Source organism: Nocardia sp. NPDC087230 (genome assembly GCF_044744725.1).
Classification (GTDB): domain Bacteria; phylum Actinomycetota; class Actinomycetes; order Mycobacteriales; family Mycobacteriaceae; genus Nocardia; species Nocardia canadensis.
Window position 1 is genome coordinate 390,875 of record NZ_JBIUYV010000001.1, and the last position, 115,343, is coordinate 506,217.

General features: G+C 71.0%; 64 protein-coding genes (2 of these 64 running past the window's edge). 28 read left to right on the plus strand and 36 right to left on the minus strand.

Translation table 11 applies throughout. The features are described from left to right. The 8 genes from ACIO52_RS01965 to ACIO52_RS02000 all read right to left on the minus strand — a co-directional run. A protein-coding gene (locus ACIO52_RS01965) for a DUF1254 domain-containing protein (protein WP_402640790.1) crosses the window boundary here: on the minus strand, positions 1 to 1,409 show its 5' portion. It extends 19 nt beyond the left edge of the window; 1,409 of the gene's 1,428 nt are visible here — the first part of the coding sequence; its start codon is at positions 1,407 to 1,409; the stop codon falls past the left edge of the window. Between the two features lie 85 nt (positions 1,410 to 1,494). Beyond that, positions 1,495 to 2,721 carry a TetR/AcrR family transcriptional regulator gene (locus tag ACIO52_RS01970; RefSeq protein ID WP_218719671.1) on the minus strand — a complete coding sequence of 409 codons (1,227 nt, stop codon included), beginning with the start codon at positions 2,719 to 2,721 and terminating at the stop codon, positions 1,495 to 1,497. A gap of 12 nt (positions 2,722 to 2,733) precedes the next feature. After that, complete coding sequence (locus ACIO52_RS01975) at positions 2,734 to 4,677, minus strand: acetoacetate--CoA ligase (RefSeq protein WP_402640794.1); 1,944 nt, start codon at positions 4,675 to 4,677, stop codon at positions 2,734 to 2,736. A gap of 99 nt (positions 4,678 to 4,776) precedes the next feature. After that, positions 4,777 to 5,616 (minus strand): HpcH/HpaI aldolase/citrate lyase family protein, encoded by an 840-nt coding sequence (locus ACIO52_RS01980; protein WP_402640797.1) that lies wholly within the window; start codon positions 5,614 to 5,616, stop codon positions 4,777 to 4,779. Further along, positions 5,613 to 6,143 carry a MaoC family dehydratase gene (locus ACIO52_RS01985; RefSeq protein ID WP_316576138.1) on the minus strand — a complete coding sequence of 177 codons (531 nt, stop codon included), beginning with the start codon at positions 6,141 to 6,143 and terminating at the stop codon, positions 5,613 to 5,615. Before ACIO52_RS01985 ends, ACIO52_RS01980 begins: the two co-directional genes overlap by 4 nt. Next, positions 6,140 to 7,300 (minus strand): acyl-CoA dehydrogenase family protein, encoded by a 1,161-nt coding sequence (locus tag ACIO52_RS01990; RefSeq protein WP_218719673.1) that lies wholly within the window; start codon positions 7,298 to 7,300, stop codon positions 6,140 to 6,142. The genes ACIO52_RS01985 and ACIO52_RS01990 overlap by 4 nt, the downstream gene beginning before the upstream one ends. Then, entirely contained in the window at positions 7,297 to 9,336 is a 2,040-nt protein-coding gene (locus ACIO52_RS01995) for a biotin carboxylase N-terminal domain-containing protein (protein WP_402640801.1), read from the minus strand. The genes ACIO52_RS01990 and ACIO52_RS01995 overlap by 4 nt, the downstream gene beginning before the upstream one ends. A gap of 85 nt (positions 9,337 to 9,421) precedes the next feature. Then, positions 9,422 to 11,029: a carboxyl transferase domain-containing protein gene (locus ACIO52_RS02000; RefSeq protein ID WP_255588116.1), complete on the minus strand. Its 1,608-nt coding sequence runs from the start codon at positions 11,027 to 11,029 to the stop codon at positions 9,422 to 9,424. Between the two features lie 137 nt (positions 11,030 to 11,166). Here ACIO52_RS02000 and ACIO52_RS02005 point away from each other — a divergent pair, with 137 nt between their 5' ends. Then, positions 11,167 to 11,730 carry a TetR/AcrR family transcriptional regulator gene (locus tag ACIO52_RS02005; RefSeq protein WP_218719695.1) on the plus strand — a complete coding sequence of 188 codons (564 nt, stop codon included), beginning with the start codon at positions 11,167 to 11,169 and terminating at the stop codon, positions 11,728 to 11,730. 42 nt (positions 11,731 to 11,772) lie between these two features. Here the strand turns inward: ACIO52_RS02005 and ACIO52_RS02010 are convergent, their stop codons facing one another. From ACIO52_RS02010 to ACIO52_RS02020, 3 genes are read right to left on the minus strand one after another with little or no spacing between them, the layout of a single operon-like run. Beyond that, positions 11,773 to 12,165, minus strand: a complete 393-nt coding sequence (locus ACIO52_RS02010; RefSeq protein ID WP_402640804.1) for an NYN domain-containing protein — start codon at positions 12,163 to 12,165, stop codon at positions 11,773 to 11,775. A 50-nt stretch (positions 12,166 to 12,215) separates the two neighbouring features. Further along, complete coding sequence (locus ACIO52_RS02015) at positions 12,216 to 12,926, minus strand: ABC transporter ATP-binding protein (RefSeq protein ID WP_316576136.1); 711 nt, start codon at positions 12,924 to 12,926, stop codon at positions 12,216 to 12,218. 11 nt (positions 12,927 to 12,937) lie between these two features. Beyond that, positions 12,938 to 13,990: an ABC transporter permease gene (locus ACIO52_RS02020; protein ID WP_218719677.1), complete on the minus strand. Its 1,053-nt coding sequence runs from the start codon at positions 13,988 to 13,990 to the stop codon at positions 12,938 to 12,940. Between the two features lie 129 nt (positions 13,991 to 14,119). Here ACIO52_RS02020 and ACIO52_RS02025 point away from each other — a divergent pair, with 129 nt between their 5' ends. From ACIO52_RS02025 to ACIO52_RS02035, 3 genes are read left to right on the plus strand one after another with little or no spacing between them, the layout of a single operon-like run. Continuing rightward, entirely contained in the window at positions 14,120 to 15,346 is a 1,227-nt protein-coding gene (locus ACIO52_RS02025; RefSeq protein ID WP_218719678.1) for a sensor histidine kinase, read from the plus strand. After that, a complete protein-coding gene (locus ACIO52_RS02030) occupies positions 15,343 to 15,960 on the plus strand; it encodes a response regulator transcription factor (RefSeq protein ID WP_316576135.1) in 618 nt (205 codons plus the stop codon). Before ACIO52_RS02025 ends, ACIO52_RS02030 begins: the two co-directional genes overlap by 4 nt. A gap of 52 nt (positions 15,961 to 16,012) precedes the next feature. Further along, a complete protein-coding gene (locus ACIO52_RS02035) occupies positions 16,013 to 16,438 on the plus strand; it encodes a PPOX class F420-dependent oxidoreductase (protein WP_218719680.1) in 426 nt (141 codons plus the stop codon). Here ACIO52_RS02035 and ACIO52_RS02040 read toward each other — a convergent pair. Then, positions 16,410 to 17,147, minus strand: a complete 738-nt coding sequence (locus ACIO52_RS02040; RefSeq protein WP_218719681.1) for a DUF3105 domain-containing protein — start codon at positions 17,145 to 17,147, stop codon at positions 16,410 to 16,412. The genes ACIO52_RS02035 and ACIO52_RS02040 overlap by 29 nt on opposite strands. A gap of 208 nt (positions 17,148 to 17,355) precedes the next feature. Here ACIO52_RS02040 and ACIO52_RS02045 point away from each other — a divergent pair, with 208 nt between their 5' ends. The 4 genes from ACIO52_RS02045 to ACIO52_RS02060 all read left to right on the plus strand — a co-directional run bounded on the left by ACIO52_RS02045 (position 17,356) and on the right by ACIO52_RS02060 (position 67,687). Further along, positions 17,356 to 20,823, plus strand: a complete 3,468-nt coding sequence (locus ACIO52_RS02045) for an Ig-like domain-containing protein (protein ID WP_402640812.1) — start codon at positions 17,356 to 17,358, stop codon at positions 20,821 to 20,823. Between the two features lie 109 nt (positions 20,824 to 20,932). Continuing rightward, positions 20,933 to 21,703 carry a precorrin-4 C(11)-methyltransferase gene (gene cobM, locus ACIO52_RS02050; protein WP_402640815.1) on the plus strand — a complete coding sequence of 257 codons (771 nt, stop codon included), beginning with the start codon at positions 20,933 to 20,935 and terminating at the stop codon, positions 21,701 to 21,703. Positions 21,704 to 22,092: 389 nt separating this feature from the next. Next, positions 22,093 to 66,414, plus strand: coding sequence for a non-ribosomal peptide synthase/polyketide synthase (locus ACIO52_RS02055; protein ID WP_402640818.1), 44,322 nt, complete (start codon positions 22,093 to 22,095; stop codon positions 66,412 to 66,414). 250 nt (positions 66,415 to 66,664) lie between these two features. Then, complete coding sequence (locus ACIO52_RS02060; RefSeq protein ID WP_316576130.1) at positions 66,665 to 67,687, plus strand: ATP-grasp domain-containing protein; 1,023 nt, start codon at positions 66,665 to 66,667, stop codon at positions 67,685 to 67,687. Here the strand turns inward: ACIO52_RS02060 and ACIO52_RS02065 are convergent, their stop codons facing one another. Further along, a complete protein-coding gene (locus tag ACIO52_RS02065; protein WP_316576129.1) occupies positions 67,688 to 68,323 on the minus strand; it encodes a TetR/AcrR family transcriptional regulator C-terminal domain-containing protein in 636 nt (211 codons plus the stop codon). It lies immediately after the preceding gene. A gap of 91 nt (positions 68,324 to 68,414) precedes the next feature. Here ACIO52_RS02065 and ACIO52_RS02070 point away from each other — a divergent pair, with 91 nt between their 5' ends. Continuing rightward, a complete protein-coding gene (locus ACIO52_RS02070) occupies positions 68,415 to 69,413 on the plus strand; it encodes an NAD(P)-dependent alcohol dehydrogenase (RefSeq protein ID WP_402640822.1) in 999 nt (332 codons plus the stop codon). 73 nt (positions 69,414 to 69,486) lie between these two features. On the opposite strand, the gene ACIO52_RS02075 is transcribed toward ACIO52_RS02070, so the two are convergent. Beyond that, positions 69,487 to 70,620, minus strand: coding sequence for a GDSL-type esterase/lipase family protein (locus ACIO52_RS02075; protein WP_402640825.1), 1,134 nt, complete (start codon positions 70,618 to 70,620; stop codon positions 69,487 to 69,489). 106 nt (positions 70,621 to 70,726) lie between these two features. On the opposite strand from ACIO52_RS02075, the gene ACIO52_RS02080 reads away from it, so the two are divergent. After that, positions 70,727 to 71,209, plus strand: coding sequence for a MarR family winged helix-turn-helix transcriptional regulator (locus ACIO52_RS02080; RefSeq protein WP_218716771.1), 483 nt, complete (start codon positions 70,727 to 70,729; stop codon positions 71,207 to 71,209). A gap of 57 nt (positions 71,210 to 71,266) precedes the next feature. On the opposite strand, the gene ACIO52_RS02085 is transcribed toward ACIO52_RS02080, so the two are convergent. From ACIO52_RS02085 to ACIO52_RS02100, 4 genes are all read right to left on the minus strand, one after another. Then, positions 71,267 to 73,438, minus strand: coding sequence for a 5-oxoprolinase/urea amidolyase family protein (locus tag ACIO52_RS02085; RefSeq protein WP_402640828.1), 2,172 nt, complete (start codon positions 73,436 to 73,438; stop codon positions 71,267 to 71,269). Then, positions 73,435 to 74,055: an urea amidolyase associated protein UAAP2 gene (locus tag ACIO52_RS02090; RefSeq protein ID WP_218716770.1), complete on the minus strand. Its 621-nt coding sequence runs from the start codon at positions 74,053 to 74,055 to the stop codon at positions 73,435 to 73,437. The genes ACIO52_RS02085 and ACIO52_RS02090 overlap by 4 nt, the downstream gene beginning before the upstream one ends. Next, positions 74,052 to 74,798 (minus strand): DUF1989 domain-containing protein, encoded by a 747-nt coding sequence (locus tag ACIO52_RS02095; protein WP_316576125.1) that lies wholly within the window; start codon positions 74,796 to 74,798, stop codon positions 74,052 to 74,054. The genes ACIO52_RS02090 and ACIO52_RS02095 overlap by 4 nt, the downstream gene beginning before the upstream one ends. A 216-nt stretch (positions 74,799 to 75,014) precedes the next feature. Then, positions 75,015 to 76,550, minus strand: coding sequence for an amino acid permease (locus tag ACIO52_RS02100; RefSeq protein WP_218716768.1), 1,536 nt, complete (start codon positions 76,548 to 76,550; stop codon positions 75,015 to 75,017). 218 nt (positions 76,551 to 76,768) lie between these two features. Here ACIO52_RS02100 and ACIO52_RS02105 point away from each other — a divergent pair, with 218 nt between their 5' ends. Beyond that, positions 76,769 to 77,446 carry a TetR/AcrR family transcriptional regulator gene (locus tag ACIO52_RS02105; protein ID WP_402640833.1) on the plus strand — a complete coding sequence of 226 codons (678 nt, stop codon included), beginning with the start codon at positions 76,769 to 76,771 and terminating at the stop codon, positions 77,444 to 77,446. A gap of 19 nt (positions 77,447 to 77,465) precedes the next feature. On the opposite strand, the gene ACIO52_RS02110 is transcribed toward ACIO52_RS02105, so the two are convergent. Beyond that, the gene (locus ACIO52_RS02110) at positions 77,466 to 78,287 is read right to left on the minus strand and encodes an alpha/beta hydrolase (RefSeq protein ID WP_316576123.1); all 822 of its coding nucleotides are present in this window, start codon (positions 78,285 to 78,287) and stop codon (positions 77,466 to 77,468) included. 120 nt (positions 78,288 to 78,407) lie between these two features. Between ACIO52_RS02110 and ACIO52_RS02115 the strand changes: the two genes are divergently transcribed. Beyond that, positions 78,408 to 79,406: a DJ-1/PfpI family protein gene (locus ACIO52_RS02115; RefSeq protein WP_316576122.1), complete on the plus strand. Its 999-nt coding sequence runs from the start codon at positions 78,408 to 78,410 to the stop codon at positions 79,404 to 79,406. A gap of 4 nt (positions 79,407 to 79,410) precedes the next feature. On the opposite strand, the gene ACIO52_RS02120 is transcribed toward ACIO52_RS02115, so the two are convergent. From ACIO52_RS02120 to ACIO52_RS02145, 6 genes are all read right to left on the minus strand, one after another. Beyond that, positions 79,411 to 79,938 carry a hypothetical protein gene (locus ACIO52_RS02120; protein WP_316576121.1) on the minus strand — a complete coding sequence of 176 codons (528 nt, stop codon included), beginning with the start codon at positions 79,936 to 79,938 and terminating at the stop codon, positions 79,411 to 79,413. A gap of 57 nt (positions 79,939 to 79,995) precedes the next feature. Next, positions 79,996 to 80,793: a family 1 encapsulin nanocompartment shell protein gene (locus ACIO52_RS02125; protein ID WP_218716763.1), complete on the minus strand. Its 798-nt coding sequence runs from the start codon at positions 80,791 to 80,793 to the stop codon at positions 79,996 to 79,998. Next, positions 80,794 to 81,846, minus strand: a complete 1,053-nt coding sequence (locus tag ACIO52_RS02130) for a Dyp-type peroxidase (protein ID WP_218716762.1) — start codon at positions 81,844 to 81,846, stop codon at positions 80,794 to 80,796. A 73-nt stretch (positions 81,847 to 81,919) separates the two neighbouring features. Continuing rightward, entirely contained in the window at positions 81,920 to 82,246 is a 327-nt protein-coding gene (locus tag ACIO52_RS02135; RefSeq protein WP_218716761.1) for a cupin domain-containing protein, read from the minus strand. Between the two features lie 103 nt (positions 82,247 to 82,349). Continuing rightward, positions 82,350 to 82,838, minus strand: coding sequence for a dihydrofolate reductase (locus ACIO52_RS02140; RefSeq protein ID WP_218716760.1), 489 nt, complete (start codon positions 82,836 to 82,838; stop codon positions 82,350 to 82,352). Continuing rightward, positions 82,835 to 83,638 carry a thymidylate synthase gene (locus tag ACIO52_RS02145; protein WP_218716759.1) on the minus strand — a complete coding sequence of 268 codons (804 nt, stop codon included), beginning with the start codon at positions 83,636 to 83,638 and terminating at the stop codon, positions 82,835 to 82,837. Before ACIO52_RS02145 ends, ACIO52_RS02140 begins: the two co-directional genes overlap by 4 nt. 45 nt (positions 83,639 to 83,683) lie before the next feature. Here ACIO52_RS02145 and cobF point away from each other — a divergent pair, with 45 nt between their 5' ends. Further along, entirely contained in the window at positions 83,684 to 84,424 is a 741-nt protein-coding gene (gene cobF / locus ACIO52_RS02150) for a precorrin-6A synthase (deacetylating) (protein ID WP_316576120.1), read from the plus strand. 77 nt (positions 84,425 to 84,501) lie between these two features. After that, positions 84,502 to 85,371, plus strand: coding sequence for an Fpg/Nei family DNA glycosylase (locus tag ACIO52_RS02155; protein WP_402640841.1), 870 nt, complete (start codon positions 84,502 to 84,504; stop codon positions 85,369 to 85,371). Positions 85,372 to 85,374: 3 nt separating this feature from the next. Here ACIO52_RS02155 and ACIO52_RS02160 read toward each other — a convergent pair whose 3' ends face one another. From ACIO52_RS02160 to ACIO52_RS02170, 3 genes are all read right to left on the minus strand, one after another. Then, positions 85,375 to 86,814 carry an NAD(P)/FAD-dependent oxidoreductase gene (locus ACIO52_RS02160; RefSeq protein WP_218716756.1) on the minus strand — a complete coding sequence of 480 codons (1,440 nt, stop codon included), beginning with the start codon at positions 86,812 to 86,814 and terminating at the stop codon, positions 85,375 to 85,377. Next, positions 86,811 to 87,056 carry a DUF2630 family protein gene (locus ACIO52_RS02165; protein ID WP_218716755.1) on the minus strand — a complete coding sequence of 82 codons (246 nt, stop codon included), beginning with the start codon at positions 87,054 to 87,056 and terminating at the stop codon, positions 86,811 to 86,813. The genes ACIO52_RS02160 and ACIO52_RS02165 overlap by 4 nt, the downstream gene beginning before the upstream one ends. Before the next feature lie 107 nt (positions 87,057 to 87,163). After that, positions 87,164 to 88,549, minus strand: a complete 1,386-nt coding sequence (locus tag ACIO52_RS02170; protein ID WP_402640846.1) for a PLP-dependent aminotransferase family protein — start codon at positions 88,547 to 88,549, stop codon at positions 87,164 to 87,166. 79 nt (positions 88,550 to 88,628) lie between these two features. Between ACIO52_RS02170 and ACIO52_RS02175 the strand changes: the two genes are divergently transcribed. Continuing rightward, positions 88,629 to 89,321, plus strand: coding sequence for a pyridoxamine 5'-phosphate oxidase family protein (locus ACIO52_RS02175; RefSeq protein ID WP_218717117.1), 693 nt, complete (start codon positions 88,629 to 88,631; stop codon positions 89,319 to 89,321). Between the two features lie 6 nt (positions 89,322 to 89,327). Here ACIO52_RS02175 and ACIO52_RS02180 read toward each other — a convergent pair whose 3' ends face one another. Next, the gene (locus ACIO52_RS02180; protein ID WP_402640849.1) at positions 89,328 to 91,430 is read right to left on the minus strand and encodes a bifunctional lysylphosphatidylglycerol flippase/synthetase MprF; all 2,103 of its coding nucleotides are present in this window, start codon (positions 91,428 to 91,430) and stop codon (positions 89,328 to 89,330) included. A 123-nt stretch (positions 91,431 to 91,553) separates the two neighbouring features. Between ACIO52_RS02180 and ACIO52_RS02185 the strand changes: the two genes are divergently transcribed. Continuing rightward, entirely contained in the window at positions 91,554 to 92,852 is a 1,299-nt protein-coding gene (locus tag ACIO52_RS02185; RefSeq protein ID WP_316576115.1) for an alpha/beta hydrolase-fold protein, read from the plus strand. Here ACIO52_RS02185 and ACIO52_RS02190 read toward each other — a convergent pair. Beyond that, the gene (locus ACIO52_RS02190) at positions 92,810 to 93,499 is read right to left on the minus strand and encodes a DUF4386 family protein (RefSeq protein WP_316576114.1); all 690 of its coding nucleotides are present in this window, start codon (positions 93,497 to 93,499) and stop codon (positions 92,810 to 92,812) included. The two genes, ACIO52_RS02185 and ACIO52_RS02190, sit on opposite strands and share 43 nt — an antisense overlap. 58 nt (positions 93,500 to 93,557) lie before the next feature. On the opposite strand from ACIO52_RS02190, the gene ACIO52_RS02195 reads away from it, so the two are divergent. After that, positions 93,558 to 94,259: a TetR/AcrR family transcriptional regulator gene (locus ACIO52_RS02195; RefSeq protein WP_402640853.1), complete on the plus strand. Its 702-nt coding sequence runs from the start codon at positions 93,558 to 93,560 to the stop codon at positions 94,257 to 94,259. Between the two features lie 22 nt (positions 94,260 to 94,281). On the opposite strand, the gene ACIO52_RS02200 is transcribed toward ACIO52_RS02195, so the two are convergent. Then, positions 94,282 to 95,562 carry a hypothetical protein gene (locus ACIO52_RS02200; protein ID WP_402640855.1) on the minus strand — a complete coding sequence of 427 codons (1,281 nt, stop codon included), beginning with the start codon at positions 95,560 to 95,562 and terminating at the stop codon, positions 94,282 to 94,284. Then, positions 95,562 to 96,329 carry a crotonase/enoyl-CoA hydratase family protein gene (locus ACIO52_RS02205; protein WP_218717113.1) on the minus strand — a complete coding sequence of 256 codons (768 nt, stop codon included), beginning with the start codon at positions 96,327 to 96,329 and terminating at the stop codon, positions 95,562 to 95,564. The genes ACIO52_RS02200 and ACIO52_RS02205 overlap by 1 nt, the downstream gene beginning before the upstream one ends. A gap of 63 nt (positions 96,330 to 96,392) precedes the next feature. Between ACIO52_RS02205 and ACIO52_RS02210 the strand changes: the two genes are divergently transcribed. From ACIO52_RS02210 to ACIO52_RS02225, 4 genes are all read left to right on the plus strand, one after another. Further along, on the plus strand, positions 96,393 to 96,998 hold the full coding sequence (locus ACIO52_RS02210) for a TetR/AcrR family transcriptional regulator (protein ID WP_218717112.1): 606 nt from the start codon (positions 96,393 to 96,395) through the stop codon (positions 96,996 to 96,998). Positions 96,999 to 97,015: 17 nt separating this feature from the next. After that, positions 97,016 to 98,644: an acyl-CoA dehydrogenase family protein gene (locus ACIO52_RS02215; protein ID WP_342801795.1), complete on the plus strand. Its 1,629-nt coding sequence runs from the start codon at positions 97,016 to 97,018 to the stop codon at positions 98,642 to 98,644. A 117-nt stretch (positions 98,645 to 98,761) separates the two neighbouring features. Further along, positions 98,762 to 99,415: a nucleoside/nucleotide kinase family protein gene (locus ACIO52_RS02220; RefSeq protein ID WP_402640858.1), complete on the plus strand. Its 654-nt coding sequence runs from the start codon at positions 98,762 to 98,764 to the stop codon at positions 99,413 to 99,415. Positions 99,416 to 99,497: 82 nt separating this feature from the next. Then, positions 99,498 to 100,079 (plus strand): potassium channel family protein, encoded by a 582-nt coding sequence (locus ACIO52_RS02225; protein ID WP_316576108.1) that lies wholly within the window; start codon positions 99,498 to 99,500, stop codon positions 100,077 to 100,079. On the opposite strand, the gene pgi is transcribed toward ACIO52_RS02225, so the two are convergent. After that, complete coding sequence (gene pgi, locus ACIO52_RS02230; protein ID WP_316576107.1) at positions 100,048 to 101,688, minus strand: glucose-6-phosphate isomerase; 1,641 nt, start codon at positions 101,686 to 101,688, stop codon at positions 100,048 to 100,050. The two genes, ACIO52_RS02225 and pgi, sit on opposite strands and share 32 nt — an antisense overlap. An 82-nt stretch (positions 101,689 to 101,770) precedes the next feature. Here pgi and ACIO52_RS02235 point away from each other — a divergent pair, with 82 nt between their 5' ends. Further along, a complete protein-coding gene (locus ACIO52_RS02235) occupies positions 101,771 to 103,228 on the plus strand; it encodes an NAD-dependent succinate-semialdehyde dehydrogenase (RefSeq protein WP_402640861.1) in 1,458 nt (485 codons plus the stop codon). Positions 103,229 to 103,317: 89 nt separating this feature from the next. Here the strand turns inward: ACIO52_RS02235 and ACIO52_RS02240 are convergent, their stop codons facing one another. Beyond that, positions 103,318 to 103,611, minus strand: coding sequence for a chorismate mutase (locus ACIO52_RS02240; RefSeq protein ID WP_022566231.1), 294 nt, complete (start codon positions 103,609 to 103,611; stop codon positions 103,318 to 103,320). A gap of 299 nt (positions 103,612 to 103,910) precedes the next feature. Here ACIO52_RS02240 and pcrA point away from each other — a divergent pair, with 299 nt between their 5' ends. Continuing rightward, positions 103,911 to 106,499: a DNA helicase PcrA gene (gene pcrA / locus ACIO52_RS02245; RefSeq protein WP_402640864.1), complete on the plus strand. Its 2,589-nt coding sequence runs from the start codon at positions 103,911 to 103,913 to the stop codon at positions 106,497 to 106,499. Positions 106,500 to 106,753: 254 nt separating this feature from the next. Here the strand turns inward: pcrA and ACIO52_RS02250 are convergent, their stop codons facing one another. Next, positions 106,754 to 108,133 (minus strand): DUF1731 domain-containing protein, encoded by a 1,380-nt coding sequence (locus tag ACIO52_RS02250; RefSeq protein WP_402640867.1) that lies wholly within the window; start codon positions 108,131 to 108,133, stop codon positions 106,754 to 106,756. Between the two features lie 58 nt (positions 108,134 to 108,191). Continuing rightward, positions 108,192 to 109,235, minus strand: coding sequence for a M23 family metallopeptidase (locus ACIO52_RS02255; protein ID WP_402640870.1), 1,044 nt, complete (start codon positions 109,233 to 109,235; stop codon positions 108,192 to 108,194). Between the two features lie 520 nt (positions 109,236 to 109,755). Here ACIO52_RS02255 and sucC point away from each other — a divergent pair. The 5 genes from sucC to purN form a co-directional block, all read left to right on the plus strand. After that, positions 109,756 to 110,922 carry an ADP-forming succinate--CoA ligase subunit beta gene (gene sucC / locus ACIO52_RS02260; protein WP_218717104.1) on the plus strand — a complete coding sequence of 389 codons (1,167 nt, stop codon included), beginning with the start codon at positions 109,756 to 109,758 and terminating at the stop codon, positions 110,920 to 110,922. An 11-nt stretch (positions 110,923 to 110,933) separates the two neighbouring features. Then, positions 110,934 to 111,851 (plus strand): succinate--CoA ligase subunit alpha, encoded by a 918-nt coding sequence (gene sucD, locus ACIO52_RS02265; protein WP_364411645.1) that lies wholly within the window; start codon positions 110,934 to 110,936, stop codon positions 111,849 to 111,851. A gap of 197 nt (positions 111,852 to 112,048) precedes the next feature. After that, a complete protein-coding gene (locus ACIO52_RS02270) occupies positions 112,049 to 113,113 on the plus strand; it encodes a DUF5336 domain-containing protein (protein WP_402640873.1) in 1,065 nt (354 codons plus the stop codon). Between the two features lie 111 nt (positions 113,114 to 113,224). Next, entirely contained in the window at positions 113,225 to 114,751 is a 1,527-nt protein-coding gene (locus ACIO52_RS02275; protein WP_218717102.1) for a DUF6350 family protein, read from the plus strand. Between the two features lie 56 nt (positions 114,752 to 114,807). Continuing rightward, on the plus strand, positions 114,808 to 115,343 hold the 5' portion of the coding sequence (gene purN, locus ACIO52_RS02280; RefSeq protein WP_218717119.1) for a phosphoribosylglycinamide formyltransferase. Its footprint extends 121 nt past the window's final position; only the first 536 of its 657 coding nucleotides appear in the window; it begins with the start codon at positions 114,808 to 114,810; its stop codon lies off the right edge, out of view.

Consider the following 115,343-nt stretch of genomic DNA (forward strand, 5'->3'; position numbering starts at 1 on the left):
GGCGGCGGCTCCCAGTCGCCCTCGATCGCCGCCTCGCGAGGTGCGTACAGACGCAGCGTCAGGGAGAACTCGCCGGAGTCCGGGATCGGGAGCCAGTTGCCGGTGGGGACGCCCGGGCGCGGGTCGTCGTGCTGGACGGCGATCTCCACCGCGCCGTCGGGGCCCGCCACCACCGGTGGGGCGTGGCCGACCGCGTAGATCTCGGCGGGGTTGGGGACGAGGAAGCCCTGGGGGTCGTAGGCGGTGATCGAGGCGAAGGCGTCCACCGGCGGCCAGCGGCCGGGCTCGAAGCGGATACGGTAGCGGCGCGGCTGTCCCGCGTCGTCGGTCGTGGGGGCCCAGAGTTCGGCGTAGAGCACGTCGCGGATCGGGGCCTTGCCAGGTGAGCGCATGGTCGTCGCCGCGCGTCGCAGGTAATCGGTGCCGAACCTGCCGAGGTCGACCGGGATCTCCCACCCGTTGACGCGGCGCGCGTTCGGGTCGGTCCATCCGGCGATCCGGCGCTGGGCCTGGCGGACCGCCTCGTCGAGCAGTTCGACGGGCTCGTTGTCGACGGTGCCGCCGGGGACGACGCCGATGGTGGCCAGCTGTTCCATCAGCGGTGCGTCGGCGGCCGCGGGCGGATCGGCCACCATCAACCTGCACAGCCGGTTGAGGTAGGTGCGGCCGTCCAGCGCGGCGATCCGCTTGACCGGCGGCTCCGGTCCGCGGTCGATCGGGTGCACCCTGCTGACCGTGACGTCGTATTCGCGGCGCTGCCAGGCGCCGGCCGGGACCAGCCGGATCTTCTCCTGCCACCGGTTGACCTGCGCCGCGTCCGCGACACCGTTGATCTGGATCCGGCCGACGATCGTCGCCATCGCCGACGGCATGTGCAGCAGGGTGGTGTGCGGCGGCAGCGACCCGGTCCACTTCGGGCCCGCGATGACGTAGGTGAACGGCGGCCCGTCGGCGTCGACCGTCGTCCGCGGCTGCTTGCTGCTCAGGTCGTGCACGGTGTTGCCCCACCCGTCGAGCAGCTGGAACAGCCAGTACCGATCCGGTTCCATCCCGGGGATCTGCAACACCAGCGGCTCGTCGGCCAGGTTCAGCCACGCCTGGGAATAGACCATGTCGTGGCTGAGCCGGGCCACCCCGCGATCCAGCGGATCGGGCAGCACGCTGTGATCGAACGTGTTCGTCGGCCCACTCGCCGCCCGCATCATGTCCAGCAAGATCATCGGATAGCCGAACACATACGCCTCGGTCGCCAGCCCCAGCACATCCGGCGCCCCCGTCGAGGACACCACCGACGGCACCGGCTCCCCACCCCCGCACCCGGACAGCACCACCCCCACCCCCGCAGCCGCCCCCAACTCGAGCAGGCGCCGCCGACGCAGCCCACCCTCGCCACCTGCCCGACCGCCCATGCGCTCTCCGTCCGACACCGCGAACGCCCACCGTAAACGCCCCACCGTCCCCCCGCCCTCACACACAACGGGTGAAATCCGCAGGTCAGCCGAGGAGGGTTCGGTGCATGAGGTGGGCGACGCGGGCTCGGCAGGCGATGGGGTCGGGGCCGTAGATCTGGCTGAGGTCGATGACCAGGGCGAAGGCCGCGTGGACCAGGAAGCGGGCTTCGGCGGCCGAGAGTTCGGGGCGGACCTCGCGGACCAGGCGGGCCCATTCCTGGACGCTGAGGCGCTGGATGTTGCGCAGGACCGCGCGTTCCTCGGCGGGGACGTGGCCGAACTCGGCGTAGTAGACGACGGCCAGCGCGCGTTCGTCGAAGGTGTCGGCGACGAACTGGGCGATCAGCACGTCCAGGGCCGCGCCGCTGTCGGGGGTGCCCGCGACGGCGGGGCCGATCGCACCCGAGACCCGGTCGGCCGCGCGGCGGAACGCGGCGGCGAGGATGTCGCTCTTGCCGCGGTAGAACCGGTACACCGCCGAGGCCGCGGACAGCCCGGCCGCCGAGGCGATGTCCTCGACGCTGACGTTCGGATACCCGCGCTCGTGGAACAGCTCGACCGCTTTGCGCAGCAGCAGTTCGTGTTTGAACGACTCCGGGATCTCGACCTGGGTGGCCTTCTCCGAAATCGTTGCCGCGGGCGGCAATCCGCTCTCGACCAGCGCGAGACAGGCCGTGGTCAGCAGCCGGTTCAGGGTGCGGGCAGGCAGGGCGGCGTGATGGTCGGCGATGCTGGTGATCACCCCGAACATCGCGGTGGACAGCATTCGCAGGTCCGGCGCGGTCAGCTCCGGCCGCAGGACGGCCAGCTGCTCGTCGAGGGCGACCAGCACCGAGGCCCGCTGCTCGTCGAGCACCAGCCGGTCGGCGGGCTCGAGGTAGCGGCCCTCCCAGCGCACCAGCGTGACCGTTCCCCGGTTCTCCACCGTCGCGCCGAGGAGCCCGGTCAGCATGTGCCGCAACCGTTCCGCCGCGGTCGATGACCCGTCACCGGACGCCGCGATCGAGGCGGTGAAGGCCTGCCCGACCCGCAGCAGTTCCTCCCGGAACAGCGCGTACTTGCTCGGGTAGTGCCGGTACAGCGCCGCCGAACTGATGCCCAATCCGGCGGCGATGTCCTCCATGCTCACCCCGTGATACCCGGCCGCGCCGAATGCCACCGCCGAGGTCGCCGCGATCTGCGCGCGCCGATTCTTCGGACGCCGCCGCACACCGTCCTTCGCTCCGCCGACTACCGATCCACGCGCACCACGAGACTCGCCGACATTCATGCCAGAAGTGTATTAGGCCTTGTGGGGCGGGGTGATCCGGGCATACCAGTCGAGCAGGGCCGGGTCGTCCACGGCGCTGCGTTCGACCACACGGGTCGCGTCCGCGCCCTGGAAGAGCTTCTTGATCGGCACTTCCAGCTTCTTGCCGGTCCGGGTGTGCGGGATGCCGGGGGCCTCGCGGATCTCGTCGGGGACGTGCCGGGGCGAGACCTCGGAGCGAATCGCGCTGCCGATCCTGGCTTTCAGATCGTCGGTGAGGGCGGCGCCGGGCGCGAGGACGACGAACAGCGGCATCCAGTAGCCGCCGTCGGGCTGCTCGGCGCCGATCACCAGCGCCTCGGCGATCTCCGGGAACTGTTCGACGACCTGGTAGATGTCGGCGCTGCCCATCCGGATGCCGTGCCGGTTGAGAGTGGAGTCGGAGCGGCCGTGCACGACGACGCTGCCGTGCTCGGTCAGCGTGATCCAGTCACCGTGCCGCCACACGCCGGGGTAGGTGTCGAAATAGGCGTCGTGGTAGCGCTTTCCGTCCTCGTCGCGCCAGAAGCGCACCGGCATCGACGGCATCGGCTGGGTCACCACCAGCTCGCCGACCTCACCGCGCACCGGCGCGCCCTGCTCGTCGAAGGAGTCCAGCGCCACGCCGAGATACGGTGCCGACAGCTCGCCCGGCCACACCGGCACCGTGGGCACGCCGCCGATGAACGCCGACACCACGTCGGTGCCACCGCTGATCGAGTTCACCTGCACGTGCTCGCCCGCGTTCGCGTCGAGCCACAGCGCGCTCGACACCGGCAGCGCCGACCCGGTGATCCCGACGCTGCGCAGCGCCGACAGATCGTGCTCGGCCCGCGGCACCGCGCCCGCCTTGATGCATCCGAGCACGTAGCCGGGGCTGGTGCCGAGCACGGTGGCGCGGACCTGGGCGGCGAGGCGCCACAGGGCGTCCGGGCCGCCGGCTGTCGGGCTGCCGTCGTAGGTCACCACGGTGGCGCCGGTCAGCAGGCCGGCGATCTGGAAGTTCCACATCATCCAGCTGGGGCTGGTGTACCAGAAGAAGGTGTCCTCGGGCCCGATATCGGACTGGAGGGCAACGGCTTTCAGGTGCTCGAGCAGCACGCCGCCGTGGCCGTGCACGATGCCCTTCGGCAGACCGGTGGTGCCGGAGGAGAACACGATCCACAGCGGATGATCGAAGGCGACGGCGGCGGTCTCGATCACCCCGAGCCCCGGATCGGCGATCGCGTCCGACCACGCCACCGCGTCGGGCACCTCGAGGCCCAGCTGCGAGACCACGACGGTCGCGCGCAGCTCGGGCAGGCCCTCCTGCAGGGCGGCGATGTCGGCGCGCTTGTCGTGCTGCTTGCCGCCGAACCGGTAGCCGTCGGCCGTGACGAGCACGGTCGGCTCCAGCTGGCCGAGCCGGTCCAGCGCAGCCTTGGCCGAGTAGTCCTGCCCGCACGCGCTCCACACCGCGCCGATGCTCGCGGTGGCGAGGAAGGCGACGATGGCCTCCGGGATGTTCGGCAGGTAGCCGATCACCCGGTCGCCCGGTCCGACGTCGCGCGCCCGCAGGGCGCCCGCGAACGCGGTGACCTGCTCGATCAGCTCCGCCCACGAGATCTCGCGCGGCTCGGCGTCCTCGTGCAGGGCGAGCACGGCGGGCCGGTCGGGCCGCGCCTGCCGGATGATCTGGTCGACGTAGTTCAGCCGCGTCCCAGGGAACCACTGCGCGCCGGGCATCTCCCGCGTGCCGAGCACGCCGTCGGCGATCGGACCGAGCTCGAAGTAGTCCCACAGCGCCTGCCAGAAGCCGGCGATGTCGTCGACCGACCATTGCCACAGTGCCTGGTAGTCGGGGTACTGCTCGCCGGTCCGGCCGCTGACGAAGGCGGCGAAGTCGGTGATCCGTGCCGACGCGATGTCCTCGGCGGTCGGTTCCCATTGCGGTTGCACCGGATGTCCTCCTCGTACTGGGTTGCGCGGGCCGGAACTGCCCGGCCGATGATTACCCCGGCGCGCGGCCGGTAGTCGCCCCCGCGCGCCGGGTAGTGCTCAGCTGGGCAGTTCGGCCCGGCGGACGATCCGCTCCGCGTGTCGGAGCACCGGTGCGTCGACCATGCGTCCCTCGAACGCGAAGACGCCCCGATGGTTCGGCACCTCGGCGAGCACTCGGCGCGCCCAGTCGATCTCGTCGGGGTCGGGCGCGTAGCCCTCCCGGATCACCGCCACCTGGCGGGGATGGATAGCGACCTTGGCGTCGAAGCCGACGGCCACCGCGTCCAGCGTCTCCACCGCCAGCCCTTCCAGGTTCTCGATGTCGAGGAACACCGAATCCAGGGCGAACCGGCCGAAGGCCTTGGCCGCCAGCAGGCTCGTCGAGCGCACGTGCCGGGCGACATCGCGGTAGCTGCCGTCGGCGTGCCTGCTGGCATTGCCGCCCAGCCCGGCGACCAGGTCCTCGGCGCCCCACATCACGCCGACGGCGTTCTCGGCGGCGACCGACTCGGCCACCCGCACCGCGCCCAGCGGAGACTCGATCAGCACGATCACCTCGTAGCCCGCCAGGCTCCTGACCTGTTCGGCCGATTCACATTTGGGCAGCATGACGCGCCGGTAGGCGGTCTGCGCGAGGGCGGCCAGGTCGGCCGCGTACTCGTCGGTCTCGACCGCGTTGACGCGGACCACGGTGTGCCGCGGGTCGAGCGGGGTCTCGATCAGCGCCTTCCTGGCCGCGACCTTGTCACCCGCGGCGACGCCGTCCTCGAGGTCGAGGATCACCACATCGGCCACCGCCGCGGCCTTGGCGAAACGTTCGGGACGGTCGGCCGGGCAGAACAGCCAGGCCGGTCCGCTGGGCTCCCAGGCGCGCACGCTGTCTCCCGTCATCGTCATGCGGGGGCCTTCCGGACCAGCGTCTGCCGCACGGCTTTCGCCACGATCACACCGTCCTGGTTGCGCGCGGTGTGGGTGAGGCCGACGATGCCCTCACCCGGACGGCTCTTGGATTCCCGCTTGTCGGTCACCAGCGTCTCGGCGTACATCGTGTCGCCGTGGAACAGCGGCGCGGGCAGCGACATCTCGGAGAAGCCGAGGTTGGCCACCAGGGTGCCCTGGGTGAGCTGGGCGACCGAGAGGCCGACCAGCGTCGACAGGGTGAACATCGAGTTCACCAGCCGCTGGTTGAACGGCGGCTGCGCGTCGGCGAAGTTCGCGTCCAGGTGCAGCGCCTGGGTGTTCATGGTCAGTGTGGTGAACAAGACGTTGTCGGCCTCGGTGATAGTGCGACCGGGCCGGTGCTCGTAGATCGTCCCGATCTCGAACTCCTCGAACCACAGGCCGCGCTGGACGACGCGTCGTGTCTCGGTGCTCGACGGCGCCTGCGCTGCCGCCGCCGGGCCGCCGTGATCAGGCGCGCTCACAGACCCAGCTCCCGTGCGATCAGCATCAGCTGCACCTCCGTCGTGCCCTCACCGATTTCCAGGATCTTGCTGTCACGGTAGTGCCTGGACACGGGGTATTCGTTCATGAAGCCGTTGCCGCCGAAGATCTGGGTGGCGTCGCGCGCGTTGTCCATCGCGGCCTCGCTGGCGACCATCTTGGCGATCGAGGCGGCCTTCTTGAACGGCTTGCCCGCCAGCATCAGCGCGGCCGCGTCGTAGTAGGCGGTGCGCGCGACGTGGGCGCGCGCCTCCATCCGGGCGATCTTGAACGCGATGGCCTGATTGCGGCCGATGGCCTGCCCGAACGCCTGCCGCTCACCGGCGTAGCGCACGCTCTCGTCCACACAGCCCTGCGCGGCGCCCACCGCGAGCGCGGCGATGGCGATGCGGCCCTCGTCGAGGATGCGCAGGAAGTTGGCGTAGCCGCGGCCGCGCTCGCCGAGCAGGTTCTCCTGCGGCACCCGCACGTCGGTGAAGCTGAGCGGGTGGGTGTCGGAGGCGTTCCAGCCGACCTTGTTGTAGGCCGGTTCGGCGACGAAACCGGGGGTGGAGGTCGGCACCAGGATGGTGGAGATCTCCTTCTTGCCGCCGGTCTGCCCGGTCACCGCGGTGACGGTGACCAGCCGGGTGATGTCGGTACCGGAGTTGGTGATGAACTGCTTGGCGCCGTTGATCACCCAGCTCTCGCCGTCGGCGACCGCGGTGGTGCGGGTGCCGCCGGCGTCGCTGCCCGCGTCGGGCTCGGTGAGGCCGAAACCGGCCAGGGCGCGCCCGCTGGTGAGCTGGGGCAGCCACTCGTTCTTCTGCTTGTCGTCGCCGAAGCGGTAGATCGGCATCGCGCCCAGCGAGACACCGGCCTCGAGGGTGATGGCCACGCTCTGGTCGACCTTGCCGAGCTCCTCGAGCGCCAGGCACAGGGCGAAGTAGTCGCCGCCCATGCCGCCGAACTCCTCGGGGAACGGCAGGCCGAACAGGCCCATGTCGGCCATCCCGGCGACGACCTCGTACGGGAAGCTGTGCTCGGCATCGTGTTTCGCCGAGACGGGCGCCACGACCTGCTGGGCGAAGTCGCGCACGGTCAGGGCGAGCTGGCGGTATTCGTCCGGCAGCGAGCCGGTGGACAGGTAGTCGGTCATGCGTTGGTTCCTTCGCGCTCGGTCTCTACGACTGCGGTTTCGACGGGATGGGCGACGACGCGGACCAGCACCTGGTCCAGCTTCACCTGGGCGCCCGGCCGCACCAGCACCTCGACGGTGCCCGCGACGGGGGCGGTGAGGGTGTGCTCCATCTTCATGGCCTCGATGACGATCACCGGATCGCCGACCTCGACGGTCGCGCCGTCGGCGACCGGGGCGGCGATCACCGAACCCGGCATGGGACTGCGGATCTCGGCGTCGCCGACGTGGGCGGCGTCGCCGCGCACGCTCGCCTCGGCGACTTCGCGCAGCACGGCGACGCTCCCGGCGTGGCCGACCCACAGCTGGTCGGCGTCCTCGGCCACGCGGAACTCGCGGCGCAGCCCGTCCAACGTGAGGACGAGGCCGTCGCGGCTGGTGGCGGCCGAGAGCGATTGCGGCGCACCGTCGTCGATCCGGACGGTCGCCGATTCCGGTGTGCCGGTGAGGAAGACATGGCGCACCTGGTCACCGGCGGCGAGCCGGATCGCGGTCGGGGCCTGCGCGCCGAGCCGCCAGCCCGACGGGGTCGACCACGGGTCGCCGCCGGGGGCGGGCCAGCGGCGCAGCCAGTGATGGGCGGCGGCGGCGAGGAATTCGTCGTCGGTCACCTCGGCGGGCCGGAAGTCGCCGACCCGGCGGTCCAGCAACGCGGTGTCGAGGCGGCCCGCCTGGACATCCGCGTCGGCGAGCAGGAAGCGCAGGAACTCGATATTGCTCGTCACGCCGAGCAGCACGGTCTGTTCCAGCGCGCGGTCCAGCGCCGCGAGGGCGTCGGCGCGGGTGTCGCCGCGCGCGATCACCTTCGACAACATCGGGTCGTAGTCGCTGCCGACCACGGTGCCCTCGGACAGGCCCGAATCCACGCGCACGCCGGGGCCGCTCGGTTCGCTGAGCGCGAGCACGGTGCCACCGGTGGGCAGGAAGCCGCGACCCGGATCCTCGGCGTAGACCCGCGCCTCGATCGCGTGCCCGACCAGGCGGATCTCGTCCTGGCTCTTGCTCAGCTGCTGCCCCGCGGCCACGCGGACCTGGCATTCCACCAGGTCGACGCCGGTGACCAGCTCGGTCACCGGGTGCTCGACCTGCAGGCGCGTGTTCATCTCCATGAAGAAGAACTCGTCGGGCCGGTCGGCGGAGACGATGAACTCCACGGTGCCCGCGCCGACGTAGTCGACACTGCGCGCGGTATTGCAGGCCGCGGCGCCGATCCGGGCCCTGGTCGTGGCGTCCAGCAGCGGCGAGGGCGCTTCCTCGATCACCTTCTGGTGCCTGCGCTGCAAGCTGCACTCGCGTTCGCCCAGGTGCACCACATTGCCGAACTTGTCGGCCAGGACCTGCACCTCGATGTGGCGGGGCCGGGTGACGAACCGCTCCAGGAACAGGGTGTCGTCATCGAAGGCCGCGCCCGCCTCGCGTCGCGCGCTGACCAGCGCCGCGGGCAGATCCTCGGGCCGCTCGACCCTCCGCATGCCCTTGCCGCCGCCACCGGCGGACGGCTTCACCAGCACCGGGTAGCCGACCTCGGCGGCGGCGGTGATCAACTGCTCGTCGGTGAGGCCGGGCTCGGCGATGCCGGGTACCACCGGGACGCCGAACGCGGTGACGGTGTTCTTGGCGGTGATCTTGTCGCCCATCACCTCGATCGCCTTGGCGGGCGGACCGAGGAAGACGATGTCCGCGTCGGCCAGCGCCGCGGCGAACGCCGAATTCTCCGACAGGAAGCCGTATCCGGGGTGCACGGCCTGGGCGCCGGAGCGGATCGCGGCGTCGACGACCTTCTCGATCGACAGATAGCTCTCGCGAGCCGGGGCGGGCCCGAGGCGCACCGCGACATCGGCCTCGCGCACGTGGCGGGCGCCCGCGTCGGCGTCGCTGTACACCGCGACCGAGCGAATGCCCATGGCGCGCAAGGTCTTGATGACGCGTACCGCGATCTCGCCGCGATTGGCGACCAGGACGGTGTCGAACTCGACGGGGTGGGATTTGTTCAGCATGTCGCTCACTCCTTCGCCTCGCCGGCGCTCGGCTGCGTCGTACGCGACGGCGCGCTATGTTTCTGGTTCACTCGCTGACGCTCCTTCACATCCGGAAGACGCCGTAGGAAACGGGGTCGAGCGGCGCTTGTGCGCAGACCGAGAGGGCAAGTCCGAGCACGGTTCTGGTGTCGGTGGGCGCGATGACGCCGTCGTCCCAGATCCGTGCGGTCGCGTAGTAGGGGTTGCCCTGGGTCTCGTACTGCTCCCGGATCGGCGCCTTGAACGCCTCCTGATCCTCCGCCGACCACGGCTTGCCCGCGCTGTCGAGCTGGTCGCCGCGCACGGTCGCCAGCACCGAGGCGGCCTGCTCGCCGCCCATCACCGAGATCCGCGAGTTCGGCCACATCCACAGGAAGCGCGGCGAATACGCGCGTCCGCACATGGAGTAGTTGCCCGCGCCGTAGGAGCCGCCGATCACCACGGTCAGCTTCGGCACCCGCGCGCAGGCCACGGCGGTGACCATCTTCGCGCCGTGCTTGGCGATGCCGCCCGCCTCGTAGTCGCGTCCGACCATGAAGCCGGTGATGTTCTGCAGGAACACCAGCGGGATCTTGCGCTTGTCGCACAGTTCGATGAAATGCGCGCCCTTCATGGCGGATTCGGCGAACAGCACGCCGTTGTTGGCGACGATGCCGACCGGGTGACCGTGGATGCGGGCGAAGCCGGTGACCAGGGTCTTGCCGTATTCGGCCTTGAACTCGTGGAAGCCCGCCTCGCCGTCGACGATCCGGTCGATCACCTCGCGCACGTCGTAGGGGGTGCGCGGGTCGACCGGGACCACGTCGTAGAGCTCGTCCTCGTCCTTGGCGGGCGCAGTGGTCGCCAGCACCTCCCAGGGCGCCTCGGGCTTCGGGCCCAGGGTGCCGACGATCTTGCGGACGATGCGCAACGCGTCGCGGTCGTCCTCGGCGAGATGGTCGGTGACGCCGGAGGTGCGCGAGTGCAGCAGGCCGCCGCCGAGTTCCTCGGCCGTGACGACCTCACCGGTCGCCGCCTTCACCAGCGGCGGGCCGCCGAGGAAGATGGTGCCCTGGTCGCGCACGATGACGGCCTCGTCGGCCATCGCGGGCACGTAGGCGCCACCGGCGGTGCACGATCCCATCACCGCCGCGATCTGGGCGATGCCCTTGGCGCTCATGTTGGCCTGGTTGTAGAAGATGCGGCCGAAGTGCTCGCGGTCGGGGAACACCTCGTCCTGGTGCGGCAGGAAGGCGCCGCCGGAGTCCACCAGGTACACGCACGGGAGGTTGTTCTGCGCGGCGACCTCCTGCGCGCGCAGGTGCTTCTTCACCGAGATCGGGTAGTAGGTGCCGCCCTTGACCGTCGCGTCGTTGGCCAGGACCAGGCACTCGCGGCCCGCGATGCGGCCGATGCCGGCGATCACGCCCGCGCCGGGGCACTCGTCGCCGTACATGCCGTTGCCCGCCAGCGGGGACAGTTCCAGGAACGGGCTGCCGGGGTCGAGCAGCTGGTCGACCCGCTCGCGGGGCAGCAGCTTGCCTCGGGCCGCGTGCCGCTCGCGCGACTTCTGCGGGCCGCCCAGCGCCGTCGTCGCCAGCCGCTGGCGCAGCTCGTCGACCAGGGCGCGGTGCGCGTCCCGGTTGCTCGTCGCGGCTGTGGTGCCGTTGTCGAGGTCGTGCGTAACCGTCATCACGCCATCCTGCCATCCGGTTAATCGCCAATAACTGAAATTCAGGTTAATCTTGACTAACCAAGTTGTCCAGACCCGGCGGAAGGGAGTCGAGATTGGCCACGGTCGAACCCGCTCCGGCGACCCGGCGCGAGCTGATGAAAGCCCAGCGTCGCGAGCAGTTGCTCGACGCGGGCGCCAGGTTGATCGCCGATCGCGGGTTCTTCGGCGTGCGCCTCGACGACCTCGGCGCGGCTGTCGGGATCAGCGGACCCGCCGTCTACCGGCACTTCGCGAACAAGGAGGCGCTGCTGGTCGAGCTGCTGGTCGGGGTCAGTGAGCGATTGCTCGCCGGTGGGCGCGCGGTCGTCGCGGCGGCGCAATCGCCCGCGGAAGCCCTGGTCGGCCTGGTGGACTTCCACCTCGACTTCGCCTTCGACGACCCCGAGCTCATCCGCATCCAGGACCGCGATCTGGACAACGTGCCCGCCGCCGACCGTCGCACCCTGCGCCGCACGCAGCGCCAATACGTCGAGGTCTGGGTGCAGGTGCTGCGCGAGGTGCATCCCGGTCTGGCCGAGGACACCGCCCGCGTCCAGGCCCACGCGGCCTTCGGGCTGATCAACTCCACTCCGCACAGCGCCGCCCCGGCGCGGGCGAGCAAGGCGCGGCCGGTGTTGCGGCAGATGGCGCTGGCGGCGTTGTCGGCCGAGCAGGCCTGATCGGCCGCGTGGGAACGCTGCCGCGGCCCGGCTCCGGGAAGATCAATCCAGTTGGCGCAGGAGCCAACTGGGGCCGACCGCGTCGGCACCGAGAGCGTCGACCCGGCGGCGGAGCTCCCGGTCGGCGGTGACGACGGTGAGCTGGTCGTAGCCGGTGGCCTCGGCGACCACGTCGACGATCTTGTCGTCGCCGGAGCGGTCGGCCAGCACGACGGTCAGGCGCGGGGCGGTCGGTGCGGCGTCGTCGGCCGCGGCCTTGGCGGCGCCCTCGAGGACGACGGTCACCGCCGTCGACGCAGGCAGGCGGGTCGTCAGGTCCGCGATGTTCGCCAGCAGCCGCCGGGCGGCGCCCGCACGGTCGCGCCACCAGCCATCGGCCTCGGCGCCGATGACATTGGCCGCGTCGACCACGATCAGCTGGGTCGGATCGCTCATCGGTCCAGTCTCCCCCCGGCGCGCGCCCGGCGCTCGGCGGGCGCGCCGGATCAGGCGACGGCGGGCACCTCGACCGGGCTGAGGCGGCCGTCGGTCATCCGGTAGACCGCGTCCATCCGGTGCAGGTGGGTCGGGTCGTGGGTGACCAGGATCGTCGCCGCGCGGTGCTCGCGGGCGATGGTGGTGATCAGGTCGAGCACGGCGGCGCCGCGTTCGGTGTCCAGGGCGCTGGTCGGCTCGTCGACGACGAGCAGGGCCGGGTCGTTCATCAGGGCGCGGGCGATATTGACGCGCTGGCGCTGGCCGCCGGAGAGCTGCGCGGGCCGCTTGTCCGCGTGCTCGGCCAGGCCGACCGCGGCGAGCAGGTCCCGTGCGCGGGACCTGGTTTCACCCCGGCCGCTGCGCCGCTTGCCGCCGAGATGCGCGGTGACCTCCAGCTGTTCCAGGGCGGTCAGCGCGGGGATGAGATTGGGCTGCTGGAAGACGATGCCCATCGCGGTGCGGCGGACGGTGGACGCGGCCCGCCTGCTCAGCGTCGCGAGATCGGTACTGCCGGTGTCGGTCGCGAGGACGACGGTGCCCGTGTCGGGCCGGATCAGCGTCGCCGCCACCGCGAGCAGGCTGGACTTGCCCGAGCCGGACGGGCCGGTGACGGCGGCGATGGTGCCGCCGGGGACGTGCAGGTTCACCCGGTCGAGCGCGGTGAGCCTGCCCGTGCCGTCGGGGTAGGTGAGAGTGACGTCGGTGAGGGTCAGTGCCATGGTGGGGTCCTTCAGCGGGTCGCGCCGAGCGCGGTCAGGGGATCGGTGGTGAACAGGAAGCGCAGCGCGACCGCGGCGCCGACGAGGCCGAGCGCGATCAAGGCCAGCGCGGGCACCAGGGTCGTCGACAGCGACAGCACGAACGGCATGGCGTCACCGAGGAACAGGGAGGCCACCGCGGTGCTGCCGAGCCCGATCGCGACACCGGTGACCAGCACGATCGCCGCCTGCGCCAGCGCGTCGAGCGCCAGCGAACCGGTGGTCGCGCCGAGCGCCTTCAAGGTGGCGATGTCGGGTTGGCGCTGCACCGTCCACACGGTGAAGAAGGCCCCGATCACCAGCGCGGAGATGGCGAACAGCAGCACCGTCATCAGGGTCAGCGAGCTGTTCTCGGCCTGGTAGGAGCCGATCGCCTCGACGGCGTTCGCGGCGGGCAGCGTGCGCGTTCCGGCTTCGGCGTCGAGATCGTCGCGCGGGGCGTCGCCGAGCACGGCGAGCACGGTGGCCGCGCCCGCGCGAGGGCTGGCCGCCTGCCAGTCCGCCAGGCTCGTCCAGATCACCGGGGTGTGGCTGTACCACTCGTCGCCGGCGACGTCGGCGACGGTGAACTCGTGGCCTGCCAGCACCACGGTGTCGCCGGTGCCCGCGGCCAGTGCGCGGGCCGCGCCCGAGCTCAGCACCACCGCTCCCGGTGCGGTAGCAGGGTGATTGCTGAACGCCGCGGGGTCGCCGCCGAACAGCGCGACCTGCTCGGGGCTCGCGCCCACGTGTTCGGCGCGGGTCCGGGAGATGCCGACCGGGGTGACCTCGATTCCGCCCGTCGACCGCCACCGCGCGATCTGCTCCTCGGTGAGCACCGACGAGTCGAAGGACGGATCGGCGCCGGTCTCGGCGAACACCACCTGGTCGGCGCGCAGGCCCTGGACCGCGGAGATGTTCTGGTGCGCCAGCCCGGCGGTGAGCCCACTCAGAAAACTGACCAGCACCGCCACCAGCAGGACGACGGTGGTGATCAGCAGGAAGCGGCCGCGGGCGGCCCGGAGATCTCGGAGTGCGACGAACATGCCTCCACTCTCGTCGCGCACGACCGCCACGCCATCGCACCGGCGCACGAAACGCGCTCCATCCAAGGACTGCCCGTGTTTACACCTTTCGATGGATGCCGGGCCGGTTGCCGCACATAAGCTGGTCGGGTGCACTCGTCCCCCCTGACCCCGGTGGTCACCACGCTGCGGCTCGGTCTGCACGTGCTGGTGACGGTGCTGGGCGCGGTGGTCGCGGTGCGAGCGCTGTTGCCCGGCGGCGGTGGGCACGGTGTCGGGGTGGTCGTCCTGACGGGAATCTGGCTGGCCGTCTACTTCGCGGGCACCGAACTGCCGCGCCGGGTCGCCTCGGGCGCCCCGGCCGGGGCGGCGCGGTCGCGGGCGGTGCCGGGCGCCGCGTGGGACGCGCGCAGGGCCGGGCTGTGGCTGGCCACGCTGACCGTGCTGTGGCTGGCGCTGCTCGGGCTGACCCCGGACGCGGTGTATCTCGCCTTCGGATTGTTCTTCCTCTACCTGCACCTGCTGCCGCGGCCGTGGAACCTGGTCGCGGTGGTGCTGGCGACGGCCGTCGGCGTCATCGGCTTCGCGGCACACCGCGGCTGGTCGGTGGGCGCGGTGGTCGGGCCCGTGCTCGGCGCCCTGGTCGCCATCGGCATCGGGCTCGGCTATCAGGCGCTGTACCGCGAAGCGGTGGAACGGGAGCGGCTGATCGACGAATTGCTCGGCACCAGAGCGATTCTCGCCGAGCGGGAACGGACGGCGGGCAAGCTGGCCGAACGCGAACGCCTGGCCAAGGAGATCCACGACACCGTCGCGCAGGGACTCAGCAGTATCCAGTTGCTGCTGCACGCGGCCGAGCAGGCGGCGCCGGATCATCCCGCACTGGACCGGATTCGGCTCGCCCGCGAGACGGCGGCCGAGGATCTGGCCGAAACCCGCAGGCTCATCGACGAATTGTCGCCCGCCGCGCTGGACGGGCAGTCCCTCGCCGAAGCGCTGGCACGGATCTGTGATCGGGCGCGGTCGGCGGCGCTGTCGACCCAGCTGCTGGTCGAGGGCGAGCCGGAGCGGCTGCCGATGCCGGTGGAGGCCGCGCTGGTGCGGATCGCGCAGAGCGCGGTCGCCAATGTGGTCCAGCATGCCGGGGCGGCGCGCATGCGGGTCACCCTCACCTACGACGACACCGACGTGCACCTCGACATCGTCGACGACGGCATCGGCATCGACCCCGCCGTGCTGCGCGGGCCGCGCGCGGGCGCGTTCGGCCTGGCGGCCATGCGCAGCCGGGTCGAGCAGCAGGGTGGCCGGATGACGATCGAATCCGAACCCGGCCACACCGCCGTCACCGTGTCCTTCCCACTGGGAGCGGTCGAATGATCCGGCTGCTGCTCGCCGACGACCACGCGATCGTGCGGGCCGGGCTGCGCGCGCTGCTCGAGGCGTCCGCCGACATCACCGTCGTCGGTGACGTGGCCGACGCCGACGCGGCCGTGGCGTTCTGTGCCGCCAACCCCGTCGACCTGGTCCTGATGGACCTGCGCTTCGGTGACGGCCGCTCCGGGGCCGCCGCCACCGCCGACCTGCGCGCCCTGCCCACCCCGCCGAACGTCCTGGTGGTCACCAACTACGACACCGACGCCGACATCCTCGGCGCCATCGAAGCGGGCGCCGTCGGCTACCTGCTCAAGGACACCCCGCCCGCCGAACTCCTCGCCGCGGTCCGCGCCGCCGCCGCGGGCGAGAGCGTGCTGTCCCCGACGGTCGCCTCCCGTCTGATGACCCGCGTCCGGCGCGCCGACACCACGTTGAGCCCCCGCGAAGTCGAGGTCCTGCGCCTGGTCGCGGCCGGCCTGTCCAACCGCGACATCGCCAAGCGACTGTTCCTCAGCGAGACCACCGTCAAATCCCACCTGGTCCACATCTACGCCAAACTCGGCGTCAAATCCCGCACCTCGGCGGTCGCCACCGCCCGCGAGCAGGGCGCGATCTGACACGCGAGGCCGCTGCCGCCGGTTCCCACGGCCCGGCGCCTACCCTGATCGCATGGCCTCACTCGCTGATCCCCAGGTGCGCGAATTCCTTTCCCATGGAACACGAACCGGCAAGGTGGCGTTCACCGGTGCCGATGGGCGGCCCTTGGTGACGCCGGTGTGGTTCATCGTCGAGGGCGACGAGCTGGTCTTCAACACCGGGAAGAACACCGCCAAGGGGCGGGCGTTCGCGCGGGATCCCCGGGTCGCGCTGTGCGTGGATCTGGAGGAGCCGCCGTACGCGCTGGTGGAGGTGCAGGGCACGGTGACGCTGTCGGAGGATCTCGACGAGCTGGTGCGGACGGCCACCGAGATCGCGGCGCGCTACATGGGGGCGGACAAGGCCGAGGAGTTCGGCAAGCGGAACGGGGTGGCGGGGGAGCTGGTCGTGCGGGTGCGCCCGACCAAGGTCATCGCCCACTTCCAGGTGACGGCGTAGGCAGGCCGGGGGTAGCGCTGCCGTCGCTGTTCGGGTCGACGGCGTCGGGGCCGGGGGCCGTGGGGTCGAACGGGGGCGGGTTGGTGCGGTCGAACAGCGGCGAGGAGCAGGTCGCGCCCGGTTCCGGTGTGGTGTAAGGGTTCTCGCGCAGCGCGAGGATGAACTGATCGATCCGGGGGTCGGCGGCGCTGTCGGGTTTCAGCTGGTGGCCCCACGATTGCAGCGAGATCGGGTGGGCCATGCCGGGAATCGGCGACATCAGGGTGTACGGCTTGTTCGTCACCCGCGCGGCGAGCGCGGCCTGATCCGCCGCGCTCACCTTGTCCGGGTTGTAGGCGATCCACACCGCGCCGTGTTCCAGGGAGTGCACCACGTTCTCGGTGCGGACGCCGGTGGCGTAGACGACGCCGTCGCAGGCCGCCCACCTGCTGTCGTGCGGTCCGCCCAGCGGTGGGATCACCGGATAGGCGACCCGCTGCGTGCTGGTCACGTGCAGGCCCGGCGGGAACTCGGTGATCTCGACGCCGGGGATCTCGCGGGAGGGGTCCTGGTTGTCCGCGGTCGGCACGAACGCATCCGTCGACGCGATGGCGGTGCCGTCGACTTTGCCGTCGGTCGCGCAACCCGCGGTGAGGAGTGTGGCGACCGCGATTCCCACCGCGGCCGTGCGGGCGCGTCGCGCGCCGCTGGTCGTGTCCGAATTCCGCACCGCGGTCCCCTGTCGTCGTGGCGGCTACCGCCGTCGGGACTGAACTTACTTGCCCGCCGCCCGCGCCACCCGGTTCGCCTCGGATCTCCCGGTCGACAACCCCGATGACCTGCGCGAAAGCGCGCGTCGCTGCGGGGCCGAGGCGACAACCACGGCTACCGTTTCGTCAAGTTTCCTCGGCAACGGCGCTGGCGAACGGAGTTCTGGCATGGCCGGACGAACTGCGACGCGGGTGTGGCTCGCCGCGTCCCTGGGCGCGGTACTGGTCGTCGGCACCGCGGCACTCGCGCAGTCCCAGCCGCCGGGCCCGCCCGCCGAGCACGCGTCCGAGCATTTCGAGGACCCGGAGTCGGGGCTCGCGATCGACGTGTTCTATTGCAGCTCGGGGACGCAGACCTACACGGTGCCCGCCGGGACGACGAGCCTCTACATCGAGGCCGTGGGCGGCCAGGGGCAGACGCCGAATCCGAACTTCACCGGGATCGGTGGGCTCGGCGGGCAGGTCAGCGGCGGTTTGCGGGTGACGCCGGAGCAGCAGTTCCAGGTCCAGGTCGGGTGCGCGGGCGGCGCGAACGGCGGGTTCTCGCCGTATGCCCCGGGTGGGGCCAGGGGCGAAGCGGTCGATCAGGTCACGAATTTCGGGACGGTGTACTCGAGCGGTTGGGACGGCGGCGGTGGCGGCGGGGCCTCGGCCGTGCTCGGGCCCGACAACGCGCCGGTGCTGGTCGCGGGTGGCGGTGGTGGCGCGGGCGGCAACGCGCCGGACTGCTATTCGGTGTCGCCGGTGCAGGATTCGACGTTCTTCTACTGCGGCGGCGGCTCCCGGCGCGACGGCGGGAACGGGGGCGACGGTAGCGCGGCGGTCGGCTGGCAGGAAGGCCCGCCGTGGACCGGCGGTGCGGGCGAGAACAATCCGGCGGGCACCACGCCGAGCGGCCTCACGTGCGGTGGTCCGCGCGCGGGCGGGGCAGGCCACACCTTCGACACGACCGGCGGTGGCGGTGGGGGCGGCGGTGGCGGTGGCGGCTACCAGGGCGGCGAGGGCCAGGGCGGCGGCTGTGGTGGCGCCGCGGGGCCGCAGACGCCGATCTCGCACGGCCCGCACGCGGCGCCGGGCGCTGGTGGCGCGGGCGGCGGTGGCGGGACCTCCTACGCCTCACCGAGTCTGTCGAAGGCGAGCGTCACCACCGCCTCGGTCTCCGGCGACGGCTACGTCCTGTTCCTCACCTCCGCCGACGGCGTCCGGACGACGACCTTCGGCGTGCACGGCGACGCCGCGCAGTACTACTGCGTCGGCGACGGCGTCGACGAGATCTTCGCCGACGTGCTCGGCGCGGCGGGCGCGGGCGGCGGCCACGACTTCGGCGATGTCGGCACCGGCGGCGCGGGCGGCGGCGTGCAGGCCGTCATCGCCGTGCGGGAACGCACACAGCTGAAGATCGACGTCGGTCGCTACGGCGGACCGGGCGGCGGCTGGGGCTACGGCAAGGGCGGCGCGCGCGGCACCGCCGATTCCGGCGCCTCCTACAGCGGCGCCGGCGGCGGCGGCGCGTCGGCGGTGAGCCAGGACGCGGCCGATTGCGGCACCCGGCCGTCCCGCGACAGCGTGCCCCTCGTCGTCGCGGGCGGCGGCGGTGGTGGCGGCGGCAACGGATTCAGCGCCGACGGCGGTGACGGCGGCAGCGGCGGCCCGCGTCCCGGCGACGGCACCAGCGGCGGCTTCGGCGGCGGCTTCGGTGGGGAGGGCGGCAGCGAGCGCGGCGTCGACGGCGGCCACGCGACCGGTAGCTCCACCGGTGGCGGTGGCGGCGGCGGTGGTGGCGGCAGCCACGGCGGCGGCAAGGGCCACGGCGCGCAGGACGGGAACGACGGTGGCGGCGGTGGTGGCGGTGGCGGCCAGTCGATGGTCGTCCCCGTCGCCGGGCAGCGCCCGCATTTCTACAACGGCCCCGACGGCAGCTACGGCAACCGTGATCGCCTCAACGACGGCAAGGTAGAGCTGATCGTCCCGATCCCCTCGAAACGCAGCCGGGTGGAACTGATCTCGGGCAACAGTCAGAGCGCCTACTCGGGCCAGCCGTTCGCCCAGCCGCTGCGGGTGCGTTTCGTCGACGCGATCCACGGACCACAGGCGGGCAAATCGATCACCTTCTCGATGCCCGCCGGACAGCCGCGCGCCGCGGTCTTCGCCGACGGCGGTGACAGCACCCGGGTGACCACCGACGCCGACGGCTTCGCCCAGGTGAACCTGACCGCGCTGCCCGCCGCGCAGCAGGGCGAGCTGACCGGCGGATTCCTGGTCCGGGCCGCCGCCTCCGACGACCCGGCCCACCTGATCGGCGGCGCGGTGTTCCGGCTGCACGACGACCGGGTGCCGACCGAGATCGAGGTGACCACCAGCGCGCCGGACCAGATCTCGCAGGTCGGTCAGCCGGTGAGCTTCAGCGCGAAAGTCGCCCAGCAGCCGGGCACCACACCGGCATTCGGCACGCCGGCCGGGCATGTGCGCTTCGAGATCGACGGTGTCGCGACGCCGGGTCCGATCGAGCTGGTCGACGGGGTGGCGACCCTGCCCGCGATCAGCGGGTTGCGGCCGGGCACCCACCACGTGCTGGCGACGTATCTCGCCGACGACCCGGCCCGCGTCTTCGCCCCCGTCTTCGGCAGTGTCGGCCTGCTGGTGCAATCGGTGAAACTGCCCACCGAGGTGCATCTGACGCTGCCGCCGTCGCCCGTCCTCGCCGGCGCGGTCGTCGGCGCCACGGTCACCGTGCCGACGCCGCAGCCCGACGCGCCGAAACCCACCGGTGCGATCCAGTTCGGTCAGAACGGGTCCCCGCTCGGTGATCCGGTGACCATCGCCGCCGACGGCACGGCGAGTTCGCCGCCGCTGCGCGCAGGCTCGGGGACGATCGAGGCGCACTATCTCGGCGACGAGGTCTACGAGCAGTCGCGGGTCGAGGCCGAGCTCACCGTCTACACCGCGACCTCGACGACCACGGTCACCGCCAACCACAACCCGGTCACCTATTTCGAACAACTGGACCTCACCGCGACGATCACCCGTGCTCCCGCGGGCGAGATCGACACCGGCACCGTCCGGTTCGCCGCCGACGGAAAACCGCTCGGCGCGCCGGTTCCCGTCGACGACGGTCTCGCGATCGCCCGCGATGTCGACGTGTCCCACCTCGGCTTCGGCACGCACCTGATCACCGCCGACTACTCCGGCGACGCGGACACCGGCGTCGCGCCGAGTCGCGGCACCATGACGCTGTGGGTGCTGAAGGTCGGTCAGTCGCCCGGTGACCACCCCGCTGACGTGGGCGTGCACCTCGACCTGCCACGCACCGCCGACCCGGGCGATCGGGTGACGGCGACGGTCACCGTCACCAATGTCGGCGGTCGGCAGGCGACGGAGGTCGAGGCCAGGCTGTCGACCCAGGGCTGGAGCCGGGTGGTCGATCCCGGCGGCGGCGAGGTGCGGCCGACGCACGTGCGCTTCCGGCTCCCCACGCTGGCGGCGGGCGAGACCAGGACCTACACCGTCGTCCTCGAAGCGCCGCCGCGCCTGGCGCTGATCACCGCGTTCCTGCACGCGTCCAGCACCGGCACCGACGCGAACCCGGTGAACAACCTGCATCTCGCGTCGACCTTCGTGCGAGCAGGGGCGAGCTGAGACCGATCCCGCGGCGGCTGGGTCCGGCCCGGCCAGCGACTCGCACGCGGGCCGGACCAGCGCCGGTAGCGGTCGGGAACATGCGGCACGCGCGATCTAGGCTGCTGGCATGACGGTGCATTTCATCGGGGCCGGCCCCGGCGCGGCCGACCTGCTGACGGTGCGCGCGGTGACGCTGCTGCGCGAGAGCCCGGTCTGCCTGTACGCGGGCACCTACCTCGACCCCGAGGTGCTGGCCCACTGCGCGCCCGGCACCGAACTGATCGACACCCAGCATCTCGACCTGGACCAGATCACCGACCGCCTCGTCCGCGCGCATCGGGCGGGCCACGACGTCGCCCGGCTCTGTTCGGGCGACCCTTCGATCTACTCGGCGCTGACCGAGCAGACTCGCCGCCTGGACGCCAACGGCGTCCCGTGGGACATCACCCCCGGTGTCCCCGCCTATGCGGCCGCAGCGGCTGCCCTGGGCGCCGAATTGACCGTCCCCGAGGTCGTCCAGTCGGTCGTGCTCACCCGTACCCGGGCTCGCTCGACCGCGATGCCCGCGGGCGAGGCCCTGGCCGCCTTCGCCGCCACCGGCGCCACTCTGATCCTGCACCTCGCCATCACCCGGCTCCGGGTCCTCGCGGCGGAACTGATCGACGAGTACGGCCCCGACTGCCCGGTCGCCGTCGTCTACCGGGCCAGCCAGCCCGAACAGCTGATCCTGCGCGGCACCCTCACCGATATCGCCGACCAGGTCGAAGCCGCCGACCTGCGCCGAGCCGCCGTGATCCTGGTCGGCCGCGCCCTGACCCCCTCGATCGACTGCGCCGGGTCCCACCTCTACGACCCGGCCCGCGTGCGCGAGCCCGCTGGGACAGACCGGTCGGTGTGAGCCACGCCTCATTCCTCGCGGCGGGGCGGTCCTCTCGCGACGATGTGAGGACGCAGACAAGCGTCAGCTAACGGGGTGGCGACGGCCTACCTGGGCCTATGCCGCGCGGCTATGGACGTGGTTGGTTGCCGGGCGAGCGCACCGGTAGATTGGTGCGATGGTTTGCGACGAGCACACCGGCGCTGCCGGTCCGACGGACGTGGGCATGGTCTCGGCCATGTAACAAGACCGGACGGCCTGACAGATAGTGCCAATGGACATTTTTTGCCTGATTGATTTCGAGAACTGAACCCGAGACGCAGGCGCCACGCTAGTTCTACAGCTGAGGCGCCTGCGTTCCGGTGTCGTCGGGGAGCGCCTGCCCAGGTGTTCCGGAAGCGAGGTTTGGGTTGGACCGGCTGGATTTCGGCGGAAACGGCGAAACTGGTGACGGACGTGGAGACTCTGCGGAGTACTTCCCGCTCTCGCCCGCACAGCTGGGTATCTGGTACGCGCAGCATGTCGACCCACAGGTGCCGATCAATATCGCCCAGTTCGTCGACCTGCGTGGCCGGCTCGATGTCCCGGTGCTCGAGCGGGTCAGCTCCCAGGCCGCCGCGGAGCAGCAGTCGGGCTTCCTGCGCATCGTCGAGATCGACGGCGAACCGATGCAGACCGTCGACCTCACCCTCGACGACACGCTGATCTACGTCGACCTGCGTGGCGAAGCCGATCCCGAGGCGGCCGCCGCGGCGTGGATGCGCGCCGAGTACAGCCGCCCGCTCGACATCGTCGACGACCGTCTAGTGCAGGCCGCGGCGCTGCAGCTCGAGGACGAGCGCTGGTACTGGTATGCCCGCGTCCACCACATCGTGCTCGACGGTTTCGGCGCCAACAACTTCGTCACCCGCACGGCACAGCTCTACACCGCGGCCGTCACCGGCGCCGAGGCGCCGGAGAACAAGGCCACCGACCTGCGCGCGCTCTACGAGTCGGAGATCGCCTACCGCGACAGCTCGCGCTTCGAGTCCGACAAGGCGCACTGGGCCCAGCGCGTCGCCGGGCTGGAAGAGGGCAGCAGCCTCACCGGTCGGTCGGCGCCGCCGTCGCCGGTCAACGATGTCACCAGCGCCGCCCTGAGCCCCGCCCAGGACGAGCTGTTCAGCGAGGCCATCGCCCGCCACGACACCACCTCGGCGCCCCTGCTGATCGCCGGTTTCGCGGCGTATCTGGCGCAGATCACCGGTACCTCCGACGTCATCCTGAGTCTTCCGGTGACCGGCCGTACCACCGCGATCATGCGGCGTTCCGGCGGTGTGACCTCCAACATCGTGCCGCTGCGCCTGCGCGTGGGCCACGACACCACCGTCGCCGAGCTGCTGCGCTCGGTCACCACCGAGGTCTCGGGCGCGCTGCGGCATCAGCGCTACCGGCACGAGGACATCCGCCGTGATTCGGCGGGCGACGGCATGGTCGCCACGGAGTTCTTCGGCCCGTGGGTCAACATCATGCTGTTCGACAACGAGCTGCGCTTCGGCGACATGGACGGCACCCTCAACGTGCTCTCCACCGGTTCGATCGAGGACCTGGGCGTCAACTTCTATCAGTCGCACGGCGGCACCCGCTCCCACATCGACTTCGAGACCAACCCGAACCTGTACTCGGCGGCCGACGCGGCCACCCACCACGCCCGCTTCCTGGAGTTCTTCGATCGTTTCCTGGCCGCCGACGCCGCGCTGCCGGTGTGGTCGCTGCCGGTCACCGGCGCCGCCGAGCTGGAACGCTCGCTGACCGAGTGGAACGACTCGGCGCACGAGGTCCCCGCGACCACGCTGCCCGCGCTGCTGGACGCGCAGATCCCGCGCACCCCGGACAACATCGCCCTGGACTTCGAGGGCGCGACCCTGACCTACGCCGAGTTCGGCGCGCGGGTCAACCGCCTGGCCCGGTTCCTGATCGCCGACGGCGTCGGCCCGGAGTCGCTGGTGGCGCTGGGCATGCGCCGTTCGCTGGACCTGGTGATCGGTATGCACGCGGTGCTGCGCGCCGGTGGCGCGTACGTGCCGATCGACCCGGATCACCCGGCCGACCGCACCGCCTACATCCTCGAGTCCGCGGCACCGGTCTGCGTGCTGACCACCACCGGTGACGACCTGGACCTACCGGGCACGGTGGCCCGGGTGGAGATCGACACCCTCGATACCTCCGCGTTCGCCGATACCCCGATCACCGACGACGACCGGCTGGCGCCGCTGCGCCCGGACAACACGGCCTACGTCATCTACACCTCGGGTTCGACCGGTCGACCCAAGGGCGTCGCGGTCACCCATCACGCGATCGTCAACCAAGAGCTGTGGATGCTCGACGAGTACCGGTTGACCGCCGACGATGTCTACCTGCAGAAGACCGCGACCACCTTCGACGTGTCGCTGTGGGGCTACTTCCTGCCGCTGATGGTCGGCGCCAAGCTGGTCATCGCCTCGCCCGACGGCCACCGTGATCCGCTGTATGTCGCGGACATGATCGAACGCCACGGCGTCACCGTGACCGACTTCGTGCCGTCGATGCTGACGGTCTTCGTCTCCCACGCCACGCAGGCCCAATGTGAAACGCTGCGTGCGGTTTTCGTGATCGGCGAGGCGCTGCCGCCGGAGACGGCCGCCGGTCTGCGCGCGATCTCCACCGCGGGCCTGCACAACCTGTACGGCCCGACCGAGGCCGCGGTCTCGGTCACCTACTGGGAGGCCACCGAGGCCGACACCGTGACGGTGCCGATCGGTATCCCCGAGTGGAATGTCGAAGTGTACGTGCTGGATTCGCGGCTGCGCCCGGCCGCGATCGGCGCACCGGGTGAGCTGTATCTGGCGGGCCGTCAGCTGGCCCGCTGCTACCGCGGCCGCCCGGATCTGACCTCGGATCGCTTCGTCGCCAACCCGGTCGGCGCGCCGGGTGAGCGCATGTACCGCACCGGTGACCTGGTGCGCTGGAACGCCGACGGCGTCCTGGAGTACATCGGCCGCACCGACTTCCAGGTGAAGTTCCGTGGTCAGCGCATCGAGCTCGGCGAGATCGAGACCGATCTGCTCGCGCATCCCAGCGTCAGCCAGGCCGCGGTGCTGGTGGTCGACACCGCCACCGGCCAGCAGCTGGTGGCCTATGTGGTGCCCGCGCCGGGCCAGTCCGCCGATCCGGCGACGCTGACCCGTTTCGTCGCCGAGAAGCTGCCCAGCTACATGGTGCCCGCGTCGATCATGGTGCTCGACGCGTTCCCGCTCAACACCTCCGGCAAGCTGGACCGCAAGGCCCTGCCCGAGCCCGTGTTCACCGCCGCCGCGGGCGATTTCCGTGCTCCGCGCACGCCGTCCGAGCAGATCGTGGCCGGCATCTTCGCCGATGTGCTGTCCCAGGAGCGAGTCGGCGCCGACGACAACTTCTTCGAGCTCGGCGGTAACTCGCTGGTCGCGACCCAGGTCGTGGCCCGCATCGGCGCGGCCTTCGGCATCCAGCTGGGGGTGCGCGCGCTGTTCGAGACCCCGACCGTGGCCGGGTTGGCCGCGCGGGCCGAATCCGTCACTCCCGCCGATGTTTCCGCCGCTCGCCCGCCGCTGGTGGCGCTGCCGCATCCCGAGCAGGTGCCGCTGTCGCTGGCTCAGCAGCGGATGTGGTTCATCAACCAGTTCGACCCCGCCGCGCCGACCTACAACCTGCCCTTCGTGGTGCGGATGAAGGGTCGCGTCGATGTCGACGCGCTGATCGCCGCGCTCAACGACGTGGTGGTGCGCCAGGAATCGCTGCGCACCATCTTCCCCGACGCCGACGGCGGCTTCCAGCAGGTGCTGCCCGCCGACGAGTTCGATCTGGGCATCACGGTGACCCCGATCGATCAGTCGCTGCTGCACGACGAGCTGATCCTGTTCGCCTCCACCGGTTTCGACGTCACCCTGGAACTGCCGATCCGCGTGCGGATCTACCAGGTGACCGGCGGAACGACCAATGGCACACCGGAATTCGCGGTCGCCTTCGTCGTCCACCACATCGCCGCCGACGGTTTCTCCTTCGGCCCGCTGGCCCGCGACGTCGCCACCGCCTACCTGGCCCGCTCCGCGGGTGAGGCGCCCGGCTGGGCGCCGCTGCCGGTGCAGTACCGCGACTACACCCTGTGGCAGCGCGAACTGCTCGGCGCCGAAAGCGATCCGACGTCGATGGCCGCGCGCCAGCTCGACTACTGGCAGCGCGCGCTGGACGGCCTGCCCGATCAGCTCGACCTGCCCAGCGACCGCCCGCGCCCGCAGCAGCAGAGCTTCCGCGGCGCCCGCGTCGGTTTCGAGATCGACACCGAGACCCACGAGCAGCTGGCCGCGCTGGCCCGCGCCAACGGCGTCACCCTGTTCATGGTGATGCACGCCTCGCTGGCGGTGCTGCTCGCGCGCCTGTCCGGCACCACCGACATCGCCGTCGGCACCCCGATCGCGGGCCGCGGCGAGCAGGCGCTCGACGACCTGATCGGCATGTTCGTCAACACCCTGGTGCTGCGGTCCGACGTCGACCCCACCCAGCCGTTCAGTGAATTCCTCGCCCGCACACGGGAAACGGATCTGAGCGCGTTCGCCAACGCCGACGTGCCGTTCGAGCGGCTCGTCGACGTGCTCAACCCGTCGCGCTCGCAGGCGCGGCACCCGCTGTTCCAGGTGGTGCTGTCGTTCCAGGAGATGTCGCACGGCACTCTGGAACTGCCCGGCCTGTCGGTCGACGCCGACGAGGTCGAGGTCGATATGGCCAAGTTCGACCTGCAGTGGACGCTGACCGAGGAGCACACCAGCACCGGCTCGCTGTCGGGCATGACCGGCGTGCTCACCTACGCCGTCGACCTGTTCGACCAGTCGACCGTCGAGGAACTGCTGCTGCGCTGGCGGCGCGTGCTCGACGCGATCCTGGCCGACCCCGCCGTCACCGTCGGCGCGATCGACGTGCTCGACGACGCCGAGCGCACCGACCTGGTCACCCGCTACGGCGCGCCGGCCGCGGTCGCGCGCACCCTGCCGCAGCTGATGGCGCAGGCCGCCCGCGACACCGAGGCGACCGCCGTGGTGTTCGAGGGGACCACCGTGTCCTACGGCGAGCTGGATCGCCGCTCGAACCAGCTGGCGCGCTTGCTGATCCAGCAGGGTCTGGGCGCCGAGGACTTCGTCGCCGTCGCCGTGCCGCGCTCGCTGGAGTCGGTGCTCGCGGTGTGGTCGGTCGCCAAGACCGGTGCCGCGTTCGTGCCCGTCGACCCGAATTACCCGGCCGACCGCATCGCGCACATGATCACCGATGCCGGTGTCTCCGTGGGCATCACGGTCACCTCCGAGGCCGAGGAGCTGCCCACCTCGGTGCGCTGGCTCGAAGTCGACGACATCGATCTCGACGACATCTCCGACGCGCCGCTGGCGCCGCGTGAGCTGGTGCGCCCGACCGATCCGGCCCAGCCCGCCTACCTGATCTATACCTCCGGTTCCACCGGTGTGCCCAAGGGCGTGGTGGTCACCCATGCCAGCGTCGCCAACTTCTGCGCCGAGCAGATCGACCTGTACTCGCTCGACTCCGACACCCGCGCACTGCATTTCGCCTCGCCGTCGTTCGACGCGTCGGTGCTGGAACTGCTGCTGGCGCTGGGTCGCGGCGGCACGCTCGTGGTGGTCCCGCCGGGTGTCTACGGCGGTGAGGAACTGCGCGACATCCTCATCACCGAGGAAGTCACCCACGCCTTCGTCACCCCGGCCGCGCTGGCCACCTTCGATGCGCGCGGCCTCGACCACTTGCGGGTCCTGGCCGCCGGTGGCGAGGCGGTCCCGCCGGAGCTGGTCACCAAGTGGGCGGTGCGCCTGCCCGACGGCGCGCGCCGCATGCTGGGCAATGTCTACGGCCCGACCGAGACCACCATCGCCTCCAACCTGTCCGAGGGCCTGATCCCGGGGGAGCGGGTCGTCATCGGTGGACCCATCCGCGGTGTCCACACCCTGATCCTCGACGACCGGCTGCGCCCGGTGCCCGTCGGCGTGGCCGGTGAGCTCTACATCGGCGGCGTCGGCATGGCACGTGGCTACCACGCGCGCGCCGCGCTGACCGCCGACCGCTTCGTCGCCAACCCCTACGCGCCCGGCCTGCGGATGTACCGCACCGGTGACGTGGTGCGCTGGACCGCCGACCGCAATGTCGAATACGTCGGCCGCTCCGACTTCCAGGTGAAGGTCCGCGGTTTCCGTATCGAACTGGGCGAGATCGACTCCGCGCTGGCCTCGCACGAGACCGTCGACTTCGCGGTCAGCATCGGCCACAAGAACAAGGGTGGCAGCACCTCGCTGGTGTCCTATGTCGTCGCGGTGCCGGGCAGCTCCATCGATGTGCCCGCGCTGACCGAGCATGTCGCCCAGCGCCTGCCCGCCTACATGGTGCCGTCGTCGATCATGGTGCTCGCCGCGATCCCGCTGACGGTCAACGGCAAGCTCGACCGCCGCGCGCTGCCCGCGCCGGTGTTCGAGGTGCGCGAGTTCCGTGCCCCGACCACCCCGATCGAGCAGATCGTCGCGCAGGTCTTCGCCGACGTGCTCGAGCTCTCGCGTGTCGGTGTCGAGGACGACTTCTTCGAACTCGGCGGCAACTCGCTGATCGCCACCCAGGTCGCCTCCCGCATCGGCATCGCCCTGGACACCCGGGTCCCGGTGCGCATGCTGTTCGAGGCGCCCACCGTCGCGGCGCTGGCCGCGCGGGTGGAGTCGCAGGCCGGTGACGGTGCCCGCAAGGCACTGGTCGCGCGTGAGCGGCCCGAGCTGGTGCCGCTGTCGCTGGCCCAGCAGCGCATGTGGTTCCTGAACCGCTTCGACACCGCCTCGGCGGTCAACAACATCCCGGTCGCGATCCGGCTCTCCGGTGACCTGGACGTGGCCGCGCTGCAGGTCGCCGTCATCGACGTGATCGACCGGCACGAGTCGCTGCGCACCGTGTTCCCCGAGTCGGGCAACGGCCCGGTGCAGGTGGTGCTCGACGCCGCGCAGATCGTCCCCGACCTGACCCCGTACCGGGTCACCGAGGACAACCTCATCGATCATCTGATCGACCTGGCCTCGATGGCCTTCGACGTGACCAGCGAAGTGCCGCTGCACGCGCGGCTCTTCGAGATCAGCGAGACCGAGTACGTGCTCGGCATGGTGGTGCACCACATCTCCGCCGACGGCTGGTCGATGGCGCCGCTGTCGCGCGATGTCATCGTCGCCTACGCGGCGCGCACCTCCTGGGAGGCGCCGACCTGGGCCGAATTGCCGGTCCAGTACGCCGATTACGCGCTCTGGCAGCGCGAGGTGCTCGGCTCCGAGGACGACGCGCAGTCGCTGATCTCCTCCGAGATCGACTACTGGACCCGCGAACTCGCCGATCTGCCCGACGAGCTGGTGCTCCCGGCCGACCACCCGCGTCCGCCGGTGGCCACCTACCGTGGCGGCACCTACAGCTTCGTCATCTCCGGCGAGACCCAGCGCGCCCTGGTCGATCTGGGCCGCCGCTACAACGCCTCGCTGTTCATGGTCATGCACAGCGCGCTCGCCGTGCTGCTGGCCCGCGCCAGCGGCACCAGCGACATCGCCATCGGCACCCCGGTGGCCGGCCGTGGCGACCAGGCCCTCGACGACCTGGTCGGCATGTTCGTCAACACCCTGGTGCTGCGCAGCCAGGTCGAGGGCGCGACCCCGTTCGCGGCCCTGCTCGACCAGGCCCGCGAGACCGACCTGCAGGCGTTCGCGCACGCCGACGTGCCGTTCGAGCGGCTCGTCGAGGTGCTCAACCCGCCGCGGTCGCAGGCGCGCCATCCGCTGTTCCAGGTGATGCTGTCGTTCCAGAACAACAAGCAGGCCTCGCTGCAACTGCCCGGCCTGTCGGTCAGCGGCATCGACTACGACTCCCAGCTGGCCAAGTTCGACCTGCAGCTGACCCTGACCGAGGTGCAGGACACCGACGGTGAGGCCGGCGGCATGTCGGCCGAGTTCTCCTACGCCCTCGATCTTTTCGAGGAGTCGACGGTCGCCGCGTTCGCGCGCAGGCTCGACAACATCTTCGCCGCGATCGTGGCCGATCCCGAGGTCGCCGTCGGCGACATCGATCTGCTGGCGCCCGAGGAGCACGCGCAGGTCCTCGTCGACTGGAACGACACCGCGCGCCCGGTGCCCGCCGGCACGCTGGTCTCGCTGTTCGACGCGCAGGTCGAGCGGACCCCCGACGAGGTCGCGCTGGTCTTCGAGAACGAGCGGCTGACCTACCGCGAGCTGCAGGAGCGCGCCAACCGCATCGCCCGCAGGCTGATCGCGGACGGCATCGGCCCCGGTGCGCATGTGGCTCTGGCCATTCGGCGTTCCACCGAACTGGTCGTCGCCATGTACGCGGTGCTGCAGGCAGGCGCGGCCTACGTGCCGCTCGACCCGGACCAGCCCGCCGACCGCATCGGCCACATCCTCGAGACCGCGCGGCCGGAGCTGGTGCTCACCAGCCGCCGCGACGCGTTCGAGGCCGACGGCGTCACCGTGCGGGCGGTCGAGAACATCGCCTCGCCCGCCGATTTCGGCTCGGCGCCGATCACCGACGCCGAGCGCACGCAGCCGCTGCGCGCCACCAACACCGCCTACGTGATCTTCACGTCGGGTTCCACCGGTCGCCCCAAGGGCGTCGCGGTCGACCATGCCGCGATCGTCAACCGCCTGCTGTGGATGCAGCACGAGTACCCGATCGACGGCGCCGACGCGGTGCTGCAGAAGACCCCCGCCACCTTCGACGTGTCGGTGTGGGAGTTCTTCTGGCCCTTGCAGACCGGCGCTCGCCTGGTCGTCGCCAAGCCCGACGGCCACCGCGATCCGGTGTACCTGGCCCAGATCATCGCCGAACACGGCATCACCACCGCGCATTTCGTGCCGTCGATGCTGTCGGTGTTCGTCTCCACCCTGGGCAGCAACGGCAACGGCGACGCGGTGCGGCTGCGTCAGGTGTTCGCCTCCGGTGAGGCGCTGCCCGCGCCCACCGCGCAGCGCCTGCGCGAGCTGACCGGGGCCCGCCTGCACAACCTGTACGGCCCCACCGAGGCCGCGGTCGACGTCACCTATCACGAGGTGGTCGACACCGACGTGGAGTCGGTGCCGATCGGTCGTCCGGTGTGGAACACCAAGGTGTTCGTGCTGGATTCGCGTCTGCATCCGGTGGCCCCCGGTGTCGCGGGTGAGCTGTATCTGGCGGGCGATCAGCTCGCCGTCGGCTACCTCAACCGGGCCGACCTCACCGCCGACCGCTTCGTCGCCAACCCGTACGGCGCGGCCGGTTCGCGGATGTACCGCACCGGCGACCTCGTCACCTGGACCCGCGACGGGGAACTGAACTACCTGGGCCGCACCGACTTCCAGGTGAAGCTGCGCGGTCTGCGCATCGAGCTCGGCGAGATCGAGGCGACCCTGCTCGCCCAGCCGGGCGTCGCGCAGTCGGTCGTCGTCGTGCGCGCCGACGCGCACGCGGGCGATCAGCTCGTGGGTTATGTGGTGCCCGAAGCGGATTCGAGCATCGACGTGGCGGCGGTGAAGGCGGGCATCACCGCCGAGCTGCCCGCGTACATGGTCCCCGCCGCGCTCGTCGTGCTCGCGGAGTTCCCGCTCAACGCTTCCGGCAAGCTCGACCGCAAGGCGCTGCCCGCGCCGGTGTTCGAGGCCAAGGTGTTCCGCGCGCCCTCGACCCCGATCGAGGAGATCGTCGCGGAGATCTTCGCCGACCTGCTCGGCGCCGAGCGCGTCGGCGTCGACGACGACTTCTTCGCTCTCGGCGGCAACTCGCTGGTCGCGACCCAGGTCGCGGCCCGCCTGAGCAAGGCTCTCGACGCCGAGGTGGGCGTGCGCACCCTGTTCGAGGCGCCGACCGTCGGCGCGCTCGCGGCCCGGGTGGAATCGCACGCGGGCACCGGCGTGCGCGCCGAGCTCACCGCGCGTGCGCGGCCCGAGCACCCGCCGCTGTCGCTCGCACAGCAGCGCATGTGGTTCCTCAACCGCTTCGACCTGGGCGACTCCGGCGGTGCGGGCACCTACAACATCCCGGTCGCGGTCCGTCTGCAGGGCCTGCTGGACCTGCCCGCGCTGCGTGGCGCGGTCGCCGACGTCATCGCGCGGCACGAGTCGCTGCGCACCGTCTACCCCTCGCACGACGGCACCGCCTACCAGAAGGTGCTGGCCGCCGCCGTTTCCATCCCCGAGCTGGAACTGGTCGAGGCCGACGAGACCGACATGGCGATCTCGCTCTACGAGTTCGCCCGCCGCGGTTTCGATGTCACCACGCAGGCCCCGGTCCGCCTGCGGGTCTACGAGCTGGGCGAGCGCGAGCACGTGCTGGTGATGGTGGTCCATCACATCGCCTCCGACGGCTTCTCGCTGCGCCCGCTGGTGCGCGACCTGATGACCGCCTACGTGGCGCGCACCGCCAACGCGGAGCCGGGCTGGCCGCCGCTGGCGGTGCAGTACGTCGACTACGCGCTGTGGCAGCGCGAAACCCTCGGCGAGGAGACCGATCCCACCTCGCTGATCTCCGAGCAGCTCGACTACTGGCGCGGCGCGCTCGCCGATCTGCCCGACGAGCTGCGCCTCGGCCACAAGTCGCGGCCCGCGCAGGCCACCTACCAGGCGGGGACCCACCGCTTCGAGGTGCCGGGCGAGCTCGTCGACGCGCTGAACCGGGTCGCCCACGAGCACGGCACCACGCTGTTCATGGTGGTGCACAGCGCCTTCGCGGTGCTGCTGTCGCGCCTGTCGGGCACCGAGGACATCGCCGTCGGCATCCCCGTCGCCGGTCGTGGCGAGCAGGCTCTCGACGACCTGGTCGGCATGTTCGTCAACACCCTGGTGCTGCGCGCCCAGGTTGATCCGGCGGCCTCGTTCACCGAGCTGCTGGCGCGGGTCCGCGAGCACGACCTGGCTGCCTTCGCGCACGCCGACGTGCCGTTCGAGCGCCTGGTCGAGGTGCTCAACCCGGCCCGCTCGCAGGCGCGCCACCCGCTGTTCCAGGTGATGCTCTCGTTCCAGAACCTGGGCCGCACCACCCTGGAACTGCCCGGCCTCACCGTCTCCGAGCTGGGCATCGACCAGCACGTGGCCAAGTTCGATCTGCAGCTGGCGCTCAGCGAGGTGCCCGCCGACGACGACAGCCACATGGACGCCGAACTCGTCTACGCCACCGATCTGTTCGACGCGGGCTTCGCCACCACCTTCGGCGCGCGTCTGCTGCGTGTGCTCACCGGCATCGTGGCCGATCCGTCGGTCGCGGTCGGTGACATCGAACTGCTCGACGACGCCGAGCGCACCCTGGTGCTCGATCGCTGGAACGACACCGAGTTCGCCGTCGACGCCGCGCTGAGCACCCCCAGCGACGACGACCCGGCGACCCTCAACGCCCTGTTCGAGGCGCAGGTCGCGCGCACGCCCGACGCGACCGCGCTCACGTTCGAGGGGACGAGTCTGTCCTACGCCGAGTTCGCGATCCGCGTGCGCCGGCTCGCGCGCTGGCTCAAGGACGCCGGCGTCGGCCCGGAATCGTATGTGGCCCTGGGCATGCGGCGCTCGATCGACCTGCTGGTCGGCATGTACGCCGTGTCCGCGGCCGGTGGCGCCTATGTGCCGCTGGACCCCGACCACCCGGCCGAACGCATCGAGCACATCCTCGATACCGCGCAGCCGGTGTGTGTGCTGACCTCCGGCGAGAGCCTGCCCGGCGTGGCCGGGCGCGAGGTGCGCATCGATCAGCTCGACCTGTCCGGCCAGTCGGCCGAGCCGGTCACCGATGCCGACCGGCATCGTCCGCTGCGCTCGGACAACACCGCCTACGTCATCTTCACCTCCGGCTCGACCGGTCGCCCCAAGGGCGTCGCGGTCAGCCATGCCGCGATCGTCAACCGGCTGGTGTGGATGCACGCCGCCTACGGCCTGGCCGCCGACGACGTGGTGCTGCAGAAGACCCCCGCCACCTTCGACGTGTCGGTCTGGGAGTTCTTCTGGCCCTTGCAGGTCGGCGCGCGCCTGGTCGTCGCCAAGCCGGACGGGCATCGCGACCCGGCCTACCTGGCCCGCCTGATCGCCGCCGAGCAGGTCACCACGGTGCACTTCGTGCCGTCGATGATGGCCGTGTTCGTCACCGAACCACTTGCCGCGGAATGTGTCTCGCTGCGTAATGTGTTCGCCTCCGGTGAGGCGCTGCCCGCGCCGACCGCGCAGCGCCTGCGCGAGCTGACCGGTGCCGCGCTGCACAACCTGTACGGCCCCACCGAGGCCGCGGTCGACGTGACCTATCACGAGGTCACCGATGCCGACGCCGACACCGTGCCGATCGGCGCGCCGGTGTTCAACACCCGTCTGTACGTGCTGGATTCGCGTCTGCGGCCCGTTCCGGTGGGTGTCGCGGGTGAGCTCTATCTCGCGGGCGTGCAGCTGGCGCACGGCTATGTGGGTCGGCCCGACCTCACTATGGACCGCTTCGTCGCCGACCCGTTCGCTCCCGGCGAGCGCATGTACCGCACCGGTGACCTCGTCACCTGGACGCCGGACGGCGAGCTGGAATACCTGGGCCGCACCGATTTCCAGGTCAAGCTGCGTGGTCTGCGCATCGAGCTCGGCGAGATCGAGTCCGCGCTCACCGCGCTGCCGCAGATCGCCCAGGCGGTGGTCGTGGTCCGTGCCGACGAGCGCACCGGCGATCAGCTGGTCGCCTACGTCATCCCGCAGCAGGGCTCGACCGTCGACACCGACGCGGTCAAGGACGCCCTCGGCGCCGAACTGCCCGTCTACATGGTGCCCGCCGCGTACGTGGTGCTGAACGCCTTCCCGCTCAACGCTTCCGGCAAGCTCGACCGCAAGGCGCTGCCCGCGCCGGTGTTCGCCGCGCGCACCTTCCAGGCGCCGGTCACCCCGGTGCAGCAGATCGTCGCCGCCACCTTCGCCGAGGTCCTCGGCGCGGGTCAGGTCGGCCTCGACGACGACTTCTTCGAGCTCGGCGGCAACTCCCTGGTGGCCACCCGGGTCGCCGCTCGCCTGTCCGAGGCGCTCGACACCCAGGTGCCGCTGCGCGCGCTGTTCGAGGCCTCGACCGTGGCCTCGCTGGCCGCGCGGGTGGAGACCGCCACCGGTCGCGGCGGGCGTATCCCGCTGGTGCCGCAGCCGCGGCCCGAGCTGGTGCCGCTGTCGCAGGCCCAGCAGCGGATGTGGTTCCTCAACCGCTTCGACAACCGCACCGCCGTCAACAACATCCCGGTCGCGATCCGGCTCACCGGCGACCTCGATGTCGCCGCGCTGGAAGCGGCCATCGCCGATGTGACCGCGCGGCACGAGTCGCTGCGCACCTTCTACCCCGAGGTGGAGGGCGCCGGTTACCAGCAGGTCCTGCCCGCCGACGAGGTACGTTTCGCGCTGCCCGCCCAGCCGGTCACCGCCAACGAGGTCGTCGCCCGCGTGGTGGAGCTGGCGAGCGTGCACTTCGACGTCACCCGCGAGGTGCCGTTCCGCGCGAGCCTGCTGCGCGTCGACGACCGGAACCACGTCGCCGTGCTGGTCATGCACCACATCAGCGGTGACGGGTTCTCGCTGCGACCGCTGCTGCGCGACGTCGTCGTGGCCTACACCGAGCGTGTCCGCGGCGAGGTCCCCGCGTGGGCTCCGCTCGAGGTGCAGTACGCCGACTACACGCTGTGGCAGCGGGAGGTGCTCGGCGAGGAGTCCGATCCCGAGTCGGTCGCCGCGAGCCAGATCGCCTACTGGACCGAGCAACTGCGCGACCTGCCCGACCAGATCGAGCTGCCCGCCGACCGCCCGCGCCCCGAGATCGCCACCAACGCCGGTGACCTGTACCGCTTCTCGGTCGACGCCGACCTGCACCGCGCGCTGACCGAGATCGCCCGCGCGCACGGCGTCACCCTGTTCATGGTGATGCACGCGGCACTGGCCACCTGGGCCGCGCGCCTGTCCAACAGCACCGACATCGCCATCGGCACCCCGATCGCGGGCCGCGGCGAGCGCACCCTCGACGACCTCGTCGGCATGTTCGTCAACACCCTGGTGCTGCGCAGCGAGGTCGACCTCGGCGGCCGCTTCGGCGACCTGCTCGACCAGGTCCGCAAGGTCGACCTGTCGGCCTTCGCCAATGCCGACGTGCCGTTCGAGCGCCTCGTCGACGTCCTCAGCCCCACCCGCTCGCAGGCCCACCACCCGCTGTTCCAGGTGGCGCTGACCTTCGAGGCGGCCACCGCCGCCGATACCGGCACCGTCGCCCTGCCGGGCCTCGACCTCGACGTCGTCGACTTCGACCCGGGCACCGCGAAGTTCGACGTGCAGCTGACCGTGGGCGAGGCCGCCGACGGCTCGCTGGCGATGTCCTGGAACTACGCCACCGATCTGTTCGACGCCGAGACCGTCGCCGCCTTCGGCGATCGCCTGGTGCGCATCCTGCGCACCGTCGCGGACAACCCCGACGTGATCGTCGGCGACATCGACCTGCTCGGCGAGGCCGAACAGCGCGATGTCGCGCAGCGCTGGGTGTCCTCCGGCGCCGACGCCATCGCCCTGCCGGTGATCCACGACGCCAGCACCCCGGCGGGTCACCGTCGCGGGCTGTTCGGCAACAAGCACACGACGCTGGTCGACCTGTTCGACGCGGCGGCCGCGGCCTACCCCGATCGCATCGCCGCCAAGTTCGGCGTCGAGTCGCTGACCTACGCCGAGCTCGATCGGCGCGCGAATGTGCTGGCGCGCAGGCTGATCGACGACGGCGCCGGCCCCGAGTCGCTGGTCGCGGTGATCCTGCCGCGCTCGCTCGATCTCGTCGTCGCGCTGCTCGCCGTGGTCAAGACCGGCGCGGGCTACGTGCCGGTCGACCCGACCTACCCGGCCGAGCGCATCGCCTACGTGCTCGAGGACTCCCGTCCCACCAGCGTGGTCCTCGACTCCACCGTGCAGGTGACGGTGCCCGCGCACCTGCCCTCGGTGGTGCTCGACGGGTTCGCCGTGGAGACCGGCAATATCGAGGACGCCGACGATCTGCCGATCACCGACGCCGACCGGATCGCGCCGCTGTCGCCGGACAACGTCGCCTACGTCATCTACACCTCCGGCTCGACCGGTCGCCCCAAGGGCGTCGCGGTCGCGCACCGGAACGTGGTGCGGCTGTTCGCCAACACCGACCGCGGCTTCGGCTTCGGCCCGCGCGATGTGTGGACGCTGTTCCACTCCTACGCCTTCGACTTCTCGGTGTGGGAGCTGTGGGGTCCGCTGCTGTTCGGCGGCTCGCTGATCGTCGTCGACTACTACACCTCGCGTTCGCCCGAGCAGTTCCTGGAACTGCTGCGTGTCGAGCAGGTGACGGTGCTCAACCAGACGCCGTCGGCGTTCTACCAGCTCGCCGAGGCCGACCGGATCGCCGGACCCGGCCTGGCGCCGCTGGCCCTGCGCTACGTCGTCTTCGGCGGTGAGGCGCTGGAACTGCGCCGCCTGTCGGATTGGGTTGCCCGCCACGGCGACAGCTCGCCGACGCTGGTCAACATGTACGGCATCACCGAGACCACGGTGCACGTGTCGTTCCGCGCGCTGGACGCGAAGACCATTGCCGCCGCGGCTGGTTCGGTCGTCGGCCGGGCCATCGCCGGCCTGGGCGTGTACGTGCTGGACAACCGGCTGCGGCCGGTGCCGGTGGGTGTCGCCGGTGAGATGTATGTGGCCGGACCGCAGTTGGCGCGCGGCTACCTCGGTCGCCCCGACCTGACCGCGACCCGCTTCGTCGCCAACCCGCTCGCGGGCCCGAGCCAGGCGGGCTCGCGCCTGTACCGCTCCGGCGACCTCGCGCGCTGGAACCGCTTCGGCGAGCTCGAATACCTCGGCCGCGCCGACGATCAGGTGAAGGTCCGCGGCTTCCGCATCGAGCTCGGTGAGATCGAAGCCGCCGTGCTGGCCCAGCCCGGCATCGCCCAGGCCGCGGTCATCGTGCGCGAGGATCAGCCGGGCGACCAGCGCATCGTCGCCTACGTGGTCGCCGACGGCGACGCCCAGCCCGACCTCGACGTCGTGCGCAGCGGTGCCGCCGAACAGCTGCCCGCCTACATGGTTCCGGCCGCGCTGGTCCGCCTCGAGTGGATCCCGCTGACCGTCAACGGCAAGCTGGACCGTCGCGCTCTGCCCGCTCCGGCGGTGCAGGCCAGGGCCTTCCGCGCCCCGGTCACCCCGGTACAGGAGACCGTCGCGGCGGTCTTCGCCGACGTGCTCGGCCTGGACCGGGTCGGCGTCGACGACGACTTCTTCGACCTCGGCGGCAACTCGCTCATCGCCACCCGCGTGGTCGCCCGCATCGGCGCGGCGCTCGGCGCCACCGTGCCGGTGCGCGCGCTGTTCGAGGCCTCCACCGTGGAAGCCCTTGCGGCGCGGGTGGAATCGCACACCGGCGGCACCGCCCGCGCGGCGCTGGTCGCCCGTGAGCGCACCGAAGGTGAACTGGTGCCGCTGTCGTTCGCGCAGCAGCGCATGTGGTTCCTCAACAAGTACGACACCACCTCGGCGGCCTACAACCTCCCCGTCGCGATCCGCCTCACCGGCGCGCTCGACACCGAAGCGCTGGCGCTGGCGCTGGCCGACCTGGTGCGCAGGCACGAATCGCTGCGCACCCGCTACCCCGAGCACGGCGGCACCCCGGTGCAGCAGATCGTCGCGGCCGAACGCATCTCGCTGGATCTGCGCCCGGTCACGGTCGCCCAGGAGCAGCTGTTCGGCACCGTGACCGAGTTCGTGTCCACCGGTTTCGATGTGGCCGAACAGGTTCCGCTGCGTGCGCGCCTGTTCAAGGTCACCCCCGAGTCCGCTGGCGGTGCTCCCTCCGGGCGCGCCGACGCCGAGCATGTGCTGGTCGTGGTCGTGCACCACATCGCGGCTGACGGTTTCTCCATCGCGCCGCTGACCCGCGACGTGATGCTGGCCTACACCGCTCGTGCCCAGGGCACCGCGCCCGGCTGGGCGCCGCTGCCGGTGCAGTACGCCGATTTCGCGATCTGGCAGCGCGCGGTGCTCGGCACCGAGGACGACGCCGACTCGCTGATGTCGCGCCAGGTCGGGTACTGGCAGCGCCAGCTCGCCGGTGTCCCCGACGAGCTGACCCTGCCGTTCGACCGTGCCCGCCCGGCCATCGCCTCGCATCGCGGCGCCACCGTGCACCGCGAGCTGGCGCCCGAGCTCATCGCCAAGCTCGACGAGGTGGCCCGCCGCCAAGGCGCGTCGCTGTTCATGGTCATGCACACCGCGCTGGCGGTGCTGCTCTCGCGCCTGTCGGGCTCCGACGACATCGCCATCGGCACGCCCATCGCGGGCCGTGGTGAACAGGCCCTCGACGACCTGGTCGGCATGTTCGTCAACACCCTGGTGTTGCGCACCGGCGTGCGCCCGGCTGAGGCGTTCACCGACCTGCTCGAGCAGGCCCGCAAGGCCGACCTCGACGCCTACGGCAACGCCGACGTGCCGTTCGAGCGCCTGGTGGAACTGCTGGCGCCGGAGCGCTCGCAGTCGCGCAACCCGCTGTTCCAGGTGATGCTGGCCTTCCAGAACCTGGACCGCACCACCCTGGAACTGCCCGGCCTGGCCGTCTCGGCGCTCGATCTCGACGAGAGCGTCGCCCGCTTCGACCTGCAGTTCACCCTGTCCGAACTCGGTGAGCCGGGCAGCGGCGGCATGGCGCTGGCCCTGAACTACGCCACCGAACTGTTCGACGAGGCCACCGTCGACACCATCGCGACCCGCTGGGAGCGCGTGCTCGAAGCCGTCGCCGCCGACGCCACGGTCACCGTCGGCGCCATCGATGTCCTCGATGCCGCCGAGCGGGCCGATCTGGTGTCGCGCGTCGGCGAGCCGCCGGTGCCCGCGCGCACCCTGCGCAGCCTGCTGGCCGAGGCCGTCGCGCTGAACCCGACCGGCGACGCCGTCGTGTTCCAGGGGACGGCTCTGTCCTACGCCGAGCTGGATGAGCGCTCGAACCGCTTGGCGCGCTTGCTGATCGCCGAGGGGATCGGCGCCGAGGACCTCGTCGCCGTCGGCGTGCCGCGCTCGGCCGACTCGGTGCTGGCCGCCTGGGCCGTCGCCAAGACCGGCGCCGCCTTCGTGCCGGTCGACCCGACCTACCCGGCCGACCGCATCGCCCACATGGTCACCGACTCCGGTTCACCGCTGGGCCTCACCGTCGCCTCCGTGCGCGCGGGCCTGCCGGAATCGGCACGGTGGCTGGTGCTCGACGAGCTGGACCTGGACGCCTTCGACGGCGGCCCGATCGCGGATTCGGAACTGGTCCGCGCGACCATGCCCGAGCAGCCCGCCTACGTCATCTACACCTCCGGCTCGACCGGTGTGCCCAAGGGCGTCGTGGTCACCCACGCCGGCCTGGCCAACTTCGGCGAGGAGCAGGCCCAGCGCTACGCCCTCGATACCGATACCCGCGCACTGCATTTCGCCTCGCCCTCGTTCGACGCCTCGATCCTGGAACTGCTGCTGGCGCTGGCCCGCGGCGGCGCGCTGGTCGTCGTCCCGCCGGGTGTCTACGGCGGTGACGAACTGTCCGAGCTGATCCGCGCCGAGCGGGTCACCCACGCCTTCATCACCCCCGCAGCGCTGGCGACCTTCGACCCGAGCGGCCTGGATTCGCTGCGGGTGCTGGTCGCCGGTGGTGAGGCGGTGCCCGCCGATCTGGTGAGCAAGTGGGCGGTTCCGTTGGCGGACGGCACGACTCGCGCCTTCCATAACGGTTACGGTCCCACCGAGACCACGATCATGACCAACATCAGCGCCGCGCTGACCCCGGGCGAGCTGGTCACCATCGGTGGCCCGACGCGCGGCATGCGCTCGCTGATCCTGGACGCCCAGCTCCAGCCCGTTCCGGTGGGTGTCGCGGGTGAGCTGTATCTGTCGGGCATCCAGCTGGCGCGCGGCTACCACGCCCGCGCCGGGCTGACCGCCGACCGATTCGTCGCCGATCCGTTCGTGCCGGGGGAGCGGATGTACCGCACCGGTGACGTCGTGCGCTGGACCGCCGACGGCACCGTCGAATATGTCGGCCGCTCCGACTTCCAGGTCAAGATCCGCGGTTTCCGTATCGAACTGGGCGAGATCGACTCCGCGCTCGCCTCGCACGAGACCGTCGACTTCGCGACCACCATCGGCCACAAGAGCACGGCGGGCGCGGTCTCGCTGGTCGCGTATGTGGTTGCCGCGCCGGGCCATTCGATCGACGTCGCGGCGCTGACCGCGCACGTCGAGGACCGCCTGCCCGCCTACATGGTGCCGTCGTCGATCATGGTGATCGACCACGTGCCGCTGACTCCGGTCGGCAAGCTCGACCGTAAGGCGCTGCCGGAGCCGGTGTTCGCCACCGAGGTCACCTTCCGGGCCGCGCGCACCTCGATCGAGCAGACCATCGCCGAGGTCTTCGCCGAGGTGCTCGGGGTCGAGCGCGTCGGCGTGGACGACTCGTTCTTCGCCCTGGGCGGTGACTCGATCGTCTCCATTCAGCTCGTCTCCCGGGCCAAGGCCCGCGGCGTGCTGTTCACTCCGCGCCACGTCTTCGAACAGCGCACCGTCGCCGGGCTGGCCTCGGTCGCCGAGACCGCCGAGGTCGGTTCGGCCGCCGCCGTCACGCTGGCCGAGCTGCCCGGCGGTGGCGTCGGCGAGATGCCGCTGACCCCGGTCGTCCGGTTCATGGCCGAGCGGTCCGGCTCGTTCGACCGGTTCAACCAGACCATGGCGCTGGAACTGCCGGTCGGCATCGACCGCGCGGGCATCGCCGCCACCGTCGGCGCGGTCATCGACCGCCACGACATGCTGCGTTCGCGCCTGCACCAGGTCGACGGCCGCTGGGTCGTCGACACCGCGCCCGCCGGCGCGGTCGACGCCGACGTGCTGATCGACCACAGCACCTTCCCGGCCGATGCCACCGACGACGAGCTGATCGAGATCGCCTCCGCCGCACTGGATGCCAGCCTGGACCGGCTCGATCCCGCCGCGGGAGTGGTCGTTCGGTTCGTCTGGCTGGAGCCGTCCGCCGCGACCGCCCCGGCTATCTCGCTGCCCGGTGATGCCGCCCCGACCGGCGACACCGCCGCGAGCGTTTCCGGCGACACGACCTCGGCGACCGCCACCGACGCCGCGGCGTCGTCCGCCGGATCCCGGTCCGTCGCGCGGGCAGGTCGCCTGATCGTCGTCGCCCACCACCTCGTGGTCGACGGCGTGTCCTGGCGCATCCTGGTGCCCGACTTCGTCGCTGCCTGGGGCCAGCTCTCCGCCGGCCAGCAGCCGGAACTGGTCGCCCCGGCCACCTCCATGCGGGCCTGGGCGCACGCGCTCGCCGACGAGGCGCGCAGCCCCGAACGCGCCGCCGAACTCGACTTCTGGCGCGAGGTCGTCGCCACCCCGGATCCGCTGCTCACCGAGCGGCCGATGAACCCGGCCGTCGACGTCTCCGGCGTCATCGAGAAGCTGCCGGTCGAGGTGTCGGCCGAGGTCACCAAGGCCCTGCTGACCACCGTCCCGGCGTTGTTCCATGGTGGCGTCAACGACGGTCTGCTCACCGCCCTCGCACTGGCCGCGGCCAAGTGGCGCTCGACTCGCGTCGGCGCCACGGGCTCGACCACCCGTGCGGCCCTGGGCGACGGATCCGCTGCCGGTGACGGCCACCGCGCCGACAACGACGCACTGCTGGTCCGGCTCGAAGGCCATGGCCGCGAGGAAGAGGTCGCGCCCGGCGCCGACCTGTCGCGCACCGTCGGCTGGTTCACCGCTATTTTCCCGGTCCGCCTGGACCTGGCCGGTATCGACATCGACGCCGCGCTCGCCGGTGGTCCCGCGCTCGGTCAGGCCGTCAAGGCGGTCAAGGAGCAGCTGCTCGCCGTGCCCGACAAGGGCATCGGCTACGGCCTGCTGCGGTACATGAACGCCGAGACCGCGGCGGAACTGCCCACCCAGCTGCCCGGCCAGATCAGCTTCAACTACCTGGGCCGCGTCGCCGACAGCGACGTGCCCGACGCGCTGCGCGGCTTCGGCTGGATTCCCGCGCCCGAGCTGGCCGCCCTCGGCGGCGCCTACGACGCCGACATGCCCGCCATGGCGCCGTTGGACGTCAACGCGATCGTCGTCGGCGACAAGCTCAGCGCCAATATCGGCTACCCGAGCACCCTGCTCGCCGCCGCCGAGGTGCGCGAGTTCGCCGACCTGTGGGTCACCGCGCTGGAAGCCGTCGCCCGGCACGCCAACTCGGCCGACGCGGGTGGCCACACGCCGTCCGATTTCGCGCTGGTGCGCTCCACCCAGGGTGATATCGACGTCTGGGAGAAGCGCTACCCCGAGCTGACCCAGGTGTGGCCGCTGGCCGCGCTGCAGGCCGGTCTGTTCTTCCACGCCCGTCTGGCCGCCAGCTCGGTCGACGTCTACACCGCGCAGGCGGTCCTGACGCTCACCGGTCGCGTCGACGCCACCCGTCTGCGCGCTGCCGCCCAGGCTCTGCTGGACCGGCACGAGACCCTGCGCACGGCGTTCGTCACCGACCACGACGGCAATGCCGTCCAGATCGTCCTCGAGCACGCCGAGGTGGCCTGGACCGACCACGACCGCACCGAAACGGGCGAGTTCGCCGACCTCGTCGAGGCCGACCGCCATGCCCGCTTCGACCTGGCCGCGCCGCCGCTGATCCGGTTCACCCTGATCCGCATCGCCGAGAACGAGTGGCGCTTCGTGGTGTCCAACCACCACATCCTGCTCGACGGCTGGTCGACGCCGCTGGTCATGCGCGACCTGCTCGCGCTCTACGCCCTGCACGGCGACACGAGCGCGCTGCCCGCCGTCCGCTCCTACCGCCACTTCCTGGAATGGGTTGCCCAGCAGGATCACTCGGTGTCGGTCGCGGCATGGTCCGCCGCGCTGCGCGGCGTCACCGAGCCGACTCTGCTGGCCCGCCCCGACGCCAGCCGCGAGATCGCGGCGCTGTCGGAGGAGTACCTGTTCGACCTGGACGAGCCGACCACGGCCCGCCTGGTCGCGCTGGCCGCCGACCTCGGGGTCACCCCGAACACCGTGCTGCAGGTCGCCTGGTCGATCGTGCTCGGCCGGATGACCGGCCGCGACGACGTGCTGTTCGGCACCACCGTCTCGGGCCGCCCGGCACAGCTGTCGGGCGTGGAATCCATGGTCGGCCTGTTCATCAACACCGTCCCGGTGCGCGTGCGCTTCGACGCCGCCGAATCGGTGCGCGAGGTGCTGACCCGTACCCAGGGCGAGCAGGCCGACCTGCTCGACCACCACTACATCGGCCTGGCCGACATCCAGTCGGCCGCGGGCATCGGCGCCCTGTTCGACTCGCTGGTGGTCTTCGAGTCCTACCCGGTCGACGCCGAGGGCATCAAGGCCCAGGCCGCCGACATCGACGGCATGGCCGTCACCGGTCTGGACGCCGCCGACGCGACCCACTACCCGCTGTCGCTGATCGCCCAGCTGGACACGCAGCTCCGTATCCGGGCCGGCTACCTGAGCGATCTGTTCGACGCCGCCACCGTGCACCGCATCGCCGAGCGCCTGATCCGGGTGCTCACCGCGATCACCACCGAACCCGGTGTGGCCGTGGGCGATATCGAGCTGCTCGACGCCGCCGAACGCGAACTGGTCGTGCGCGACTGGAACGCCACCGCGCACGAGGTCGACACCACGGCCACCCTCGTCTCGATGTTCGAGGCGCAGGTGGCGCGCACCCCGCAGGCCACCGCCCTCAGCTTCGAAGGCGAGAACCTGTCCTACGCCGAGTTCGCCCAGCGGGTCTACCGCCTGGCGCGCTGGCTGATCGATCGCGGTGTCGGCCCGGAAACCTATGTGGCCCTGGGTATGCGCCGCTCGATCGACCTGGTGGTCGGCATGTACGCGGTGAGCGTGGCCGGTGGCGCGTACGTGCCGCTCGACCCCGATCACCCGGCCGAGCGCACGGAATACATTCTGGCGACGGCGGATCCGGTGTGTGTGCTCACCTCGGGCACCGATCTGGAGATCGACACCGCGCAGGTCCGCATCGACCTGCTCGACCTGGTCGGCTACGCCGACACCCGCATCACGAATGCCGAGCGCACGGCGCCGCTGCGTCCGTCGAACACCGCGTATGTGATCTTCACGTCCGGTTCGACCGGTCGTCCGAAGGGTGTGGCGGTCAGCCACGGCGCGATCGTCAACCGTCTGGTGTGGATGCAGGCCGCCTACGGCCTCACCGCGGACGATGTGGTGTTGCAGAAGACCCCCGCCACGTTCGACGTGTCGGTGTGGGAGTTCTTCTGGCCCTTGCAGATCGGCGCGCGTCTGGTTGTCGCCAAGCCCGACGGTCATCGTGATCCGGCGTACCTGGCCGAGATCATCGCTGCCGAGGGTGTGACGGTCACCCACTTCGTGCCGTCGATGCTCGCGGTCTTCGTCGCCGATGCCGCGGCCGCGCGCTGCGCGTCGCTGCGGATGGTGTTCGCCTCCGGCGAGGCGCTGCCGCCCAAGCCCGCGCATCGTCTGCGCGAGCTCACCGGTGCGGCCCTGCACAACCTGTACGGCCCCACCGAGGCCGCGGTCGACGTCACCTTCCACGAGGTCGTCGACACCGATACCGACACCGTGCCGATCGGCGCGCCGGTGTTCAACACCGAGGTCTACGTGCTGGACGCGCGCCTGCGCCCGGTCCCGGTCGGTGTCGCGGGTGAGCTGTACCTGGCGGGCACCCAGCTGGCGCGCGGCTATGTCGCGCGGCCGGACCTGACCGCCGACCGCTTCGTCGCGAACCCCTTCTCCGCTGTGTCCGATGGCGTGGCAGCCGAGGGCCCTGCGGGGTCACGCTCCGCTACCTCCTCCGGGCCCGCCGGCAGCCCCGCGGGCGGCGCCCGCATGTACCGCACCGGCGACCTCGTCGCCTGGACCGAGCACGGCGAGCTGGAGTACCTGGGCCGCACCGACTTCCAGGTGAAGCTGCGTGGTCTGCGCATCGAGCTGGGTGAGATCGAGTCGGCGCTCACCGCGCTCGACGAGGTCGCCCAGTCGGTGGTCGTGGTCCGCGGCGATCAGCACACCGGCGATCAGCTGGTGGCCTACGTCATCGCCGCGCCGGGCCGCACCGTCGACATCGAGGACGCCCGCGAGGAACTGGGCACCAACCTGCCCGCCTACATGGTGCCCGCGGTCATCATCGTCCTCGACGAGTTCCCGCTCAACGCCTCCGGCAAGCTCGACCGCAAGGCGCTGCCCGCGCCGGTGTTCGAGGCCGCGGTGTTCCGCGCCCCGACCACGCCGGTCGAGGAGATCGTCGCCGCCACCTTCGCCGACGTGCTGGGCCTGGAGCGGGTCGGCCTCGACGACGACTTCTTCGCCCTCGGCGGCAACTCGCTGACCGCGACCCAGGTCGCCGCTCGCCTCTCGGCCGCGCTGGAGACCGACATCGGCGTGCGCGAACTGTTCGAGGCCTCCACCGTCGCCGGGTTGGCCGCGCGCGCCGAGACGCACTCCGGTACGGACCGTCGCGCCGCGCTGGTCCCGCAGCTGCGCCCCGAGCGGGTGCCGCTGTCGCTGGCCCAGCAGCGCATGTGGTTCCTCAACCGCTTCGACCCCGAGTCCGCGGTCGACAACATCCCGGCCGCCGTGCGGCTGTCGGGCCTGCTCGACCGGCAGGCGCTGCAGGTGGCCGTGGCCGACGTGCTCGCCCGTCACGAGTCGCTGCGCACCTACTACCCGGAGGTCGCCGGCGCGGCCCACCAGGTGATCGTGCCGACCGGCAAGGTCATCCCCGACCTCGCGCCGATCGAGACCACCGGTGCCGAACTGCCGCAGCGCCTCTCGGAGCTGGTGCTCACCGCGTTCGACGTCACCGCCGAGGTGCCGTTCCGGGCCGCCCTGTTCGAGATCAGCCCGACCGAACACGTGCTCGCCCTGGTCGTGCACCACATCTCGGCCGACGGCTTCTCCATGGGCCCGCTGACCCGCGACGTGATGACCGCCTACAGCGCCCGCGTCGAAGGCGCCGAGCCCGCTTGGCGTCCGCTCGAGGTCCAGTACGCCGACTTCGCCCTGTGGCAGCGCGCCGTGCTCGGCGACGAGGACGACGCCAAGTCCGTGATCTCCCAGCAGATCTCGTTCTGGGGTCAGCGGTTGCGCGGCCTGCCCGAGCAACTGGACCTGCCCGCCGACCGGCCGCGTCCCGCGGTCGCCAGCGGTCGTGGCGCCACCCACACCTTCGAGATCGACGCCGACACCCATGCGGCACTGGCCGAGCTGGCCCGCAGCCGTGGCGCGACGCTGTTCATGGTCGCCCACGCGGCGCTGGCGCTGCTGCTCTCGCGCCTGTCCGGCGAGAACGACATCGCCATCGGCACCCCGATCGCCGGTCGTGGCGAGCGTGCCCTCGACGACCTGATCGGCATGTTCGTCAACACCCTGGTGCTGCGCACCGAGGTCGACGGCGACGCGAGCTTCACCGACCTGCTCGGCGAGGTCCGCGCGGCCGACATCGCCGCCTTCGGCCACGCCGACCTGCCGTTCGAGCGGCTGGTCGAGATCATCAACCCGGCCCGCTCGCAGGCCCGCCACCCGCTGTTCCAGGTCATGCTGGCCTTCCAGAACACCGGCCAGACCAGCCTGGAACTGCCCGGCCTGACCGTCAGCGGCGTCGAGCTGCCGATCGACGTGGCCAAGTTCGACCTGAACGTGGTGCTCACCGAGAAGCGACCGGCGGGCCCGGAGGCGGTAGCGAAGCGTGACCACGCAGGGTCCTCGGGAGCGGAGCGGTCCAACGCCGCGAAGCCCGCCGACTCGCCCGCGGGCATCGTCGCCGAGCTGATCTACGCCACCGACCTGTTCGACGCGGCCACCATGGATCGCTTCGGCACCCGCTTCGCCCGCCTGCTGGCCGCGATCGCGGCGGCGCCGGACCGGGCCGTCGGCGATCTCGAACTGCTCGACGACACCGAGAACGCGCTGGCCGTGCTCGGCTGGAACGACACCGAGCGCGCGCTGCCCGGCGCGGGCACCCTGGTCGACGAGTTCGCCCGCCAGGCCGCCGCCACCCCGGACGCGGTCGCGATCGTCGACCCGGCCTCCGGTGCGACGCTGACCTACGCCGAATTCGCCGCGCGCGTGCACCGTTTGGCGCATCGCCTGATCGAGGCGGGCGTCGGCCCGGAGACCCTGGTCGCGCTCGGCCTGCGCCGCAGCATCGACCTGGTCGTCGCGGCCTACGCCGTGCAGGAAGCCGGCGGTGGCTACGTGCCGCTCGACCTCGACCAGCCCGCCGACCGCATCGCCTACGTGCTGGAGACCGCCGCCCCGGTGGTCGTCCTCACCACGGCGCGCGACGGTTTCGACGCGGGTGAGCTGCCGACGCTGGCCGTCGACACCCTCGAGGTGGCGGCCTACTCCGACGCTCCGGTCACCGACGCCGAGCGGATCGCGCCGCTGCGTCCTCAGCACCCGGCCTACGTCATCTTCACCTCCGGGTCGACCGGTCGCCCGAAGGGCGTCGCCGTGCCGCACGCGGCCGTCGTCAACCAGATCCGCTGGATCACCGGCGAATACGGCATCGGCGCCGACGACGTGGTGCTGTTCAAGACCCCGGCCACCTTCGACGTCTCGGTGTGGGAGCTGTTCGGCCCGCTCAGCACCGGCGGCCGGATCGTCGTGGCGAGCCCCGACGGCCACCGCGACCCGCAGTACCTCGCCGATGTCATCGCGGCGCAGCGCGTCACGATGACCTCGTTCGTGCCGTCGATGCTGACTGTTTTCGCGGGCAGCATCGATGCCGAGGGCGGAGCTCTGTCCTCGCTGCGCGCCCTGCTGATCGCCGGTGAGGCCTTCACCGGCGACGCCGTCGCCGCGCTGCGCAAGGTGAGCGACGCGGCCCTGTTCAACCTGTACGGTCCGACCGAGTTCACCGTCCACGCGACGCACGGCCCGGTCGCCGACCAGGTCGACGGTGCCGTCCCGATCGGCGCACCGGTCTGGAATTCGCGGGCCTACGTGCTGGATTCCCGTCTGCACCCGGTCGCTGCCGGGGTCGCCGGTGAGCTGTACCTGGCCGGCGCGCAGCTGGCGCGCGGCTACTTCGGTCGCGCCGATCTGACCGCCGACCGCTTCGTCGCCGACCCGTTCGGCGAGGACGGCGCCCGCATGTACCGCACCGGTGACCTCGTGCGGCGCGACGAGCACGGTGTCATCACCTACCTCGGCCGCACCGACTTCCAGGTCAAGCTGCGCGGTCTGCGCATCGAGCTCGGCGAGATCGAGGCCGCGCTCACCGCGCACGAGACCGTCGCGCAGGCCGTCGTGGTCGTGCGCTCGGACGCCCGCACCGGCGACCAGCTCGTCGGCTACGTGGTGCCTTCCGCGGGCGCGGCCGTCGAGATCGACACGCTGCGTACGCAGCTGGCCGCGCAGCTGCCGTCCTACATGGTCCCGGCCGCGTTCGTCGCGCTCGACGAGATGCCGCTGAGCGCCAACGGCAAGCTGGACCGGCGCGCCCTGCCCGACCCGGTGTTCGAGGCGCGGGAGTTCCGTGCGCCGAGTACGCCGATCGAGGAGATCGTCGCCGCGACCTTCGCCGAGGTGCTCGGCCTGTCCGGGGACCGCGCCGTCGGCCTCGACGACGACTTCTTCGACCTGGGCGGCAACTCGCTGATCGCCACCCAGGTGGTCGCCCGCCTCGGCGCCGCCCTCGACACCCGCGTTCCCGTGCGCGTGCTGTTCGAGGCGCCGTCGGTCGCCGCGCTGGCCGCCAAGGTGGAATCGCACGCGGGTAGCGGCAGTCGCCGCGAGCTCGTCGCCGGAGCGCGCCCGGAGCAGATCCCGCTCTCGCTGGCCCAGCAGCGCATGTGGTTCCTCAACCGCTTCGACAACGCGACCGGGGTCAACAACATCCCGCTCGCCGTCCGCCTGACCGGCGACCTCGACATCGACGCCCTGCGCCAGGCCGTCGCCGACGTGGTCGACCGGCACGAGGTGCTGCGCACCGTCTACCCCGAGACCGCCGAGGGCCAGGGCGTGCAGGTCGTGCTGCCCGCGGGCCAGGTGCCGATCTCGCTGAGCCCGATCACGGTCGGCGAGGACGAGATCCGCGACCGGATCAGCGAACTGGTGCTCGCCGGGTTCGATGTGACCGCCGAGGTGCCGGTGCGTGCCGCGCTGCTGCGCGTCGCCGGTTCGATGGACGGTTCGCATCCCGACACCCACGTGCTCGTGTTCGTCGTGCACCACATCTCCGGTGACGGCTGGTCGGTGCGCCCGCTGGCCCGCGACGTGATGATCGCCTACGCCGCGCGCTCGCGCGGTGAGGCGCCGGGCTGGGCGCCGCTGCCGGTGCAGTACGCCGACTTCGCGCTGTGGCAGCGCGAGACCCTCGGCGCCGAGGACGACGCGACGTCGATGATCGCGCAGCAGGTCGCCTACTGGTCCGAGCACCTGGCCGGCCTGCCCGATCAGCTCGACCTGCCCGCCGACCGGCCGCGTCCGGCCGTGGCGTCCAACCGCGGTGGCGTGCACGAGTTCTCGATCGACCCGGCACTGGCGGCGAGCCTGAACGCGCTGGCCCGCGAGCACGGCGCCAGCCTCTTCATGGTCGTGCACGCCGCCTTCGCGGCGCTGCTGGCCCGCCTGTCCGGCAGTGACGACATCGCCATCGGCACCGCCGTCGCGGGCCGTGGTGAAGCGGTCCTCGACGACGCGATCGGCATGTTCGTCAACACGCTGGTCCTGCGCAGCGCGGTCGACCCGGCCCAGCCGTTCACCGCCCTGCTCGCGCAGACCAGGGAGAGTGACCTGGCCGCCTTCGGCCACGCCGACCTGCCGTTCGAGCGCCTGGTGGAGATCCTCAACCCGGCCCGCTCGCAGGCCCGGCACCCGCTGTTCCAGGTGATGCTGTCGTTCCAGAACACCGGCGAGGCGGCCTTCGAGCTGCCCGGCCTCGAGGTCGCCGGGGTGCCGCTGGACGTGGTCACCGCCAAGTTCGATCTGCACCTGAACCTGGCCGACCGGCATCGCGAAGACGGTTCCGCCGACGGCATGACCGCCGAATTCGCCTACGCCACCGACATGTTCGACGCCGACACCATCGCCGCGCTCGCGCAGCGCCTGGTGCGGATGCTGACCGCCGTCGTCGCGACGCCGGATCGCGCCATCGGCGAGGTCGAGCTGCTGGCTCCGGCCGAATACCGCCAGGTCGTCACCGACTGGAACGCCACCGCGCACCCGGTCGACCCGGCCGCCACGCTGGTGTCGATGTTCGAGGCCCAGGCGCTGACCAGCCCGAACGCGACCGCCCTCACCTTCGAGGGGACGAGTCTGTCCTACGGCGAGTTCGCCGCGAAGGTGAACCGCCTGGCCCGGCATCTCATCGCCCAGGGCGTCGGCCCGGACACCATGGTCGCGCTCGGCATGCGCCGCTCGCTCGACCTGGTGATCGGCATGTACGCGGTGAGCGTGGCCGGTGGCGCGTACGTGCCGCTGGACCCCGACCACCCGGCCGAGCGCACCCACTACGTGCTCGAGACCGCCGCGCCGATCTGCGTGTTGACCACGGCCGCGGACGACGTCGACGCGGGCTCGACGGTCGCGCTGCGGATCGAGAGCCTGGACCTGTCGGGGTACTCCGCGGCGCCGGTCACCGATGCCGAGCGCCTCGCCCCGCTGCGTCCGTCCAATACCGCGTATGTGATCTTCACGTCGGGTTCGACGGGTCGTCCGAAGGGTGTGGCGGTCAGTCATGGCGCGATCGTCAACCGTCTGGTGTGGATGCAGGCGGCCTACGGTCTGACCGGCGACGATGTGGTGTTGCAGAAGACTCCGGCCACGTTCGACGTGTCGGTGTGGGAGTTCTTCTGGCCCTTGCAGATCGGCGCGCGTTTGGTCGTCGCGAAGCCGGATGGTCATCGTGATCCGGCGTACCTGGCCGAGATCATCGCTGCCGAGGGCGTCACCACCGCGCACTTCGTGCCGTCGATGATGTCGGTGTTCGTGGCCGAGCTGGCCGAGTCCGCCACCGTGGCGCTCGCCGACGGCTCCGCCGCCGCGAGCAGCCTGCGCCTGGTCTTCGCCTCGGGTGAGGCGCTGCCCGCGCCGACCGCCCAGCGGCTGCGCGCGCTCACCGGTGCGGCGCTGCACAACCTGTACGGCCCCACCGAGGCCGCGGTCGACGTCACCTTCCACGAGGTCACCGACGCCGACACCACCTCGGTGCCGATCGGCGCCCCGGTCTTCAACACCCAGGTCTACGTGCTGGATTCGCGCCTGCACCCGGTGCCGGTCGGCGTCCCCGGTGAGCTGTATCTGGCCGGTGTCCAGCTGGCGCGCGGCTATGTCGCGCGTCCGGACCTGACCGCCGACCGCTTCGTCGCCGACCCGTTCGGTGCCGACGGCGCCCGCATGTACCGCACCGGCGACCTCGTCGCCTGGACCGAGCACGGCGAGCTGGAGTACCTGGGCCGCACCGACTTCCAGGTGAAGCTGCGTGGTCTGCGCATCGAGCTGGGTGAGATCGAGTCGGCGCTCACCGCGCTGCCGTCGATCGCGCAGTCGGTCGTGGTCGTGCGCTCCGACGATCGTCTGGGCGATCAGCTGGTCGGGTATCTGATTCCGGCTGTGTCGGATCGGCGGCGTTCCCTTGACCCTGCGGGGTCACGCTCCGCTACCGCCTCCGGGCCTAGCGGTCACGCCGCGGAAGGTGCGAGCATCGACCTCGATGCCGTGCGCACCGAGCTCGGCGGCGCACTGCCGACGTACATGGTGCCCACCGCGTTCGTGATCCTGGAGGCCTTCCCGCTCAACGCTTCCGGCAAGCTCGACCGCAAGGCGCTGCCCGCGCCGGTGTTCGAGGCCAAGGTGTTCCGCGCGCCCTCGACCCCGATCGAGGAGATCGTGGCAGGCACCTTCGGCGACGTGCTCGGGGTGACCCGGGTCGGCGCCGACGACGACTTCTTCGAACTCGGCGGCAACTCGCTGCTGGCCACCCAGGTCACCGCCCGCATCGGCGCGGCCCTGGACACCCAGCTCTCGGTGCGCGACCTGTTCGAGGCGTCCACGGTGTCCGCGCTCGCGGCCCGCGCCGAGCACAACGCCGGCTCCGGCCGGACCCGCCCGCGCCTGACGGCGGGGGAGCGGCCCGCGATCATCCCGCTCTCGCCCGCCCAGCAGCGCTACTGGTTCCTCAACCAGTTCGATACCTCGACCTCGGCCGTGGACAACATCCCGCTGGCCGTGCGCCTCACCGGCGAACTCGACGTGCCCGCGCTCGAGCAGGCCATCGGCGACGTGTTCGCCCGGCACGAGATGCTGCGCACCACCTACCCGCGCTCGGCCGACGGCCCGCACCAGGTGATCCTGCCGATCGCGCAGAGCCGCGCCGTCGTCCACCACATCGAGGTCGACGAAGCCGATCTGCTCGGCACCGTCATCGAATTCGCGATGACCACCTTCGACGTCACCGAAGAGGTGCCGCTCAAGGTCGCGCTGTTCCGGCTCAACGAGACCGACCACGTGCTCGCGTTCACCGTGCACCACGTCTCCGCCGACGGCTCGTCGATGGGCCCGCTGGCCCGCGACATCATGGCCGCCTATGTGGCGCGCGTGCAGGGCGAGGCCCCGCAGTGGGCGCCGCTGCCGGTGCAGTACGCCGACTACGCGCTGTGGCAGCGCGAGGTCCTCGGCGACGAGACCGACCCGGAATCGCTGGCCGCCAAGCAGGTCGCGTACTGGAGCAAGGCCCTGGCCGACCTGCCCGACCAGCTCGAGCTGCCCGCCGACCGGCCGCGCCCGCCCGCGCAGTCGTTCCAGGGCAAGGCGATCCGCTTCGAGATCGACCCCGTGCGCCACGCCGCGCTGCACGAGCTGGCCAGGGCCAACAACGCCTCGCTGTTCATGGTCGTGCACGCCGCCCTCGCGGTACTGCTCGCGCGACTGTCGGGCACCGACGACATCGCCGTCGGCACCCCGATCGCGGGCCGTGGTGAGCGCGAACTCGACGACCTGATCGGCATGTTCGTCAACACCCTGGTGTTCCGCACGGCCGTCGACCCCGGCGCCACCTTCGCCGAGCTCCTCGCCGACGTGCGCGAACGCGACCTGGAGGCCTTCGCCAACGCCGACGTGCCGTTCGAGCGCCTGGTCGAGGTGCTCAACCCGGTGCGCTCGACCGCGCGCAACCCGCTGTTCCAGGTGGGCCTGTCGTTCCAGAACCTGGCCGACACCACCTTCGAACTGCCCGGCCTGACCGTCAGCGCCGTCGACTACGACTCGCAGCTGGCCAAGACCGACCTGCACGTCACCCTCTACGACCGCTACACCGACGACGGCGCACCCGCCCAGCTGGTCACCGAATTCGGTTACGCCATCGACCTGTTCGACGAGGCCACGGTCCAGAGCTTCGCCGACCGCTTCGTGCTGGTGCTCGACGCCGTCGCCGCCGACGCGTCCGTGCCGGTCGGCGACATCGACCTGCTCACCGAGCAGGAAGCCGCGCAGATCGTCACCGCGTGGAACGACACCGCGCACGCGATCGACACTGACGCCACCCTGGTGTCGTTGCTCGACGCGACCGTGGCGGCGACGCCGGACGCCGTCGCGCTGGTCGTGGACGAGCCGGAGTCCGGCGTGAGCACCGAGGGCGCCGACTCCGCAGCGGGCGCCGCCGGCGTGGCGGGCACCCGCGTCGCCGGTGGACGCCGCGAGATGACCTATGCCGAACTCGACGCCGAGGTCAACCGCCTTGCCCGGCACCTGATCTCGCTGGGTATCGGCACCGAGGACCGGGTGGCGCTGGCCATCCGCCGTTCCGCGGAGCTGATCATCGCGATGTACGCGGTGGCCCGTACCGGTGCCGCCTACGTGCCGATCGACCCCGATCAGCCCGCCGAGCGCACCGATTACATCCTCGAGACGGCCGCGCCCGCGATCGTGCTGACCACGGCGAACGCCGAATTCAGCACGGCGGCGGCCGACGTGCTCGTCCTCGACGAGCTCGATCTGAGCACTGTCAGCGCGGCCGCGATCACCGAGCGCCGTGGCGCCCTGGTGCCCGCGAACACCGCGTACGTGATCTTCACCTCCGGCTCGACCGGCAAGCCCAAGGGTGTGGCGGTCTCGCACGGCGCGATCGTCAACCAGCTGCTGTGGGAGACAGCCGAATTCGGTATCGGCGCCGACGACGCGATCCTGCTGAAGACGGCCGCGACCTTCGACCTCTCGGTGTGGGAGTTCTGGACCGCCGCCGTCGCCGGTGGCCGCCTGGTGGTCGCCACCGCCGACGGTCACCGTGACCCGGCCTACCTCAACGACCTGATGCGGGCCACCGCCGTCACCACGCTGCATGTGGTGCCGTCGATGCTCGACGCGCTGCTCACCGAATCCGGTGCGGCGCTGCCGCGCACGCTGCGCCGGGTGCTGGCGATCGGTGAGGCGCTGCCCGCGTCCACCGCGCAGCGCTTCCGCACCGCCAACGCCGCCGAGCTGTTCAACCTGTACGGCCCGACCGAGGCCGCGGTCTCGATCACCAGCCACGCGGTGACCGACGCCGACCAGGTGTCGGTGTCGATCGGCGCGCCGGAGTGGAACAGCCGGGTCTACGTGCTGGATTCCCGCCTGCGGCCGGTCCCGGTGGGTGTCTCCGGCGAGCTCTACCTCGCCGGTGCGCAGCTGGCCCGCGGCTACTACGGCCGCGCGGACCTGACCGCCGACCGTTTCGTCGCCGATCCGTTCTCCGCGCTCGGCGAGCGCATGTACCGCACCGGTGACCTGGTGGCCTGGAACGCCGACGGCGAACTGGACTACCGGGGCCGCACCGACTTCCAGGTGAAGATCCGCGGCTTCCGCATCGAGCTCGGCGAGATCGAGGCCGCGCTGCTGCGCCAGGACGGCATCACCTCGGCCGCGGTGCTGGCCCACACCGATCCGGTCGTCGGCGACCGCCTGGTGGCCTATGTCGTGGCCGGTGGGGGGGAGTTCGACAAGCTGGCCCTGCGCACCGCGCTGGCCGCCGAGCTGCCCTCGTACATGGTCCCGACCGTGTTCCTGCGCCTGGACGCGCTGCCGCTGAACGCCAACGGCAAGCTGGACCGCAAGGCCCTGCCGGAGCCCGAGGTCGAGAAGGCCGTGTTCCGCGCGCCGGTCAGCCCGAGCGAGCAGCTCGTGGCCGCCACCTTCGCCGAGGTCCTGCGCCTGGGCGACCAGCCGCGACCGGCGGGCCAGGACGCGGTAGCGAAGCGTGACCACGCAGGGCACTCGGGCACGGCTGAATCCGGCACAGTCAAGCGCTTCGGCCTCGACGACGACTTCTTCGCCTGGGGCGGTAACTCGCTGCTGGCGACGCAGGTCGCCGCGCGCCTGGGTGAGGCACTCGACACCCGTATCCCCGTGCGCCTGCTGTTCGAGGCGTCCACGGTGTCGGCGCTGGCGCAGCGGATCGAGCAGCACGCCGAGACGGGTGATCGCAAGGCGCTCACCGCCGGTCCGCGCCCCGAGCACATCCCGCTCTCGCTGGCCCAGCAGCGCATGTGGTTCCTCAACCGCTTCGACACCCAGTCGGCGGCCTACAACGTGCCGGTCGCGGTCCGCCTCACCGGCGACCTCGACGTGGCCGCGCTGCGCGCCGCGATCACCGACCTGGTGTCGCGCCACGAGATCCTGCGCACGGTTTACCCGCAGACCGAAGCCGGTGCGGCACAGGTGATCCTGTCGCCCGCACAGGCCGCGCCGGAGCTGATCGAGCGCACCGTGGCGGCCGACGAGATGGAATCGGCCGTCGCGGAACTGATGTCGACCATCTTCGACGTCACCGTCGAGGTGCCGCTGAAGGTCGCGCTGTTCCGCGCCGAGAGCACCGACGCGGAACCGGCCGCGCCGGGCGCGGTCTTCGGGCCCGCCCGCACCGTCTCCGGCGACTTCGTGCTCGCCATGGTCGTGCACCACATCTCCGGTGACGGCTCCTCGGTCGCCCCGCTGACCCGCGACCTGATGACTGCCTACGCGGCCCGCTCCACCGGTCAGGAGCCCGGCTGGGCACCACTGGCCGTGCAGTACGCGGACTACAGCATCTGGCAGCGCGAACTGCTCGGCAGCGAGGACGATCCGGACTCGATGGCGGCCAAGCAGGTCGCGCACTGGAAGCAGGCCCTCGCGGACCTGCCCGATCAGCTCGACCTGCCCGCCGACCGCCCGCGACCGGCGGTGCAGACCTTCGCCGGCAGCAAGGTCGACGTCCAGATCGACGCCGACACCCACCGCGCGCTGGTCGAGCTGGCCCGCGCCGAGGGCGCGACGCTGTTCATGGTCGTGCACACCGCCCTCGCGGTGCTGCTGGCTCGTCTGTCCGGCACCGACGACATCGCCATCGGCACCCCGATGGCCGGTCGTGGCGAGGCCGCCCTCGACGACATGATCGGCATGTTCGTCAACACCCTGGTCTTCCGCACCAAGGTGGACGGCGGCGAGGCGTTCACCGAGTTGCTGGCTCGCCAGCGTGAGGACGACATCGCGGCGTTCGCCAATGCCGATGTGCCGTTCGAGCGTCTGGTCGAGGTCCTCAACCCGGTCCGCTCCACCGCGCGCCACCCGCTGTTCCAGGTCGGTCTGTCGTTCCAGAACCTGACCCGCGCCACCCTGGAACTGCCGGGCCTGACGGTGTCCGGCCTGGACATCGACTCCCAGCTGTCGCAGTTCGACCTGCACCTGATCGCCACCGACCGTTACGGCGACGCCGGTGAGCCCGAGGGTATTTCGGGCATCTTCACCTACGCCACCGATCTGTTCGATCACGCCACGGTCGAGGGCTTCGTCGAGCGGTTCGTTCGCCTGCTCGGCGCGATCGTCGCCACTCCGCGCACCACGGTCGGCGACATCGAACTGCTCGCACCGGCCGAACGCGCCCAGATCCTGGACGCCCGCAACGCGACCGCCTACCGGGTCGACACCGAGGCCACCCTGGTCTCGCTGCTCGACGCGTCGGTGGCCGCCGATCCGAAGTCGACCGCCCTGGTCACCGACGACGGCGCCCAGCTGACCTACGCCGAACTCGACGCGAAGGTGAACCGCCTGGCGCGGCATCTGATCTCGCTCGGCGTCGGTCCCGAGGCCCGCGTCGCGCTGGCGCTGCGCCGCTCGGTGGATCTGATCGTCGCCATGTACGCCGTCGCCAAGTCCGGTGGCGCGTACGTGCCGGTCGACCCCGATCAGGCGGCCGAGCGCACGAACTACATCCTCGAGACGGCGGCACCGGTCTGCGTGCTGACCAACGCCGAGGCCGAGTTCGACACCGCGGTCGCGCCGCTGGTGCGGATCGACGAGCTCGAACTCGACGAGGTCGGCGCCGCACCGGTTTCCGACGCCGAGCGCATCGCACCACTGCGGCCGGAGCACACCGCGTATGTGATCTTCACGTCCGGCTCGACCGGTCGCCCGAAGGGTGTCGCGGTGCCGCACGGCGCCATCGCCAACCAGCTCCAGTGGAAGCTGATCGAGTTCGGCATGGACGCCGCCGACGCGGTGCTGCTCAAGACCGCCGCCACCTTCGACCTCTCGGTCTGGGAGTTCTGGTCGGCCGCCGTCTGCGGTGGCCGCCTGGTGATCGCCTCGGCCGACGGCCACCGCGATCCGGCGTACCTGAACGAGCTGATGTCGCGCGAGTGGGTCACCACCCTGCACGTGGTGCCGTCGATGCTCGACGCGCTGCTTGCTTCGGGCATGCCCGATTCGCTGTGGCGGGTGCTGGCCATCGGTGAGGCGCTGCCGGGTTCGCTCGCGCAGCGGTTCCGCACCGCGTTCCCGCGCACCGAGCTGTTCAACCTGTACGGCCCCACCGAGGCCGCGGTCTCGATCACCTCGCATCGGGTGAACGCCGCCGACCAGGGCTCGGTCTCCATCGGTGGACCCGAGTGGAACAGCCAGGTGTACGTGCTCGACGCGCGGCTGCGCCCGGTGCCGGACGGCGTCGCGGGTGAGCTGTACCTCGCGGGCGCGCAGCTGGCCCGCGGCTACTTCGGCCGCCCCGATCTGACCGCCGACCGCTTCGTGGCCAACCCGTTCACCCCCGGTACCCGCATGTACCGCACCGGTGACCTGGTGGCCTGGCACAACGGCGAGCTCGACTACCGCGGCCGCACCGACTTCCAGGTGAAGATCCGCGGCTTCCGTATCGAGCTCGGCGAGATCGAGGCCGCGCTGCTGGCGCTGCCCGAGATCGCCCAGGCCGCCGTCATCGCCAAGTCCGACCCCCGCACCGGTGATCGCCTGGTGGCGTACCTGGTGGGTGCGGAAATTGATGTCGCACAGGTGAAGTCGACGCTGGCCGCCGGGCTGCCGTCGTACATGGTGCCCGCCGCGTTCGTGGTCATGGACGCGCTGCCGCTCAACGTCAACGGCAAGCTCGACCGCAAGGCGCTGCCGGAGCCGGAGTTCGAGGCCCAGGCGTTCCGCGCGCCGTCCACCCCGATCGAGGAGATCGTGGCCGGCGTGTTCGCGGACGTGCTCGGCGTCGATCGCGTCGGCGCCGACGACGACTTCTTCGCCCTCGGCGGCAACTCGCTGCTGGCCACCCAGGTGGCGGCCCGCCTCGGCGCCGCCCTGGACAGCCGGGTGCCCGTGCGCCTGCTGTTCGAGGCGTCGACTGTCGCCGGTCTCGCGGTGAAGGTGGAGCAGGGCGCGGGCGCCGGTGGGCGACGCGCGCTGGTCGCCGGACCGCGTCCGGCGCAGGTGCCGCTGTCGCTCGCGCAGCAGCGCATGTGGTTCCTGAACCAGTTCGACACCAGCTCCGCGGTGAACAACATCCCGGTCGCCGTCCGCCTGACGGGATCGCTGGATGTCGAGGCGCTGCAGCTCGCGGTCGCCGACGTGCTGGCCAGGCACGAGACCCTGCGCACGGTGTACCCGTCGACCGACGGCACCCCGCACCAGGTGATCCTGCCGGTCGAGGGCAATGTCCCGGATCTGACGCCGGAAACCGTTGCACCCGAACAGGTTCGCGACAAGATCGCCGCGCTGATCTCCGCCGGCTTCGACGTGCTCGACGAAGTTCCGTTGCGCGCCGAGCTGATGCAGGTCGCCGATGACGAGTTCATCCTTGTCTTCGTCGCCCACCACATCAGCGCCGACGGCTGGTCCATGGGCCCGCTGACCCGCGACGTCATGGTGGCCTACGCCGCCCGCGCCACGGGCGAACGCCCGGGCTGGGCGCCGCTGCCGGTGCAGTACGCCGACTTCAGTGTCTGGCAGCGGGAGGTGCTCGGCTCCGAAGCCGACGCGACGAGCCTGATCTCCCAGCAGGCCGACTACTGGAAACGCGCCCTCGCCGGCGTCCCCGACGAGCTGAACCTGCCGCTGGACCGGCCGCGTCCGAGCACGCAGTCCTTCGCCGGTGGCCGGGTGCTGTTCCCGATCGACACCGAGATCCACGCCGGACTCTCGGCCATCGCCCGCGAGCAGAACGCGACGCTGTTCATGGTCGTGCACACCGCGCTGGCGGTGTTCCTGGCGCGCATGTCGGGCACCGAGGACATCGTCATCGGTACGCCGATCGCCGGTCGTGGTGAGGCCGAACTCGACGACGTCATCGGCATGTTCGTCAACACCCTGGCCCTGCGCACGCAGGTCGGCGGCCAGCTCGGTTTCGCCGAGCTGCTGGCCCAGGCCAAGGAAGCCGATCTGGCCGCGTTCGCGCACGCCGACATCCCGTTCGAGCGCCTGGTGGAACTGCTCAACCCCGAGCGCTCCACCGCGCGGCACCCGCTGTTCCAGGTGGCGCTGTCGTTCGAGAACCTGCCCGACGCCGGCTTCGAGCTGCCCGGCCTGTCGGTCTCGGCCGTCGACTTCGACGTCGACACCGCCAAGTTCGACCTGCTGCTCACCGTGCGTGAGGCGCAGGCAGGCGACACCGGCGCGGCCGGCGCCTACGCCGAGTTCTCCTACGCCAGCGATCTGTTCGACCAGTCCACGGTCGAGAAGTTCGCGCAGCGCTTCCAGCGCCTGCTCGCCGAGGTCGTCGCCGACACCACCACCCCGGTCGGCGATCTCGAACTCCTCGACGCGGTCGAGCGGACCGAACTGCTCACCCGCACCGGCGGTCCCGCCGCGTCGACGAGCACCCTGCCCGAGCTGCTGGCCCAGGCCGTCGCGACCAACCCGGACGGGCAGGCGATCGTCGCGCCCGGCGAGCCGGTCGATGCCGGGTTCGCCCGCGCGCTCGCCATGGGCAGCTCCGGCGACGAGGACGCGCTGGCCGGGACGGCGGGGTCCGCGCTGACCTACGCCGAGCTCGACGCGGCGTCCTCGCGCCTGGCCCGGGTGCTCATCGCCCGGGGCGCGGCACCGGAGACGGTCGTCGCCATCGCTATGCAGCGTTCGCTGGACACGACCCTGGCCATCTGGGCCGTGATCAAGTCGGGTGCCGCGTTCCTGCCGGTCGACCCGAAATACCCGGCCGAGCGCATCGCGCACATGATGTCGGACTCCGGTGCGGCACTGGGCATCACCGTGTCGGCCGAGGTCGACCATCTGCCCGCGCCCGCGCTGGACGAGTGGCTGGTCCTCGACGACGCGGTGCTGCGGGCCGAGGCCGGCAGGCAGTCCGCCGCGCCGATCACCGACGCGGACCGTCGGGGCGCCGTTCGCTCCGGCAACACGGCCTACATGATCTACACCTCCGGCTCGACCGGCCTGCCCAAGGGCGTCGTGGTCAGCCACACCGGTGTGGCCAACTTCGCCGCCGCCCAGGTGGCGCAGTTCGGGCTCGGCTCCGAGGCGCGCACCCTGGCGTTCGCGTCGCCGTCGTTCGACGCGTCGATCCTCGAGTTCCTGCTCGCGGTCGGCTCGGCGGGCACGCTGGTCATCACGCCGGTCGGCGTGGTCGGCGGCGAGGAACTGGCCGAGATCATCGTGGGCCAGCAGCTGACCCACGTGTTCCTCACCCCGCTGGTCGCGGCGTCGATGGAACCCGCGGCACTGGCCGGACTGGAAGCGCTGATCGTCGGTGGCGACAAGGCCCCCGTCGACCTGGTGGCGAACTGGCACAGCGCGGGCACCGACCCGGCGCACCACCGGTTCTACAACGCCTACGGCCCGACCGAGGCGACCATCGCGACCAACCTGTCCGACCCGCTGCTGCCCGGCGACACCATGAACATCGGTGGGCCGATCGCGGGCGCGACGGTGTTCGTGCTCGACAACCGCCTGCGCCCGGTCCCGGAGGGCGTGGCCGGTGAGCTGTACCTGGGCGGCGTCGCCCTGGCTCGCGGCTACCACGCGCGCCCCGGCCTCACCGCCGAGCGCTTCGTGGCCAGCCCGTACGCCGGGTCCGACGGCGAGCGCCTGTACCGCACCGGTGACGTCGTCGCCTGGCGCACCGTCAACGGCCGGTCCGTCGTGGAGTACGTGGGCCGCAACGACTTCCAGGTGAAGATCCGTGGCTTCCGTATCGAACTGGGCGAGATCGACGCGGTCCTGACCGCGCACGACGACGTCGAGTTCGCCGCCACCATCGGCCGCACCACCGACGCGGGCGCCACCATCCTGGTGTCCTACGTGCGGGCGACCCCCGGTGCGGCCGCCGACCCGGCCGCGCTGGTCGAGTACGCGGCACAGCAGCTGCCCGCGCACATGGTGCCCGCCGCCGTGATGGTGCTCGACGAGATCCCGCTGACCCCCGCGGGCAAGCTGGATCGTCGCGCCCTGCCCGAGCCGGTCCTCGCTCCGCGCGAGTTCCGCACGCCCACCAACGAAGTCGAGGCGATCATCGCCACCGTCTTCGCCGAGGTGCTCGGCGTCGACGCCGTCGGCCTGGACGATTCGTTCTTCGCCCTCGGCGGTGACTCGATCCTGTCCATCCAGCTGGTCTCCCGCGCCAAGGATCGCGGCGTGCTGTTCAAGCCGCGCGACGTGTTCGAGAAGCGCAGCGTGGCCGGCCTGGCCGAGATCGCCGTGCTCGCGGGCGATTCCGAGCAGATCGTGCTCGAGGAACTGCCGGGCGGCGGTGTCGGTGACATCCCGATGCTGCCGATCATGCGCCAGATCCTGAGCAGCGGCTCCACCTACGACCGGTTCTCCCAGTCGATGGTGCTGCGCCTGCCGGAGAACATCACCGAGGAAGTCCTGCACGCCACCATCGGCGCGGTCTTCGACCACCACGATGTGCTGCGTTCGCGGGTCGCCCGCGCGGAGCGACCGGCGGGCCCGGAGGGGGCAGCGGGGCGTCACCACGCAGGGCACTCGGGAGCGGAGCAATCCGACACCGCTGCCGAGAACGGCTGGGTCTTCGAGGCATTGGCGCCCGGCGAGGTCGACGTGACCGCGCTGGTGCGGCGCGTCGAGGTGGCCGGCGAGGTCACCGACGAGCAGCTGTCCAAGCTGGCCAGCGTCGAATACGACGAGGCCATGGGCCGACTCGATCCGGCGAACGCCGCCATGGTGCAGTTCGTCTGGTTCGCCTTCGGTGCGAACGCCGACGGCCCGCGCCGTCGCGACGCGCTGCTCATCGTCGGCCACCACTTCGTGATCGACGGCGTCTCCTGGCGCATCCTGATCCCGGACCTCGGCATGGCCTGGGGCCAGATCGCGGCCGGTCAGCCGGTGACGCTGCCCGCCAACGGCACCTCGATGCGGCGCTGGGCGCACAGCCTGGTCGAGCAGTCGAGCGAGCGTCGCGCGGAACTGCCGTTCTGGCGCGAGGTCTCGGCCACCGCCGATCCGCAGCTGGGCGCACGGGCGTTCGACCCGCGGGTCGATACCTTCGCCACCGTCGACCGGGTGCAGGTCACCCTGTCGCCGGAGGTCACCGACGCGGTGCTCACGGCCATCCCCGGCCTGTACCACGGTGGGGTCAACGACGGTCTGCTCACCGCGCTGGCCCTGGCCGTCTCGCGGTGGCGCGGTGACGAATCCGGTACCGCGGCGCTGATCAAGCTGGAGGGCCACGGCCGCCAGGAGGAGATCGTCGCCGGTGCCGACCTGTCGCGCACTGTCGGCTGGTTCACCACCGCCTTCCCGGTCCGCCTCGACCTGGCCGGTGCCGACCTCGACGACGCCTTCGCCGGCGGCGCCGCGCTCGGTGCCGTGATCAAGTCGGTCAAGGAGCAGATGCTGGCCGTGCCCGACAAGGGCATCGGCTACGGCATGCTCAAGTACCTGACCGGTGAGGGTGCCGATCTGCCGTCCGTCGGCCAGATCAGCTTCAACTACCTCGGTCGCGCGACGGCGGGCGAGATCCCCGCCGAACTCGCCGAACTCGGCTGGGTGCCGGTGGCCGACCTGGGCCAGCTCGACGCCGAGATGGACCTGGACATGCCCGCCAACGCGACGCTGGACATCAACGCCATCGTCAACGACGGCGACGAGGGCCCGCAGCTGGGCGCGAACATCGCGTTCCCGACCGGGCTGCTGACCGTCGACCAGGCCCAGGAGTTCGCGGATCTGTTCGTGGCCGCGCTCACCGCGCTGGCCACCCACGCACAGCGGGTGGACGCGGGCGGTTTCACCCCGTCCGATATGCCGCTGGTGCGGGTGGAGCAGTCCGATATCGAGCTGTGGGAAGGCCACTACCCGGCGCTGTCGGAGATCTGGCCGCTCTCGCCGCTACAGGCGGGCCTGATGTTCCACGCCATGCTCAGCTCGGCGACCGTCGACGTGTACACGGTGCAGGCCGTCCTCGACCTGACCGGCACGCTCGACACCGAGCGGCTGCGGCGCGCGGCCCAGGCCGTGCTCGACCGGTACCCGAACCTGCGGACCGCCTTCGTCACCGACTCGGCCGGGCAGCCGGTGCAGGTCGTGATGTCGGAGCTCGAGGTGCCGTGGCGCGAGGTCGACCTGACCGACCTGCCCGCCGACGAGCGGCTGCCGCGCATGCAGCAGCTGCTGGTCGCCGACCGCGCCGACCAGTTCGACATGGCCACGGCCCCGCTGATCCGCTTCGGCCTCTACAAGACCGACGAGGGCAAGTCCCACCTGGCGATCACGGTGCACCACATCCTGATCGACGGCTGGTCCATGCCGCTGCTCATGCGCGACCTGCTGGTCCTCTACGCGGTGCACGGTGACCTCACCGCGCTGCCGCGCGTGGCCTCCTACCGCAACTTCCTGTCCTTCCTCTCGGGCTGGGATCGCGAAGTGTCGTTGCAGGTCTGGGCCGAGGCGCTGGCGGGGGTCGAAGGCCCCACCCAGCTGGCGCCCGCGCCGCGCACCGAGGAACGCTACGAGCTCGGCAAGGTCATCGTCGAGATCGACGCCGATCGCACCAGGGCACTCGGCAAGTTCGCCGGTGAACTCGGTGTCACCGTGAACACGCTGCTGCAGACCGCGTGGGGCATCGTCGTCGGCCGCCTCACCGGGCGCGACGACGTGGTGTTCGGCGCGACCGTGTCCGGCCGCCCGGCCGAACTGCCCGGCGTCGAGTCGATGGTCGGCCTGTTCATCAACACCCTGCCGGTGCGGATCCAGATCGACGACCGGATCAGCGCGGAGGAGTTGACCAAGCGGGTCCAGGCCGAGCAGGCCGACCTGCTCAGCCACCACTTCGTCGGTCTGTCCGACATCCAGCGGGTGGCGGGCGCTGGCGCGGCCTTCGACACGCTGCTGGTGTTCGAGTCGTACCCGATGGACAAGGACGCAGTCACCGCGGCGAGCTCGATCGACGGCATGCAGGTCACCGGTGTCGGCCTGGACGACGCCACCCACTACCCGCTCACGCTGGTGGTGATGGCCGAGGCCACCATCGAGATCACCATGCGCTACCTGCGCAGCACCTACACCGAGGACGAGGTCCGCACCCTGTCCGCCCGACTGCTGCGGGTGCTCGACGAGCTGCTCGACAACCCGACCGGCCTGGTCGGCGACATCGACATCCTCGACGCGGGCGAACGCGCGCAGTTGCTCGCCGAATCCGGGGTGACCGCGGCGGTGTCGGCTCCGGTCGCCACCACGGGTGTCGGCGCGCAGACGGTGGCCAAGGTGCTCGCCGAGGTCGTCGAGGCGGATCCGCAGGCCCCCGCCCTGCTCCGCGGCGACAGCGAAATCGCCTACAGCGCATTGGATCGCAAGTCCTCGCAGCTGGCCCGCGTGCTCATCGCGCGCGGTGCGGGCCCCGGCGACATCGTCGCGATCTCGCTGCCGCGCAGCGTGGACTCCGTGCTCGCCGCCTGGGCGATCCAGAAGGCGGGCGCCGCGGTCCTGTTCGCCGGCGAACTGTCCGGTGTCGAGATCGCCGCGACCGGCGCGGCCTACGGCATCAGCGACGCCCCCGTCGCCGGTGTCGCGGGCGAGTGGCTGATCCTGCCCGACGTGGACGCCGAGATCGCCGCCGCCGCGGCGCATCCGGTCTCCTACGCCGACCGGGTCCGCCCGCTGTCCGAAGACCACCCGGCCTTCGTGCTGCCCGCGGCCGAGGCGATGTCGACGCTCACCCAGAGCGCCGCGCTCGCCCTCGCCGACACCCTGCGCGAGACCCACGGCATCGACTACGAGTGCACCACCTTCACCACCCACGCCTCCGGCCCGGCGGCCATCCAGGAATTCCTGGCCGCCGTCACGGCGGGCGCCCTGTCGGTCCTCCCCGACGGCCCGGTCGCCGACGATCTGGCCGACGGCGAGGTCACCCACTGGTTCGTCGCCTCCGGCGACCCGACCGAGGCGGCCGACGGCGAAGTCACGGTGATCGTCGCCGAGTAGCGCTGCGCGGCTGCTCGCCTACCACGTTTCCCTGGTAGGCGAGCAGCCGCACCATTTCCCTCTGTCCGACCCGCCGCGGACCTCACGCGCCTGCGATATCCAGGGTGTGACCTGCGGTCTTGCGTTCCGAAATGTGCGGAACGCGGAACCGGGATAAGGTCCGGTTCTCACCGGGAAAAACAGGAAGGGAGCGGTTGCCATAACGCTTCGGATTTGGCTGAGCAGTGCAGGTGCGGCGACCGTTCAGGTCATGCGGTTGCTACGGGAGAACCCGGACGGTGTGGACGTCACCATCTACGCCAGCAATGTGGATCCGGGTGCGGCCGCTCTCTCGGCGTGCGATGTCTCGGCGATCGAGCCTCGGTATGTCGGCAACGAGGAGTACGCGCAGTTCGCGCTCGAGTTCTGCCGGACCCATCGCATCGATGTCCTCATCCCGCCCCGGCGTCTCGACGCGCTCGCGGGCCGGGCCGCGGACTTCGCCGCGGTCGGCACCAGTCTCATGTGCTCGCCACTGGCGGCGGTGCGGGCGCTGACCAGCAAGGTCCGCACCTACGAGATCGCCGGCGCGGCGGGCATTCCCGTGCCCCCGTGGCGTGAGGCCACCGACGTCGGCGAGTTCTACGCCGCCGTCGAGGAATTGTCCCGGGACGGGGAGACGCTGTGCATCAAGCCGAGCGGTGAGTACTCGGCCTTCGGCTTCCGCATCCTGGACGACCGTCCGCTGACGATGGCGAGCCTGCGGGTCGCGCCCCGGCCGGTGGCCTCGGTCGACGCGGTTGCCGGGGCATTGCGCCGGGCGGCGGCGGACGGGGAGTCGGTGCCCCCGCTGCTCGTCATGCCGTTCCTCGACGATCCGGAGATCAGCATCGACTGTCTGTCGGCTCCGGGAGGTGAACTGCTGGTGGGTATTCCGCGGGCCAAGCAGGGTCGCTTCCGTATCCTGCTGGACGACCCGGCGGTGGTCGACATCGCGCGCAGCCTGGTCCGGCATTTCGAACTCGCCTATCTGACCAACGTCCAATTGCGCTATCGCGGTGGGGAACCGGTGCTGCTCGAGGCAAATCCGCGCCCCTCGGCCGGGCTGTTCCATACAGCTTTCGCCGATGTGAATCTGCCGTGGGCTGCGGTGCGGCTGCTGCTGGAACGGGATTCGGGATTGCGGTTCCCGCCGCGACTCGGCGCCTGTCTGGCGGTGGCGGAAGCGGTCATGGAGGTCACCGGTCGGCGCGAGGACCAGAGTCGTCGGAGCGCGGATCTGGTCGCGGGCTGACTAGGGGAGCAGGCGAGCGAGGCCGTCGAGGAGCAGATCGAGGCCGAAGGTGAAATCCGCGGTACCGGAATGCGTTCCGGCGATGACCAGGGCGGCCAGGGCGTGCATGTGCGGGTGGGTCTCGGTGGGGATGAGGGGCAGGAATCGCTGTGCCGCCGAGGCGTACTCCGAGGGGTCGAGGGGGAAGTTGATGGCCTGGAGGGTGAAGCCGTAGATGTGGCTGTCCAGCGCGTTCCAGGCACGGTCGGCCTGTTCGTAGGTGAAGCCCGCGGTGATCAGGCAGGCGAGCGTGGCGTCGATGTAGCGGAGCATGGCGGGCCCGACGTTCACCCGGGAACCGAGCAGGCCGGTGGCCCAGCGGTGGCGGAGCAGGACCTCGTGGGCGGAGACGGCGCGGCGGCGTAGCTCGGTCCGCCAGTCGCCGTCCGCGCCGGGGACGTAGATCTCGGCGACGACCAAGTCGATGATGCCGTCGAGAAGGTCGTCCTTGTTGGCGACGTGGTTGTACAGCGACATCGCCTCCACGCCGACTGCCTTGGCGAGTTTGCGCATCGACAGCGCGTCCAGACCCTCCCGATCGGCGAGATCGATCGCCGCGCGCAGGACGCGTTCCCTGGTCAGCGGGGTGCGTGGCATGCGGCTCCTGACTGATTCCTTGACCTACTTACGGCGTAAGCGTACCGTCTGGGCAACAGACTTACGCTGTAAGTGCGAGATGAGGGATGTCATGACCGGTGTGGACACGGCTTCGATGACCGCGTGGGTGGCTCCTCGCTACGGCGGGAGCGAGGTGTTGCGGACCGAGACCGTGCCGCGCCCCGACCCGGGGGAGCGGGAGGTGGTGGTCCGGGTGCGAGCGGCCTCGCTGTGCAGCGGCGATCTGCATCTGCTCACCGGGACCCCGTATCTGCTGCGGCTGGGGTTCGGGCTGCGCGGGCCCAAGCGCCGGATGATCGGGCAGAATCTCGCGGGCGAGGTGGTCGCGGTCGGTGCCACGGTCACCGAATTCCAGCTCGGCGACCGGGTTTTCGGTGCGGTGCCCAGCGGCGCCTTCGCCGAGTTCGTGTGCGCCGACGCTGGTTCCTTCGCGCTGGTGCCCGCCGCGCTGAGCATGGAAGAGGCCGCGGCGATACCGGATTCGGGGATGACCGCGCTACAGGGCCTGCGTGACATCGGCGACGTCGGACCGGGCCACCGGGTTCTGATCAACGGCGCGTCCGGCGGCGTCGGTAGCTTCGCGGTGCAGATCGCGAAGGCGCTCGGCGCGCACGTGACCGCGGTGTGTAGTACCCGACACATCGAGATGGTGCGCGGAATCGGCGCGGATGTCGTGATCGACTACACCGCCGAGGATTTCACGAAGTCCGACGAGCGCTACGACGTGCTCTTCGATCTGGCGGGCAATCACCGCCTGCGCGACTGTCGCCGAGTGCTGACGGCGGAGGGAGTGTTCATCTCCTCCGCCGCCGCACCCGGCGACGACTGGTTCGGTCCGGTCCGCTGGCTCGGCCAGGTGGTGCTCACCGACCTGTTCGTCGGTCAGACGCTGAAAGCGCTGCTCATGCGCCCCGCGGCCGCCGACCTGGACTACCTGGCCGGACTGGCCGCCGACGGTGCCCTGCGCCCGGTGATCGAGCGCCGTGTCCCCCTCTCCGACGCGGCGTCCGCCATCGGGATATTCGCGCGCGGGCACGCCTCGGGGAAGACGGTGCTCACCGCCCCGTGAGGACCCGGCCGCGGCGACTGTCCCACCCCGTCTCCGGCCGAAGGGGGCGCGCCGTGCAGCGCCCCCTTCGCCGTCACCTCGCGGTGAACAGTGCGGTCAGGTCGAGGGTGTGGGCCATGGCGGCGGCACCCGCGTCGTTGAGGTGCATGCCGTCGCCGCTGTCGAACTCGGGGCGGATGAAGTCCGGGCGCTGCGGGTCGGCCACCGCCTGGTCGACGTCGAAGATCGAGTCGAAGATGTCGGTGCCACGGATCCATTCGTTGACCGCGTGACGGGTCGGCTGGGTTTCCAGCAGTGGCATGCCCGGGTAGACGCAGCCGGCGTAGGGGCCGATGGTCGCGACGTGAATCCGCAGGCCGGCCGCGTGCGCGCGCTCGGCGAGAGCGGTGAAACCGGCGATCAGGTCCTCGGTGGTGGCGGAGGGCTGTCCGCCCATGGCGCCGAGGATCAGGTCGTTGATGCCGAAGTTCACCAGGATGTCGGTGACGCCGGGAACCGCGAGGGCATCGGCATCGAGGCGGGCCAGCCCGGATTCGCCGATCTCACGGGCGGTGAGGCGGTTACCGGCGATGCCGTTGTTCACCACCCACCCCCGGGTGAGACGTGAGTTGATGACGTCGACGGAACGACGGTTGGCGCTGAGGGTGGTGCCGACACCCTCGAACCAGGAATCGCCGAACGCCACCGCGATCGGGGGCCGCGCCCCGGTGCGCACGTCGACACCGGTGACGAAGGAGCGGAACGGAAGCTCCTGCGCGCCGGGCAGTTCCGCGTCGGCGGTGCGATCGCCCGCCGCGAGGTAGGCGATCTCACCGGGTTGGTGGGAGAACGTCGCCAGGCCGGTCGGGCCGGGGAGGTACAGGCTGAGCAGCAGGTCCTCGCCGGCGGCGACGGCCAGGTCCAGCGGGTCGCTCACCAGCTCCGCGCCGGGCTCGATGACCGCGATCGGCGCGCCGTCGAAGCGGACCTCGGCATCGGTGGTGATCGCCGAGCCTTCCTTGCGCACGGCCAGGCGGGCGGCGCCGATCATCAGCGGCGCGGACCCGTACCTGTTGGTCAGCCGCACCCGCACCGCGTCACCGCCGCCCGCCAGGCGCAGCACCTGCCGCACCGTTTCGTCGGTGAACGATCGCGATTCGGCGAGCTTGATCTGCTCGTCCGGGCTGATGACACCCGACCGGAATCCGGCGACCCACGTCTGCTGCATGACCACTCCATTAGTTGCTGCGAGGAATATTGCGTAGGCATAGATCTACCCCTAAGTATTCCTCGTGTCAACTATCCGCATGGCAAGCATCGGCTAGGGTGGTCTCATGCACGAACTGTTCGACGACCCCCGCCTGACCATCTCCGGCCTGCTCTTCGAGGCCACCAGCGGGTTGATCGCCAAGGTCGAACCCACGTGGCACGCGCACGGCCTCTCGGGCCTGGACCTCAATGCCCTCATGCGGCTGAGCCGCTCGCCGAAGCATCGGCTGCGGATGTCGGACCTGGCCACCCAGACCGAGCTGTCCACCAGCGGCGTCACCCGGCTGGTCGACCGGCTCGCCAAGGCGGGCCTGGTCGAACGTCAGCTCGATCCCACCGACCGCCGCAGCGCCTACGCGGCGCTGACCCCGGCGGGCATCAGCCGCCTCGAAGCGGTCCTCCCGGACTACCTCGACGCGCTGGAGACTTGGCTCACCGGCCTGCTCACCCCGGACCAGCTCGACGGCCTGGTCACCGGCCTGCGCATCATCCGCGACGTCACCAATCCCTCGGCGACGGCCGTCGCCGACCCGCCACCTCGGTCGTGAGCCAGGCGTCGCCGTGACCTGCCGAGCCGCGGGCGCCGACGGCCCGGCGCGGGGGTCTCAGTCGGTGAGTTCTCCGGCCGAACGCCAGGACTGGCGTTCGGCGGCGAAGGCCTCGGCCTGCACGGCGCGGAAATCGGTGATGGCCGCGGCGTTGTCGGCGAGGAAGGCGCGGTAGTCGGCGAGGCGGAATTCGCCGTCCTCGGTGGGGACGTCGACCTTTCCGGCGGCGAAGTCGGCCCGCAGGTCCAGCAGTTCGCCGGGCTCGACGGGATGCCAGCGGATGCGGTCGAAATAGCGCAGCAGCCAAGGAGTTTCGGCGTCGGTGGCGAAGCGGTCGACGCCGGGGCCCGCGGTGCCGGTGGGCCGGGCGCGGTGGTTCCAGACCTGGGTGGTGCGGCCGACGAACTGGTAGCCGCCGGGGCCCTCCATGCCGTAGATGCACAGGTATGCGCCGCCGATGCCGACGGCGTTCTCGGGGGTCCAGGTGCGGGCGGGGTTGTATTTGGTGGTGACCAGGCGGTGCCGGGGGTCGGTGGGAGTGGCGACGGGGGCACCCAGATAGACGTCACCCAGGCCGAGAACCAGGTACTCGGCGTCGAAGACGGTGCGATAGACGTCCTCGACCGAGTCCAGGCCGTTCATGCGACGGATGAACTCGATATTCCAGGGGCACCACGGAGCGTCGGCGCGGACGCCGTGCATGTAGCGGGTGATCGCCTCGCGGGTGGCGGGGTCGTCCCAGGACAGCGGGAGGTGCACGGTGCGGCTCGGGACGACGAGCTGATCGGAATTCGGCAGCTGCGCTTCGGCTTCGGCGAGCAGGTCGAGCAGACGGGCGATCGGCAGCACGGCCGGGTCGACGCGGATCTGCAGGGAGCGGATGCCGGGGGTGAGTTCGACGACCCCGCGCGGCCCGGCCGCGATCAGATGCTGATGCAGTGCGTGCACGCGGGCGCGCAGCCCGAGATCCAAAGTGAGCGTGCCGTATTCGACCAGGACGCCGTCGTCGCCTTGGCGGCGGTAGGTCACGCCGGTCTCGTCGTCGACCTCGGTGCGGCGCAGGATGCCGTCGTCGCCGTCGCGGCCCGCCGAGAGCACGGTGCCGAACGACGCGCGTCGGCGTGCGCCGAGTTCGCTTGCGGGCGCGGCATGTTCGGCGCGGACGGGGACGAAGCGCACCGTATCGCCCGGGGCGAGCTGGCCGAGCTTCCAGCGATCGGCCGCGACCACCGTCACCGGACAGACGAAGCCGCCCAGGCTCGGGCCGTCGGGGCCGAGCAGGATCGGGGTGTCGCCGGTGAAATCGAGCGCGCCGATCGAGTAGGCGTTGTCGTGGATGTTCGACGGGTGCAGGCCCGCCTCGCCGCCGTCGGTGCGGGCCCACTCCGGCTTCGGGCCGAGCAGGCGCACGCCGGTGCGGTCGGAATTGAAGTGCACCTCGTAGTCGGTGCCGACGATGGTGTCGAAATCGGCGCGGGTGAAGAACTCCGGCGCGCCGTGCGGGCCCTCGGTGACGGCCAGTTCCCAGCGGTGCCCGAAGGCGGGGATGTCGGTCATCGGGACGGCGGGGGCCAGGCGGGTCGCCGGTGCGCCGAGGGGCAGCACGTCCTCGGCGCGCAGGGCCGTGCCGGTGCCGCCGCCGAATTTGCCGAGAGTGAAGGTCGCCGCGCTGCCGAGGAACTGCTCGACGTCGAGACCGCCGGAGACCAGGATGTAGGTGCGCATGCCGGGGCCGCGGATCGCGCCGACCTCGAGGACGCCGCCGGTCGGGACTTCGACGGTGCGCCACTGCTCGACCGGCCTGCCGTCGACTCGCACGTCGGCGACCGCGCCGGTGACACACACCCACGTCGCCTCGCTGAAGCGCAGCGCGGGGCCACCGAGCGTGCATTCGAGCCCCGCCGCGCCCTCCGGGTTGCCGAGCACGCGATTGCCGAGCCGGAACGAGAGGTCGTCCATCGGGCCGGAGGGCGGAACGCCGATGTGCCAGTACCCGATTCGCCCGGGCCAGTCCTGCACCGTGGTCTGCATGCCGGGGCGGAGGACCTGCACGGACCGGGTGCCTGCGGGCAGCGCGACCGGGGTGCCCGCCACCATGGCGGACTCGGGTGCGCCGACGACTCCGGCGGTGCGCGTGCCGGTAGCGGCGGCCACGGAAGTGCGGTGCTCCGGGCTGACCGAGGGGAGCGCGGTATCGACGACGGCGGAACGGGTTCCGGTGAGACTCATCGGGTCACCACCATGCGGACCGGCGTCGGGTCGAAACCGTTGCAGGGGTTGTTGATCTGCGGGCAGTTGGAGACCAGCACGAGGGTGTCGATCTCGGCGCGCAGGGTGACCTTCTTGCCCGGCGCCGACAGTCCGTCGACGATGCCGAGCGTGCCGTCGGCCTCGACCGGGACATTCATGAACCAGTTGATGTTGGACACCAGATCCCGCTTGCCCAGACCCCATTCGAGCGCGGCGGTGAGGAAGTTCTCCACGCAGGCGTGCTGGTGGCGGGTGTGGTGGCCGTAACGCAGGGTGTTGGATTCCTGCGAGCACGCGCCGGCGATGGTGTCGTGGTTGCCGACCTCGTCGGCGACCACGGTCATCAGCGGGGTGCCCGCCTCGGTCAGCAGGACGCTGCCGGTGGTCAGGAAGATATTGCGCTGCGCGGCGACGGTGGCCTGGGCGCTGTAGCGATCGGTGCGGTCGGCGGCGGAGTAGAGCAGGCAGTCGACGGCCTGGTTGCCGTGCAGGTCGATGATCTCGAGCTGATCGCCCGCGCGCACGATCGCCGACCACGGCGCCTGAGCGGGGACGGTCTCGTCGAGGACGACGGTGCGGATGGTCGCCGTGGTCATGCCAGAACCTCCGAGTTGAGTGCGGCCGCCCAGGCGGCTTCGGTGTTGTCGACGGCCCGGCGGTATTCGGGGTCGTCGTTCGTCGCGCGCTCGGTGGGCGCCGCCCAGGCGAGCACGTCGAGGTCGCCGGTGGGCCGATCGTCGAGGGGATGGGCGGCATTGGCGACCAGCAGCGTCACCGGGAGGTGGATCAGCAGGTCGACCGCGGTCCCGGCGGCGGCGTTGCCGGTCGGGACGAGACCACCGTCGGCCTCGACCCGGACGCCGCGGAACAGCGAGACCGACGGTCCGATGTCGCGCGGCGCCAGGCCCTGCTTGGCGCCGGCCAGGTGCAGCTGGTGACGGCCTGCGGCGCCGGGCCCGCACAGGGTGTCGTGGTGGCCGGACGAATCGGCGACGACGGTGGCGAGTACCCGGCCCTGGTCGGAGAGCAGCGGATGGCCGGTGCTCAGGTAGGCCTGCCACGGCACCTTCACGGTGTCGGCGACATTGAGCCGCTCCCACGGTGCCTCGGCGCGGAGCAGGAACAGGTGCGCGCAGGTGGTACCCGCGGGGTCGGCCAGCCGGACCCGAGTGCCCCGGCCCAGCACCACGTTCGCGTAGCCGCCGGTGGGGATGCGTTGCGCGAGAACGACTGCCGCTGGATCGACACCGTCGGGGGTGTCGGGCCGGTCGATCGTGGCCGCGGCGGCCTGAGCGCGCGCGTGGGCGCGAGCCCCGTCGGTGGATCGAGTACTCGTCATCGTGATCTCCTGTGGTTTCGGAGCGCCGGCGCGCTCGAGGTCGCGACCCCTCCTGTCCCGCCGAGCAGGCACCGGTGCTTGCTCCTTCGTCGCGTACGCAACGGCACCTGATCGGCGGGACGGCCGCGACGGCCGACTCGTCGGCCTGCTCCTCCTCGAGGTCGGAGCGTGCGGGGCTGAGTGGGTGGGTGGTGCGGCGATTCAGGTGTTGGTGAATCAGGCCGTGGCGGGGACGGTTTCGGTGTGGGGGAATTCGTCCCTGGCGGCCACTGCGAAGCGGTAGACGACGGCGCCCGCGGTGAGGATCACCGCCACCGACAGCGGGCCCGCCCACAGCTGCCACCAGCTGCCGCCCGCCGGGGTGTAGACCTCCGGACGCGGCCAGGCCAGGTTGATCACCATCGCGATGCCCCAGACCACGGCGAGCGCGTTGATCGGCACGCCCCAGCGGCCGAGGGTGAACAGGCTCGGGTCGTCCACGGCGGGCAGGCCCTTGATCCTGCGCACCAGCAGCGGCACGGTGACCAGCAGGTACGCCAGGTACAGGCTGACGATGCAGACGCTGGCCAGGGTGGCGAAGATGGCCGGGTTGCCCAGGTTGAGCACCAGCAGGCCGATGCCGAGCGCGCCGATCACCACGGCGGGCCACACCGGGGTGCCGAAGCGCGGGTGCACGGTCGACAGGGCCTTGGCGAACGGCAGTTTGCCGTCGCGCGCCATCGAGAACATCAGGCGCGAGCCCGCCGTCTGGATCGCCAGGGTGCACACGATGACCGCGACCGCGACGCAGCCGAGCAGTACCGAACCGGCGGGGCTGTCGAGCTTGGAGGTGATGACGTAAGCCAGTCCGCCCGACGCCAATTCGCCGTCGGACAGGCTGGGCGCGGCCATCAGCGCGCCGAGCAGCATGAGCCCGCCGCCCAGTGCCGACACCGACAGGGCCAGCAGAATCGTGCGCGGGGCGACCCGGCGCGGGTTCTTGGTCTCCTCGGACAGTTCCCCGGCGGAGTCGAAGCCGACCATCACGTAGGCGGCCATCAGGCCGGAGACCAGGAACGCCGCCCAGTACGGGCCGGGCGCGGCCTGGTCGGTCTGCAGGACGACGCCGGGACCGCGCTCGGTGCCGGTGAAGAACAGCGCGATGATCGCCAGCACGCCGACGATCTCGACGGTGACGCCGATCGAGTTGATCCTCGACATCAGGTCGATGCCGATGACATTGATCGTGGTGGTGACCACCAGCAGCACGCTGCCGAGCAGCACCGCGTTCATCGCGCCGTCGCGGGAGGTCAGCGCGGTGTCGGTGCCGATGAACTGGAAGCCGCTCCAGATCGTCGGCAGTACCACCTGCAGGGCGATGGCGGCCGCGGCGGCCGTGACGACCTGTGCGATCACCATCATCCAGCCGGCGAACCAGCCGATCAGCCCACCCGCGAGGCGGCGCGACCACTGATAGATGCAACCGGAGATCGGGTACCGGGCGGCCAGCTCGGCGAAGTTCAGCGCCACCAGGAACTGGCCGGCGAAGACCAGCGGCCAGGTCCAGAAGAACGCGGCGCCGCCGAACGAATAGCCGAAGCCGAAGAACTGGAAGATCGTGGTGAGGATGGAGACGAACGAGAACCCTGCCGCGAAGGACGCGTAGCGCCCGAGCTTGCGGTGCAGGACCGGTTCGTAGCCGAATGTGGCGAGGTCGGCGCTGTCGCGGCCGGTATCGGGGGGAACAGCGGCGGTATCGAGAGTCGTGGCCATGTCGGTGTCCTTCGGCGGTGCGGCCAAATATCTATCAGTCGATAGTTTTGCGCGCGCGATCGCTCGAACGGTGTCGTGCGTGTATCGGCTGTGGGGCCCGCGGTAACTTCTGCGTTGCCCACGTTTCTATCGAGTGACAGGAATTCGACCGACCGGCATCCTCGCTGGTGAGGTGCCCGCTGCCGCCCAGGTCGGCGCCCGATGACAGAATCTTGGACGTGGCAAACCTCGGTCCCGGGCGTCCCCGGCTGGAACAGCGGCGTAGGCAGGGGACGACGCCGCGCGCGGAGATCCTCGACGCGGCGGCGGAGCTGTTCACCACCAAGGGCTACGCCAACACCTCCACCCGGGCGGTAGCCGACGCGGTCGGGATCAGGCAGGCCTCGCTGTATCACCACTTCGCCGCCAAGGACGACATCCTCGACGCGCTGCTCGCCGAAACCGTCGCGGGCCCGGTCGAGCTGGCACAGCGGATGGCCACCGAACCCGCCGACGCCGCGACCCAGCTCTACGCGCTCGCCCTGTTCGACGTGCGCCAATTACGCACCGCGCGCTGGAATCTCGGCGCGCTGTATCTGCTGCCGGAGCTGCGCACCGAACGTTTCGCCACGTTCCGGCGCCGCCGCGACGAACTGCGCGAGCACTACGAACGGCTCGCGGCCGAATCCGCCGCGGCGACCGGGCAACCCGACGACGCGCGCATCCTGCCGTTCCGGCTGGTCGAAACGGTGATCGGCATCCGCTCCGACGCCGGGGCGGCGAGCGAGGACAGCGAGCGGGTGATCCCGGACGCGATCTTGCGCATCGTCGGCCACACCGCCGACACCGCACCCGTGCGCACGGCCGCCGAAGCGCTGCTCGCCCGGCTGGCCGCTCAGGCCGTCGAGTCGGCCTGAGCGGTGCCGAAGCCCGCGATCAGTCGGCGATGAACGCGAGGATATCGGCGATCAGTTCCTGCTGGTAGGCGCCGAAGATGCCGTGCGGCGCACCCGGATACACCTTCAGCGTGCCGTTCTTCACGAGCTCGATCGACTTCAGCGCGGCACCGGCGATCGGCACGATCTGGTCGTCGTCGCCGTGGGCGATGAAGATCGGCACCTCGAGCGCCCGCAGATCCTCGGTGAAGTCGGTCGCCGAGAACGCCGCGACACACTCGTAGGCGGCCTGGATGCCTGCCAGCATGCCCTGGCGCCAGAAGTCGTCCTGCGCGCCCTTCGACACCGTCGCCCCCTCGCGGTTGAAGCCGAAGAACGAGGGCGCGAGCTCCTGATAGAAGGTGGAGCGGTCGGCGAGCACGCCGGCGCGGATGCCGTCGAACACCTCCATCGGCAGACCGTCGGGATAGGCCTCGGTCGCGACCATGATCGGCGGCACCGCGCCGATGGTGACCACCTTGGCGACGCGGTCGCGCCCGTGCTGGGCCGCGTAGCGCACGACCTCGCCACCACCGGTCGAATGCCCGATGACGACGACATCGCGCAGGTCGAGGAATTCGACGAGCTCGGCGAGGTCACGCGCGTAGGTGTCCATGTCGTTGCCCTGCCACGGCTGCGACGAGCGGCCGTGTCCGCGACGGTCGTGCGCGATGACGCGGTAGCCCGCGTCGGCCAGGGTCTTGCGTTCCAGCGCCCACGCGTCGGAGCTCAGCGGCCAGCCGTGGCTGAAGACGACGGGTCGTCCGGTGCCCCAGTCGGAGAAGTAGATCTCGGTGCCGTCGGACGTGGTGAAGTAGGGCATTGCGCTCCCGTCGGAGAGGTGGATGACTAGGTTGCCCATCGTTGTCGGGCGGGCCGCCGCTGTCGCCTGCCGGAACGGCCGCGGATCCCGCACTTTCGGACAGGCAGTAGATTCATCGGCATGTCTGTCGCCCCGGAACGTGCTCGCTTCACTGTGCCGACCGGGCCGCGGCGCGTCGGATTTCTGCTGTTCGACGGGGTGAAATCGCTCGACTACGTCGGTCCGGCCGAGGTCTTCATCGAGGCGAATCAGTTCGCCGATGCCTATGAGGTGATGTTGTTCTCACCCACCGGCGAGCCGGTGCGCAGTTCGGTCGGCGGCGGGGTTGCGGTGACGGCGGCCGCGGCCGACGCGCCCGCCCTGGACACGCTCGTGGTGCCGGGCAGTGAGGTCCGTCCCGTCGAGTTCGTCGGCCCCGAACTCGTCGAGGCGGCGCGTGTTCTCGCGGCGCGCAGCCGCCGGGTCGTCTCGATCTGCAGCGGTGCCTTCGTGCTCGCCGAACTGGGGCTGCTCAACGGTCGCGGCGCCACCACGCACTGGAAGTTCGCCGCCGAACTCGCCCGCCGGTACCCGCGGATCGACGTGCGGGCGGATCGAATCTTCGTGCGCGATGACGACATCGCGACCTCGGCCGGGGTCGCCGCAGGCATCGACCTGGCGCTGGCCTTGGTCGCCGAGGATCTGGGCAGCTCGATCGCGCGTCAGGTCGCGCGGGGTCTGCTGGTCTATCTGCAGCGGTCCGGCGGACAGACCCAGTTCTCGACGCCGCTGCGCGCCGCGGCGCTGCCGCCGGGGCCGGTGCGCGCGGTGACCGATCTCATCGCCCGCGATCCGACCAGGCGCCACAGCGTGCGTGACCTCGCCCGGCACGTGAATGTGAGCCCCCGCCACCTCACCCGGCTCTTCACCGAGGAGACCGGGCTCAGCCCGGCCGAGTACGCGGCGAACGTGCGATTCGATCTCGCCAGGGCCCGGCTCGAGGCGGGTAGCTCGGTGAGCCGGGCGGCGTCCGAGGCGGGATTCACCAGTGCCGAGGCGTTGCGCCGCACCTTCGTCGCGCGGCTCGGGGTGTCGCCCTCGGACTACCGACGCGGATTCGAGTCCGGGCTCAGCGCGTAGGGCCTCAGCGGGAGGTGGGCGGGGCGATCTGCCAGTGCTGGTTGAGCGCGCCCGCGATCTCGGGGAGGACGGTGACCGGAATTCGCTTGGCGCGCAGTATCTCCCGGATCTCGGTGACCTGCTCGCGTTTGCGCATGTCGTAGGCGCCCGCGACCGGGCGCACCACCGGCGGGATGGACAGCAGGACCAGTTCGTCGCTGGTTCCGCCATTGAGGTCAAGGGCCAGTGCCCAGCGGGATCGCTCGTCGAGGGTGAAGCGGCCCGCGACGACGCGATCCCACGGCACGGTCGACGAGCGGAACGGAGTCCTGGCGTAGATGGCGTGCTCGGTGAGCTCGACGACATCGCGCACGAACAGCGCCACGCCCGCCGCCACTCCGGCGATCGCGCCGACGAGCAGGCCGGTGATCACCCGGTTGACCCCGAACATCGCCACGAACAGCCCGACGACGCCGGTGGTGACCAGCACCCCGATCAGGCAGTAGAGCAGGCTCCGCCCCGCGGGCACGACACCGGCACGCACGACCGCCATGCGAGACCTCCCTCTCACGAACTCGCGGCCCACCCTAGCGGGTGGGCCGCGCCGGGCTCACGACCCGAGCGATACCGCCGCTTCGGAGGTCTCCACGAGGAAGGTGAACGTCTCCTGGAAGTACAGCTGCACGGTCTCGGCGTCGTGGCTGAGGTAGCCGATCGACAGATCCTGGCCCAGCGCCAGCTCGAAGTCGCCGCCGCGGGTGGTGAGCGCGAAACCGCCGGTGATCGCGGGCGCCCAGATGATCTCGCCGTCGATCAGCCGCTCGATGTGGGTGCGGATCGGGTGACCGTGATCGGAGGTCTCGCTGACCTGCGTGTACAGCTCGGCGCTGAGGACGACCGAGTACGGCCCCTGCACACCGGCCAGCCGCAGCCCGGTCAGCGCGCGCGAGATCGCGTCGGGAATGTCGACGACATTGCTCGGCAGCGCCACCGCGGCGTTGGAGGCGGCGTCGCGGATGCCGGTGATGCCCGCCGCGGCGTAGCTCTCGAAGATCGCGCGGTCCTCGGCGAAGGCGATCTTCTGGGCGGCGGTCTTGAGATTGTCGAAGTCGGCGTCACCCGCGCCACGCTCGATGTCGTCGAGTTCGCCGCGCTTCAGGGTGAACGGCACCCGGAGTTCCACCAGCGGCTGCACCACGCGCTGGTGGGCGACGACACCGTCGTCGGGCGAGGAGATCGCGGTCAACCTGCCCCGGTTGCGCGCCGAGTAGGCCACGCCGTGCGGACCCGAGACGTCGACGACCCGGCGTCCGGCGATATTGCGCTTGAACGTGCGGGTGGCTTCCTCCTCGATCTGTGCCCAGGCCTCGGCGGTGATCGGCGCGAGTTCGCGATGCAGGTTGTTCATTCAGATACTCCTTTTCATCGAGCCGATGGCGAGCGAGCCGTCCGAATCGGAAGCGACGGCGTCGGCCCGTTCCACCGGGGTGAACACGGGCAGCGAATCGGAAATTTCTTCGGTGGCAACGGACTCGGGGGCGTCTGGCGGATCGTCGAGGAAATCGACGGTGGGTGTGAAGAACAGCGTGCCGGTGACCGCGAACGAGAAGTCGAGGATGCGGTCGTAGGCCGCCTCCTCGGTGCCGAGGAACATCCGCTCCAGCATGCGCTCGGTGACGCTCGGGGTGGCGGCGTAGGCGATGTAGTAGGTGCCGAACTCGCCCTGGCCGATCGTGCCGAACGGCATGTTGGCGCGCACGATCTGGCGTTCGGTGCCGTCGGGGTCGACCAGGGTGTTCACCGCGACATGGGAGTCGGCGGGCTTGATGTCGTCGGGCAGTTCGTAGTCGCCGAGCTTGGTCCGCCCGATCACCCGCTCCTGCTCCTCGATCGACAGCGCGTTCCACTGGTCGAGCGGGTGGGTGTATTTCTGCACGATGACGTAGCTACCGCCGGCGAAATCCGGGTCCTCGTCGCCGATCAGGGCCGCCGAGTACGCGGCGCTGCCCTCGGGGTTCTCGGTGCCGTCGACGAAGCCGAGCAGGTCACGCTGTTCGAAGTAGCGGAAACCGACGGTCTCGTCGACGATCGTGGCCGCGCCGCGCAGGCGCTCGCCGATCGCCATGGCCAGTTCGAAGCACGCTCCCTGGGTCTCGCCCCTGATGTGGAACAGCAGGTCGCCCGGGGTGGTCGGCGCGCTGTGGATCGGCCCGTTGTAGCCGGGGAATTCGTGCAGCTCAACGGGTTTGGGGCCGGCGAACAGGCGGTCCCAGGCCGTGGAGCCGATCGAGGTGACGCAGGTCAGGCCCTCGCCGGGCACCCGGAAACCGACCGAACGGCGCAAACCGGTGATGTTCGACAAGAGGTCGCGGACCGCCGACTCGCCGCCCTCGTCGATGGTGGCGACGAGGAAGATGGCGGCCGGCGTGAGCGGTTCGAGGATCGGCTGTGGCTCACCCATGCCGTCCAGAGTAGAGCGCGGCGCGGACAGGTTGGCGGCACGCCCTCGCGTGTCAGCGACCCGCAGGCAACCCCTATTTGGCGACGGTCAGCAGAAACGCCACGTTATCGATGGCTTTGACGCTGTGCCGGGCGCGCGGGACGACGATGAGATCGCCCGCCGAACCCTTCCACTCGTCGGTGCCCGCGATCAGCACGAGCGTGCCGCTGAGGACCTGGATGGTGGCGTCGCCCGCGTTGTCGTGCTCGGCCAGGCTCTGGCCCTCGGTCAGGGCGACGACGGTCTGGCGCAGCACATGGGTGTGGCCGCCGATGACGGTTTGCGAACTTCGGCCACTCGTCGAGGTGGCCGCCAGCTTCAGCTGTTGGCGGGCCACCGCGGTCAGCGATTTCTTGTCCATGGCATAGCGCCTTTCGCAGGCTCTCGCGGGGCTTGGTATCTGGGAGTATGCCCGAGACCGCGCCCGCGGTCGGGCGTTTTGCCAGACCGTTAGCCAGGTGTTGTCAGCGCCGGGTGTAGCGGCGAATGCGGTAGCGGAGACCGGTTTTCGACTCCTGCCACGGCGTTTCCGGCGCCTGCCACTCGGGGCCGATGACCGGGGCGAACGCGTCGCCGGTCACTCGCGTGTCGACCTCGGTGACCAGCAGCGTCGTCGCCAGCGGGAGCGCGGCGCGATAGATCTCGCCGCCGCCGGCCACCCAGACATCGCCCGGTCCGGCCAGGGCCAGCGCGTCGGGCAGCGAGGCGGCGCGTTCGGCGCCTTCGCCCGCCCAATCGGTCTGCCGGGTGACCACGATGTTGCGACGGCCCGCCAGCGGGCGGTAGGCCTCGGGCAGCGAGTCCCAGGTACGCCTGCCCATGATGACCGGATGGCCCATGGTGGTGTCCCGGAAATTGGCCATGTCCTCGGGGAGGCGCCACGGGATGGTGTTGTCCACCCCGATCACGCCGTCGGCGGCCTGCGCCCAGATGAGGCCGATCTGACCGCTCACACCGCCACCGGCGCCTTGATGGCCGGGTGGTGCTGGTAGCCGGTGAGCTCGATGTCGTCGTAGGTGTAGTCGAACAGGCTGGTCGCCGGGCGCAGGTGCAGGGTCGGGAACGGGTAGGGCTCGCGGCTGAGCTGCTCGCGCGCCTGGTCGACGTGGTTGTCGTAGATGTGCACGTCGCCGCCGGTCCAGATGAACTCGCCCGGCTCGAGCTCGGTCTGCTGGGCCACCATCAGGGTCAGCAGTGCGTAGCTGGCGATATTGAACGGCACGCCGAGGAACAGGTCGGCGCTGCGCTGGTACAGCTGGCACGACAGCTTGCCGTCGGCGACGTAGAACTGGAAGAAGGCGTGGCACGGCGCCAGGGCCATCTTGTCCAGGTCGGCGACGTTCCAGGCCGAGACGATCATCCGGCGCGAGTCCGGGTCGGTGCGCAGGGTGTGCAGCACCTGGGCGATCTGGTCGATGTGGGTGCCGTCGGGCGTGGGCCAGGAGCGCCACTGCACGCCGTAGACCGGGCCGAGCTCGCCCTTGTCGTCGGCCCACTCGTCCCAGATGGTCACGCCGTGCTCCCGCAGCCAGGACACGTTGGAGTCGCCGCGCAGGAACCACAGCAGTTCGTAGGCGATCGACTTGAGGTGCACCCGCTTGGTGGTGATCAGCGGGAAGCTCTCGGCCAGGTCGTAGCGCAGCTGATGACCGAAGATGCTGCGAGTTCCGGTGCCGGTGCGATCGGCTTTGGGGGTGCCGTCCGCCAGCACGTGCCGGAGCAGATCCTCGTACTGCGTATCAGGAGTGGCCACGCCTGGCGATTCTACGGTGCACCGCACCTGGCAAGCTCTCCGCGTATGCGCAAGCTCTACGTGATCGGCATCGGTGCCGGTGACCCCGACCAGGTGACGATGCAGGCGGTCAAGGCCATGCGACACGCCGACGCCTTCTTCGTCATCGGCAAGGGCGCCGAGAAGCAGGAGCTCGTCGACGTGCGCACCGCGATCCTGGCCGAGCACGTCGAGGGTCCGCACCGGATCATCGAGATCACCGATCCACCCCGCGACCGCACCCCCGACGACTACGCAGGCGTCGTGCGGGACTGGCACGAACGCCGCGCCGAACTGCTCGCGGCCGCCTTCGCCGAGGTCGACGGGGTCGGCGCGATCCTGGTGTGGGGCGACCCGGCCCTCTACGACAGCACCCTGCGCATGGTCGAACACGTGCTGGCCGGCGGCCGCGCCACGTTCGACTACGAGGTGATCCCCGGCGTCACCAGCGTGGCCGCGCTGGCCGCCCGCCACCGCACGGTCCTGCACCGCATCGGCGAACCGGTCCACGTCACCACCGGTCGCAGGCTCCGCGAGGAGGGTCTCGGCGCCGGGTCCACCGTGGTGATGCTCGACGGCGACTGCTCGTTCACCGAGATCCCCGGCGACGACGTGCACATCTGGTGGGGCGCCTACCTCGGCATGCCCGACGAGACCCTGATCGAGGGACCGCTGCGCGAGGTCGAGCAGCGGATCGTGGCCCGCCGCGCGGAGCTGCGCGCCGCCAAGGGCTGGATCATGGACGTGTACCTCCTGCGGGGACGTTGAGTCCCGACGCGGCCACGCACCCCGACCCCGAGGCGGGACGGCCGCGAACGCGCCGCACCAGCCGCTAAACTGGCGCTGTGCCCGAGCTACCCGAGGTGGAGGCGCTGGCGCAGTTCCTGCGGGATCATGCGGTCGGCGCGGTGGTGGGGCGAGTCGACGTGGCCGCGTTGAGCGCGGTGAAGACGTTCGACCCGCCGGTGACGGCGCTGTCCGGACGGGACGTCACCGGGGCGGGGCGCTGGGGCAAGTTCCTCGGAATGGACTGCGGCGGGCTGTGGCTGATCACCCATCTCTCGCGCGGTGGCTGGCTGCGCTGGGTGGACGAACCGAATCCGTTGCCGCCCAAGCCGGGCGGCAAGTCGCCGCTGGCCCTGCGGGTGCATTTCTTCACGCCGGCGGGCGCGACACCGTCGATCGACCTGACCGAGGCGGGGACCAAGAAGCGGCTGGCGGTCTATGTGGTCGACGATCCGAAGGCGGTGCCCGGCATCGCGCGGCTCGGTCCGGACGCCCTGGCGGTCACCGAGGACGAGTTCGCGGCGTTGCTGAAGGGGACCTCGCAGCGGATCAAGACCGCCCTGGTCGATCAGACGCTGATCGCGGGGATCGGCAACGCCTACTCCGACGAGATCCTGCATACCGCCAAGATCTCCCCGTTCGCGAACACGAAGACGATCCCGGCCGACAAGGTGTCGCAGCTCTACACCGCCATGCGCGAGGTGCTGCTCGACGCGGTGCGGCGCTCGGTCGGGCAGGACGCGGCCAGGTTGAAGGGCGAGAAGCGTTCGGGCATGCGGGTGCACGCGCGCACCGGGCTGAAGTGCCCGGTCTGCGGTGACACCGTGCGCGAGGTGTCCTACGCGGAGCGTGCGTTCCAGTACTGCGCCACCTGCCAGACCGGCGGCAAGGTGCTCGCCGACCGGCGGATGTCGCGGCTGCTCAAGTAGGGCTCAGCGGTCGCGCCACGCCTCCAGCAGGCGCAGCCAGAACTCGCTGACGGCGGGGAATGCCGGCACCGCGTGCCACAGCGTCTCCAGCGGAACCCGGCCGACCACGGCGATGGTGGCCGCGTGCAGTTGCTCGCCCATGTCGGGGCCGACGAAGGTCGCGCCGAGCAGCCGGTCGGACGCGGTGTCGACGACGAGCTTCGCGCGGCCACGGAAATCGTCGCGCGACAGCGACGAACCGGCCACGGCGATATCGATCTCGACGGTGTCGACGGCGTGCCCGGCGGTGCGCGCCTCGTGTTCGGTGAGGCCGACGGAGGCGAGTTCCGGTGCGGTGTAGACGACCTGGGGCACCTGCTGGTGGTCGGCGCTCGCGGTGAACCGGGGCCGGTCCAGCGGCCTGCCCTCGGCGCGGGCGGCGATGACGTCACCACACACCCTGGCCTGGTACTTGCCCATATGCGTCAGCGCCGCACGATGATTCACGTCGCCGACGGCGTAGAGCCAGTCGCCGGGCACACCGCGCACGGTCAGCTGGTCGTCGACCTCGACGTAGCCGGCGGGCAGGCCGACGGCGTCGAGCCCGAGCCCGTCGGTGGCGGGGGTGCGGCCGGTGGCGACGACGAGTTCGTCGACCTCGAGTTCCCCGTCGTCGAGAACGAGGGTGACCGGTCCGCCGTGGATGCGGCCGACGCCGGTGTCGGCGGGGTCGCGCCGGGAGATCAGCGACGGTTCGGTGTGCAGCCGCACCGTGACGACGCCGGTCTCGCGCAGGCCGCGCAGCACCAGCTCCGCGGCGAACGGTTCGGCGCGCGGCAGCAGGCGGTCACCGCGGACCAGCAGCGTCACCTCCTCGGCGCCGAGCTCGGCCAGCCAGGTCGCCGCCTCGCAGGCGACGACACCGCCGCCGATGACGGCGACCCGGCGCGGCACCACCGTCAGATTGGTGACGTCGCGGGAGATCCACGGCAGGGCCTCGGCGAGGCCGGGAATACGGGGAATGGTGGCGGTGGTGCCGGTGGCGAGCACGACCGCGTGCCGGGCGCGCAGGACGCGGACGCCGTCGTCGGTGACCACCTCGACGAGGCGTTCGCCCACCAGCCTGCCGGAGCCGCGCACCGGGTCGATGCGGGCCGACTTCGCCCAGTCGACCTGGGAGGTGTCGTCGCGATCGTGGGTGAAGGAGTCGCGCCGGGCGAGCACGTCGGCCACCTGTGGCCCGCTCGCGGTCACCCCCGGCATCGCCCGGCCCAGGCCGAGGACGGCACCGGAGCGCAGCAGCGCCTTGCTCGGAATGCACGCCCAGTAGCTGCACTCGCCGCCGAACAGTTCCCGTTCGACCAGCGCGGCGGTGCGGTCGCTGCCTGCGATGGCGTAGGCGGCGGCGTTCTCACCGGCCGGGCCCGCGCCGAGGACGATGACGTCGTATTCGGCGTCGGTCACTGCAGATAGCCCTCGACCTCACGCGGGGAACGCATCCCGGTGTCGTCGGGGGATTCGGCGGCGCCGGAGCGGGCGCGGCGCTGCCGCAACAGATCCCACGCCTGATCGAGCATCACCTCCAGCTGGGCCAGCTGCTGGCGTTCGGCGACCGGGTCGATCTCGCCCGCGGTGGCCTTGGCGCGCAGCGCGTGCTCGTCGTCGACCAGTTGCTTGATCCGCGCCAGGATGTCCTGATCGTTCATGTGCTCACCACTTCGATGGTCGGAGGGGTAGTGCCCGAACAGCGACCCGCACGGGGTCGGGGTCCATGCTACGACCGTGCCGGGCGGGGGCGCGGCGATCAGGCGCGCTACCGGGGGAGATCGTGGCGCGCGGCGGCGAGGCAGTCGGCCGCGATCGGCACCGCGGCGACCAGGTCGGCCGTGCTCGGGGCGGTGTAGCCGATGGCGACGCCGAACCGGTACGCCGCGGCCAGATGATGCCGCGCGAGGCCGTCGAGCAGGACGCCACGGTCGCGCGCGGCGGCGATCGCGCGCTGTTCGGCGGCCGCGTCGGGGAGCTCGACGACGACGTGGGAGCCCGCGTCGTCACCGACCACCGGCAGGCCGCGGCGGGCGAGCGCGTCGACCACCAGGGCACGTCGCGGTGGCACCACCCGGCGCAGCCGACGCAGGTGGCGGGCCAGGTCGCCGTGCCGGGCGAACTCGCTGAGCACCCGCTGACCCGCCGGGCTCGGCGCGGTGCCGGTCTCGGCCCGCCAGGCGAGCACCGCGTCGGCGATGTCGGGCCTGGCGACCAGCCAGCCGACGCCGAGCGTGGTGGCGATGATCTTGCTGGTGGTGCCGAGATGCACGACGACATCGGGTGCCATCGCGGCCAGCAGGGGCAGGGGCGCGGTGTCGTAGCGCAATTCGCCGTCGTAGTCGTCCTCGATGACGAAGATGCCGTTCGCCCTGGCGAATTCGATCAGCTCGACCCGGCGGGCGGCCTGCATGCGCGCGCCGAGCGGAAACTGGTGCGCCGGTGTGCAATAGACCGCGCGCACCCCGGGCGGGATCAGCTCGACCCGCAGTCCGTCGGCGTCGATCGGGACGGGCAGCACCCGGATGCCCGCGGCCCGCAACGCGCCGACGGCTCGCTGGTAGCCGGGGTCCTCGATCGCGACGGTGTCGCCCGGCCGCAGCAGCGCCGACGCCAATTCGCCGACCCCGGCGCTGGTCCCGGCCGTGGCGAGCACCACCGAGGCGGCTCCCGCGGCCAGACCGCGGTGCCGCAGCAGGTGTTCGGCGACGGCGGCTCGGAAGGCGGGCTCACCGGCGCGGTCCTTGCGGGTGTCGGCGGGGTGATCGCCCGCCGCGCGCCAGGCGCGTCGCCAGGCGGCCGGGTCGACGGCCTCCGCGCACGGCGCTCCGGGGCCCAGATCCAGCAGGCGCGCGTCGGGATCGGCGTCGGCACCGGGGTCGGTGGTCGGCGGCGCGGCGGCGGGGGCGGTGCGCAGGTAGGTGCCCGACCCCTGGCGACCGGCGATCCAGCCCTCCGCGTGCAGCTGGTCGTAGGCGGTCGACACCACGGCCCGGCTCACCCCGAGCCGCTGGGCGAGGGCGCGCGAGGCGGGCAGCCGCTCACCGACGCGCAGCACGCCGCCGGTCGCCGCGGCGCGCAGGGCATCGGCTACCTGCACCGACAGCGGTTCGGGCGCGGTGCGGTCGAGCGGAATCGGCAGATCGTCGAGCATCGCTCACCTCGAATTGGCCTGTAGATCTTCGCCCGAAGTGGACCTGTTTTCGGTCCATTTTCTCGGCGAAGCTCATCTTATGACCACGCACGACACCACCCGCGCCCCCTTGTCACCGACCCCGCGCACCACCCTGACGCGGTCCAAGGAACGGGGCCGCGCGGACCGCGCCGACCTCGACGCGGTGCTCGACGCCGGCCTGGTCTGCCACCTCGGCGTGCTGCTCGGCGGCTCCCCGGTGGTGCTGCCGACCGTCTACGGCCGCGCGGGCGACACGCTCTACCTGCACGGTTCCACGGGCGCCGGCAATATGCGCGCCGCCGTCGGGACCGACATCTCGGTCGCGGTGACCCACGTCGACGGCCTGGTGTACTCCCGCTCGGCCATGCACTTCTCGATGAACTACCGCTCCGCGGTGATCCGTGGTCGCGCGGTGCTGGTCACCGACGAGGCCGAGCGCGCCAACGCGCTGCGGGTGATCGTCGAACACGCCGCGCCGGGCGCCTGGGATCGGGTGCGCCCGCCCAACCGCAGGGAGATGGCGGCCACCATGGTGCTCGCGCTCGATCTCACCGAAGCCTCGGTGAAGGTCCGCACCGGCGGCCCGAACGACGACGCGGCCGACATCGAGACCGGCGGCGTCTGGGCGGGAGTGCTGCCGCTGCGGCAGGTCTGGGGCGAGCCGATCGACGCCGCCGACCTGGAACCCGGCGTCGACGTGCCCGCCGATGTCGCGGCCCGGGTGACGCCGGGCTCGGTGACCGTCGGCTGAGGCGGTCTAACGCGGCGCCGTGCCCAGGGCCATCAGGTCCTTGGCCGACACCTCCGGCAGGTACGCCTTCGTCAGCGCGATGCCGATCCGCGGCAGGTCGGCTTCGTCGCGATAGCACAGGTACACCGGTTCGTGGCGGGGCTGGAACTTCGCCTTGAACGAGTGCAGCGACCGGAATCCGTAGTACGGCTCCATGGCGGCGCCGAGCCCTTCGAGCAGTCGATCGATCGGCTCGGCGTCGTCGGTCCCGGCGCTGCGGGCCAGTGGGGCGCCGGATAGTGAAACGATCTCGGCGCCTTCCTCTTTGAACAGCTGACCGGCCGAGGCGATGAGGAACTCCACCACCGGCCGGAAGCCGTCGGGCCGCCTGCGCATGACATCGAGGGTCCAGCCGCGGATCTCCCCGCCGGGGGCGTATACCGGCAGCCACGAGGTGACGCCGTGCACGCTGCCGTCGGCGTCGATCGCCAGGCCGACCCGCACCTCGGGATCGAGCGCCTCCTCGACCCCGCCGAGCGTGAATCCCATTTCCGGCAGCCCCTTCTCGCCGACCCATTCCTCGGAGATCGCGCGCACCTGCGCCAGCACCGCGAACGGTTCTTCGGCGAGATGGACCATCCGGAACGCGATGCCCTCCTTGTTCGCCTTGTTGATCGCCGACCGGATGTCCTGCCACGGCTTGCCCTTGAACTCGAGCTGCGGCAGGTCGACGATGGTGTCCTCGGCGATCTGCGCACTGCGCCAACCGAGTTCGCCCGCCAGCTCGGCGACGGCGCCCGTGGTGGAGAACAGGCACGGCACCAGGCCGTCGGCCTCGCATCGGTCGGTGAAGCGGGCGAGGGTGTCGGGCAACAGGTCCGGCGGGCCGACCGGGTCGGTCAGCACGATGACGGTGCCCGCGTGCCGCTGATAGGCGACGCAGCGTTCGCCGTCGTCGGCGAACCAGTACTTGTTCTCCGGCCAGGTGATCATCCACGACATGGTGCTGCCGCCGTAGCGGGCGAGCAGCGCCCGCACCGCGGTGCCCGGGTCGGTGCCCGACAGCGCGCCGCCGGTGATCCTGCGCCGGTTGGCCACCCGGAACGCGCCGCGGCCGCCGTAGAGCAGCGCCACCTCGCCCGCCCACAGCAGCGCGGTGCCGACGGTCACCGCGCCGGTCGTGGCGTAGTCGGTGCCGATCGCCACGCCGAGCAGCACCAGGGTGAGCACCACGTGCACGGTGCCGTAGCCGACGGCGATCCACCAGGCCCAGCGCCTGCCCTTGCGTAGCTGGTCGGCGATCACCGCGATCACCGCGACGGTCAGGATCGTGCTCCCCGGTGAGCCGCGTTCCTCCCCGGTCGGCCCGAGCAGGCTGTCGGTCGGGAAGAAGTACACCAGCACCGAGACCGCGGCGATCAGCAGCAGCCCGAGGTAGGCGAGCATCCGAACCTCGCGCCGGGTACGCGGCCAGAAGCCGTGCTCGGTGGTGCTGAACAGCTTCTCGCCCAGCGGGAACCACACCGCGACCGCGATCAGGTGCATGAGATCGGCGAAGGTCGACTCGAACAGGAACGTGATCGACACGTGCGCCGCCAGTACGGCGCGCACCCGCAGCCGCCAGGGCGAGCGCAGCGTCGCCGAGGCCGCGGCGATCGCGGCGAGGGCCGAGGTGGTGAACCCGACGTCGCGAACCTCGGCCAGCCGGTCGGCCCAGCCGAGATGGGTGTGCTGGAGCAACCCGACGAGGACCGACGCGACGAGCACGCCGATCAGCTGCGCGCTGAGGCAGACCAGCGCGGTGCGCGCGGTACCGAGCCGCCACTCGGCCCAGCCCACCGCCAGCGCGAAAAGCACTGTCATGACGGCGTACTGGAACGGCGTGAGCCCGAAGACCCAGCCGGACAGCGGAGTCCACCACTTGCCCTCCGTGAGCGGCGGCCAACCGTAGGCGATGTCGGGGAACCAGGCCCTGGCGTCGAGCCGCCGCCAGAGGCCACCGCCGGCGAGACCGAGGACGAGCACCAGGGCGAGGAAACCGATCGTGAACGGCACCCGCCGGATCACGACGCCCGCGGTGACGAGGGCGCCCGATGGAGCCGGCGCGGTGGCAGCTGCGTTGTCGTCCATCGATCCACCCTTTGCTGCGAGTGCGCCACGCGGACGCGGTGAAGTCGTCTGTGTACCGTATGTCATCGTGGCCGCGCGCGGACCCGGCTCCGCGCGTCGAGGTGGCATCTGTGGAGGTCAGCGATGTCGAGGATCACCGATCTGTCGTTGCTCGCCGGTGGGCTCCCGGTGGTGCTGACCCTGCTCGGCGTGCTGGGTGCGGTGTGGTTGCTGTTCGCGCGATCTCGGCGCTATGTCACCACGACGATGCCGATCGTGCTGCTGGCCGCGACCGTGCTGACCGTCGCGCTGTATCTGTTCGTCGAGGAGGTCTGGCGGCCGTTCCCCGACCCGATCGCGGTGTCGGTCTACGTGCTGGTGGGGGTCGCGGTGGCGGCGGTCCTGCTGATCGTGCCGCGAATCCTGGTGCGCCGGAGGGTGCGGAGCGCGATCGTCACCCTGCTCGCCGCGCTCGCGGTGCTGGCGGCGGTCGGCGTCCGGATCAATCTGGTCTACGCCGCGTATCCGACCGTCGGCTCGGCGCTGGGTATCGACGAGATCCAGCGGGTCGGCGCGAGCGAGCTGACCCGCAGCGCGCGGGTGGTCGGCGGGCGGCCGCTGGAGTCGGTGTGGACCGAGCCCGCCGGACTGCCGCACGGCGGCAAGGTGCTGACCGCGACGGTGCCGCCGACCGAATCCGGGTTCACCGCCCGCGCCGCCGAGATCTACCTGCCGCCTGCCTATTTCGCCGACCCGCGCCCGCTGCTGCCGGTGCTGGTGCTGCTCGCCGGACAGCCGGGCGCGCCCGACGACTGGATCGTCGGCGGGCGAATGGTCGAGACGATGGACGCCTTCGCCCGCGCCCACCATGGTCTGGCGCCGATCGTGGTGGTCGCCGACGGCACCGGTAGTCAGCTGGCGAACCCGCTGTGCCTGGACTCGCGGCTGGGCAAGGTCGCCACGTATCTGGCCGTCGACGTGCCCGCCTGGGTGCGGGCGAACCTCCAGGTCGATCCGGATCCGCGCGCGTGGGCGGTGGGTGGTCTGTCCTACGGCGGGACGTGCGCGCTGCAACTGGCGACCAACTATCCGCAGGTCTATCCCACGTTCCTGGACCTGTCCGGGGAGGACGAGCCGACGCTCGGCGACCGGCAGCGCACGGTCGAGGCGGCCTTCGGCGGCGATACCGCCGCGCTGCTGCGGGTCAACCCGCTCGACCTGCTGCGCGGCCGGACCTACCCGGACTCCGCAGGCGCGTTCGTGGTCGGCGCCGACGACGAGATCTATCGCCCGCAGGTGGAGCGGATGTATCAGGCGGCCGAAGACGCCGGGATGGATGTCCACTTGCGGGTGCTGCCCGGCGGTCACAGCTTCGCGCTGTGGTCCGCCGGGCTACGCGATCAACTCCCTTGGCTGGCAAACCGGCTCGGCATCACCGGGTAACCGGCCAGCAGCGCGGCGAAGGCGAGCAGCCAGCAGCTCCACAGCAGGTAGCCGAGGAAATTGGTCAGCCCGGCGGCCTCGACGCCGAGCGGAACCAGGACGCCGGTCGCGACGGCGGCGGCACCGGCGTAGCCGAGCACGGCGAACCAGCGGGGGACGCGGTCGCGCAGCGCGGACACGACCAAGGCTGTCCACAGCGCGGTGAGGGCGTAGCCCGCGGTCTCGCCGATGACCGTGCCCAGGACGGTATCGGCGGTCTCGAAGGTGTGGATCGCGGGGGAGTCGGGGCCCTCGGTGGCGACGCGGTCGGCGAGGCCGGGCACGAGCAGCGGCCAGCGCAGCAGGCCGACGGTCTGCACGATCGCGGCGGCGACGCCGGCGCGCACGGCCCACCGCATGATCGACGACTCGTCGAGCCTGCCGACCAGGACAGCCAGCGGACCGAAGGCGCAGGCGGTGGCGGCGAGCAGGGTGAACAGCGCGACGACGGTGCGCCGCTCGGCGCGGAACTGCGCGAGCGCCTCGGTGGCGGGCCGGGTCAGGACGTCGGGGTAGTCGAACGACACACCCAAACCGGTGAAGGCCAGGTTCATGAGGATCGGCGCCGCGATCAGCAGCGTGATGGCGGGCCACGGCCTGGTGCGCATGAGATGTCCATTCTGGCTGTACGGAGTACAGGTAGCTGTACGGGGTACAGTCCATCGCATGTCGGAGGAGAAGTCAACAGGTCGGCGCGCCGCGACCGGTGCGCCGCGGCCGACGCGGCGGTCGTTCACCGAGGAGCAGGTCGTCGACACCGCGCTCGACCTGCTCGATGACGGAGGGCCGAGCGCCCTGTCGATCCGGGCCGTGGCCGGGCGGCTCGGCGTCAACCCGAACGCGGTCTATACCTACGTCGCCAGTCGCGCGGACCTCGAGCGCGCGGTGATCGAACGGGTGCTCGCCGCGGTGCCGCTCGGTCCGCTGTCGGATCCCGGCGTGGAGTGGACCGCCGCGGTGATCCAGTTCGCCCTCGGCCTGCGCGACCAACTGCTCGCCCATCCGGCGGTGGCCACGCTGATGATGTCCGGCCCGATGGACGGCGTCGCGGCCCGTGATGTCGGCGAGGCGATGTTCGGTTGCCTGGCGCGCGGCGGTCTGCCCGCCCAGACGCGGGCGCACGGGGTGTACGCGGTGATCGTGCAGGTACTCGGCGCGGTCGCGCTCGAGGTCGCCGAAACCGACGGAAAGCCGCCGCTGCCACCGGAATCCGAGCGCATCGCGCAGCGCAGGGCCGCGCTGGACGGGGTCGACGCCACCCGGTGGCCGCGCACCGCGGCGCACCTCGACGAGATCGCCGCCTGGAACTCGGTGGATCAGTTCGTGTGGGGACTGCGGGCGTTGCTCACCGGGATGACGGCGGCCTGAGTGCCCGGTAGGGGCATGCGGATCACCACGGCGCGGCGTCGAGTCCCGCTGTGGCGCAGGCGCGCGCTATCGCGGCATCGAGGGTTTCGCGGTCGCAGGCCAGGCTGACCAGGGCCAGCGTGTAGGTGTCGCCGAGCCGGGAGAAGTAGCCCGAGAGCCGGGTGCGGGGGAACTCGGTCAGGCCGGGGTGGATCGCCCGGGCCGCCACCCGGTCGCAGTGGTGCCCGCCGACGGTGCGCAGGACATCGGGCAGCGTTCCGATGTTGGAGCACAGGATGTCTCGCTCCCCGGCGCCCCTGCTGAGCGCGTGGGCCCAGCGGTCGGGGAGGACCTGGAGGATCTGCTCGGGCAGGCCCGCCGGGCTGGACATGCGGCGCAGGTAGGCGGTGCGGGCCTTGTCGCGGACGGTGGCGGGGGTGTCGGCGCGATCGATCGCGATCTCGGTCATGGCGAGGTCGTTATCGACGCGGGGTTCGTCGCGGGTGTCGACGGGCAGGCTCGCCGCGATCCGCGGGTGCTGGAAGCCGGTCTCCCACAGGATGTTCGCCACCAGGTGGATGAACAGGCTGTTGGGGGTCGCGCCGGTCGCGGCGGCGGTGGTGTCCCACTCGGCGGCGTCGAAGGTCAGCAGCGTGCTGTGGACCGTCCGGCCGAGCGATGATTCGGCGGCGACGGTGGCGGGAGGCGTGGGGATTCCCCGACGCAGGGCGCGTGTCGTGCCGTTGACGATGGTGGACCACTGCGCTCGGGCATCGCCCCAGTCCGATACCGCCGTACCCCGGCGCAGGACGGAAGGGGCGCTGGTCCCGGTCCGAGCCGGTGTGTGCAGGGCGTCGACGCGGGCCTCGGGTCGGTCGTCGACACCGAGGTCGCCGAGGGCGGCGGCGACAGCGTGGATGAGGCCGCGGGCGTCTGCCAGGGCGTGGGAACAGGTCAGGGCGACAACGGTTCCGGTGTCGTGCAGCGCCGCGCTGGACAGCCGCCAGCCGGGGCCGAATTCTGGGTCGAGGCCGGTACCGAGGGTGTCGGCCCAGGGCAGGACGGCGTCCTCGGACAGCGGGCCGGCGGTGTGGTCGAGCGGATGCGATCGAGTGTTCGGCCGCCAGCCGCGCCGTGCGCCGGGCACGCGCGCGCGGACCACCCGGCGGCCGAGGTCGCCGACCCGCAGTCGATCGTGGATCGCCCGCAGCAGGGTGGGTTCCATCGCCTCCGGAATACGCCACAGGCCCTGCAACGCGATGGGTGTGCCCATCCCGCGATGGGTGCGCAGGAAGATCTCGTCGACGACCGTGAGCCGGTCCACTACCGCTGGTCGGCGCTACCGTGGCGGCCCGCGCCCGCGGCGAAGCGGGCGGCGCCGTCGAGCGCGCCGCCGGTGAGCGCGGTCAGGCCGTGCTGGAACTCGATCCGCAGCGCCTCGTCCTCGGGGTGGCCGTGCTGCTCGTAGAGCGCGGCGCGATCCGAGCGCAGACAGGTCTGCGGAAGGGCGGCCAGTTGAGCGGCCAGTTCCTCGGCGACCCGGCGGGCGTCGCCGGTCGGGACGACGCGGGTGACCAGGCCCATCTGTAGTGCCTCGGGCGCGCTCACGGGTCGGCCGGTGAGGATCAGGTCCAGCGCCCGGCCCTCGCCGATGATCCGGGGCAATCGCACGGTGCCGCCGTCGATGAGCGGCACACCCCAGCGTCGGCAGAAGACGCCGAAGGTGGCGTCCTGCTCGGCGATCCGCAGATCGCACCACAGCGCCAGTTCCAGTCCGCCCGCCACGGCGTAGCCGGAGACCGCCGCGATCACCGGCTTGGACAGGCGCATCCGGGTCGGGCCCATCGGGCCGTCGCCCTCGACGGTGGCCTGGTTGCTGTTCTCGGTGCCCAGCGACTTGAGGTCGGCGCCCGCGCAGAAGGTGCCGTGCTCGCCCCACAGCACCGCCACCGAGGCGTTCGGGTCGGCGTCGAATGCCCGGAAGGCATCGGCCAGGGCGCGGGCGGTCGGGCCGTCGACGGCGTTGCGGGCCTGCGGTCGGTCCAGGATCACGGTGGTGACCGGGCCCGCGTGTTCGACACGTACTGACATCGTTCGACCATACGGCGGATCACCCCTTGTGTGAAGAGGTGAATCAGTGGTTCACTTCTTCGTATGGTGTACCGCAGGACCCCGGCCGTGCAGGCCCGGCTCGACGCGCAACGGGCGCTGATCGTGCAGGGCGCCACGCGCGTGCTCTCGCGCGACGGGTTCGCCGGACTGTCGATGGCCGCGGTCGCCGCGGAGGCGGGCATCGCCACCGGCACGGTCTACAAGCAGTTCGAGAACAAGGCCGAACTGGTCGCCGCGGTGTTCGAGACCGTGGTCGCCCGCGAGGTCGAGGCCGTGCGCGCCGCGGTCGCCCAGGGCGATGTCCTGCAGCGGGTGAGCGCGGCGGTGGAGACCTTCGCCGGGCGTGCGCTCAAGAACCCGAAGCTGGCCTACGTGCTGCTGGCCGAGCCGGTCGACGCGGCCGTCGACGCGCAGCGGCTGGAGTTCCGGCGCGCGTTCGCCGCCTCGTTCGAGGCCGCGATCGCGCACGGCGTCGCCGAGGGCCGCCTGCCCGCCCAGGACACCGCCCTCGGCGCGGCGGCGCTCGTCGGCGCGATCGGCGAGGTGCTGGTCGGTCCGCTGGCCGCCGCGCCGCACGCCGAGACCGTCATCCCCGAATTGGTTGCTTTCGCCGTGCGCGCCCTGGGTGCGCGCCCGGAAATGTCGTAGTCGAAGGAGTTCCGGCCATGCCGACCCATGAAGTGTTCAACCAGGTACCCCCGCTGGTCCCCTTCGACGCCGCGCGCAACCCCGCGCTGATCGAGGGCCTGCACCGGGAGGGCGCGGGCTGGGCCGAGGCCGAGGTGCGCGAACTCGGCAGGCTCGCCGGCGATGTCGCCGCACAGGACTGGGGCAGGCTCGCCAACGAGTACCCGCCGGTGCTGCACACGCACGACCGCTGGGGCCATCGCGTCGACGAGGTGGAGTTCCACCCGCACTGGCACGACCTGATGACCGTCGCCGTCTCGCACGGCCTGCACGGTTCGCCGTGGCTCGACGAGCGTCCCGGCGCGCACACCGCCCGCGCCGCCAAGTTCTACACCTGGGGCATCGCCGACGCCGGGCACATGTGTCCGATCTCGATGACCTACGCCGTGGTGCCCGCGCTGCGCCACAATCCCGAGCTGGCCGCGAAGTACGAGCCGCTGCTCGGTTCGCGCACCTACGATTTCGGCCTGCGCGAGCCGTCGACCAAGGCCGGGCTCATCGCGGGTATGTCGATGACGGAGAAGCAGGGCGGCTCGGACGTGCGGGCCAACACCACCACCGCCACCCCGCAGCCGGACGGTGCCTACCGGATCGTCGGGCACAAGTGGTTCACCTCCGCGCCGATGTCGGACATGTTCCTGACGCTGGCCCAGGCGCCGGGCGGGCTGTCGTGCTTCCTGCTGCCGCGGGTGCTGCCCGACGGCACCCGCAACCCGATCCGCATCCAGCGGCTCAAGGACAAGCTGGGCAACAAGTCCAACGCGTCTTCCGAGATCGAGTACGAGAACGCCACCGGCTGGCTCGTCGGCGCCGAGGGCGCGGGCGTGAAGACGATCATCGAGATGGTCAACATGACCCGGCTCGACTGCGTGATCGGCTCGGCCACCGGGATGCGGATGGGCGCCGTCGCCGCCGTGCAGCACGCCAGGCACCGGGAAGCGTTCGGCGCCAAGCTGATCGACCAGCCCGCCATGCGCAATGTGCTGGCCGATCTGGTGATCGAGTCCGATGCCGCGACCACGGTGATGATGCGCCTGGCCGGTGCCACCGACCGCGCGGGCAGCGACCCGGCCGAGGCCGCGCTGCGCCGGATCGCGCTGGCCATCACCAAGTACTGGGTGTGCAAGCGGGCGCCCGCGCACGCGGCCGAGGCGCTGGAATGCCTGGGCGGCAACGGCTATGCCGAGGAATCCGGCATGCCGCGGCTGTACCGGGAGGCGCCGCTCATGTCGATCTGGGAGGGGTCGGGCAATGTGGCCGCGCTGGACGCGTTGCGCGCCATGGGCCGTCAGCCCGAGACCGTCGAGGCGTACTTCGCCGAGGTCGGCCTCGCCCGCGGCGCCGACCCGCGCCTGGACGACGCGATCGACCGCGTCGGCAAGGAACTCGGCGACCTGTCCGACATCGAGTACCGGGCCCGCCGGGTCGTGGAACTGATGGCGCTGGTCCTGCAGGGCGCGCAGCTGGTGCGCCACGGTCACCCGGCCGTCGCCGACGCCTTCTGCGCGACCCGGCTCGGCGACGACTGGGGCATCGCCTTCGGCACGCTGCCGGTCGGGGTGGACACGGGCGCGATCATCGAACGGGCCTTCGTCGACGTGCGGTGACGACCGGGCGGTCGCCCCGGGCACCGGCCCGCGGCCAACGGCCTCGCCGCGAACTGCTCGACGCCGCCCACCTCCGGCGCACCGTCGCTAGGGTGAGGCGGTGACCTGGACGAGCGCATGCTGTCGGTGAGTGAGCTGGCTCGGCGGATTCCGGCGGGCGCGACCGGTGGGCGTTTCCTGCTCGGAATCGCCGGCCCGCCCGGTGCGGGCAAATCGACACTGGCCCAGCGGCTGTGCGCCGAGCTCGCCGGGTCGGGGCGACCAGCGGTGGTCGCGCCGATGGACGGCTACCACCTGCGCAACGAGGTGCTGCGGGCCCGCGGCGCGGTGGCCCGCAAGGGCGAACCCGACACCTTCGACGCGGCGGGCTTCGTCGCCGACCTGCGCTCGCTGCGGGCGGCCGCGATCGGGGAGCCGGTGCCGTGGCCGCTGTTCGACCGGGCGATCGACGAACCCACCGAGGGCGGGCTGATCGTGCGCGATGAGTGCATCGTCGTCGTCGAGGGCAACTACCTGCTGCTCACCGATGCCGAGGCGCCCGGCTGGGCGCCGGTCCGCGGGCTGCTCGACACCTGCTGGTATCTCGACGCGCCCCGCGCTGTCCTCACCGAGCGACTCCTGCGACGCCACACCCTCGGCGGCCGAACAGCGGCCGAGGCGAGCGCGAAGGTCACCGACAGCGATCTGCGCAACGCCGACCTCGTCGCCGCGAGCAAGCAGCGGGCCGACACGGTGTTGTCGGCGTGCGGCGACGGCTATCGGATCGGCTAGTTCACTCGACAGGGGCGGCTGTTCTCGGTCCGCGTCGGCGCGTGCGCCGCCGAACCGGCGATCGGCGGGCAATCATGGAGCGATGACGCGAGGTCTGCGAGTCGGTGTGCCCGGGCATGCGTTGCGCAACGGGGCCGCGGCGGTGTGCGCGCTGTTGCTCTACTACAGCGTGCCGTTGAGCGGCCCGTTCGAGCTCGACGCCTGGCCGGGCGAGGTGTTCGGGATCATCAGCTTCATCGCCGGTGTCATCGGACTGGCCTGGCTGGTCTGGCGGCGGATCCAGCACTTCCTGAACGCGCCGGACTCGGCGGGCGGGCGCGTCGACGGGGTGCTGCTCGTCGTGTGCATCGTGTGCGTGGTGTTCTCGCTGTTCTACTACCGGCTGCAACAACGCCAACCGGATCAGTTCGACGGCCTGGTCACCCGCACCGACGCGCTGTACTACACGATGTCCACCCTCGGCACCGTCGGCTACGGCGACGTCCACGCCGTCGGCCAGGTCGCCCGGATCGCGGCGATGGTGCAGATCGCGTTCGACCTGGTGGTGATCGGCACCCTGGCGACCATCGTGACGAGCAGTGTCACCCGCCGTCTCGCCGCGTTCCGCCCGCCACCCCCGGCGGTCACCGAGGTCAGCGACGATGGGCCCGATACCACCCGATGAGCTCGTCGGTCGACGAATCGCCCTGTGTCACCGGCTGCGCCGGCTCGCTGAGCAGCGGCATCAGCTCCAGCGCCTGCTGCTTGCCCAGCTCGACGCCCCACTGGTCGAAACTGTCGATGCCCCAGATCGTGCCCTCGACGAACACCTGATGCTCGTAGAGCGCGATCAGCTGACCCACCGTCGACGGCGTGAGCTCCGGCGCCAGGATCGTGGTGCTCGGCCGATTGCCCGGCATCACCTTGTGCGGCACCAGCTTCGGATCGGTGCCCTCGGCGGCGATCTCCTCGGCGGTCTTGCCGAAGGCCAGCACCTTGCTCTGCGCGAACAGGTTGCTCATCAGGATGTCGTGCATGCTGCCGGTGCCGTCGCGGGTCGGCAGGTCGTCGGTGGACCGCGCGAAGCCGAGGAAGTCGGCCGGGATCAGCCGGGTGCCCTGGTGCAGCAGCTGGTAGAAGGCGTGCTGGCCGTTGGTTCCCGGCTCGCCCCAGAAGATCTCGCCGGTCGAGGTGGTCACCGGGGTGCCGTCGGCGCGCACCGACTTGCCGTTGGACTCCATCGTCAGCTGTTGCAGATACGCCGGGAAGCGGGCCAGATCGTTCGAATACGGCAGGACCGCCCGCGATTCCGCGCCGAAGAAGTTCGTGTACCAGACCCCGAGCATGGCCAGCAGGACCGGCCCGTTCTGCTCCAGCGGCGCCGTCGCGAAATGCCGGTCCACGGCGTGCATTCCGCTCAGGAACTCGGCGAACTGCTCCTTGCCGATGGTCACCATCACCGACAGGCCGATGGCGGAGTCGACCGAATAGCGGCCGCCGACCCAGTCCCAGAAGCCGAACATGTGCGCGGGGTCGATGCCGAAGGCGGCCACCCGCTCCGCGTTGGTCGACACCGCGACGAAGTGCTTGGCGACGGCGTCCTCGCCGAGCGCGCCGACGAGCCAGCGCCGGGCGGCGGTCGCGTTGGTCAGGGTCTCGAGCGTGGAGAAGGTCTTGGAGGCGACGATGAACAGGGTGGTCGCCGGGTCGAGTCCGGTGAGCTTGGCCACCAGATCGCACGGGTCGACATTCGAGACGAACCTGGCCTCGATGCCGGGATCGGTGTAGTGGCGCAGCGCGCGATGGACCATGTCGGGTCCGAGATCCGAGCCGCCGATGCCGATGTTCACCACCGCGGTGATGCGCTCGCCGGTCGCGCCGCGCCAGTCGCCCGAACGCACCGAATCGGCGAATTCGCCCATCCGGCGCAGCACGTCGTGCACCTCGGCGTCGGCGTCGGTGCCGTCGATATCGAGCTGATCGCCGGCGGGCAGACGCAGGGCGATGTGCCCGACCGCACGGTCCTCCGAGGTGTTGATGTGGGCGCCGGAATACATCGCGTCGCGCCGCTCGGGCACGCCCGCGGTGCGGGCGAGATCGACCAGAAGGGAGAGAGTTTCGCGCGTCACGCGATGCTTGCTGTAGTCGATGTGCAGGTCGGCCACCTGCACGGTCAGGTCTTTGCCGCGCGCCGGATCGTCGGCGAACAGTTTGCGCAGGTGTAGGGGTGCGACGCTGCGGTGGTTGTCCGACAGTGCCTGCCAAGCCGCCGACGCGGTGATGTCGCTGCTCACGTCAGCCGACATTACAGCGTTCGATGAAGTCCGGCGCCGCAGTTCGATGTGCGCCGAGGGCCCGCCGCCTACGCTGGCTCCCATGGTGTCCGAACGTGACGTACTCGAATTCGTACCGAAGGGTTTGTGGATCGGCTCCGGGCCGGTCGAGGCGACGGGCGGTGGCACCTTCGCGGTGCGCAATCCCGCCGACGGCTCGGTGATCGCGCAGGTCGCCGATGCCACCCCGGACGACGCGATGCGCGCGCTGGACGCCGCTGTCGCGGCGTCGCAGGCGTGGGCGGCGACCCCGTCGCGCGAGCGGGGCGAGATCCTGCGCGCGGTGTTCGAACAGCTGACGGCGCGGGCCGAGGAGTTCGCGCTGCTGATGACGCTCGAGATGGGCAAGGCCCTGGCCGAGAGCCGCAACGAGGTGCGCTACGGCGCCGAGTTCTTCCGCTGGTTCAGCGAGGAGGCGGTGCGGGTGCACGGCCGCTACCTGCACGCGCCGTCGGGGACCGGGCGGATCATGGTGGCCAAGCAACCGGTCGGTCCGTGTCTGGCGATCACGCCGTGGAACTTCCCGCTCGCCATGGGCACCCGCAAGATCGGGCCCGCCCTGGCCGCCGGCTGCACGATGATCGTCAAGCCCGCCTCGGCGACGCCGCTGACCATGCTGGCGCTGGCCAAGCTGTGCAGCGAGGCCGGGCTGCCCGACGGGGTGCTGTCGGTGGTCACGACCCAGCGTTCCGGGGCCGTCACCGGCCCGCTGATCGACGATCCGCGGCTGCGCAAGCTCACCTTCACCGGGTCGACCGAAGTCGGTAAGAAGCTCGTCTCGGCGTCGGCGAACCGCCTGCTGCGCACCTCGATGGAACTGGGCGGCAACGCGCCGTTCGTCGTGTTCGACGACGCCGACATCGACGCCGCGGTGGCCGGCGCGATGCAGGCGAAACTGCGCAACGGCGGCGAGGCGTGCACCGCGGCCAACCGCTTCCACGTCCAGCGCGGGGTGGTCGCCGAGTTCACCGAGAAACTGGTCGCGGCGATGACCGACACCGTGGTGCTCGGGCCAGGCACCGATCCGGCCAGCACCCTCGGTCCGCTGGTCAGCGAGGAGCAGCGCGAGATCGTCGCGGAGCTGGTCGACGACGCCGTCGACCAGGGCGCGCAGTTGCTGCTGGGTGGCAAGGCCCCCGGCGGGGCGGGCTGGTTCTACCCGGCCACCGTCCTGGGTGAGGTGCCCGCGACGGCGCGCATCCTGCGCGAGGAGGTGTTCGGGCCGGTCGCTCCGATCGTCGCGTTCGATACCGAGGACGAGGGCATCGCCGCCGCCAACGACACCGAATACGGCCTGGTCAGCTACGTGTACACGCGGGACCTGGACCGGGCGCTGCGCGTCTCGGAGGCGCTGGAGACGGGCATGGTCGGCGTCAATCGCGGCGTCATCTCCGACCCGGCCGCCCCGTTCGGCGGCGTCAAGGAATCGGGCTTCGGGCGCGAGGGCGGCATCGAGGGCATCGAGGAATACCTGAACACGAAGTACATCGCCCTGACCTGAGACACGAAACCGCCCCGGGGATGGTGTCGCACCCGGGGCGGCTTTGTGGAAGCGGCGAACTGGTGGTCCGCCGCGTGGCTGTGTGGGGCCTAGCGGCCGAGGCGCCCTCGGCCGAGGCGGAGCAGGAGCATGGCGAGGGTGTGCCCCTCCTGACCGAGCTCGCTGAAGCGCTCGAGCACCTTCATCTCACGGCTGTGGACCAGGCGCGGACCCCCGGAGGCCATCCGGGTGCGGCCGATGATCCGCGAGATCTCGCTCCGACGTTTGATCGCGGCGAGGATCGTGGCGTCGAGCTGGTCGATCTCGAGGCGGAGCTTCTCGATCTCCGCCTCGGATTGCGGCAGAGCCGAATCGGACCCGGTGGTCGTAGCAGGGGTGCTCATCATTCATCTCCTCGTGTCAGAACTTGGATCGGACTGGCCGCGCGGCCTGTTACCCGATCTGTTCCTTCACCCTGAAACTTTCCCGATGGGCGGTACGTGATCCCCCCGGGAGTGCGCAAAAAGCCACACTCACCGCCACGATATCGGATCGTTTGCCGATCCGGGCATGCGGAGAAGCACTGGCCATGAGGCCCAGTGTGCCACGGGCCCCCAGTCATGCAAAACAGTTGTGTTTGTGAATCTGCTGAGAAGCCTGCGGTTCGCCGCCTGTCGGTGCCCGCCGGTAGCGTGGACAGACGATGGATATCACGGTCGCTCCCCACGCCTCAGCCGCCGATCCCAGTGAACCCGCTTCCGCGCCCGCGGAGCTATCGCGCCGGGACGGTGGTGGTTCCGGCGCGTCCGGTGGCGGGCTGGCCGAGGCGGCGGCGCGGCACAGCGCCGAGCAGGAACAGCGCCGCAGGGAACGCGAGCAGCGCCGGGTCGAGGAGACCGAACGCCTGCTCGACGGACTGAATCCGCAGCAGCGCGCGGCCGTGGTGCACGCGGGCTCACCGCTGCTGATCGTCGCGGGTGCAGGCTCGGGCAAGACCGCGGTGCTCACCCGGCGCATCGCCTACCTGCTGGCCGCGCGTGGCGTGCACACCGGGCAGATCCTGGCGATCACCTTCACCAACAAGGCCGCCGCCGAGATGCGTGAGCGGGTCGCCGGGCTGGTCGGCCCGCGCGCGGCCAGCATGTGGGTCTCGACGTTCCATTCCAGCTGTGTGCGGATTCTGCGGATGCAGGCGGCCCTGCTGCCGGGTCTGAATTCGAATTTCTCCATCTACGACGCCGACGATTCACGCCGTTTGCTGACGATGATCAGCCGCGATTTCGACATCGACACGAAGAAGTATTCGGCGCGGTTGCTGGCGACCGCAATTTCCAACTTGAAGAACGAACTGATCGGCCCCGAGCAGGCCGCCGCCGACGCCGAGGCCGACGACACCGAGCTGCCCGCGCTGGTCGCCCGGGTCTATGCCGAGTACCAGAAGCGGCTGCGCGCGGCCAACGCCATGGACTTCGACGACCTGATCGGCGAGACGGTCGCGCTGCTGCAGAACCACCCGCAGGTCGCCGAGTACTACCGGCGCCGCTTCCGGCACGTCCTCGTCGACGAGTACCAGGACACCAACCACGCGCAATACGTGCTGGTGCGCGAACTCGTCGGCCACCACAGCCCGCAGACCGACGAGGAAGCGGGCGTCGAGCCGAGCGAGTTGTGCGTGGTGGGCGACGCCGACCAGTCCATCTACGCCTTCCGCGGCGCGACGATCCGCAACATCGAGGAATTCGAGCGCGATTTCCCGGACGCGGAAACCATTCTGCTGGAACAGAACTACCGCTCCACCCAGCACATCCTCTCCGCCGCCAACGCGGTGATCTCGCGTAACGAGGGCAGGCGCGAGAAGAAGCTGTGGACCGACTCCGGCGAGGGCGAGCTGATCACCGGCTACGTCGCCGACAACGAGCACGACGAGGCGGCGTTCGTCGCCAAGGAGATCGACAAGCTGGTCGACGCGGGCGAGGCGAACTACGGCGACGTCGCGGTCTTCTACCGCACCAACAACAATTCGCGGGCGCTGGAGGAGATCTTCATCCGGATGGGCCTGCCGTACAAGGTGGTCGGCGGCGTCCGGTTCTACGAGCGCAAGGAAGTCCGTGATGTGGTGGCCTACCTGCGCGTCCTGGAGAACCCCGACGACGCGGTGAGCCTGCGCCGCATCCTCAACACCCCGCGCCGCGGCATCGGCGATCGCGCCGAGGCGTGCGTGGCGGTGCACGCCGAACAGCGCGACATCGGCTTCGCCGCCGCGCTGCGCGACGCCGCCGACGGCAAGGTCGCGCTGCTGAACACCAGGGCGGTGCGGGCCATCGCCGGCTTCCTCGACCTGCTCGACGAGATCCGCGCCGCCGGAAAGCGCGCCGACAGCGAGTATCCCGACGTGGGCAATGTCGTCGACGCGGTGCTCGACCGCACCGGCTACCGGGCCGAACTGGAAGCCTCCGACGATCCGCAGGACGGCGCGCGCCTGGACAACCTCAACGAACTGGTCAGCGTGGCCCGCGAATTCAGTTCCGAGGCGTTCAACAACGCCGAGGCCGCGCGCGAGGAAGGGCTGTTGCCGGAGGTGGGCGACGGCGAACCCGAACCCGGCTCGCTGGCGGCGTTCCTCGAGCGCGTGTCGCTGGTGGCCGACACCGACCAGATCCCCGACGAGGGGTCCGGCGTGGTCACCATGATGACGCTGCACACCGCGAAGGGCCTGGAGTTCCCGGTGGTCTTCGTGACCGGCTGGGAGGACGGCCAGTTCCCGCACATGCGCGCGCTGGGCGACCCGACCGAGCTGGCCGAGGAGCGCAGGCTCGCCTACGTCGGCATCACCAGGGCACGACAGCGCCTGTACTTGTCCCGCGCCGTCGTGCGCTCGGGCTGGGGCCAGCCGGTGTCGAACCCGGAATCGCGCTTCCTGCAGGAGATCCCGCAGCACCTGCTGGACTGGCGTCGGCTGGAGCCGGTGGTTTCGCCGGTGCAGCGCGGCCGCAGGCGCGAGGAGGGCGGCTTCGAACGCGACTGGACCAGGGGCGACGGCTGGGATCAGCGTCCGGGTGTGCGCGGCGGAACCGGCCAGCGCAGGCCCGCCCCCGGTGGTGGCGCGGTCAAGCGGAACAACACCGATCTCGTACTCGCCGTGGGTGATCGGGTCAGCGACGACAAGTACGGCCTGGGCCGCGTGGTCGCCGCCGACGGCGTCGGCCCGCTGGCGACGGTCACCATCGACTTCGGCACGGCCGGGAAGATCCGGCTGATCCCTCAGTTCAGCCGGACCATCGTGAAGCTCTAGCTGTGTATTTGGAGCGCTGGTGCGCTCGAGTCGGCGGCCCCTTGGGTCCCGCCGGTCAGGCGCCGTGGCTTGCTCCTTCGTCGCGTGCGCCACGGCGCCTGACCGGCGGGACGGCCGCCGACGGCCGACTGTGTCGGCCTGCCCTTCCTAGGGGTCGGGCGTGGTGGTTGGGTTTGTTGGAGCGCTGGTGCGCTCGTGTGGGCGGCTTCTTGTGTGCCGGCGTGCGCTCCCCAGGGGTCGGGGGTGGGTGGGGCTCAGTGCGGGAGTAGGTCGGTCAGGGCCTCGTCGAGGGTGGGGTAGCGGAACTGGAAGCCTGCCTTGCGCAGGACTTCCGAGGTGGCGTGGCGGCCGGTGAGGCCCAGCGCCGGGTCGGTGCGCAGCACGACCGCGCCGACCTTCAGGATCGCCGCCGGGGTCGGGGGTGACGGTGGGCGGTGCAGCAGGCGGCGCAGCGTCGCCATGAGTTCGGCGTTGCGGACCGGGAATTCGGTGGCGGCGACGAGGATGCCGTCGGGGAGGGTGAGGTCGGGATCGAGGCCGAGGCCGGCGCGGACCACGGCCAGCCAGTCCTCGATATGGATCCAGCTGAACCACTGGTCACCGGGGCCGACGCGGCCACCGAGCCCGGCTTTGGTGAGCTGGGTGAGGCGTTTGAGCGCGGGGGCGTCGGGGTCGAGCACGATGGAGGTGCGCAGGATCGTCCAGTGCGCGGCGCGGGCCGGATCGAACGCCTCCTCCCACGGCTGGGCCACGCCGGTCATCTGCGGCAGGCCGACGGGCAGGGGAGTGGTCTCGGTGCACCGGGTTTCGCCCGCGTCCGACCAGATCGCGGTGGTGCTGGCCTGCACCCAGTAGTCGACGGGCGTCTCTCGCAGGCCGGCGGCGGCGACCAGGGCCGCGGTGGAATCGACTCGGCTGGTGCGCAGTTCGGCGATATTGCGTTCGGTGGGCCGGCAGTCGACCAGCTTGCCCGCCAGATTGATCACCGCGAGCTTGCCCGGCTCGCGCAGTTCGGCCGCCCAGGCGCCGATCGAGCGGCCGTCCCATTCGGTCTGCCGGAACGGCAGGGCCGGGTTGCGCTTGCGGGTCAGCAGGGTGACGCGCTGACCGCGACAGGTGAGGTCGGCGGCGACCTGGGTGCCGAGCGCCCCGGTGCCACCCGCGATGACCACGGTGAGCGCGTCGGCGGCGGGCACGAGCCCGGCCAGCCGGGCCAGCCGCGAGAAGTTCACGCGCGCATCGGTTTCGATGAAGGGCCGCACCACCGCGCGGGCCGCCGCGGCGGACGGCCCGGTGAACCGCAGTTCCTGGGTGATCTCGGTGCCGCCGTCGCGCGGGGTGAGCCGCCAGGTGAGATGCATGGTCCCGGCGGGCTCGGGCTGCTCGATGCTCAGTTCGCGATTCGGTACCACGGCGGTGACGGTGAACGGGCCGCCGAATCGCCCGTGTACGCGCGCGGCGGTCTGGCTGTTGGGCAGGTAGTCACCGGTGGCGCCGACGGCGACCGGCCCGTGCATCCGCACCGACCGCACGCCCGGATTCCACTCCGGCCACTGCTCGAGATCCCCCAGAACACTCCACACGGATTCCGGTGGGAGGGCGAGGAACTGCGTGTACTTCGTCGTACCAGCCATGACTGGCACGCTAATCGGGTGTAGCGGCACTGGGAAGGGTGCCGCTGGTCACCTCACCTCAATCGCGCTGGGCGCCCAGGCTGATGCCGCGGGTGGCCAGCCACGGAACCGGGTCGATCTTGTCGGTGCCGTTGAGCCACACCTCGAAATGGCAGTGCGGGCCGGTGGAGAAGCCGCGATTGCCCATGGTGGCGATCTGGTCGCCGGCGAGGACGCGCTGGCCCTGGGAGACGGTCGCGGTGTCGATGTGGCCGTAGATGGTGACGGTGCCGTCGTCGTGCAGAACGCGCACCCACATGCCGAAGCCGGAGGCCGGACCCGCTTCGATGACGGTGCCGTCGGCGACCGAGTAGATCGGGGTGCCGATCGGACCGGCGACGTCGATGCCGAGGTGCTGCACACCCCAGCGGGCGCCGAAACCGGAGGTGTAGTTGCCCGAGGTGAACTTCGCGAACAGCGGACGCAGCTTGGCCGATTCCTGCGCGGCGAGGTCTTCGGCGAACTTCTGGCCCTTGGCGAGGATGTCGTCGAAGTGGCTCTTGTCGGCGATGGCGGAGGCTTCGAGTACCGAAGCGCCGGTGCTGTTCTCGTCGATGTCGGCGGTGCTCATCGACTGGGCGGCGATCTCGTGGATCTGGCCCGCGGCCTCGTAGTCGACGCCGTGCGCGGGCTGGCCCGGATCGGCCATCGCGGCCTGCCCGGCGGCGACGACAGCACCGGCGGCGACGGCGATGACCGCGGCGCGGCCCTTCAGCGCGGCGGGGGGAGCGGGCACGCGGTGCGCGCCACCACGACGTTCGGCGCGGCGCGGTGCGGGCTCCGCGGTCTCGGCGGCGCGGGTGGGTTCCCACGAGGTGGCGTAGGCGCCGGAGTCATAGGTGTCGGACTCGTCCGCGGTCCACTCGTCCTCGGCGGGCGTCCACGCGCTGTCGGCGTTCCAGGCGTTCTGGTCCTGCCAGGTGTTCTGCTGCGGCCAGGCGGTTTCGGGCGCAGCGGCGGGCGCGCGACGGCCCTGCGGATGCGAGGTGTACTCGTCGGTGTACCGGTAACGATGACCGGAGTTGGTGCGATTTTCGACTGTGAAGGTGGAGCGGTGGTTCATCGGCTGCGCCGAATCGCCGACGGCTGTTCCAAGCGAGTGCTGACGTGCCTCAAGCTTGTCGTCCTCCTCAGTCCTGACTTGCCAGTCGTGACCTGGTTGTCGTGACCTGGTTGTGACTTCGACCGCATTGACGGTAACGAAGCGATTGCAGAGTGGCAAGCGCTGGTCGAAAACCTAGCGTAGTGTGTGAGATTCGTCACCGTAACGCGGCGGAATATCTCACTGTTTTCCGGCGTCTCGGGTGAGGTTCGTCGACGACATAACGTAGTAGATCGTGAGGGGTCGCGGCTTTACGTGTCCCGACCTGCCACGGTGCCGGAAAAACCCGAAAAACTACTCGCCAGTAGCCTTGGCCAGCGGTTTTGCCGACCTCCCGTAACACGTCGTGACCTGCGCCACTTAGGATGAATGTGGCCGTTTGGCCCTCCATGTGACTGGTTAGAGTCCGACCCGACCCGCTACCGACGTCGGGCCGCCAACAAAGACGTTGTCATAGCAACGCAGACGAGACGGTGAGTACATGGATCTCTTCGAATATCAGGCGAAGGAGCTCTTCGTTAAGCACGGAGTGCCTTCGTCCGAGGGTCGTGTTTGCGACACGGCCGAAGAAGCTCGCGCGATTGCCGAGGAAATCGGCAAGCCGGTGATGGTCAAGGCGCAGGTCAAGGTGGGCGGCCGTGGTAAGGCGGGTGGCGTCAAGTACGCCGCCACCCCGGAGGACGCGTTCACGCACGCGCAGAACATTCTCGGCCTGGACATCAAGGGCCACATCGTCAAGAAGCTCCTTGTCGCCGAGGCCAAGGACATCGCGGAGGAGTACTACATCTCCTTCCTGCTCGATCGTTCCAACCGCACCTACCTGGCCATGTGTTCGGTCGAGGGCGGCATGGAGATCGAAGAGGTCGCCGAGAAGACCCCCGAGCGCCTGGCCAAGATCCCGGTGGACGCCGTCAAGGGTGTCGACCTGGCCTTCGCCCGTGAGATCGCCGAGAAGGGCCACCTGCCCGCCGAGGTGCTCGACGCCGCGGCCGTGACCATCCAGAAGCTGTGGGAGGTCTTCACCAAGGAAGACACCACCCTGGTCGAGGTCAACCCGCTGGTGCGTACTCCCGGCGACGAGATCCTCGCCCTGGACGGCAAGGTCACCCTGGACGAGAACGCCGAGTTCCGTCAGCCCGGCCACCTCGAGTTCGCCGACGTCGACGCGACCGACCCGCTCGAGCTCAAGGCCAAGGAGAACGACCTCAACTACGTCAAGCTCGACGGCGAGGTCGGCATCATCGGCAACGGCGCAGGCCTGGTCATGTCGACCCTGGACGTCGTCGCCTACGCCGGCGAGAACCACGGCGGCGTGAAGCCGGCCAACTTCCTCGACATCGGCGGTGGCGCTTCGGCTTCCGTGATGGCCGCCGGCCTGGACGTCATCCTGGGCGACTCGCAGGTCAAGAGCGTGTTCGTCAACGTCTTCGGTGGCATCACCGCGTGCGACGCGGTCGCCAACGGCATCGTGAAGGCGCTGGAGATCCTCGGCGACGCGGCCACCAAGCCGCTGGTCGTCCGTCTCGACGGCAACAACGTCGACGAGGGCCGCAAGATCCTCGCCGAGGCCAACCACCCGCTGGTGACGCTGGCCCAGACCATGGACGAAGGCGCCGACAAGGCTGCCGAACTGGCCGCAGCCAAGTAAGGAACACGAACATGTCCATCTTCCTGAACAAGGACAACAAGGTCATCGTCCAGGGCATCACCGGCGGCGAGGGCACCAAGCACACCGCGCTGATGCTGAAGGCGGGCACCAACGTCGTCGGCGGCGTGAACGCGCGCAAGGCCGGCACCACGGTCACCCACACCGACAAAGACGGCAACGAGATCGAGCTGCCCGTGTTCGCCTCCGTCGCCGAGGCGATCGAGAAGACCGGCGCCGACACCTCCATCGCGTTCGTGCCGCCGGCCTTCTCCAAGGACGCCATCATCGAGGCCATCGACGCGGAGATCCCGCTGCTCGTGGTCATCACCGAGGGCATCCCGGTGCAGGACTCCGCCTACGCGTGGGCCTACAACGTGGAGAAGGGCGAGAAGACCCGCATCATCGGCCCGAACTGCCCCGGCATCATCACCCCCGGCGAGGCGCTGGTCGGCATCACCCCGAACAACATCACCGGCAAGGGCCCGATCGGCCTGGTGTCGAAGTCGGGCACCCTGACCTACCAGATGATGTACGAGCTGCGTGATTTCGGTTTCTCCACCGCGATCGGCATCGGCGGCGACCCGGTCATCGGCACCACCCACATCGACGCCATCGAGGCGTTCGAGAAGGACCCCGAGACCAAGATCATCGTCATGATCGGCGAGATCGGTGGCGACGCCGAAGAGCGCGCCGCGGCCTACATCAAGGCCAACGTGACCAAGCCGGTCGTCGGCTACGTCGCCGGCTTCACCGCGCCCGAGGGCAAGACCATGGGCCACGCCGGCGCCATCGTCTCCAGCGGCGGCGGTACCGCGCAGGCCAAGCAGGAAGCGCTCGAGGCTGCGGGCGTCAAGGTCGGCAAGACGCCGTCCGCGACCGCCGCCCTCGCGCGCGAGATCCTGGAGAAGGCGTCGATCGCCTCCGCCTGATCCCTCGCAACACCGACGAAGGCCGCCTCCAGGTTTGACGGAGGCGGCCTTCGTCGATTCTCCACAGGGCCGTGGTTGTCCACAGCCCGATCGGTAGGTGGTGACCGGGGACGGGACGTGCAGTAGCGTCAGTAACCGGATCAGCACCAGTCAGTTCGACGCGACCGATGCGCACGACTCGACAAGGAGACGACGACATGTCATACCCGACCGGGGGCTCCGGGTACAACGCACCCGCGACACCCGCCGCGCCCAGCCAGGGCCCGAGCACCGGAGCCGCCGCGGCTGCGCCATCGACCGCGGACGGTTCGGAAGGCAAAGGGCTGCCGTTCATTCTGACCGCCGCGACCGCCGGTCTCGGTGTGCTGACCTTCCTGCTCGGCTTCCTGCCGTTCGTCGGCACCAAGCCGGTGACCATCGGTGGCACCACCGTGAGCAGCGACGAGACCGACAGCTTCTTCGCCTACTTCGGCGGCTCGGCCACGCTGTCCATCGTGCTGCTGGCCGGTCTGCTGGCCGGTGTGTCGCTGCTGCCCAAGCAGAAGCTGCTCGGCGCCGCGGCCGCGGCCGCGGTCGCGGGCCTGTTCGGCGTGCTCGCGCTGACCTTCTCGGTGCCCGAGGGCGCCGAGCTGGAGTTCGGTGCCTACATCGTGATCGTGTTCGCGCTGCTCACCGCGGCCGCCGCGATCGTCGCCGTGCTGTTCGAACTGGGCATCATCAAGCCGCCCGCGCCCAAGCCCGCCCAGCCGCAGCAGCAGCCGGGTCAGTACGGCCAGTACGGCCAGCAGCAGGGCTACGGCCAGCAGGGCTACGGCCAGGGCACCGGCCAGCAGCCGTACGGTCAGGCCGGTTACGGCCAGGGCCAGACCGGGGGCCAGTACCCGACCCAGTCGCCGTACGGCCAGCAGAGCCAGCCGTCGGTGCCGCAGCCGTCCTATGGTCAGCCGGGTCAGCCGGCCCAGCAGCCGTCCTACGGGCAGCCGCAGCAGTCGCCGTACGGCCAGCAGTACGGTGCGCCGCAGCAGCAGTCGCCCTACGGTGCCGCGCCGCAGGCGCAGCCGCGCCCGGACGAGAGCGCGACCCAGCACTTCGGCGGGCAGCAGCCCGGCCAGGGTCAGCCCTTCGGCGCGCCGACCTACGGTGGCGGGCAGCAGCCCGGCGCGGCCGCGCCGCAGCAGGGTCAGCCGTTCGGTGGTGAGCAGACCGCCGATCCGGCGGCCGACGCGACCACGGCGTTCCGCCCGAACGAGGACAACAAGTAACCGACGGCCGCCGCGCGTGGCACAGGTTCGGTCGCGAGCCCACAGGTGCGCCTGTGGGCTCGCGGCGCGCCTGACCCGCGCCCGCCGGGGAAGCTGCCACGCTGAATTGTCATGAGCTCCCGTAACGCCCTCGTGCGCCGGACCTCCGGGTCACGCGGTGACGGGGAGGCCACCGCACCGCCGTCCGGGCACGGTCACGAGCCGCCCTGGTGGTCGCTGTCGCCCGAGCGGGCGCGCACCCTGCTGCTGGTCGCCGCCCGGCCGACGATCTGCGGGCTGGCGGCGACGGTCCTGCTCGTCCTGGTGGTCATGGTGACCACCGGCACCGATCTGACCAGCGCGCCCGGCGCGGTCGCGGCGACCTGGCTGGCCGCCCATCAGGTTCCGCTGACCGTCGGCCGGACGACGCTGGGCGTGTTGCCGCTCGTCCCGACCGCGGTCCTGGTCTGGGTGGCCGCCCGCGAATGCGCGCGTGCGGTTCCCCGCCGCCCCACCCCCATCGAACTCGGCTGGCTCACCGGCGCCGTGCTCGCGGGCCCGCTGCTGATGACCGCGGTCTGCCTGGCCGTCACCGGGGACGCCGCGGGGGTCACCCCGCTCGAACCGCCGGGCCCGGTGACCGCGTTCGGCTGGGTCCTCGTGCTCTACCTCGGCGCGGCCGCCGGCGGCATCGTGAGTCGCGCGTGGCCGTCGGTGTACGCGCTGCTGCCGGTGGAGATCCCGGAGTGGGCCGTGCTCGGCGCCCGCGCCGCGCGGCGCACCGTGCTGCGCATGCTCGGCTGCGCCGCACTGGCCACCGCGGTGTCGTTCTTCCTGCATCTGGACCGGCTCGACGGCGCGTACGACCAGGCGCACAACGTCACCGACGTGCTCGGCATGACGCTGTTGTCGCTGCTCTACCTGCCGAATGTGGTGATCGCCGCGGCCGGGATGCTGTGCGGGGCCGCGGTCCAGTTCGGTGCCGGGTCGGTCGGGCTGTTCGACGTCACCGCCGGGCGGGTGCCCGTGCTGCCCGCGCTGATCCCGCTGCCGGAGGGGCCGTCGGCGGGCTGGTGGCCGGTGCTGCTGCTGGTGCCGATCGCGGTGGGTGTGCTGGGCGGCATCGAGCTCGGCCGCACCAGCGACGACCGGCCGGGCGCGCCCTGGGCGACGCTCACCTCCGCCGCGCTGTCCACGCTGACCTTCCTGATGCTCGCGATCCTGGGCGGCGGACAGCTCGGCGCCGTCGGCCGGGTCGGGCTCGACCTGCTGATGCTGGTCGTGCTGATGGTCACCTGGTTCGGCTTCGGCGGTTTCGTCGGCATGTTCTTCGCCCGCCGCTTCCTCGCCCCCGCCGCCCCGGTCCACGACTACGACGACGACCACGACGACTTCGACGAGCACGACGACTACGACGATGATTACGACGACGAGGACGACTACTACTACGACGACGAGGACGACGACGACCACGAGGACGACTACGACGATGACGATTCCGCCGTCGAGGTCGACGCCGAACTGGTCACCGACTTCGACGACGACGTCGAGGTGAGCATCGCCGCGCCCGGCTCGACGGCCGCGCCGACCGACGACATCGTCGACGCGGAGGTCGTCGAGTCGGACCTGCCGGAAGGTGACAAGAGCACCGGTCGTTAAGCTCGACCCGGCGGTATCGCCGATCGCCGCCACCCGACACACGCAGGAGTAGAGCGCTGACGTCCTCGTTTGCCCAGTGGAAGCCCGCAGGGACACCGGCCACCGTCGTCGTCCTCGCCTCGGGCACCGGCTCGCTGCTCAACGCGCTGCTGGCCGCCGCGCGCGAGCCCGGCTATCCCGCCGAGATCGTCGCGGTCGGCGTCGACCGGGTGTGCCAGGCCACCGAACACGCCGAGACCGCGGGGATCGAGCACTTCCGGGTCGCGGTGCGGGATTTCGACGACCGGGCCGCCTGGGATCGCGCGCTGACCGACGCCGTCGACGCCTTCCAGCCCGACCTGGTCGTCTCCGCCGGCTTCATGAAGATCGTCGGTCCCGCGTTCCTCGAACGTTTCGGCGGCCGGTTCATCAACACCCACCCCGCGCTGCTGCCGTCGTTCCCCGGCGCGCACGGGGTGCGTGACGCGCTCGCCTACGGCGCCAAGGTCACCGGCTGCACGGTGCACCTGGTCGACGGTGGCGTCGACACCGGCCCGATCCTCGCGCAGGAGGCGGTCGACGTGCTGCCCGGCGACGACGAGGCCGCCCTGCA

Excerpts from the sequence above, each read along its gene's own strand:
- ACIO52_RS01970 (WP_218719671.1), bottom strand. The coding sequence starts at position 2,721 with ATGAATGTCGGCGAGTCTCGTGGTGCGCGTGGATCGGTAGTCGGCGGA.
- ACIO52_RS01980 (WP_402640797.1), bottom strand. The coding sequence starts at position 5,616 with ATGACGATGACGGGAGACAGCGTGCGCGCCTGGGAGCCCAGCGGACCG.
- ACIO52_RS01990 (WP_218719673.1), bottom strand. The coding sequence starts at position 7,300 with ATGACCGACTACCTGTCCACCGGCTCGCTGCCGGACGAATACCGCCAG.
- ACIO52_RS01995 (WP_402640801.1), bottom strand. The coding sequence starts at position 9,336 with ATGCTGAACAAATCCCACCCCGTCGAGTTCGACACCGTCCTGGTCGCC.
- ACIO52_RS02000 (WP_255588116.1), bottom strand. The coding sequence starts at position 11,029 with ATGACGGTTACGCACGACCTCGACAACGGCACCACAGCCGCGACGAGC.
- ACIO52_RS02005 (WP_218719695.1), top strand. The coding sequence starts at position 11,167 with ATGAAAGCCCAGCGTCGCGAGCAGTTGCTCGACGCGGGCGCCAGGTTG.
- ACIO52_RS02010 (WP_402640804.1), bottom strand. The coding sequence starts at position 12,165 with ATGAGCGATCCGACCCAGCTGATCGTGGTCGACGCGGCCAATGTCATC.
- ACIO52_RS02015 (WP_316576136.1), bottom strand. The coding sequence starts at position 12,926 with ATGGCACTGACCCTCACCGACGTCACTCTCACCTACCCCGACGGCACG.
- ACIO52_RS02020 (WP_218719677.1), bottom strand. The coding sequence starts at position 13,990 with ATGTTCGTCGCACTCCGAGATCTCCGGGCCGCCCGCGGCCGCTTCCTG.
- ACIO52_RS02030 (WP_316576135.1), top strand. The coding sequence starts at position 15,343 with ATGATCCGGCTGCTGCTCGCCGACGACCACGCGATCGTGCGGGCCGGG.
- ACIO52_RS02035 (WP_218719680.1), top strand. The coding sequence starts at position 16,013 with ATGGCCTCACTCGCTGATCCCCAGGTGCGCGAATTCCTTTCCCATGGA.
- ACIO52_RS02045 (WP_402640812.1), top strand. The coding sequence starts at position 17,356 with ATGGCCGGACGAACTGCGACGCGGGTGTGGCTCGCCGCGTCCCTGGGC.
- cobM (WP_402640815.1), top strand. The coding sequence starts at position 20,933 with ATGACGGTGCATTTCATCGGGGCCGGCCCCGGCGCGGCCGACCTGCTG.
- ACIO52_RS02060 (WP_316576130.1), top strand. The coding sequence starts at position 66,665 with ATGCGGTTGCTACGGGAGAACCCGGACGGTGTGGACGTCACCATCTAC.
- ACIO52_RS02065 (WP_316576129.1), bottom strand. The coding sequence starts at position 68,323 with ATGCCACGCACCCCGCTGACCAGGGAACGCGTCCTGCGCGCGGCGATC.
- ACIO52_RS02070 (WP_402640822.1), top strand. The coding sequence starts at position 68,415 with ATGACCGGTGTGGACACGGCTTCGATGACCGCGTGGGTGGCTCCTCGC.
- ACIO52_RS02075 (WP_402640825.1), bottom strand. The coding sequence starts at position 70,620 with ATGCAGCAGACGTGGGTCGCCGGATTCCGGTCGGGTGTCATCAGCCCG.
- ACIO52_RS02080 (WP_218716771.1), top strand. The coding sequence starts at position 70,727 with ATGCACGAACTGTTCGACGACCCCCGCCTGACCATCTCCGGCCTGCTC.
- ACIO52_RS02085 (WP_402640828.1), bottom strand. The coding sequence starts at position 73,438 with ATGAGTCTCACCGGAACCCGTTCCGCCGTCGTCGATACCGCGCTCCCC.
- ACIO52_RS02090 (WP_218716770.1), bottom strand. The coding sequence starts at position 74,055 with ATGACCACGGCGACCATCCGCACCGTCGTCCTCGACGAGACCGTCCCC.
- ACIO52_RS02095 (WP_316576125.1), bottom strand. The coding sequence starts at position 74,798 with ATGACGAGTACTCGATCCACCGACGGGGCTCGCGCCCACGCGCGCGCT.
- ACIO52_RS02100 (WP_218716768.1), bottom strand. The coding sequence starts at position 76,550 with ATGGCCACGACTCTCGATACCGCCGCTGTTCCCCCCGATACCGGCCGC.
- ACIO52_RS02110 (WP_316576123.1), bottom strand. The coding sequence starts at position 78,287 with ATGCCCTACTTCACCACGTCCGACGGCACCGAGATCTACTTCTCCGAC.
- ACIO52_RS02115 (WP_316576122.1), top strand. The coding sequence starts at position 78,408 with ATGTCTGTCGCCCCGGAACGTGCTCGCTTCACTGTGCCGACCGGGCCG.
- ACIO52_RS02120 (WP_316576121.1), bottom strand. The coding sequence starts at position 79,938 with ATGGCGGTCGTGCGTGCCGGTGTCGTGCCCGCGGGGCGGAGCCTGCTC.
- ACIO52_RS02125 (WP_218716763.1), bottom strand. The coding sequence starts at position 80,793 with ATGAACAACCTGCATCGCGAACTCGCGCCGATCACCGCCGAGGCCTGG.
- ACIO52_RS02130 (WP_218716762.1), bottom strand. The coding sequence starts at position 81,846 with ATGGGTGAGCCACAGCCGATCCTCGAACCGCTCACGCCGGCCGCCATC.
- ACIO52_RS02135 (WP_218716761.1), bottom strand. The coding sequence starts at position 82,246 with ATGGACAAGAAATCGCTGACCGCGGTGGCCCGCCAACAGCTGAAGCTG.
- cobF (WP_316576120.1), top strand. The coding sequence starts at position 83,684 with ATGCGCAAGCTCTACGTGATCGGCATCGGTGCCGGTGACCCCGACCAG.
- ACIO52_RS02165 (WP_218716755.1), bottom strand. The coding sequence starts at position 87,056 with ATGAACGATCAGGACATCCTGGCGCGGATCAAGCAACTGGTCGACGAC.
- ACIO52_RS02170 (WP_402640846.1), bottom strand. The coding sequence starts at position 88,549 with ATGCTCGACGATCTGCCGATTCCGCTCGACCGCACCGCGCCCGAACCG.
- ACIO52_RS02175 (WP_218717117.1), top strand. The coding sequence starts at position 88,629 with ATGACCACGCACGACACCACCCGCGCCCCCTTGTCACCGACCCCGCGC.
- ACIO52_RS02180 (WP_402640849.1), bottom strand. The coding sequence starts at position 91,430 with ATGGACGACAACGCAGCTGCCACCGCGCCGGCTCCATCGGGCGCCCTC.
- ACIO52_RS02185 (WP_316576115.1), top strand. The coding sequence starts at position 91,554 with ATGTCGAGGATCACCGATCTGTCGTTGCTCGCCGGTGGGCTCCCGGTG.
- ACIO52_RS02190 (WP_316576114.1), bottom strand. The coding sequence starts at position 93,499 with ATGCGCACCAGGCCGTGGCCCGCCATCACGCTGCTGATCGCGGCGCCG.
- ACIO52_RS02195 (WP_402640853.1), top strand. The coding sequence starts at position 93,558 with ATGTCGGAGGAGAAGTCAACAGGTCGGCGCGCCGCGACCGGTGCGCCG.
- ACIO52_RS02205 (WP_218717113.1), bottom strand. The coding sequence starts at position 96,329 with ATGTCAGTACGTGTCGAACACGCGGGCCCGGTCACCACCGTGATCCTG.
- ACIO52_RS02210 (WP_218717112.1), top strand. The coding sequence starts at position 96,393 with ATGGTGTACCGCAGGACCCCGGCCGTGCAGGCCCGGCTCGACGCGCAA.
- ACIO52_RS02215 (WP_342801795.1), top strand. The coding sequence starts at position 97,016 with ATGCCGACCCATGAAGTGTTCAACCAGGTACCCCCGCTGGTCCCCTTC.
- ACIO52_RS02220 (WP_402640858.1), top strand. The coding sequence starts at position 98,762 with ATGCTGTCGGTGAGTGAGCTGGCTCGGCGGATTCCGGCGGGCGCGACC.
- ACIO52_RS02225 (WP_316576108.1), top strand. The coding sequence starts at position 99,498 with ATGACGCGAGGTCTGCGAGTCGGTGTGCCCGGGCATGCGTTGCGCAAC.
- ACIO52_RS02235 (WP_402640861.1), top strand. The coding sequence starts at position 101,771 with ATGGTGTCCGAACGTGACGTACTCGAATTCGTACCGAAGGGTTTGTGG.
- ACIO52_RS02240 (WP_022566231.1), bottom strand. The coding sequence starts at position 103,611 with ATGAGCACCCCTGCTACGACCACCGGGTCCGATTCGGCTCTGCCGCAA.
- pcrA (WP_402640864.1), top strand. The coding sequence starts at position 103,911 with ATGGATATCACGGTCGCTCCCCACGCCTCAGCCGCCGATCCCAGTGAA.
- ACIO52_RS02250 (WP_402640867.1), bottom strand. The coding sequence starts at position 108,133 with ATGGCTGGTACGACGAAGTACACGCAGTTCCTCGCCCTCCCACCGGAA.
- ACIO52_RS02255 (WP_402640870.1), bottom strand. The coding sequence starts at position 109,235 with ATGAACCACCGCTCCACCTTCACAGTCGAAAATCGCACCAACTCCGGT.
- sucC (WP_218717104.1), top strand. The coding sequence starts at position 109,756 with ATGGATCTCTTCGAATATCAGGCGAAGGAGCTCTTCGTTAAGCACGGA.
- sucD (WP_364411645.1), top strand. The coding sequence starts at position 110,934 with ATGTCCATCTTCCTGAACAAGGACAACAAGGTCATCGTCCAGGGCATC.
- ACIO52_RS02270 (WP_402640873.1), top strand. The coding sequence starts at position 112,049 with ATGTCATACCCGACCGGGGGCTCCGGGTACAACGCACCCGCGACACCC.
- ACIO52_RS02275 (WP_218717102.1), top strand. The coding sequence starts at position 113,225 with ATGAGCTCCCGTAACGCCCTCGTGCGCCGGACCTCCGGGTCACGCGGT.